We start from the raw sequence: 113,128 nt of genomic DNA, 5'->3' as shown, positions 1-113,128 counted from the left end.
ACCGACGTGTTCACCACCTTCGAGGGCGACAACACGGTGTTGCTGCAGCTGGTCGCGAAGGGCCTGCTGACCAGCTACAAGGACCAGTTCGCGGATCTGAGCACGTTCGGCACCGTGCGGTTCGTGGCCGAGCAGATCGTGGAGACGGTCATCGAGCGCACGTCGGCACGCAAGGTGGTGGAACGCCTGGCGAGCGCGAACGACGACGACGTGCTGTTCAACCGCGAGTGGCACCTGAAGTTGTTCGAAGACCGCGAAGAGCATGTGCTGGGCGGTGTCGCGCGGCGGCTGCGCAAGGCCGTCGACGGCGGTGATCCGTTCGAGGCGTTCAACAACGCGCAGGACCACGTGCTGCGCGCGGGCCGCGTGCACGTCGATCGGCTGGTGCTGGAGGCTTTCGTCGCCGCGATCGCGCGGTGCGCCGACCCCGCCGCGGCGGCGTTGCTGGAGCGGGTGTGCGATCTGTACGCCCTGGCCAACATCGAAGCCGACCGCGCCTGGTTCCTCGAACACGGGCGGCTGACGTCGGCGCGTTCGAAGGCCGTGGTGTCCGCGGTGAACTCGCTGTGCGCGGAACTGCGGCCACACGCCCGCGTCCTGGTGGACGGCTTCGCCGTTCCGTCCCAGTTCCTGCGGGCCCCACTGCTGGACTCGTGAACCGCGCCTCCCGGTGGTGGCACGGCGCACTGGTGCTGGTGCGGAACCCGGCCGCCGACGGGCGCCGCTGGCGGGTCGTCCGGCTGGACGCGCTGCTGGGCATCCTGATCACCGGGCTGGTTTTGCCATCGTGCTGGCGCCACAGGTGCACCTGACCGGCGCGGCGCTGGTGGCGACCATCGGTCTTCGGCCCACGGCCCCGGATGAGCTGGGGCACCGTCGCGGGCGCGTTCACGCACTGGCGGTCGGTTTTGCCGTGTTGTTCAAGTTCCTGGACCGACGCCTGCCAGTTCGAGGTAGTCGCTGAGCAGCCGGGCCGCGTTGAGCATGGCGAGTCCCTGCCGGTTGAGCTTCCGCTGCCAGTCGTCGAGGGCGCGGGCCAGCGAGTCGGTGCCGCCCGCGGTGCGGATCTGCTCGACGACGGTCGCGATGTGCCCGAGCGGATAACCGCCGCGCCGGAGCAGGTGCGCGAGTTCGGCGTCACGGACGTCGCTGGCGCGGTAGATGCGGTAGCCGGTGCCGCGTTCCCGTTGCGGGGCAAGGATTCCGGCGGCTTCCCAGTTGCGCAGCGTGGCCGGGGTGAGGTTGAGCTGGTGCGCGAGTTCGCCGATGGTGCGGGGTTTCGCGGCCGGCGCCGGTTCGGCTTCCGCGGTCAGGTGGCCGACCGCCTGCCGCACGGAATCGAGGGTGCCGCGGTCGCGGAGCAGCTGCGCGTGGCCGCGGTCGATGGCGGTCAGGACCTCGTCCAGCGCACCATTGTGGACCGCGTTCATCAGCTGCCCGCTGAGCGCGTGGCCGTAAGCGGGGACGAGCGCGAGAAAGGCGCGGAGGGCGGCGGCGTGCAGCTCGGTGTAGATCCGGTAGCCGCTGGCGGTGCGCTCGGCGGGCGGGAGGAAACCGTCCTGCTCGTAGTTGCGGACGGCCTGCGCCGAGATGCCGTGCTCGCGCGCGAGGTCCGCCGGTCGCTTCTTCACCGTTTGAAACTTACCGCATCACATCCAGGGCTGCGTTCGAGCAAGTTTCAACGGACCTTTCAACGATACGCTTTACCCACATGAGCCAGGACATCCGAGAGTTCGTCACCCCTTCCACCGACATCGTCGCCTTCGGCGAGCCCACGCACCAGGAACCGGGCTTCGCCCGCGTGCGCAACGAGCTGTTCGCGCAGCTGGTGTCGTCGCGCGGGTTCCGGTCGATCGCGCTGGAAACCGACCGGGTGAGCGCGCAGCTCGTGAACGACTTCGTGTGCGACGGCATCGGCACCCTCGAAACCGCGCTGCGCGACGGTTTCTCGCACGGCTTCGGCGAGCTGGAGTTCAACCGCGAGCTGGTCGCTTGGATGCGTTCGCACAACGACGGCCGCCCGTCCGCCGAGCAGCTGACGTTTCACGGCTTCGACACCCCGATGGAGACGATGAGCGCGCCCAGCCCGCGCCCCTACCTCGAACAGGCCCGCGACTACCTCGGTCTGGACCACGACATCGCCGGTCTCGCCGGGGACGACCACCGTTGGAGCCGCACGGAAGCGGTGATGAACTACGCCGATTCGCCAGGCGCCACGCCGGAAGCCGTGCGGTTGCGCGTGCTCGCCGACGACCTGCTGGTGCTGCTGTATTCAGGTGCGCCTTCGCTGATCGCGAAGACTTCGCGCGCGGCCTGGCGCCGGGCGGAGGTGCACCTGACCGCGGGGATCGCGCTGCTGCGGTACCACGAGCACTGCGCCAGGCCGGTGGAGCCGATGGACACGCGGGTGTCGGAGCTGGGCGGGGTCCGGGACGCGCTCATGGCGCGGAACCTGCTGAGCATCCGGAGCCATGAGCGCGCCCGCGGGGGCACGCTGGTGTTCTCGCACAACCGGCACCTGCAACGGGTCGACAGCGTGCTGGACATGTGGGACATGAAGCTGCGCTGGTCGTCGGCGGGTGCCATCGTCAACGCCGTTTCGGACGAGACGTACACCTTTGTCGCGGGCAGCCTGGGCAGCAGCGAGGTGATCGGGCTGGCGGAACCGCCGGCGGGCACCTACGAAGCCTGGCTGCAGCCGCGTTTTGCCGACTGGGGCCTGATCCGCGGTGTTCCCGAGGCCGCCGTCCGGACCGACACCACGCCGCCGCAGGGTTACTTCCCGCTGGACCCGCCGACCGTCGAGGACGCCGACGTGGTCATGCACCTCGTCAGTTCTCGTTGAACATGTCGACCACGCTTTGCGGCACGTTGTCGCCGAACAAGGTCTCCAGGAGGAATTCCTCGTCGACGCGCGTTTCGTTGCGCGTGAACATGGCCAGCTCGTACTCGGCGATGGCGGCCTCGGTGTCGCCGGGATGCGCGGCGAGTGCCTTGGCGAGTTCCGCGCCGTCCAGCATGGCGAGGTTGGCGCCTTCACCGTCGGGGACGGCGAGGTGCGCGGCGTCCCCGAGCAGGGTGACGCCGGGCACCCGCTCCCAGCGGAGGCCGTCCGGCAGGGCGTAGTGGGGCCGCCAGACCGGGGCGGTGTCGGTTTCGGTGATCAGCGCGGTGAGTTCGGGGGCCCAGCCGTCGAACTCCCGCGCGAGCCGCGCGGTGGCCGCGGCGGCGTCGGTGAAGTCGATGGCTTCGAACCAGTCGAGGGGCTGGTGGAGCTGGATATAGGCGTGCAGCGTGTCGCCGACCTCGCGGTGCGCGTGGATCCCCTTGCCCGGCGCGGGCACGATCAACATCCCGCCGCCGACGGCCTTCGCCGTGGCCGGGTGGCGCGTGTCGGCCTCGAAGAGATAGGTCTCGACGGCGGACATCCCGGCGTATTCGGGCGTGGCGCCGGTGAGCAGGCTGCGGACGCGGGACCACGCCCCGTCCGCGCCGACGAGCAGACTGGTGACGATGGTGCTGCCGTCCGCGAACGCCACCTCGTGACGCCCGTCGCCGAGGGAGCGGGTGGTGGTGACCTTGCGTCCCCAGTGGACAGTGCCGTCGGGGAGGGAGTCGAGCAGCATCTGCCGGAGTTCCCCACGCGGCACCTCGGGCCGGCCGCCGGTGCCGTCGTCGGCCTTGTCGACCAGGACCTTGCCGTCGGTGTCGAGCACGCGCATCGCCTCATGCCCCTCGAGAATGAGCGCACGAAACTCGTCTTGTAGGTCGGCGGCGGTGATGGCGAGCTGGCCGTTGTAGTCGTGGATGTCGAGCAACCCACCCTGAGCGCGGGCTGTGGGGGAGGTTTCGGCTTCGTAGATGGTCGCCGGGATGCCGTTGACGTGCAGCACGCGCGCGAGTGTCAACCCGCCAAGCCCAGCTCCGATGATCGTGACGTTTTTGCGCATTTTGTAGCTCCTAGGGGGAAATGGGGCAGCCCTCATGGCTGACCGCTTTCACCTTGGGAGCTTGGTTGGGCCACCTGGCACCACCCGCACACGGCACTGGCAACCCCCTGATACGCCTGACACCCCACTGACAGCAGTTGTCACGATCAAGCTTCGCGGCGGCTACAGCCGCACGCTTTGCTGTAACAGGCCCAAGAGGACGCGCGACCTCTGTCGACACGGTGCGCCCGTCGAACTGGCTCGGGCGCTGGCCCTTCGCTGCCACCCGTCGCCAGTGCCCGCGGTGGGGTGTCCCTGTGTGCGGTTGTCGCACGCAGATCTTCAACGCCGGGTCATCGATGCCGCGAGAGGCGGCTGGGGGCAGTGGGGCCGAGCGGACGCGATCATTATCGACTTGTGAGAACGGCCTCATCCGCTCAGCCGGGAACCGCTGCTAGGCGTACATGGCGAGCCAGATCGCGATGTAGTGCGAAGCGGCTGCCAGCACCGTGCAGGCGTGGAAGTACTCGTGGTAACCGAAGACGTGCGGCCAGTGGTTCGGCCACTTGACCGCGTAGAAGACCGCGCCCGCGGTGTAGAAGGCCCCGCCGACCAGCAGGAGCACGAGGGCGGCGACGCCGGCGCTGGCCAGCAGTTCCGGCAGCACGAACACCGCGACCCACCCCAGCGCGATGTAGATCGGCACGCCCAGCCATCGCGGCGCGGTCGGCCACAGCAGCTTCAGCGCGACACCGGCGATCGCGCCGCCCCAGACGATGGCGAGCACGACATAGCCCGTCGGCTTCGACATGGCGAGCAGGGTGAACGGTGTGTAGGTCCCCGCGATGAACAGGAAGATCATCGAGTGATCCGCCCGCTTCATCCACTGGTACGCCTTCCGGCTCCAGATGCGGCGGTGGTAGAGCGCGCTCACGCCGAACAGCCCGAGCACGGTCAGGCCGTACACCGACGTCGCCAGCGCGGCCACGCCGGACACCGTCGCCGCGGCCAGGCTGATCAGCGTCGCCGCGGCGGCCACGGAGACGAAGAACGACCAGAAGTGGATGTGTCCGCGCAAGCGCGGGCGGCTTTCGGGGCCTGGCTTGGGTTCGAGGTCAGTAGCAAGGCTCACCCCTACCAGGCTACGGGACCGTAGGTCGATTTCCACTCGACCGTGGCGCGGCACACCGCCACCCGCACGGGTTGCGTACGCTGTGCCGACGTGAGCGTTCGATCATTCGTCGCCGACATCGTGTACAGCGCGTACTCGCGGCGCCTCATCCAGCAGGCCGCGGGCAAGCACCCGCGGCACATCGCGATCATGCTGGACGGCAACCGCAGATGGGCGCGCGAGGCCGGCTTCACCGACGTCAGCGACGGCCACCGCGTCGGCGCCAAGAAGATCGCCGACTTCCTCAGCTGGTGCCGCGAGGCCGACGTCGAGGTGGTCACGCTCTGGCTGCTCTCCACCGACAACCTCAACCGGACCTCCGACGAGGTCGAGGCGCTGCTCGAGATCATTCCCGACGTGGTCGACGAGCTGTCCGGGCCGGACACGCCGTGGCGCCTGCGCATGGTCGGCGCGCTCGACCTGCTGCCCGAGCACACCGCCAAGCGGCTGACCGCCGCCGCCGAGCGCACCGACAAGCGCACCGGCATGGAGGTCAACATCGCGGTCGGCTACGGCGGCCGCCAGGAGATCGCCGACGCCGTGCGCAAGCTCCTGCTCCACCACGCCGACGAGGGCACCAGCATCCGCGAGCTGGCCAAGATCCTCGACGTCGACCACATCTCCGAGCACATGTACACCTCGGGCCAGCCCGACCCCGATCTCATCATCCGGACCTCGGGGGAGCAGCGGCTGTCCGGTTTCCTGCTCTGGCAGTCCGCGCACTCGGAGTTCTGGTTCACCGAAGCGTACTGGCCCGCCTTCCGCCGGGTCGACTTCCTGCGTGCGCTGCGTGACTTCGCGGTGCGGCACCGCCGTTTCGGCGCCTGACCGCAAGCCGCCATTTCAGTCGAACATGACAAAGGGCCCGGAGCGAACTCCGGGCCCTTTGCATGGTTACTCGTTCGATCAGTCTTCGTCGAACGAGTACAGGATCAGCGCCGGGGTGTTGGCGATACCGGCGTACGCGCCCGCGACCAGCGAAGCGGCACCGTAGCCGAGTGCGCCGCCGCCCTCGATGAAGGTGTAGTAGGCGTCCGAGAAGGTCACCTTGTCGGTGGCGTTGGAGTCGGTGTCCGGCGTCTGCGCGAACGCGGTGCCGCCGACCATCATCAGGCCCACGGCGGTAGCGGCCACAAAACCAGCCTTCTTCAGCACTGCGCACACTCCTAGGTAGAAATGGAACTCCGGGGGAGTCGAGGGGGTCCCTGCGTTTCCCTCGACGTGAAAATTACTACCGATTCCGGCTCGCTGTCTGTTTGGTGCCACCATTGTGTGAGCCTTTTCCTGGGCCGCTCACCCGTTCCGGGTGCCGTTCGCATTCTCGCCGGGCGGTCCACAATGTCCTGTGCTAAAGACAAAGTGGACAATCACGCGCGTTCGATTGTTCATTCGGCGTGGTGAACGCACATCGCGCGGGTGTACCCGGTCCGGGTGATCAACTACGCAGGGTGACAACGCACCTGGTCTCACTCCCTGTTCGTAACCTGCGACTGACGGTGAGATGACGGTTTGACGAATCACCTGGGTGGCTGCCTGCAGTAGTCGCGATCCGCAGGTAGCTTGCGAAGTGATGGACCGCGACCCCTGCGGGCCATCACGGGAGGCCCTGGTCGTGGCGGTCGTAGAAGGAGCGGTCCAACCGCTCGTGATACGCACGAGTGGGCCGGCACCCGGCCCTCGTGGCCGCGAAGGCTGAGGCGCACAGCGTCGAAGCCCGAGCGGACCAACCGGGGCAGTGCCCGGCCCAGCGAGTGCGGGCGTGGTGCCACGCCCACGAGGGAGATGCCGTCGTGACTGCGCAGCGTTTGCCCCGAAAGGCCTCCGGCCGCTCTTCGACCAGTGCTTCCGGCACTGAGAAAGTTCTCGAATCCCCAGAAAGCCCGCGGCACACCTATGTGCTCGACACCTCGGTCCTGCTGTCCGACCCCTGGGCCGTGACCAGGTTCGCCGAGCACGCGGTGGTCCTGCCGCTGGTGGTCATCAGCGAGCTGGAGGCCAAGCGCCACCACCCCGAGCTGGGCTGGTTCGCGCGCGAGTCGCTCCGCCTGCTCGACGACCTCCGGCGCACCCACGGTCGGCTGGACGCCCCGGTTCCCATTGGCGAAAGCGGAGGCACGCTGCACGTCGAGCTGAACCACTCGGACCAGTCGGTATTGCCGCCGGGTTTCCGCACCGACTCCAACGACCACCGCATCCTGGCCTGCGCGCTCAACCTCGCGGTCGAGCTGGACGCGGTGACGCTGGTGACCAAGGACATCCCGCTGCGGGTCAAGGCGGGCGCGGTGGGGCTGGTGGCCGACGAGTACCGGGCGCAGGAGGTCACGCCCTCGGGCTGGACCGGCATGCACGACGTCGACGTGCAGCAGCCGGTGCTGGACGCGCTCTTCCACGACGGGCCGGTCACCCCGGCCGAGTTCGGGCTCGACGAACTGGGTGAGCTGCCCTGTCACACCGGGCTGCGGCTGCTCGCGGGCAGCTCCAGCGCGCTGGCCAGGATCACCCCGGACAAGCGGATCCGGCTGGTCCGCGGTGACAAGGAGGCCTTCGGCCTGCACGGCCGGTCCGCGGAGCAGCGGATCGCGCTGGACCTGCTGCTCGACCCCGAGATCGGCATCGTCTCGCTCGGCGGCCGGGCGGGCACCGGCAAGTCGGCGCTCGCGCTGTGCGCCGGGCTGGAGTCGGTGATGGAACGCCGTGCGCACCGCAAGGTCGTGGTGTTCCGGCCGGTCTACGCGGTCGGCGGGCAGGACCTCGGGTACCTGCCCGGCTCCGAGAGCGAGAAGATGCAGCCGTGGGCGCAGGCGGTGTTCGACACCCTCGGCGCGCTGGTCAGCCAGGACGTGCTGGACGAGGTGTTCGACCGCGGCATGCTCGAGGTGCTGCCGCTGACGCACATCCGCGGCCGGTCGCTGCACGACGCCTTCGTGATCGTCGACGAGGCGCAGTCGCTGGAGCGGAACGTGCTGCTCACCGTGCTTTCACGGCTGGGCACGGCGTCGCGGGTGGTGCTCACGCACGACGTGGCGCAGCGCGACAACCTGCGCGTCGGGCGGCACGACGGGGTCTCGGCGGTGATCGAGAAGCTGAAGGGGCACCCGCTGTTCGCGCACGTCACGCTGACACGGTCGGAACGCTCGCCGATCGCGGCACTGGTGACCGAGATGCTGGAGGACCACGGCTGACCGGACGTCACGAATGTGGCTTTCGGGACGCAGAACGTCTCGAAAGCCACATTCGTGACACTCACCAGCCGGCGGGCAGGGGGCGGCCTTCGGCGAAGCCGGCGGCCGACTGGACGCCCAGCACGGCCCGCTCGTGCAGCTCCTCCAGCGTGCGCGCGCCCGCGTAGGTGCACGCCGAGCGCACGCCCGAGCCGATCGAGTCCAGCAGGTCCTCGACGCCGGGCCGCGCCGGGTCCAGCGCCATGCGCGAGGACGAGATGCCCTCCTCGAACAGGCCCTTCTTGGCGCGTTCGTACACGTTGTCCGTGCGCGTCCGTGCGCCGACGGCGCGCTTCGACGCCATGCCGAACGACTCCTTGTACGGCCGCCCCTGCTCGTCGTAGCGCAGGTCGCCGGGGGATTCGTGGGTGCCGGCGAACCACGAGCCGACCATCGCCGCCGAAGCGCCGGCCGCCAGCGCGAGCGCGATGTCGCGCGGGTGCCGCACGCCACCGTCGGCCCACACGTGCTTGCCCAGCTCACGGGCCGCTGCCGCGCATTCGGCGACCGCGGAGAACTGCGGGCGCCCGACGCCGGTGGCCATCCGCGTGGTGCACATCGCACCGGGGCCGACGCCGACCTTGACCACGTCGGCACCGGCGGCGATCAGGTCGCGCGTGCCCTCGGCGGTGACCACGTTGCCCGCCACCACCGGCACCGCCGGCGACACCGACCGGACCGCCTTCAACGCGGCGATCATCTTCTCCTGGTGCCCGTGCGCGGTGTCGACCACCAGCACGTCCACGCCCCCGCCGAGCACGGCCTCCGCCTTGGCGGCCACGTCGCCGTTGACGCCGATCGCGGCGGCCACGCGCAGCCTGCCCGCGGCGTCCAGCGCGGGCGTGTAGATCTCCGCCCGCAGCGCGGCGACCTGGGTGAGCACCCCGGCGAGCCGCCCGTTCTCGTCGACGCCCAGCGCGAGCGGGTCGCCGTGCTCGTGCAGCCGCTCGAAGACCTCACGCGGTGCGGTGTCCAGCGGCACGGTGACCGCGGCGGGCTCGACGATCTCGGCGAGCCGCGCGAACCGGTCGACGCCCTGGCAGGCGGCCTCGGTGACGATGCCGGCCGGGCGGCCGTCGTCGTCGACCACCACCACCGCGCCGTGGGCGCGCTTGCCGACCAGGTTCAGGGCGTCGGCCACGGCGTCGCCGCCGGTCAGCACGAGCGGGGTGTCCCAGACCACGTGCCTGCTCTTCACCCAGGCGGTGATGTCGGCCACGGCGGCCGGGTCCACGTCCTGCGGCAGCACCACCAGCCCACCGCGGCGGGCCACGGTCTCCGCCATGCGGCGGCCCGCGACGGCGGTCATGTTCGCCACCACCACCGGGAGGGTGGCGCCGGTGCCGTCCACGGTGGAGAGGTCGACGTCGAACCGGGATTCCACGTCGGAGCGGTTCGGGACGAGGAAGACGTCGTCGTAGGTCAGGTCGTGGGCAGGCCGGTGGCCATCGAGAAAACGCACGATGCCCCAGGTTACAGGGCGATCAAGGAACGCGGGCCGGACATCAGCTGGCGCAGCACGCGCGTGGTCCACCGGCCGGAGATCGACAATCCGTTCGGGGTGTCAGTCCCAGCCGGGTGAAGCGGCCTTCTCCGCGCCGATCGTGGTGCCCTCGCCGTGGCCGGTGTTCACGCGGGTGTCCGGCGGCAGCGCGAAAAGCTTGTCCTGGATGGACTTCTTGATGGTCGGGTAGTCCGAATAGGACCGTCCGGTGGCGCCAGGCCCGCCGTTGAAGAGGGTGTCGCCGGTGAACACCGTGCCCAGGTCGGCCGCGTACAGGCAGACCGCGCCGGGCGCGTGGCCCGGGGTGTGGATCACCTTGAGCGTGGTCCCGGCGACGGTCAGCTCCTGCCCGTCGGCCAGCTCGCTGTCCGGTTCGCGGCCGGGGTGGGTGAGGTCCCACAGCACGCGGTCCTCGGGGTGCAGCAGGATCGGCGCGCCGGTGCGGCTGGCCAGCTCGGGGGCCGCGTTGACGTGGTCGTTGTGCGCGTGCGTGCACACGATGGCGACCAGTTCGCGGTCGCCGATCGCCTCTTCGATCAGGGTCGCGTCGTGCGCGGCGTCGATGACCAGCACCTCCTGGTCGTCGCCGACCAGCCAGACGTTGTTGTCCACGTCCCAGCTGCCGCCGTCGAGCTGGAAGACGCCGGAGGTCACCACGTTCTGCACTATCGCCGTCATGCCGCCGGACCCTAACAGTGACCGGGATCACCTTCAGATACTGGCGGTATCTACTGTCCCGTTAAATGGCGCGCATGGGTGCGGTGCAACTGCTGGCGGAGCCGTTGGAACTGCGGTGCGGGGCGAAGCTGCCGCACCGGATCGCCAAGTCGGCGCTGAGCGAGCAGCTCGGCGACCGCCGCAACCGCCCGTCGCCGGAACTGGTCGAGCTGTACCGGACCTGGGCGCGTGGTGGCTCCGGCCTGCTCTGCACCGGCAACGTGATGGTCGATCCGGCCGCGCTCGGTGAACCGCGGAACGTGGCTTTGCCCGCGAAACCCGACGCCGCCGAGTACCGGGGCTGGGCCGACGCGGTGACCGGCACCGGCGCTCAGCTCTGGGTGCAGCTCAACCACCCCGGCAGGCAGAGCCCGCGGTTCCTCTCGCGCCAGCCGGTCGCGCCCTCGGCCGTGCCGTTCGAGACCCGCGGCATCCGCTCGGTGTTCGCGCCCCCGCGCGAGCTGTCCGGCGACGAGATCGAGGCGATCATCGACCGCTTCGCGCTCGCCGCGCTCACCTTCGTCGAGGCGGGTTTCAGCGGTGTCCAGCTGCACGGCGCGCACGGTTACCTGATCTCGCAGTTCCTCTCCCCGCTGACCAACCGGCGCACGGACGTCTGGGGTCGCGAGCGCAGCCGCTTCCTGCTGGAGGTGGTGCGGGCGGTGCGCGCCGCGATCGGGGACTCGGTGCCGCTGTCGGTGAAGCTGAACAGCGCGGACTTCCAGCGCGGCGGCTTCACCGAGGAGGAGTCGCTGACGGTGGTGCGTGAGCTGGGCGAGGCCGGGATCGACCTGCTGGAGGTCTCCGGCGGGACCTACGAGCGCGCCGCGATGATGGGCGTGACCAGGGAAAGCACCGGCCGCCGCGAGGCGTACTTCCTGGACTACGCGACCAAGGCCCGCAAGGTCACCGACGTGGCGCTGATGGTCACCGGCGGGTTCAGCACCGCCGACGGCATGGCGGACGCGCTGCGGTTCGGCGCGCTGGACGTGATCGGCCTCGGGCGCCCGCTGACCGTCGCCCCCGACCTGGTCGGGCGGCTGCTCGACGGCGAGGAGATCGGCGCCGAGCGGCGGTGCCCGAAAACCGGGGTCCGGCTGGCCGACAGCTGGCTGGAGATCCAGTGGCACACCCAGCAGATGCACCGGATCGCCGCCGGGAAGCCGGTGGACGTGCGGCGCGGGGCGCTCCGGTCGCTGGTGCACGCCGGGATCAGCGATCCGCTGAACGCCTTCCGCCGGGTGCGCGGCTGAAAGAATTTCACCTGTGCGCCGGTGCCCCGATCCGGATACCGTGAGCGGGCCTGAGCGAACAACAGGAGACGCACGCATGCTGCGGATTCATCTGTCGTCGGCCGATCTGGGCCGGGTGCGCGTTGCCCGCCAGCCCGACGAACTGTGGAACGTGGCGCTCGGCCTGCAACGGCTCCGCGCCGCGGAGGGCCCGTCCGCGCTCGGCGGCTGGCGGACCTGGGCCGGCGAGCGGGTGGCCCGCACGCCCGGCGGGCGCGAGGCGGTGCACCGGCTGGCCACCGTGTTGCCCACCCGCGGGTACTTCCCGGATTTCCTCACCCCGACCAGGGGCGAGGCCACGCTCGACGACGGGTTGCGCACCCTGCTGGAGACCCCGGCCGAGCGGGTGGAGGCGGAGCTGCGGTTGCTCGGTGACCAGCGCTGGGAGCACACCAGGTGGGTCACCGAGACCGGGCTGGGCGGGCTGGCCGGGGCGATGACGCGGTTCCACGAGGTGGCGATCGCGCCGGTTTCGCGGCAGCTGCGGGCGATGTTCGAGGCCGAGCGCATGGTCCGCGACCGGATCCTGCTCGACCAGGGCGTGGAGGCGCTGCTCGACTCCTTCACCCCGTTCGCGCGCTGGCGGGCGCCGGTGCTCGAGGTCGACTTCCCGGTGGAGCAGGAACTCGAGCTCGACGAACGCGGGCTGGTGCTGCTGCCGTCGGCCTTCTGCCGCGGCAGGCCGACCAGCCTGCGCGACCCCGACCTGCCGCCGGTGCTGGTGTATCCGGTGGCCGCGGACTGGTCGGAGCCGAAGGCCGAAGCGGGCGCGATCGCCGCGCTGATCGGGCCGACGCGTCAGCAGGTGCTCGCCTGCATCGCGCAATCCGCTGGCGGGCGCACGACCACGGAAATCGCGCGTGAGCTGGGCGTTTCGACTGCGTCGGCGAGCCAGCACGCGACCGTGCTGCGCAATGCCGGGCTCATCTACAGCAGGCGGCTCGGCAATTCCGTGCTGCACGGGCCGACCGAACTGGGCAAGGCCCTGTCCGGCTGATGCCGGAGGTAATGCCGTTGGAGCTCCTACCGCGGCCGGACGAATGGCCGGAGACAAGATCGGGCAAGGTCGTCACCAGCCTGCTTTTTGTCGTGTTCCTCGGGCTGGCCGGCATTCCGGTCGGCTTCGGGTTCGTGGCCGCCGGGATCCCTGGTGGGCTGCGGTATGCGCTCGTCTTCTCGGTGCTGATGTTCTTGACCGCCGCGTTCGGCTACTTCTCGCAACTGCGGCCGCGGCACCGGGAGTCCGACATCGCGATCGTGAACCGCGATGGAGTGGCGGCCACCGTGCTGCGGGATCGCTGTTGATCTTCTCGCTGCTCGTCGGGATGTTCGCGGGTCTGACCTTGTTCTTCGGGATGGCTGCCGTCGACTACTTCCGAGCCGGTCCCGACGTTCCCGCCAAGCAGATCCCCGGTGTTCTCTGCGCCTTGGCGGCCTTGTTCTTCGGCAGCTTCCTCGTGCTGGTCGCGGCTGGTCGCTTTCGTCGCGGTGAGGTCCGGCTTTCGCCGGAAGGCATCCGGCACCGGGGCTGGTCCTACACCTCGTTCCTGCCCTGGACTGCCTTCGCCGGCGGTAAAGCCACCTTTCGCGGGACGCCGTACGTGCTGGCCATCGCCTATGCGAACGCGCCGTGGGAGCGCAAGCAGTATGCGCCGCTCTGGCGGATCGACAGACTTCCGCCGAAACCGATGATCGCGGTCAACTGCGCCGCCTTCGCGATCGACCGGACGCTGCTTTACCACTTCATCATGTTCTACCTCGACAACCCGGCGGCCCGCGCGGAACTCGGCACCGAGCGCAGCCTCCAGCGTGCGCGTTCCGGGGAGCTGCGGTCCGGCTGATACCCGCAGTGACCACTGGTTACGCTGAGGCGATGACAGACGTGCGTCGCCGGGGGCGGGTGGCGAAGGGGCCGGATCCCGCGGCCGGGCCGGTGGCGGAGTTCGCGCACCGGCTCTGGGAGCTGAAGCGGGCCGCCGGGGACCCGTCGTACGACCGCATGCGGGACGAGCTGGGCGCGCTCGCGTCGAAGTCCGCGTTGTCCGCCGCCGCGCGGGGTACGCGGCTGCCGTCCTGGGACACCACCTGGGAATTCGTCCGCGTGCTGGCGGTCGGCGTGCTGGGGGAGGACGCCGAGCGGGTGCGGCACGAGTGGCGGGGCCGGTGGGAACGCGCCCAGTCGCCCGTCGAAGAAGCCGTGCCCCCGCCGCGGAGCCGGTGGCCGGTGGTGGCGGTCGCCGCCGTGGTCGCGGTGCTGCTGGCCGGCGGGCTGGTGCTGGTGTTCACCCAGGAAGACCCGCCGGAGCAGGCCACGCCCGCGGCGCCGATCGTGGACGGCGACGCGTCCGAGTACGTCAGCGACGTGACGCTGCCGGACGGCGCCCGCGTGCCCACCGACACGCAGGTGATCAAGACCTGGGAGATCCGCAACAGCGGCAGCGTGCCGTGGGTCGGGCGCGTGCTCCGGCGCGAGGGCGGCTTCGGCAACCCCGACGAGTGCGTCACCCCGCCGCGGGTGCCGGTGCCGGACACCGCGCCGGGGCAGACCGTGCGGATCTCGGTCGACGTGCGCACGCCGTCGCGGCCGGGGCACTGCCACGTCTACTGGAAGCTGGCCGACGCGCAGGGCCGCCTGCTGCTCCCCGGCAACCGCGGCCTGTACTTCCTGCTCACCGTGGTGGGTTGAGTTGGCTACCGCCGCCGGTGGCCAAATGCGCTGACCTGCGTGGACATTGGCCATCCGGCCCGCGGCCGGTCGAGTGCTTCCGCGGTGACCACACGGCTCCCTAGCGTCAGTTCCGTCCACAGACGACAGACGGGGAGCACAGACGATGACTACTTCCGGATGGCTCAGGCGCGGTGGCGCGGTGCTCGCGCTGGCGGTGGCGGTGCCGCTGGCGACCGCACCAGCGGGCTCGGCGGCCGAGCGGGTGTGCGCGGGCGGCCAGCTCAAGGGCGGGCAGACCACGCGGGCCGAGGTGCTGGCCGACCAGAAGATCACCATCAAGGTCCACAACCACGACTACCGCGGCATGCTCGTCACCATTCGCGACGTGAAGTTCGACAAGGGCCTGTGGAAGGGCGTGGTCGGGCCGGGCAAGGACAAGAAGGTGAGCACCGACATCTTCGGTGAGCCGCCGCTCGGTTACCAGATCGAGTTCGAGGTCACTTCGAACGCGACGAACAACTACACCTACGCCATCTCGTCGGCCCGTTGTTACTGAGGAGGACTTCCATGCGTGCATTCGCCACCGCCGCGGCCGTGTTCGGCATCGTGGTGACCGGGTTGTCGCTCCCGGCGCAGGCCGCCGAGCAGGGCGCCACCGCCGCGCAGGCACCCAGCGACGTGATCCGCACCTGCGGCGACGGGTACGCCGGCTACATCCGGCGGTTCGGCAAGGACGCGCTCTGCCTCAAGCCGGGCACCCGGACCTGGGGCGGGTTCGAGGCCTTCGAATGCGGCGGCAAGGTGACCGTCTACTTCAAGGACGGCTCGAAGATCGGCTGCCCGACGAACTTCCCGTCCCACGGCGGGGTCGTCAAGACGGTGGCGTACCGCTGACCAGCGTGGCCCGGACGGCGTCGATGGTGTCGGCGTCGCCCGGGTCCTTGTCCGGCCGGTACCGGACCACCCTGGCGAAGCGCAGCGCGACCCCGCCGGGATAGCGGGTGCTCACCTGCGCGCCGTCCAGCTCGATCTCCACCACCAGCTCCGGCCGGACGTGGACGGTCCAGTCGTCGCGTTCGCGCTCGATCTGCTGGAACTTCTCGGTCTGCCAGGCGAGCAGCTCGTCGGTCAGGCCCTTGAACGTCTTGCCGACCATGATCGGCGGGCCGCCGTCGGGATCACGCGCGCCGAGGTGCAGGTTCGACAGGTAGCCGGTGCGGCGGCCGTGCCCCCATTCGGCGGCCAGCACCACCAGGTCGAGCGTGTGCACCTGCTTGACCTTGAGCCAGGCGCTGCCGCGGCGCCCGGCGGCGTAGACCGAATCGAGGTCCTTCACCATCACGCCCTCGTGCCCGGCGGCCAGCGAATCGGCGAGCAGGCGCGCCGGATCGGCCGGCTCGACCTCACCGGGGATCAGGTGCTCGCCCGCCACCTTGCGCAGGGCCGCGTTGCGCTCACGCAGGGGCGCGTCGAGCAGGTCCTCACCGTCGAGATGGAGGCAGTCGAAGAAGTACGGCCGCAGCAGCAGCGCCCGGACCTGCTCGTCGCGGGTGCTGCCGAACCGGCTCATCGTCTCCTGGAACGGCCGCGGCCTGCCGTCGTCGGTGAGCGCCAGCGTCTCGCCGTCGAGCACCACCGAGGTGCACGGCAGCGCACGCACCAGCTCGACCAACTCCGCCACCGAGCCGGTGATCTCCCGCAGCGTGCGGGTGTACACGTGGACTTCGTCGCCGTCGCGGTGCACCTGGATGCGCGCACCGTCCATTTTGTACTCGACCAGCGCGCTCGGGTGCGCGGCGACGGCCTCGGCCAGCGATTCGGCCGGCGACGCGAGCATCGGGCGGATCGGCCTGCCCAGCTCCAGCCGGAACTCGCCGAGCGCGGCGGCCCCGCCGGTCATCGCGGCGACGGCGGTGGCCGGCAGGCGCCCGGACAGCATGAACGCGCGGCGCACCACGTCGAGCGGCACCTCGGCGGCGGCCGCGACCGCGTCCACCATCACCCCTTCGAGGGCGCCCTGACGCAGTTCACCGGTCATCAACCGGACGAGGAACCGCTGCTCGTCCTCGGTGGCCCGGCCGAACAGCTCGTGCAGCGCTTCGGTGCGCGGCTTGCCGGAGCCCGACCCGGTGATCCCGGCGATGTCGGTGAGCCTGCTGTCGACCTCGGCGATGGTCAGCGCCGGCTCGCTCGCCGGGGTGACGCCCAGCTCGGCGAGCGTGCGCCAGCCGACGCCGATCCGGCCCTGCACCAGCTGGCCGGTGAGGAAGCCGACCACCGGCGCCAGCTCCTCGGGCGCGGCGGCACGCAGCACCTCGGCCAGCGTGGCGATCTTCGTCTTGCGAGATCGCGTCGCGCTGAGCGCGGCGGAGGCCTGCACGGCGTCGGCGAGCAACATGGCCCCATTGTGCGGCCGACCCCCGACAGTTCGCGCGTCACTCGCCCCGGACGCACAGCGGGTGCGGGAAACCGTCCTTGCCGACGCACGGGGTGTACCCGGCGTCCTGCAGCTCCGCCCGTGCGGTGTCGCTGCCCAGGTAGTCGACGAACTTCTTCAGCAGCGTGTCGTTCTTCGGCACGCCCTTCGTGTACAGGTATTCGATCGTCCAGAACGGATAGCCCGGCTCGATCGCGGTGAAGTCCGGGTACCGGCCCTCCACCTTCGCGGTCACCACGGCCGGGTCCCGCGCGGTGGCCAGCTTCGCCGCGGGCGCGTCCGCGTACCCGATCGCACCTGGCGTCGCGGCGACCTCCTCCAGCACCTGCGCGGTGCTGCTGCGCTCACATCGGGTGGTCGGCGCGGCCACGGTCGGTTCCTCGCACGAGTCCGACGACAGCACGCCTTCGGAGATCCGGCCACCGGCTCCGCCGAGCACCTTCCGCTCGAAGACCTGCCTGCTGCCCGACTCCTGCCCGCGCCCGACGATCCGGATCGGCAGCGACTCGCCGCCGCGCACGTCCTTCCAGTCCCGCCAGCGCCCTTCGTAGATCCCGCGCAACTGGTCCATGGTCAGGCCGTCGACCCCGGCCGACGCGTTCACCACCACGCCGTAGACCACCACCGCGACCTTCTGCGACACCAGCTCGGGACCGGCCTCCCCGGCGAGCCCGTCGGACAGCACGGCCAGCTCGTGCTGGCGTTCCGGCGGCAGTGTGTTCAGCGCGCGGATGCCGTCGTTGCTGCCGGTCGCGCGGGTGGTCACCGCGGCGCCGGAGCAGCCGCTGGCGTACTCGGCCGCGATGTTCCGCATGATCGGCTCGAAGGCGCTCGAGCCCTCGACGCCGAGCGTGCCCTCGGCGCACTGCTCGGCCAGGTCCGGCCGGGAACCGGCGGTGAGCAGGGTGGCCAGCAGGGCGCCGGTCAGCAGCACGCCCACCGCCACGGTCAGCACCGGCCAGCTCAGCCGCCGCTGGGTTTTCTCGTCCTTGATCCGGCCGCCGGTGATGCGGCCTTCGCGGTGCCACTCCTTGGTGATCTCCGAGGTGGGATCGTCGTCCGGCTCGCGCAGCACCACCACGAGCTTGAACTTCTCCTTGGACTTCAAGGAAAGCTTGCTCAGCCGCACGCCGTGCCACTGCGGCGGCGCCACCGGCTGCGGCTTGCCGCCGAACATGCCGCGCAACCGCTCGGCCATCGACTTCCGCAGCTCGGACAGGCCCTCCTCGGGCACGCCGGTGGAGAAGAACTCCATGTTCTCGCGCACCAGCTTGCGCAGGTCCGGGTCGCTCGCCTCGGAAACCCTGGCGTCCCAGACGATCCGCTTGCCGAAGGTGAACGCGATCGGGGTGTCGAAGTCGTCCGGGCCGATGTCGAAACCGCCGGTGTTGCGGATCCGGATGACCACCACGCTGAGCCGGTCGAGCAGCTGCGCCAGCCGCCGCAGCTGCGGGTCGACGCCCGGTTCGCCGTTGAGGTCGACCGGGTTCAGCCCGATCTTCGAGTTGTACAGCACGCGGAACTGGATCCGCTTGCGCCGCACCAGGTAGCGGTCGGCCAGCGGCGCGCCGATGGCGGCCAGCGCGGCGATGCCGAGCAGCAGGCTGCCCTGGTCGGAGGTCAGCAGCTCGGCGAGCGACTGCAGCAGCTGGCCGATCCCCACACCGCCGGATCCTAGGTGGCGGATTCCCCGTGGCCACGGGAAAACCCCGGCTGTTCACCGGGGGTTCAGCGCCCGGTGACCTCCGCCATTTCGGCCACCGCCGCACGCAGCCGGTCCGGCGACGACGCGGCGTATCCGAGCACCAGCCCGGGAAACGGACGGCCCGCCGCGGAATGCGCGTACCCCGACAGCGCGGGCGCGTGAATGCCGCGCGCGGCCAGCGCCCGGTGCACCTCGGTGTCGTCCGTGCCGTCGGGCAGCCGCACCACCACGTGCAGCCCGGCCGCGATGCCCACCGGTCGCCAGCCGGGCAGCGCGGTGGCGAGCGCGTCGAGCAGGGCGTCGCGTCGTTGGCGGTACAGCCGCCGGGTGCGCCGCAGGTGGCGGTCGTACCCGCCGGACCGCAGCATCCTGGCGAGCGCGGCCTGCGGCAGCGGCGCGCAGCCGAGGTCGTGCCAGTGCTTGGTCCGGACCACCGCCTCGCGCAGGTCCGGCGGCAGCACCAGCCAGCCGATGCGCAACGCGGGGATGAGCACCTTGCTCACGCTGCCGAGGTAGGCCACGCGAGCCGGGTCGAGCGCGCGGATCGCGCCGAGCGCGGGCCGGTCGTAGCGGTGCTCGGCGTCGTAGTCGTCCTCGATGACCAGCCCGCCGGTGCGTTCGGCCCACGACAGCAGCGCGCGCCGCCGCGACGGGTGCAGCGCCATGCCGAGCGGGAACTGGTGCGCGGCCGTCACCAGCACCGAACCGCAGCCGGGATCGGTCAGCTGCCCGATGTCGATGCCGTCCTCGTCGACCGGGACGCCGACCGGTTCGAGGCCGTGGGACGCCAGCAGGTCCGCCTGCCCGAGGTGGCTGGGGTCCTCGACGGCGATCCGGCGGGCGCCGCGCTGGTGCAGCACGGTCGAGAGAAGCGACAGCGCCTCCGCCGCACCGCTGGTGATCACGACGTCGTCGGGGGTGGTCGGCAGCGCGCGCACGCGGCCGAGGTAGCTGGCCAGTTCGACGCGCAGCTCGTGCAGCCCGGCCGGGTCGGGATAGCCGAGTCCGTTGTCCGGCAAGGAGTTCAACGCATCACGCTCGGCGGCGAGCCATTCCGCGCGGGGAAAGGCGCCGAGCGCGGGCAGGCCGGGTTTGAGGTCGTAGCGCCAGGACGGCGCGCTCGGGGGTGGTGCCGCGGGGGTTTCGCTGGTGTCGGCGAGCGGCGCCACGCGCGTGCCGGAACCACGCTCGGCGAACAAATACCCCTCGGCGACGAGTTGCGCGTAGAAGGCCATCACCGTGCCGCGGGCCAAGCCGAGTTGCGCGGCGAGGTCACGACTCGACGGCAGGCGGGTGTGCGCGGGCAGCCTGCCGGAGCGGATCGCGTCGCGCAGCGCGGATTCGGCGGCTTTGCCAGGTCGCCCGGCCGCGTCGATCGCCGGGAGCAGCAACTCGCGCAACGCGTTATCGGGCACGGGCGGCCTCGGCCACTCGGGAGACGCGGAGGTTCCGCCTGCGTTCGGACAATCCGGCGGCTGCCTCGTTGAAGAACAGGCGCGGAAGGCTGTGTTCCTTCGGTGCCATGGCTTCGAAGCCGCCGGTGCGCTGGGCAGGCGAGCGGCGCCTGGGGGTGGCGATGTTGCGCAGGTTGACGCCGGGCGGCACGCCGAAGTCGGACGGGGCCAGTTCCGCGCGGTGCGCTTTCAGGAACCGGCCGAGTTCGGTGGCGTCGCTCATGCCTCCAGTATCCCCGGCCGGTTGGGCAGTGCCTTTCGGCTCGAACCAATAACGCGCACCAATAATCCGCCGGTTAACAGCCGCCTGTCCGGGGGCGGTCTCGGCAGCGTCGGTGAACCGAGCACCCTGGCCGCCTGCGTGCGCGAGCAAGCGTTGCCGGGGTGGCGCCTGAGGTCAACCGCGAGAGCGGTGCTCTCGTAAGTGAGCACCGCTCCAAGACTCGCTGAGAGCGGTGCTCATTTTGGAGAGCACTGCTCTCATGGCACGCGCAGCCTTCCCCAGTCGCCTGGCTAGCGTTGTCGGGCGGGGCGGCGAAGGTGGGCACGATGGTTGTCGGGTGGACCAGGTTGGCAGGGGTCAGGTGGTCCTTTTGAATGGGCCGATTCCTCGCCAAGCTCAGCGCCATGACTGCAACCCTCGCCCCGAACCGCGACCGGCTCGGGATTACCGCGGGTGTGGCCACCGCGGCCATCGTCGGCGGGTCGGTGCCGGTCACCGGGCTGCTCGACGCCTACCCCCTCCTGCTCGGCCAGGCCCTCCGCTACGGCCTCGCCGGTCTGCTCCTCCTCGCCTGGTTCGGCCTCCGCCGCCGTCCGCTGCCGATTCCGAAGTGGACGGACCTGCCCGCCCTGCTCGCACTGGCCGCCACCGGCATGGTCGGCTTCCAGGCCTGCCTGCTCTACGCCCAGCGCCACGCCGAACCCGGCCTCGTCGCCGCGGTGCTCGGCGGCAGCCCGCTGGTGCTCGCCGTCGCGGGGCCGCTGCTCGCCCGCAGGCAACCGTCGGCCGCGCCGGTTTTGGGTGCGGCGCTGGCCGTCGGCGGTGTTGTGGTGCTCACCGGTGGCGGCGCGGCCACCGGCACCGGGCTGGCGCTGGCCGTGCTCGCGATGCTTTGCGAGGCGTGTTTCACGCTCTTCGCAGTGGGCCTGGTCGAGCGGCTCGGGCCGCTCGCGACCTCTGCCTGGAGTTGCGTGGCGGCGGCCGCCGGCAGCGCCGTTCTATCGTCCTTTGTGGAGGATTGGGTGCGACCGGATGCCCGCCAGCTCACCGCTTTGCTGATACTCGCCGTGGTGGTCACCGCGGTGGCGTTCGGCTTCTGGTACTTCGCCGTATCGGTACTCGGCGCCGACCGTGCCGGGGTGCTGATCGGCGTGATGCCGGTGTCCGGCCTGCTCGTCGCGGTGCTGCTCGGCGCGCAGCGGCTCGAGCTGGTCGACCTGGCGGGCGTCGGCCTGGTCGCGCTCGGCGTGCTGGTCGGGTTACGCCGTCGCGGGTGAGGCGAGCCGTTCCAGCGCGGCGCACTTCTCCGGGAAGTGACGCACCACGTTCGCGCCGACCACCCACACCATCACCCTCGCCATCGGCCCGGACAGCGAAACGTGCTGCGTGTACTCGGTGCGCCCGCCCGGCGCGTCGGCCAGCCGGTACTCCAGCCGCATCATGCCCAGCGGGATCGGCTGGTGCAGCTCGATCCGCCGTCCTTCCTCGAAGGCGACCAGCTTGTACGGCCCCGCCGCCTTCCGGTGCACCGCGCCCCAGAACCGGCCCGGCGGCACCAGGTCGCCACCCTCGCCGTGCCTGGTCACCTCGACCAGGTCGGGATCCCAGCGCGACCAGCCCGGCAGATCGGCCAACGCCGGCCAGACCAGCTCGCGGCCGACTTCGAGCAGCTGGGTGGAACTACGTGTCCAGGTCATGCCCCGAAGATATATGGAACTGTCAGTTCCGTAAACTGTGGCCATGACCTCACCCCGCCGCGGCAGGCCGCGCACCACCGGGATCGACGACGCGCTGCGCGCCGCCGTGCACGAGCTGCTCGCCGAGTCCGGCTATCAGAAGTCCACAGTGGACATGATCGCGGCACGCGCCGGGGTGGGGAAGGCGGCGGTCTACCGGCGCTGGCGGTCGAAGGCGGAGCTGGTCTTCGCCGCGGTGGTGCACGACGAAAGCCTGCCGCCGCCACCGGAAACCGGTTCGCTGCGCGGGGACGTGGCCGGTGTGCTCGCCGTCATCCAGTCCTCATTGGACGGTCCGGCGGCGGCCAGCGCGCTGCCCGGCCTGCTCGCCGACGTGCGGGCCGACGCCGAACTCGCCGAGCGCTTCGGCGCCCAGTTCGTCGGGCGCCAGCGGGACTACCTGGTGCGGATGCTCGACCGCGCGGTGGCCCGCGGCGAGCTGGCGGCCAGGCCGGACCCGGCCGCCGTGCACGCCATCCTGCTCGGCACCGTGTTCGCGTGGCTGCACATGCTGCGCGAACCGGCGCCGGCGGGGTTCGCGGACCGGCTGGCCGGTCCGCTCACCGCCGCGTTGCGCGAACTCGCCTGACTACTTGCCGCCGCGCGCCATCCGGAGCACGTCGAGCGCTTCGTCCAGTTGGGCCTCGGTCAGCTTGCCGTCGGCCACGTGCCCGCGTTCGATGACCACCTCGCGGATCGTCTTCAGCTCCTTGAGCGCCTGCTTCGCCACGGCCGCCGCCTCTTCGTAGCCGATGTACTTGTTCAGCGGCGTCACGATCGACGGCGAGCCCTCGGCGTACTCGCGCGCGCGGTCGGTGTTCACCGTGATCCCGGCGAAAACCTTGTCCGCCAGCAGCCGCGAGACCGCGGCGAGCAGGCGCGCGGACTCCAGCACGTTGCGGGCGATCACCGGCAGGTTCACGTTGAGCTGGAAGTTGCCCTGCGCGCCGGCGAAGGCGACCGCCGCGTCGTTGCCGATCACCTGCGCGACCACCTGCAGCGTCGCCTCGGGAATGACCGGGTTGACCTTGCCGGGCATGATCGACGAGCCGGGCTGCAGGTCCGGCAGCGCCAGCTCGGCGAGGCCGGTGCGCGGGCCGGAACCCAGCCACCGCAGGTCGTTCGCGATCTTGTTCAGCGAGACGGCGACCGTGCGCAGGTGGCCGGAGGTCTCCACCACGCCGTCCTGGGTGGCCTGCGCCTCGAAGTGGTCGCGCGCCTCGGTCAGCGGCAGGCCGGTCACGGTGGCCAGTTCGGCGGCGACCGCGGCGCCGAAGCCGTCGGGCGCGTTGAGGCCGGAGCCGACCGCGGTGCCGCCGATCGGCAACTCGCCGAGGCGGTCGAGGCCGGAGCGCAGCCGCTCGATGCCGAACCGCACCTGCGCGGCCCAGGCCCCGGCCTCCTGGCCGAGCGTGATCGGCACGGCGTCCATCAGGTGCGTGCGGCCGGACTTGACCACGTCCGCCCACTCCGCGGCCTTGGTTTCGATGGTCGACGCGAGGTGTTCGAGAGCAGGGATCACATCCGAGAGCACTGCTTCCGTCGCGGCGACGTGAATGGTGGTGGGAAAGGTGTCGTTGGACGACTGCGAGGCGTTGACGTGGTCGTTCGGGTGCACGTCGCGGCCGAGGGCGCGGGTGGCCAGCGTCGCGATCACCTCGTTGGCGTTCATGTTCGAAGAGGTGCCGGAACCGGTCTGGAACACGTCGATCGGGAAGTGCGCGTCGTGCTTGCCTTCGGCGACCTCGTCGGCGGCCGCGGCGATCGCGTTCGCCAGGTCCTCGTCGAGCACACCGAGCTTGGCGTTCACCCGCGCGGTCGCGGCCTTGAGCAGGCCGAGCGCGCGGATCTGGGCGCGTTCCAGGCCGCGGCCGGAGATCGGGAAGTTCTCCACGGCGCGTTGCGTCTGGGCGCGGTACAGCGCGTCGACGGGCACCTTCACTTCGCCCATCGTGTCGTGTTCGATCCGGAATTCCTGTTCAGGCATGCCCCCAGTCTGGCCCAGGTAAGGCAAGCCTGCGCAGTGGTGTTTCGCACTAGGCTGGGCTGTGACTGCTGCCACACCACCACCGCACGGCGGAGGGATACTTCAGGATGAGCTTGCCCGATTCGAGGGTGGACCTGGCGATCGTCGGTGCCGGGCCGACCGGACTGTTCGCCGCCTACTACGCCGGTTTCCGCGGGTTGTCCACCGCCGTGATCGACTCGCTGCCCGAGGCGGGCGGCCAGGTCACCGCGATGTACCCGGAGAAGATGATCTACGACGTGGCCGGGTTCCCCGCGGTGCGCGGCCGGGACCTGGTCAACGCGCTGGTCGAGCAGGCAGCGCAGTGGAAGCCGACGTACCTGCTGGGGCGCAAGGCCGAAGGCCTGGACTACCTGGACGACGGGCTGGAGGTCACCCTCGACGGCGGTGACGTGCTGCGGGCGGGCGCGGTGCTGATCACCGCGGGCATCGGCGAGTTCACGCCGCGGCCGCTGCCCGCCGGGGACGGCTGGCTCGGGCGGGGCATGGTCCACTTCGTGCCTTCGCTGCGCGCGCACGAGGGGCAGGACGTGGTGGTGGTCGGCGGCGGTGACTCCGCGTTCGACTGGGTGCTCGCGCTGCACCCGATCGCGCGCAGCGTCACGCTGGTGCACCGGCGCGCGCGGTTCCGGGCGGTGGAGTCGATCGTGCGGCAGGCCAGGGAACTCGGCGTGCGGATCATCACCGACGCCGAGGTGACCGAGCTGCGGGACAACGGCGACGGCGCGCTCGGCGAGATCACCGTCGAGGTGAAGGGCGGGGAGAAGCTGGTGCTGCCCGCGCAGTCGGTGATCGCGGCGCTGGGCTTCACCGCGGACCTCGGGCCGATCGAGAACTGGGGGCTGGAGATCGACCACCGCGCCATCTCCGTCGACTCCACCATGGCCACCGCGAAGCCGCGCGTCTACGCGGCCGGTGACGTGGCGGCGTACCCGGGCAAGGTGAAGCTGATCGCCACCGGGTTCGGGGAGGCGGCCACGGCGGTCAACAACATCGCCGTCGCGCTCGATCCGGACGCGCACCTGTTCCCTGGCCACTCGAGCAACGCCGAGTAGGCGCCCGCCGGGCTACGGCGTCGGTGTGGGGGAGGGCGTCGGCTCCGGGGAGGGTTCCGGCGATGGCTCGGGCGACGGTTCCGGGGAAGGCTCTGGAGAAGGTTCCGGCGAAGGTTCGGGTGAAGGCTCCGGCGGAGGCGTGGGTTCCGGAGCCGGTGGCGCCAGCTGCTCCGCGATCCAGCCCGCGTACGCGATCGTCGAGGTGTAGATCGACGGCGCCGTGCCGCAGGTGTCGGAATCGTTGCCCGGCCTGCTGGTCACCCCGACCAGCACCCACTTCGAGTCCACTTTGGCCAGTTGCGGCCCGCCGGAATCCCCGTAGCACGAACCCGCGGCGTCCCCGGGATTGTCCGTGCACAGCTCCACCGCCCCGTCGAACGGCACGCCGGCGCATTCCTCCGGCGTCACGACCGACGTGTCCAGCTGCTGCAGCATCGTCGGCTTGTCGCCGCAGCCCTGCTTCGGGCAGGTCTGCCCCCACCCGAGCAGCCGCGTCGACGTGCCCGGCGCGGCGCTCGCGCCCAGCGGGATCGGCTCGGCGGCCGCCGCCTTTTCCAGGCGCACCATGGCGATGTCACCGCGCGCACCGTCCGGGTTGTACTCCGGGTGCACCACCAGCCCGGTGACCCGCAACTCCTCGCCGCCCTGCGTGTGGTCGTTGCTGCCGACGCGCACCTTGATCATGTCCGGGTTGCGGCCCTGCACGCAGTGCGCGGCGGTGACCACCTGGTCCGGCGCGACCAGCGAGGCACCGCAGTTGTGCTTCCCGGTGCTCGACTGCAGCGAGACGATGAACGGGTACTCCTGATCGGCCGCCACCCCGCCGACGATGAACGGCTCCACGGCGGAAACCGGGGTGGCGGCGAGCAGCAGTGCGGCCAGGCAGACGGCGAGACGCTTGATCACGGCAGCGGTGGCACCACGTCGAGCTCGTCGTCCACGTCGTCGAGGTGACCGTCGAAGTTCACCGAGGAATACGATCGCAGCTTGGTCAGCCGGTGGTAACCGTCGATCATCCGGACCGTGCCGGACTTCGACCGCATCACGATCGACTGCGTGGTCGCGCCACCGGCCCGGTAGTGCACCCCGCGCAGCAGGTCGCCGTCGGTGACGCCGGTGGCGCAGAAGAACACGTTGTCGCCGCGCACCAGGTCGTCGGTGGAGAGCACGCGGTCCAGGTCGTGCCCGGCGCCGATGGCCTTCTCGCGCTCCTCGTCGTCCTTCGGCCACAGCCTGCCCTGCAGCTCACCGCCGATGCACTTGAGCGCGCTCGCCGCGATGATGCCCTCCGGGGTGCCGCCGATGCCGAGCAGCATGTCCACGCCGGTGTTCGGCCGCGCGACGGCGATCGCGCCGGCCACGTCACCGTCCGAAATGAACCGGATCCGGGCACCCGCCTCGCGCACCTCCTTGACCAGCTGCTCGTGGCGCGGGCGGTCCAGGATGCACACCGTCACGTCGGACACGCCGCTGTTCTTCGCCTGCGCCACGCGACGGATGTTCTCCGCGACCGGCGCGGACAGGTCGACCAGCCCGGCGGCTTCCGGCCCGACCGCCAGCTTCTCCATGTAGAACACCGCGGACGGGTCGAACATGGCGCCGCGCTCGGCGACCGCGAGCACCGCGAGCGCGTTCGGCATGCCCTTGGCCATCAGCGTGGTGCCGTCGATCGGGTCCACCGCGACGTCGCAGTGCGGGCCGTCGCCGTTGCCCACCTCTTCGCCGTTGTAGAGCATCGGGGCTTCGTCCTTCTCGCCCTCGCCGATGACCACCACCCCGCGCATGGACACCGTGCCGACCAGCTGGCGCATGGCGTCCACCGCCGCGCCGTCGCCGCCGTTCTTGTCGCCCTTGCCGACCCACCGGCCTGCCGCCATCGCGGCGGCTTCGGTCACCCGGACCAGTTCCATGGCCAGGTTGCGATCGGGCGCCTCCCCGCGGCGGATGGCTTCGGGCTGGCTGGGGTTGGACATGTTGCCTCCAGGGTCGTCCAGGTCGCCCGGTCATCCTCTCAGATACCGGCAGCACTCCGGGTACCCGCGAGCATGGGGTTCCTCACCCAGCGTTGCCCTCTTCGGCGGTGTCCTCCACCGAGGCCAGCGCGGCCTCCACCCGTTCGCGTGCCCCGTCGAGGTGGCGTTCGCAGACCCTGGCGAGCTTCTCGCCCTTCTCCCACAGCGCCAGCGACTGCTCCAGGGACAGCCCGCCTGCCTCCAGGTCGCGCACCACTTCGACCAGCTGGTCGCGTGCTTGCTCGTAGCCGAGTTCTTCGGTCACTGTGCCTGCTTCTCCGCTCGATGACGTCCGCCGCACACTACCGCGCTGGCCATCGCGTTGTCGTAGTCGCTGAACGCCTTCGCGAACTCCTGGCCGTCACCCTCGGCGATCGCGTCCTCGATCTGGCACTGCGCACCCGCCACCCGGTTGCGGTGCGACACGCCCTCGACCGACCACCACCGGGTGCCGACGTACTCCGAAGTCGCCTCGGACAGCTGCCGCAGCCGCGGCGCCAGGCCCCAGCGGCCGGCGTCCGCGCAGCCCGCGATCAACGCCGTCCAGCACGCACCGGCGGCGATGTCGGCTTCCTGGGCGCGGAGCAGCACCACGCCCGCCCCTGCCCTCGCGGCGGCACCGCTGGTCAGGGGCAGGAACTGGTTCCCCCGTGGTTCGAGCACGGCTCACCCCTCCTCTGCGCGGTCGGAGCCGGCGGTCACGACCGCGCGCACCGCGCCGTCGCCGACCCGGATCCGGACCTCGGTTCCCTCCGACACTTCAGAGACCGATCGGAGTACTCCGAGGTTGCCCTCCGCATCCGAAAACTGCACCACCGCGTAACCACGTTCCAGGGTCGCCGCCGGACCGAGCGCGGTCAACCGGGCACGCGCCGCGGTCAGCGCGGTCTGCTCCCTGGTCAGCGTGGAGAGGATCTCGCGGCGGCCGCGCTGGCGCTGGACCTCGACCTCGTCGGCGCGCCGGTCGATCGGGCCGAGCGGGTCGGCCAGCGCGGGACGGCTGCGGAGCTGGTCGAGCAGGCGGCGCTGGGTGTCCACCCAGCCGTGCAGCGCGCGGCGGCCGCGGTCGCGCATCTGCCGCACGCGCTCGCTCTCCTCGCGCACGTCCGGCACCACGCGCTTGCCCGCGTCGGTGGGCGTGGAGCAGCGGACGTCGGCGACGTGGTCGAGCAGCGGGGTGTCCGGCTCGTGGCCGATCGCGCTGATCACCGGCTTGCGCGCGGCCGAGACCGCGCGGCACAGCGCCTCGTCCGAGAACGGCAGCAGGTCCTCCACGCTGCCGCCGCCACGCGCGATCACGATCACCTCGACGTTCTTGTCACGCTCCAAAATGGACAGTGCATCGAGGATTTCCGGCACCGCGAGCGCGCCCTGCACGGCCGTGTTGATCACGCGGAACCGCGCGGCGGGCCAGCGGGCGTGCGCGTTGACCAGCACGTCGCGTTCGGCCGCCGACGCGCGCCCGGTGATCAGGCCGATGCCCTTCGGCAGGAACGGCAGCCGCCGCTTGCGCTCGGTGGCGAACAGGCCTTCGGCCGCGAGCAGCCGGCGCAGGCGCTCGATCCTGGCCAGCAGCTCGCCGATGCCGACCATCCGGATCTCGCTGGCCCGGAGGCTCAGCGTGCCGCGGCCGAAGAAGTACGCGGGCCGCGCGTTGACCAGCACGCTGGCGCCTTCGCGTGGCGGCGGTTCGAGCGAGCGGAGCAGGCTCATCGGGCAGGTCACCGACATCGACACGTCGGCAGCCGGGTCACGCAGCGTGAGGAAGGCCGTGCCGGTGCCCGGCCGCGCGGAGATCTGGGTGACCTGGCCCTCCACCCAGACCGCGCCGAGGCGGTGGATCCAGTCGCCGATCTTGCGCGCCACCGTGCGCACCGGCCAGGGGTTCTCCGCGGTCGAGACCTCGCGAGCCGCGGTTTCGCTCATCGGCCGCCTTCGCCGGGCTGCTGGAGGTTGCCGAGGCGCCGGGCCAGCATGCCGGTGAACGAGGCCCGGTTCTGGTGGTCGCGCTCGTAGGCGAGCAGTTCCTCGACCTCCGCGGCGGAGAACTTCCGCAGCCGCGCGCGCAGCTGCGGCAGCGTCAGCTCGTCGTACCCGGCGACCCCGGCCGGGGCCGCCTCCTTCGCTTCGACGGCTTCCTCTTCTTCGGCGATGGCCTGCTCTTCGGCGGCCCACGGGTCCTCGGCCTGGTCTTCGGCCTGGTCACGACTGGTGTCACGGCCGGTGTCCTGGCGGTGCCCGTTGCGGGACGGCTCGTCCGGCAGGTCCTCGTCGAAGGTCGCCCAGCTGGGTGACTCCTCGACCGGGCGCAGGGTGGACAGCACGTCGTCCCCCTTGATCGCCAGCTCGGTGACGTGCTGCTGGACGCGCATGGAGAACTGGAGTACCTGGCTGGCGACGGTGACCGGGAGGCCGGTGAGCTGCCGGGGCAGTTCGCGAGCCCGCTCGACGGTCGTCACCGCGAGGCCCGCCGCGACGCGCAGCGGGAGCGGGAGTGGCTTCATGCCGTACAGCCTGCCGTACCTAGCCCGTCCTGCCCAACTCTGTGTGTTGTTCGGCCTACTCCAACGGCCCAGCGGAACGACCCACGCGTGAGCCCGGGCACAACGGTGCTACCCGTACCCTGGTGGCATGAGCTCACCGACTCCTGGTACCGAGCCCGCCGAAATCGCCCCGATCAAGCCGCGCGAGGGCAAGCGAGTGCTGCTCGCGAAGCCGCGCGGTTACTGCGCCGGGGTCGACCGCGCGGTGATCGCGGTGGAGAAGGCGCTGGAGCTGCACGGGCCGCCGGTGTACGTCCGCAAGGAGATCGTGCACAACCGGCACGTGGTCGAGACGCTGCGCGAGCGCGGCGCCATCTTCGTCGACGAGACGGACGAGGTGCCCGAAGGCGCGCTCGTGGTCTTCTCCGCACACGGCGTTTCGCCCGCGGTGCACGCCGAGGCCGCCGAGCGCAACCTGCGCACCATCGACGCCACCTGCCCGCTGGTGACCAAGGTGCACAAGGAGGTCAACCGGTTCGCCAAGAGCGACTACGACATCCTGCTCATCGGCCACGAGGGGCACGAAGAGGTCGAGGGCACCGCGGGTGAGGCGCCCGAGCACGTCCAGCTGGTGGACACCGCCGAGGACGTGGACAGGGTGACCGTGCGCGACCCGTCGAAGGTGATCTGGCTGTCCCAGACCACGCTGAGCGTGGACGAGACGATGGAGCGGGTGGACCAGCTGCGCGAGCGGTTCCCCGAGATCGCCGACCCGCCGAGCGACGACATCTGTTACGCCACCACGAACCGGCAGGTCGCGGTGAAGGCGCTGGCGCCGGAGTGCGACCTGGTGATCGTGGTCGGCTCGACCAACTCGTCGAACTCGAAGCGGCTGGTCGAGGTGGCGCTGAAGGCCGGGGCGAAGGACGCGCACCTGGTCGACTTCGCGCACGAAGTGGACGAGTCCTGGCTGGACGGCGTGACCACGGTCGGCGTGACCAGTGGCGCGTCCGTGCCCGACAGCCTGGTGATGAACCTGCTGGACTGGCTCGCCGAGCGCGGTTACGGCGACGTCGACGAGGTCACCACGGCCAACGAGAAGATCACCTTCTCGCTGCCGAAGGAGCTGCGCAGCACCGTGCGCTGAGGCCGCTTCCCGGTTAGGTTTGCCTTGAGGGGCAACGAAAATCGGGAGGACGCTCGATGGAATATCGTCAGCTCGGCCGGTCCGGCCTGCGGGTCTCGGCGCTGACCATGGGCACGATGACCTTCGGCGGCGGTGGCGTGTTCGCGAACGTCGGGAACACCGATGTGGACGGTGCGCGGCGGCAGGTGGACCGGTGCCTCGACGCCGGGGTGAACCTGGTGGACACGGCCAACGTGTACTCGACCGGGGTGTCGGAGGAGATCGTCGGCAAGGTGCTTGCCGGGCGCCGGGACAGGGTGCTGATCTCGACGAAGGTCCGGATGGGCATGGGCGACGGCCCCAACGACGCCGGGCTCTCGCGCCACCACATCCTGGCGCAGGCCGACGCCAGCCTGCGGCGGCTCGGGACCGACCACATCGACGTCTACCACGTGCACGAGTGGGACGGGCAGACGCCGCTGGAGGAGACGCTCGAGGCGCTGGACACCCTGGTGCGGTCGGGAAAGGTGCGGTACCTGGGGGTGTCGAACTATTCGGGGTGGCAGCTGATGAAGGCGCTGGCGGTCGCGGACGCGCGCGGGTACCAGCGGTTCGTGAGCAACCAGATCTACTACTCGCTGGAAAGCCGGGACGCGGAGTACGAGCTGGTGCCGTTGTCGGTGGACCAGGGGCTGGGGATCATGGTGTGGAGCCCGCTGGCCGGTGGGTTGCTGTCGGGGAAGTACCGGCGGGGTTCGTCGGCTTCGGAGGGTCGGCACCTGAGTTCTTGGGACGAGCCGCCGGTGCGGAACGAGTCACGCCTGTACGACACGGTGGACCGGCTGGTGGAAATCGCTTCCGGGCACGGGGTTTCGCCCGCGCAGGTGGCACTGGCGTACCTGCTGACGCGGCCCGCGGTGAGCACGCTGGTGATCGGGGCGCGGACGGAATCGCAACTGGCGGACAATCTTGGCGCGGTTTCGCTGCGGTTGTCGGCGGATGAAGTGTCTACTTTGGACGCGGTGAGCGCGCCGGAGCTGATCTATCCGCACTGGCACCAGGCGAAGACCGCCGCCGACCGGCTGGGGGTCGCGGACGCCGCCCTGCATGGTTCGCGATAGGCCGTTCTTTTGGTGGACACGAATGTGGCTTTGGGAGCGTTTTTCGCCCCGAAAGCCACATTCGTGTTCATGAGGTGCCCCGAAGGTCACGTTCGCAGGGTGCCCGCCAACGCCACGCTATGTTCGGTGGGGCACACGGCCACATCCGTGTCCGGAGGGTGCCCCCATGCCGCGTTCGTTGGCCTCGGGTGCTTGGAAAGCCGCCTTCGTGTCGGTGAGGTGCCCCGAAAGCCACATTCGTGTCGGCGGCGTGGCCTAAGGCCGCGTTCGTGTTTGCGTGGCGCTCCGAAAGCTGCCTTCGTGTCGGTGAGGTGTCCCGAAAGCCACATTCGTGTCGCCGAGGTGCCCCCAAGGCCACATTCGTGTTCGCGTGGCGCCGCGTAAGCCACCTTTGTGTTCGCGAGGTGCCCGAAGGCTGCCTTCGTGTCCGTGAGGTGCCCTAAGGCCACCTTCGTGTGCGGGGTGCCGCGAAAGCACCTCGTGTTCATGAGGTGTCCCCAAGCCACGTTCGTGTTCGCGAAGTGCCTCGAAGCCGCGCTCCCGAAGCCACATTCGTGTCGTGGGTCGCGGCGGCCAGCTGGGGCGGCCGGAACGTGGCGTGGCCAGCCAGGCTCAGTCGCGGTTGTTGTCGTCCCAGGGGCGGGAGCGGGGCGGCGGGGTGCGACGGCCGGGTGGGCGGCCGGAGCGGTCGCGTGGTGGCTCGCCGGTGCGCGGGGGCGGCGGCGTGCGGCGCACGGGCTTGTCACCTGGCGGCGGCGTGCGCTTTCGGGGTTCACGGTCGAGTGGTTCCCGGCGGCGCGGTGTGTCTTCGGGCGGGCGGCGCCGGACGGCACCTCCGGAGCCAGACGGGCGGCGCGGCGGCAGGTCCCGGTCGCGCTCACGGATCGGTTCCCGGCCACGCACGCGGCCCGGATCCCGATCACGGGCCCGATCCGGGTCCCGGTCGCGTCCGCGGTCCAGGTCCCGATCCCGGCCCAGGTCGCGCCCACGGCCGCGTTCCGGGTCACGGCCTCGTGCGCGGTCCGCGTCACGGGCGGCCGGTCGGCGCGGCGGGGCGTCCTCGTCGGTGCGCGGGCGCGCCTTCGCGGGCGGCCGCGCGGCTTCGGCGGGCCGCGGGTCCTTCTTCATCGGCTTCATCGGCGGGTCCGGGTCGCGCTCGCGGTAGATCCGGAAGAAGCCGAGCGCCAGCGCGGCGCCGGTGGTGATGGCCATCGTCGGGAAGCCGTTGATCAGCGGCGTCGCGATCGCCAGCGCGGTGGAAAAGGTGTCCCCGCCGGCGGGCGTGCCGGAGAACAGCAGCGCGGCGGGCACGGTGACGGCCAGGATCAGCGGCGGCTGCACCATCGGCCCGAACAGGCTGCGCCGCTGCACCGCGGCGACCGCGCCGACCGCGCCGACGAAGTAGGCGCCCTGGAAGATCAGTTCCAGGTTGTCGGTGATCTGCAGGCTGGCCACCGCGCCGACCGCGGCCAGGCCGAAGCCCAGCAGCACCGCGCCCCACCAGGGCAGGCCTCGCCGCGTACCCACGACGGGAAGCTCGTCCCAGGGTACGGAGAGGTCGTCGGCGTCGGGATCGCTCTGCCGATCGCGTATGGCGGTCACAGGCACACCGTATCCCGTGGTCACGGGGGGAATGCCACCACTGTCTCAGCCCACTCGTCCGATTGGCGTCCCAGCGTGATCGACACAGCCGCCATCAGGGCGAATGCGGCGCCCTCCGCGGTGTGACGCAGACCTCTCCCTCGATTCCGCTGCGTTCCCGGGCGGGGACTTGACCAGCGTTCCTGAGCTGGCCGGGGGCTTGGCCGTGCTGCACGCCGCGCGCTCGGACACGAATGTGGCTTTTGTGGCGAAAAGCGCCCCGAAAGCCACATTCGTGTCCAGTCCGGCGCACGCGAAGCTGGCTGATCAGTGGCCGACGTAACCCGGGCGCTGGGCGCGTGGCGGCCCTCACCACCGCGGGCGTTGCCGGGCCGGGGCGCGGCTTGGCGCACGCGCAGATGGCGGCTTGATCAGCGGCGGAGGCAACCGGGCGCGTGGGCGCATGGTCGACGGGGCCGGACGCCCGGGTGCGTGGCGGCCCTCACCACCGCGGGCGTTGCCGGACCGGGGGCGGCGGGTCGCCGCCCCCGGAGTTGCCAGGCGGGGGTGAGGCTTGGTGCGCGCGAAGGCGACCGGCGGCCGTCGGAACTGGCGACTGGGCCAGTGGCCGACGGAACCGGACCTTGGGTGCGCGGTGGGCCTCGCCGCCCCGGGGGTTGCCAGGCGGGGTGCGGCTTGGTGCACGCGAAGGTGGCCAGCGGCCGTCGGAACTGGCGACTGGGCCAGTGGCCGACGGAACCGGACCTTGGGTGCGCGGTGGGCCTCGCCGCCCCGGGAGTTGCCAGGCGAGGGTGCGGCCTGGTGCAAGCGAAGGCGGCCAGCGGCCGACGGAACTGGCGCCCCGGCTAGCGGCCGAACGGCACCGGGGCCCGCGTACCGCCGAACCGCGTCTGGGGGTGGCGCATGCGCAGGTGGTGACTGACCAGCGTCTAGGCGAGCTCCTCTCCGCGCCGGATGGCCGGTACCGGCGCCGGGCTTGCGGAGGCCTCTGTCAACGGCGTGACGGCCGCCCGGAAGCCCTCCAGTGCCTCCAATTCGCGTCGTCGGGCGGAGATGAAGCGTTGTAGGTGCGTGCTTGACAGGTTCAGCGCGTCGATCGCGCCGCCGGCGGCTCGGTGTGCGGAGGCGGCGGCCTCCCGTACCAGTTCCACGTCCTCGGCCAGGGCCGTCTCCGTGACCGCGAACAAAGCCGACGAAGCCAGCACCGCGAACCCCGTCGGCCCGCAGATGAACACTCGCCTGTCCAGCAGCCACCGCAGCAACTCCGGATCGGTGTCCAGCGCCGCCACCACCGCCGCGTCCGACGGGACGAACATGATCGTGCCGTAGATCGCGTCCGCCCAGCGGGCGTAACCCTTCCCCGACAGCTCCGCCGCGCGGGAGCGCAGGTTCCGCACGTGTACCCGCAGCGCGTCGAGCCGTTCGGCCGGATCGTCCGTTTCCACCGCTTCGGCCCAGCACGCCATGCTCGCCTTGGCGTCCACCGGCACCGTGCGGTCACCACCGACCCGCAGCACCATGTCTGGCTTCGCCGCGCCCCCACCCGCCAGGTCGGTCTGCAGCGTGAAGTGCAGCCCTTCCCGCAGGCCCAGCGCCTTCGCCGTCTCCGCGAGCACCTGCTCGCCCAGTTCCCCGCGCCCGCTGATCGAGGCGAACGCGACCTCGTACCGGCGCAGCGCGGCCTGCTGCGCGTCCACCCGCTTGCGCTCGGCGTCGATCTGCCGGACCGCCGCGTCCGCCCGCCGCACGCTGTCCGTGTAGAGCCGCCAGACCAGGGCGATCCCGATCGCGAGCACCAGCGCGACGGCCACCGCCGCCGTGGTGATCACCGTGGTCACCGCAAGCACACTCCTCTTCTCGATGGGGCCGGTGCCCATCATGGCCGACGGCACCGACAGAATCCGGGCGATGACACGCCCACGACAGGTCCCCGGTCTTCTCGGAGGCAGCACTTAACTTGAAGGACATGAAGGTCCTGCACACCTCGGACTGGCACGTCGGGCGCACCTTCCACGGCACCGACCTGCTGGCCGAGCAGGAGGCCGTGCTGACCCACCTCGCCGAGCTGGTCTCGGCCGAGGCGGTCGACGTCGTGCTCGTCGCCGGGGACGTCTACGACCGCGCGGTGCCCTCCGCCGAGGCCGTGCGGGCCGCCACCAAGGGCCTGGAGCTGATCCGCGAAGCCGGTGCGCGCGTGGTGATCACGCCGGGCAACCACGACTCCGCCGCCCGGCTGGGCGCGTTCGCCGGGTTCGCCGCGGCCGGTGGGCTGTACCTGCGCACCACCATCGAGGAACTGCACGAGCCGGTGCTCTTCGAGGACGCCCACGGCCTCATCGCCTGCTACGGAATCCCTTACCTGGAGCCGGAACCGGCCCGTCACGCGCTCGGTGTGCCGGAGGCGAAGGGGCACACCGGCGTGCTCACCGAGGCGATGCGGCGCATCCGCGAGGACCTCGCCACGCGCCCCGCCGGCACCCGGTCCATCGTGCTCGCGCACGCCTTCGTCAGCGGCGCCGCGCCCAGCGAATCCGAGCGCACCATCGCCGTCGGCGGGGTGGAGGACGTCGACGGCGCGGTGTTCGACGGCGTGGACTACGTCGCGCTCGGCCACCTGCACGGCCCGCAGGTGCTCGCCGACCACCTGCGGTACTCCGGCAGTCCGCTCGCGTACTCGTTTTCCGAAACACAGCAACGGAAATCGGTGTGGCTGGTGGAGTTCGACGCGGCCGGTCTCGCCGAGGTCCGGCGGCACGAGCTGCCCGTGCCGCGCAAGCTGGCGACCCTGCGCGGCAAGCTCGAAGAACTGCTCGAATCGCCTGAGCACACCGAAATCGAGGAGTGCTACCTGTCGGTGACCCTCACCGACGAAGTTCGCCCGATCGACGCGATGCGCAAGCTGCGCGCCAGGTTCGCTTACGCGGTGCACCTGGAATGGGAGCCGGAAGGCGGTCGCGCCACCGGTGAACTCAAGTACTCCGAAGCCATTCGCGGCCGCTCCGACCTGGAGATCGCGTCGACCTTCGTGGCGGACTGCCGCGGTGCCGCGCCCAACGAGTCCGAGCGCGCGCTGCTGACCCGCGCGCTGGAGGAAGCGGGCAAGCTCGAGGCGGTGGGCCCGGAACTATGAGGCTGCACCGGCTGGAAGTCGCCGCCTTCGGCCCGTTCGCGGGCCGTGAGGTGGTGGATTTCGACGCGCTCGGTGCCGACGGCCTCTTCCTGCTGCACGGCGACACCGGCGCCGGCAAGACCACCCTGCTGGACGCGGTCGCGTTCGCGCTGTTCGGCGTGGTTCCCGGCGCCCGCAACGAAGCGAAGAAGCTGCGCTGCGAACTTGCCGAGGCCGAGCAGGTGACCGAGGTCGTGCTCGAGGTGACCGTGCAGGGGCAGCGGCTCCGCCTGGTCCGCAGCCCCGAATACGACCGCCCCAAGCGCAGCGGTGAAGGCACCACGCGGCAACGCGCCAAGTGCTCGCTCTCGTGGGTCGGCGAGACGCCCGCCGGGCAGCCCGCCGAAGGCCTGACCAGGATCGACGAGGTCGCGCGCACGGTGCAGCGGCTGCTGGGAATGAGCGCGGACCAGTTCTTCCAGGTGGTGTTGCTGCCGCAGGGCGAGTTCGCCCGGTTCCTCCGCGCGGACACGGCCGAACGCGAGCAGCTGCTGGAACGCCTCTTCGGCACCAAGCGCTTCTCCGACGTCGAGGCATGGTTCCGGAACCTGCGTCAGGAACGCATGCGGGAGCTGGAAATCCGCCGTCAGACCGTGCGGGAATGGGTGGCGCGCCTGTCGCAGGCGGCCGGGGTCGAAGCGCGGGAGGAGGTCAGCTCCACCTGGGCGAGCGAACTGCGTGAGAACGCCGACGCCGAGGTGGCGCGGGCGCTCGCCGCCGAGACCGCGGCCCGCAAGGCGTGGGAGGTCGCGGACCAGCGCCTGCAGGAGGGCCGCACCTTTGTCGAGCAGGTTCGCCGCGTGCGGGTCGCGATGGCGAATCTCCAGTCGTGGAAGGAAGGCGAGGCGGAACGCCGGCGCTGGACCGCCGAGATCGCGGCCGCGCGCCGGGCGGTCCCGGTCGCCGAAGCGGTCGCCACCGAAGAGCGGCTGAAGGAACGCCTCGCCGAGGTCCAGCAGAACGCCAAACACCGCGCGCAAACGCTTGCGCGCACCAAGGCCACCGTGCCTGAGCTGCGTCAGGAGGCCGGTGCGCTGCGCGAAGAGGCGGGCGCGCTGTCCGGGCTCGTCGAGGAAGGCGAACAGCAGCGGCGCGACAAGGAGCGCCTTGGCAGGCTTGCCGTGCAGGCGGACCAGGCGAGTGCGCGGGCGAAAACGCTGGGCACCAAGCTGGCGGGCATGCCTGCCCGCGCGGAGGAACTGCGGTCGCGGGTGGAAGCGGCGACGCAGGCCGCCGCGAAGCTGGACGGCGCGCAGGCCCGTGCCGACGAACTGGCTCGCGCGGTCACCTCGGCGAACCGGATCCCGGCCGCCGAAGAAGCCGTGCGGGCCGCGGTCGAGGTGCAGGCGAAGGCTGTCGACCTGCATCAGGAAGCCCGCGCGCACCTGCTCGACCTGCGGGAACGGCGGCTCGGCGGAATGGCGGCCGAGCTGGCGGCGAAGCTCGCCGACGGTGATCCGTGCCCGGTGTGCGGGTCCGCCGAGCACCCCGCGCCCGCGCTCGCCGGGCACCAGCAGGTCGGTGAGGCCGAGGAACGGGCCGCCGCCGAAGCCGAGCGGGCGGCCGATGCCCGGCGCCAGCAGGCGCTGGAAGCCCGTCACCAGGCGGAAACCCGGCTCGGCGCGTTGCGGGAAGCCTTGCTCGGCCGGACCGCGGAGGACCTCACCACGGAGCTGGCCGAGGTCAGGGCGAACGTCGCGGAACTCGCCGAGCTGGCCGAACACCGCGAGCGGCTGGAGCAGGAGCAGCGTGGCCTGGCCGCCGAGACCGAGCGGCTCACCGAGCAGCGGGCGGCGGCGGAACGCGAGTCCGCGAAGGCGGAAGCCGAGCAGCAAGCGCTTGCGGTCACCGTCGCCGAGCGCGCGCAGCGGCTCGACGAAGCCCGCAAGGAGTACGAGGACGTCGCCGCGCGTCGGGCCGCGTTGCTGGCGCGGGTCAAGGCGATCGAGGAACTGGCCGAGGTGCGCGCGGCGGTGGTGGTCGCCGAGGAACGCCTGGCCGAGCAACGCGAGACGGTCGCCGAAGTGCTGCGGCGCGCGGAGTTCAAGACGGTGAAGAAGGCGCTCGGCGCGGTCCGCGACGAGGCCGACATCGCACGCCTGGAAGAGGCGCTGGTCGAGGCGGACCGGGCGGCGGCGGTCGCGCGGTCCACGCTCACCGAACCGGAACTCGCCGGGATCACCGGTGACGAGGTCGTTGATGTCGAAGGCGCGCGGGAGGCGTTGGAACAGGCATCCGCGCAGGTCGAGTCGGCCGTCGCCGCGCATCGAGCGGCCGCGCGCGTCGCCGAGGAACTCGCCTCGCTGGGTGCCCGCTTCGACACCGCGTTGCGCAAGCTCGCGCCAGCCGAAGCGGAGGCCGCCGAGCTGGACGCGCTGACCGACGTGGTGAACGGGCGCGGGCAGAACGCGCGGAAGATCTCGCTGCGGTCGTACGTGCTGGCCGCGCGGCTGGAGGAGGTCGCGCTGGCCGCGACGGCCCGCCTGCGCACGATGAGCCAGGGGCGTTATTCCTTTGTGCACTCCGACGCGGCGGGCGCGCGCGGCACCCGCGGTGGCCTCGGGCTAGACGTGCTCGACGACTTCTCCGGCACGGTCCGCCCGGCGAAAACCCTGTCCGGCGGCGAATCCTTCCTCGCCTCGCTCGCGCTGGCGCTCGGCCTGGCCGACGTGGTGGCCGCGCAGACCGGCAGCGCGCTGCTGGACACGTTGTTCATCGACGAGGGCTTCGGCACGCTCGACGCCGAAACGCTGGACGTGGTGATGAACGTGCTCGACGAACTGCGTGCCGGCGGGCGCGTGGTCGGGCTGGTGTCGCATGTGGAGGAACTGCGCCAGCGCATCCCGACCCGGCTCAAGGTGCGGAAGGCGCGGTCGGGTTCCACGCTGGCGCTACACGCCGGCTGACGCCCGCCACAGGTGCATGCCCGCGTAGGAACGCCAAGGGCGCCAAGCCAAAGCGCGTTCGCTCAACGCGGCGGGGTCGTCCGGCAGGCCGAGCGCGGCGGCGCCCTTGCGCAACGCGACGTCCCCGGTGAGCAGCACGTCCGGCGCGCCGAGCACACGCATCAGCACGTAGTCGGCGGTCCACGGGCCGATGCCCGATAGGGCGAGCAGGTCCGCACGCAGCTCGGCACAGATCCGTCCAACGTGGACTGTCACCGCCCCGGCGGCGAGCGCGGCGGCGACGTCGCAGATGGCCTCGTTCCGCTTGCGCGGCCCGCGCAGCACCTCCCGGCCGTGCTCGGCGATGGCTGCCGCGGTGGGGAACAGCCTGGTCAGGCCGTCGGCGGCCAGCGCGTCGGGCAGCGGGTCGCCGAGTTCGGCGGTGAGCCTGCCCGCCGCCGTCCGCGCCGCGGCGACGGAGATCTGCTGGCCGAGCATGGCGCGGAAGACCAGCTCGTGCCCGTCGGCGGCACCGGGCACGCGGATGCCGGGGTCAAAAACGGGCGCGAGCGCCGGGTCCGCGGCGAGCACGTCGCCGATCGCCTGCGGGTCGGCGTCGAGATCGAACAGACGGCGCACCCGGGTGACGGCGCTGCTGAGGTCGCGGACGTCGGCGAGGTTCAGCTCGGCGCGGACGTGGTCGGGCTCGGGAGTGAGCCGGACGACACCGGGACCGTGGGGGAGGCGGAGGGTGCGGGCGTAGGTGCCGGGGCCGGTGGTCTCGACCAGCGGAACGGCGCGCTGGGCGAAGAAGGCGAGCAGGCCAGCGGCGTCGAACGGCGGCCGGAACGGCAGCCGCAGGGACAGGCGCAGGCCCGCCGCGTCGTTGTCCTGGCGCGGACGAGAGGCCCTGAGCTGCGACGGCGTGGCGGCGAAGACCTCACGAATGGTGTCGTTGAACTGCCGGACGCTGGCGAACCCGGCGGCGAAGGCGACGTCGGTCAGCGGCAGCGAGGACATTTCGATCAGCATGCGGGCGGCGTGTGCGCGGTGGGCGCGGGCGAGCGCCAGCGGACCGGCGCCGAGTTCGGCGGTGAGCACCCGCCCGAGCTGGCGTTCTGAGTAGCCGAGGCGGCTGGCCAGGCCGGGCACGCCCTCGCGCTCGACGATGCCGTCGGCGATCAGCCGCATCGCGCGGGCGGCCAGGTCGGCGCGCACGTTCCACTCGGGGGAGCCGGGCACGGCGTCGGGCAGGCAGCGGCGGCACGCGCGGTAACCGCCGGACTGCGCGGCGGCCGAGGTCGGGTAGAAGCGCACGTTCTGCGGTTTCGGCGTGTTCGCCGGGCAGGACGGGCGGCAGTAGATGCCGGTGGTGCGGACGGCCATGATGAACTGCCCGTCGAACCGCGAGTCGCGGGAGGCCACCGCGCGGTAGCAGCGCTCGGTGTCCCGCCAGAGGCTCACGGTGGCCGGTGCTCCGGGCGCGATCGTCATGGCTCGATGGTGCCACCGGGTGGCGGTCCCGACTGGCGGAAATCCGACGTCACGTCCGCCGTCCGCCCGTCCGGGGGCGGCACGTAGACTGCCAGCCCGTGAGTCTGACCCTCGGCATCGTCGGCCTGCCCAACGTCGGCAAGTCCACCCTGTTCAACGCGCTGACCCGCAACGACGTGCTCGCCGCGAACTACCCGTTCGCCACCATCGAGCCCAACGTCGGCGTGGTCCCGCTGCCCGACCCGCGGCTGGACAAGCTCGCCGAGGTGTTCGGCTCGGCGAAGACGGTGCCCGCCGTGGTCTCGTTCGTCGACATCGCCGGCATCGTGAAGGGCGCGTCGGAGGGGGCCGGGCTGGGGAACAAGTTCCTGGCCAACATCCGCGAGGCGAACGCGATCTGCCAGGTCATCCGGGTCTTCGACGATCCGGACGTGGTGCACGTGGACGGCAAGATCGACCCGCTGTCCGACATCGAGACGATCAACACCGAGCTGATCCTCGCCGACCTGCAGACGCTGGAGAAGGCGCTGCCGCGGCTGGAGAAGGAAGCGCGGACGAAGAAGGAGAACCGCCCGCAGCTGGAGGCGGCGCAGCAGGCGAAGGACATCCTCGACGCCGGGCGGACGCTGTTCTCGGCTTCGGCGGAGATCGACGGGGCGCTGCTGCGGGAGCTGAGCCTGCTGACGACCAAGCCGTTCCTGTACGTGTTCAACGCCGACGAGGGCGTGCTCACGGATCAGGCGCGGCGGGAGGAGCTGACCAAGCTGGTCGCGCCGGCGGACGCGGTGTTCCTGGACGCCAAGGTCGAGGCGGAGCTGCTGGAGCTGGACGACGAGGAGTCGGTGCGGGAGCTGCTGGAGTCGGTCGGGCAGGAGGAGCCGGGGCTGCACGCACTGGCGCGGGCCGGGTTCCACACGCTGGGGTTGCAGACGTACCTGACCGCGGGGCCGAAGGAGTCGCGGGCGTGGACCGTGCCGAAGGGCGCCACCGCCCCGCAGGCCGCCGGCGTCATCCACACCGACTTCGAACGGGGCTTCATCAAGGCGGAGATCGTGTCGTACGACGACCTGATCGAGGCGGGCTCCATGGCCGCGGCCCGAGCGGCGGGCAAGGTCCGCATGGAAGGCAAGGACTACATCATGGCCGACGGCGACGTGGTCGAGTTCCGCTTCAACGTCTGAGCCGCGGGCTGGGGCTGGGTTCCGCTGCTGCTTGCTCGTGACCAGGCGGCCGTTGCCATAGGATCAGGCCCGTGAGCGCGGCGACCGGGACCGGGGTCCGGTCGCCGGAGTTCTGGCACGATCCGCGTTTCCCGCAGCTCGAATCGAGGCGTTCCTGCAGGCAGAACTCCTGTTATCGGCCGCACACGCATGATCGCTTCGCCGTCGGCCTGATCGACGAGGGGACCAGCGAGTTCGCCGGGCGGTCCGCGTCGCCGGTGCGTCTCGAACCGCGCGACGTCATCCTCATCCCCGCTGGGCACGTCCATTCGTGCAACCCGGTCAGCGGCGACTGGGTGTACCAGATGATGCTCTTCGATCCGGAGTGGCTTCGCGTGCGCGCGTGGGCGCACGACGCGGCGTTCGACGGGGCGATCCAGGTGCATCGCGACTCCGACGCCTACCGCCTCTTCGCCGAGGTGAACGCGGCGTTGTTCGAGGGACCGCGGGATCTCGACGGTCTCGAACGGTCGCTTCGCCGCGCGTTCGCGGGACTCGGAACCGCGAGCGTCCGGCACGAGGACCCGGTCGGAGAATCGGCCCTCGCGGAGACGTTGCGCCCGGTTCTCGACGTGCTCGCGGAGCAGTCCGAGGATCCGCGCCTCGGTGATCTCGCGACGGCCGTCGGCATGAGTCGCTATCAGCTGATCCGCGCCGTCAAGCGCGCCACCGGTCTCACGCCGATCGCCTGGCGCAACAACGCGCGCGTGATGCGGGCGCGGGCGATGCTGCGAGGCGGGGAGCCGATCACCTCCGTCGCGCACGCACTGGGGTTCGCCGATCAGAGCCACTTCCACCGCGTGTTCCGCGCCCACGTGGCGACGACGCCGGGCGCCTACATCCGCTGACGCAATTTCGTTCAAGACGGTGAGCGCGCGGCGACCCCAAGCTGGGGAGCGTCTTTGCCGCTCGTCCGGACGAAAGTTTGATGGAACAGTTTCTCGCCGTCGCCGCCGCCCATTTCCTCGCGCTGCTCATTCCCGGCGTCGACTTCTTCCTGATCGTCCGCACGGCCGCCGCCCACGGGTGGCGCGGCGCAAGCGGCGTCTGCGCGGGCATCGCGTCGGCGAACGGGGCGTTCATCGCGGCCGCGTTCACCGGCCTCACCGTGGTGGGTGACGAGCGGATCATCGCGTGGTTCGAGCTCGCCGGCGGTGCGTTCCTCATCTCGATGGGTATCGCGTTCTGGCGTGCGCGGATCTTGCTCGCTGTCGGCGCGGAAGGTGCCGTGGGGCGCACAGCGTGGGCCAGGAACTTCGGCCTCGGGCTCGCCTCCGGGCTCCTGAACCCGAAGAACCTCCTGTTCTACGTCAGCCTCGCCGCCACGCTGTCGTCGGCGACGACCGGGCAGCTCACGTTGTACGGAGCGTGGATGTTCGCCATCGTGCTGGCGTGGGACCTGTTCGTCGCCGCGGTGATGGGGGCCGAGCGAAGCCGCGCGGTGCTCGCGCGGGCGCTCCCGTGGATCACCAAGGCCGCGGCGATCGTCGTGACGCTGTTCGGAATCGGAGCGGTGCTCTCCGCCGCGAGAACGCTTGTCGGGTGAGGGCGAGGGCGATGCGCCGTTACACTCCGTCAGGGACGGACTGCTGGGGGTGGAATCAGCGTGCCGAAGACCTTGAAGTGGGCCACGACGCTCCTGTCCGTGGTGGCGGTGGCCTGCATCGCGGTGGTGTTGCTCAGCGTCTTCGCCGCGCCAGCCGACCCGGCGGAGATCCAGCTTGAGCGCGACGACGATTCCGGGACGGCGGTGGTCGCCGGGTTGATCACGGCGATCGTGCAGCTGGTGCTCTGCACGCTGGCCCGCGCGGGCCGTGGCTCGGCGCGGGTGCTGCTCACGTTGACGGCCGCGTGCCTCGGGGTGACCTTGCTGCTCGCCGGGGTTTCGGCCCTGGTCGAGTACGCCGACCAGTCGGTCTGGGCCGCGCGCGTCGGCGGCGTGGTGGAGTGGACGGGCGCGGGCATCGCCAGCCTGGTGCTCAGCGGACTGGCCGCGGCCCTCACCGTGGCGGGCCTGGTGCTGCTGTTCCTGCCCGCGACGAACGCCTACTTCGCCGAGGTCCGCCGCCTGCGGCTGGGCCCGCTGCCCGGCGATCCCGGCCCGGCCGGTGAGGCGTAGCCGGTCATCGACGCGTTCGGTTAACGGGCGGCACTGACTGTTACTTTCATTGGACGCAGGATATACTGCGTCCAATGAAAACTTCGCCGAGCTTGCTGCCGCTGCTGCGGTCGCGCATGCAAGGTGAGTTGTTGGCGCTCGTGCTGCTGCATCCGGAACGCGAGTACACCATCACCGAACTCGCCGACGCTTGTGGCGTCACGGCCACCGCCGCGCTGCGCGAGGTGAGAAGGCTTTCCGAGGGCGGCATTCTGGATGAGCGGCGGGTGGGGAGAAGCCGTCTGGTCAAAGCCCGTCGGGATACTCCGCTCTACCAGCCGCTGAGCGACCTCATCGCGGTCACCTTCGGGCCCATGCCGCTACTGGCTGAAGCCCTGTCCGGGCTGGAGGGTGTCCAGGACGCCTACATCTACGGCTCGTGGGCCGCGCGCTACCACGGCGAACCGGGACCGCCGCCTGGTGATGTCGATGTGCTCGTTGTCGGTACGCCGGACCAGGACGCGCTTTTCGACCTGGCTGAGCGCGTCTCACGGCAGCTCGGCCGCGAAGTCAACGTTCATCGGGTCGCTCCCGAAGCCTGGGCCGGCACTACCGCCGATCCGTTCCTCACCAGCGTTCGCGAGCGTCCGCTGCTCCGCTTGGACCTCGAACAGGAGACGCGATGACCCGATGGAACCAGGGGCGCGAGGCGATCGACGCCCTCATCGCACGCACATCGCCTCGGCGCGGCTGCTGATCGACTCGGACCCGGAAGGCGCCTACACGCTGGCGTATGACGGCGCACGCCGTGCACTCGCGGCGGTGCTGCAGAACCAGGGACTGCGTGCGACGAGCCGGGGCGGGCACATCGCTGTCTACGAGGCCGTGCGTGCGCAGCTCGACCCGCCGCTGGGCTCCACCCTGCGCCCCTTCAACCGGATGCGGATTCGCCGGAACGAGGTGGCGGAGAAGGCCATCCCGAACATGCCGCGGTACTGAAGGATCGTCCGCCTGAGGGGGCGGATGATCCTTCAGGCGTCGTCAGCCGGCGAGGCCGAGGCCGATGACGGCGAGCAGGGTGACCGCCGTCGCGAGGACGGTGATCCAGGCCCGCTGGGCGGCGGTGAGGACGGGGGCGGCGTTGTTCATGGGCGAGTCCTAAGCGTCCAGAAAAAACTGCGTGCGGCTTCGCCCGGAACAGCGCCTTGATCAGGCGATTCGTTACGACGGTGTGGCCGAGCTCACGTCCAGCACCTCGTCGATCTGCGCGGCCAGTGCGGTGTCCTTCTCGGTCAAGCCGCCCGCCGAGTGAGTGGAGAGCCGGAAGGTCAGTTTCCGCCACCGGATGTCGATGTCCGGGTGGTGGCCGACGCTCTCCGCGATCTCGGCCACCCGGTTGACCACCGCGATGGCCGCCGGGAAGCTCGGCAGCTCCGCGGTCGCCTCGATGGCCTCCCCGGACCGCTGCCACCGGGGCAGGTGGGACAGTGCTTCGGACAGTTGCTGATCACTCAATAGTTCCGCCATGACCCCATGGTGGTACCCCGGCAGGTACGCTGCACCTTCGCCACGGGAGTCCGGTGCGCCGGGCTGAGAGGCGGGCGCTCGCCCGCGACCGTTCGCACCTGACCCGGATCACGCCGGCGTAGGGAGGTCCGCCCCCGCCTGCCGCCGATGATCCCGAGCAAGGAGGGGTTCATGACACGCACCGTCCGAGCGGTGGCCGCGCTGTGCGCGGCCGGGGTGCTGCTCGCCGGTTGCACGCTGTCCGGATCCGAGGAACCGGCCGACGACGTGACCACCATCAAGCTGGTCACCCACGACTCGTTCGCCGCGCCGCAGGAGATCCTCGACGCCTTCCAGCAGCAGTCCGGCATCCGCATCGAGGTGCTCAAGGAAGGCGACGCCGGCGCGCTGACCAACAAGCTGGTGCTCACCAAGGCCAGCCCGATCGCCGACGTGGCCTTCGGCGTCGACACCACCTTCGCCACCCGCGCGCTCAGCGAGGGCGTCTTCGAGCCGTACACCAGCCCGGAGGCCGACCGCGGCCCGCAGCGCTACGCCATCGACCCCGAGCACCGGCTCTCCGCGGTCGACGTCGGCGACGTGTGCGTCAACATCGACACCGCCTGGTTCGCCGAGAAGGGCCTGCCCGAGCCGGAGACCTTCGACGACCTCGCCGACCCGCGCTACAAGGACCTGCTGGTGGTGGCGAATCCGGCGACCAGCTCGCCCGGCCTGGCCTTCCTGCTCGGCACGGTCGCCAAGTACGGGCCGCAGGGCTGGCAGGAGTACTGGGGCAAGCTGAAGACCAATGGCGTCAAGGCGGTCAGCAGCTGGGAGGTCGCCTACAACCAGGAGTTCTCCGGTTCCGCCGGCAAGGGCCCCCGCCCGGTGGTGGTCTCCTACGCCTCGTCCCCGGCCGCCGAGATCGGCGAGGACGGCAAGCCCCGCACCAAGGCGCTGCTGGACACCTGCTTCCGCCAGGTCGAGTACGCGGGCCTGCTCGCGGGCGGCAAACAGGCCGACAAGGCGGGCCGCGTGGTCGACTTCCTGCTCTCCCAGCAGTTCCAGAGCACGGTCGCGGAGAACATGTACGTCTACCCCTCGCGCGAGGGCGTCGAACTGCCGCCGGCCTGGAAGGAAGCGGCGCCGCAGCCGACGAAGCCCGCTTCGCTGCCAGGTGAGGAGATCCAGGCGAACCGGGAGCAGTGGATCGAGCAGTGGCGCGGACTCATCGAGGGCTAGCGCTTCTCGCCCTCCTGCCCGTCGGGTTCCTGGTCGTCTTCTTCGCGTGGCCGGTGGCCGCGATCGTCGGGCTCGGATTCGGTGACGGTGGCGTGGCCGAGGTCCTGACCAGGGCATCGACCTGGCAGCTCGCCGGGTTCACCGTCGGGCAGGCGGCCGCGTCGACCGTGTTGTCCGTGCTCGCCGGGCTGCCGATCGCCTTTGTGCTGGCCAGGGTGAAGCTGCCGGGCATCGCGCTGGTCCGGACCATCGTGCTGGTGCCGTTCGTGCTGCCCACCGTGGTGGTCGGCCTGGCCTTCCGCGCGTTGTGGCCGGACGGTGGGGTGCTCGCCATTGTGCTGGCCAACGCGTTCTTCAACGTGGCCGTGGTGGCGCGCACGGTCGGCGGGCTCTGGTCCCATTTGGACCGTCGGGCCGAGGAAGCCGCGCGGGCGCTCGGCGCGTCTTCGTGGCAGGCGTTCCGCTCGGTGACGCTGCCGCGGCTGACGCCGGCTGTCTTCTCCGCGTCGGCCGTGGTGTTCCTGTTCTGCTCCACCAGTTTCGGCGTGGTGCTCATTCTCGGCGGTGGCCGGTTCCGCACCCTCGAAACCGAGATCTACCTGCGCACGGTCAACCTGCTCGACCTGTCCGGCGCGGCGGCGCTGTCGCTCGTGCAACTGCTCGCGGTGGTGGCCGCGCTGGTGATCGGCGCGGTCGCGCGCCGTCGCCGCGAGAGTGCGCTGCGCCTGCGTTCGGCCGCGGAGGCGGTGCGCCGGCCTGAAGGTCGTGAGTGGTGGGTGGTGGCCGCCGCGGTGGTGGTGCTGGGGCTGCTGCTCACGCCGATCGTGGCGCTGCTGATGAAGTCCAGCATCGCCGGGTTCGAAGGGCTCGCCACCACCGGAGGCGCGTTGCCGGTGTCCGGTTGGGACGCTGCCCTGCGCTCGCTGCGGACCGCGACCGACGCGACCGTGCTGGCGATGTGCGTCGGTGTGCTGGCTTCCGTGGTGCTCGTGTCGCTGCGGCGCTCGCCCGGCAGGCTGGCCAGGGGAGCGGGCGAGACGATGGACGCCGCGCTCATGCTGCCGCTCGGTGTCTCGGCGGTCACCGTGGGCTTCGGGTACCTGGTCACGCTCGACGACCTGCCGGGCGACCTGCGCACCTCACCGCTGCTGGTGCCGTTCGCGCAGGCGCTGGTGATCATCCCGATGGTCGTGCGCATGATCCTGCCGGTGCTGCGGTCGGTGGACGAGCGGCTGCGCCAGGCCGCCGCCACGCTCGGCGCCGGACCGGCCCGGGTCTGGCGCGAGATCGATTTCCCGTTGGCCGCAAGGTCTTTGGTCGCCGCCGCCGGATTCGGGTACGTGATCGCGCTCGGCGAGTTCGGCGCGACCAGCTTTCTCGCGCGGCCCGGCGAGCCGACGCTGCCGGTGGCGATCGCGGCGCTGATCTCGCGGCCGGGCGAGCTGAACAGCCAGATGGCGTATGCGGCCTGTGTGCTGCTGATGCTGGTCACCGCGGCGGTGGTGACGGTGATCGACCGCCTCAAGCCGTCCACCGGGGAGTTCTGATGCCACTCACCGCCGAGCAACTGACCGTGCGCTACGGCTCGCTGACCGCCGTCGAAGACGCGTCGCTGGAGATCGGTGACGGGGAAGTGCTGGCCCTGCTGGGACCTTCCGGTTCCGGTAAGTCCACTTTGCTCCGTGCGATCACCGGACTGGAACCGCTCACCCAGGGACGGGTGAGCTGGAACGGCACCGATCTCGCGGGCCTGCCGGTGCACCGCCGCGAGTTCGGGCTGGTTTTCCAGGACGGCCAGCTGTTCCCGCATCGGGACGTCGCCGGGAACATCGCGTTCGGCCTGCGCATGCACCGCGTGCCGAAGGACGAGCAGGCCGCGCGGGTGACCGAACTCCTGGAACTGGTGGGGCTCAAGGGATACGAGCGCCGACGGGTGACCGAGCTGTCCGGTGGTGAGGCGCAGCGCGTGGCACTGGCCCGTGCGCTGGCGCCGCGGCCGCGCCTGCTGCTGCTGGACGAACCACTGTCCGGTTTGGACGCTGAACTCCGCGAGCAGCTGGCCATCGACCTCGCCGCGTTGCTCCGCCGTGCCGGGGTCAGCACGCTGCTGGTGACCCACGACCAGGAGGAGGCGTTCACCTTGGCCGACCGGGTCGCCGTGCTGGAAGGCGGCCGGATTCGCCAGGTCGGCCCGGTGCGGGAGGTGTGGCGACGGCCGGTGGACGAGCGGGTGGCGCGCTTCCTCGGGGTGACGCGGTTCGTGGACGCGACCGGGGAGAACGGTGTGCTCCGGTCGCCGCTCGGTGAGGTGGCGGCCGAAGTGGACGGTCCAGTCCTCTTGGGACTGCGGCCGAGTGCGCTCAGGGTCGCGGAAACCGGCGTCCGCGGTGAGGTGGTTTCCCAGGTGTACCGCCGTGACCACGTCCGGCTGAAGGTCCGCGTCGAAGACGGGTCCACAGTGGACGCTGCGGCGCCGGTGCTGGCCGAGCTGGCCGAGGGCGATTCCGTCCGGCTCAGGCTGGACCCGGACGGAATCGCCGTGGTCAGCCGTCCTTGGTGATCATGCGCGCGTACGCCAGCGACAGTCCGATCGCGACGTAGCAACCCGCCCGGAACGCGCCTTCGAGCAGGCCGGACGCGGGCACCGGATCCCGCAGCACGTCGGCCAGCGCCTCCCAGGACGAGTTGAGCAGGAACGGGTGCAGCCACGAGAGCGAGTCGAGCACCTGCAGCACCGAGGAGATGATCACCCCGCCCAGCACCGAAGCCACCACCAGCATCGGGTGCTCGGTGCAGGCCGAGATGGCCAGCGCGACCGCGGCGATCGCCCACACCTGCAACGTCACCCACAGCACCGCGATGGCGATCTTTCCCAGCACCGCACCGAAACCGGGCGTGGTGCCGGACAGCGTGAACACCGCGTCCGTGCCGTTGAGGAGCAGCCCGGTGACCACGCCGACCACCGCCATCGACGTGGTCGCGACCAGCACCACCACCCCGACGCCGAGCGCCTTGACCACGAGCAGCCTGCCCCGGCTCACCGGCGCGAGCAGCCAGCTGCGCAGCGTGCCGTGCGAGGACTCGCCCGCCAGCGCGTCGGCGCTCGACATCGCCGCGGCCAGCGGCAGCAGCAGGCCCAGCCCCATGGTCAGCGCGGCGATCGGCAGCACCAGCGCGTTGCCAGCGGCCGCGATGAGCAGTGAGTCACCGCCGTTGTTGGGCCCATCGCCGGCGCCGCTCGGCGGACCGTCCACAAAGGTCAGCCCGATGCCGATGACCGCGGGCAGCGCGGCCAGCAGGCCGAGCACGGCCAGGGTGCGCGGGCGGCGGAAGATCCAGCGCAGTTCCGCGCGCAGCAGGCGCGGCACGCCGATCGCCGACGCGGGCGTGGTGTGCGGCAAAGCCGCAGCGCCGAATTCAGCCGGGGGGCGACCCCCGGACCCCCGGAAAGACGTTGGGGAGGTCATGCGCGTTCCTCGTGCTCGATCGGGTCGTCCTGCGTCAGCCGGGCGAACAGGTCCTCCAGCCCGGTGCGGGCGCGACGGGCCTCGTACACGCCCACCCCGGCCTTGACCAGGGTTTCCAGCACCTGCGGCGGGGTGGTGGTGCTCAGCTCGACCCGGACCCCCTCCGGGGTGAGCTTGCTCGGCATCCGGTTCTCCCGCAGCACCTCCATCGCCAGCTCGGTGTCCGGTGTGGACACCAGCAGGTTCGGCGACCCGGACTCCAGCAGCTCGGCCAGCTCGCCCTGGGCGACCACGGTGCCCGCGTGCAGCACGGCCACGTGCGTGCAGGTCGCCTCGACCTCGGCGAGCAGGTGCGAGGAGACCACCACGGTGGTGCCCGCGGCGTGCAGCTCGGCGATGATCTTGCGGATGTCACGGGTACCGGCCGGGTCCAGGCCGTTCGTCGGCTCGTCCAGCACCACCATGCGCCGCGGCACCAGCAGCGCCGCGGCCAGGCCGAGCCGCTGCTTCATGCCCAGCGAGTACCCCCGGTACCGCCGGTGCGCGGCGCCGGTCAGGTCGACCCGCTCCAGCGCCGCGGCCACCGCCCCCGGAATGTCCGCAGTGGACAGTCGAGGCTCGGCGGCGGCCATCCGGAACAGGTTCTCCCGCCCGGACAGGAACGGGTGGAAGCCCGGCCCCTCGACCAGCGCGCCGACGTCCGGCAGCGCCCGGCCCGCGCCGTCGGGCATGCGCTCGCCGAGCAGCTCCACCTCACCCTCGGTCGGCCGGACCAGGCCGAGCAGCATCCGGATGGTGGTGGTCTTGCCGGAGCCGTTCGGGCCGAGCATGCCGAGCACGGCACCGGCGGGCACGTCGAGATCGACCTGGTCCACCGCGACCGTGCCGCGGTAGAGCTTGCGCAGGCCCCGGGTCTTCGCGGCCAGCGGGACGGCCGCAGTGGCCGCTCCTTCCGGAACGGCCACTGCGGTCTCCCCCTGGTAGGTGGTTGTCACTTGGTGCCCAGTGCTTCGATCAGCACCTGCTCGGGCACGGCGCCGGCGGCGAACCGGCCGTCGTCGGTCAGCAGCGCGGTGCCCACCTTGGTGGTGATCACGTGGCCGGTGCCGAACGGGCCGCTGACCGGCTTGGCGACCTGCCCGAGCAGCGCCTGCACGTTCAGGCCCTCCTGGCCTTCCTCGCCCTCCAGCTCGCTGGGCAGCTGGCCGCCCGCGAGCAGGTCGGCAGGCACGCGCCCGGTGATCACCGAGTCCCAGCCGGTGCCGACGACCTGCGGGTCCACCGCGTCCTTGACCTTGCCTGCCTCGGCGTCGTCGTGCTTGGCCTCCGGGGTGACCTCCTCGACCTTGGCCCCGGCGGGCGGGGTGAAGGTGAACAGGTCGGCGGGCTGCTGCTCGACGGCGAACTCGCTGAAGCCGATCTCCAGCGCCGGCTCGGTGGTGCCGTTGGTCAGCACCTCCAGCCGCAGCGGCATCCGGGTCTCCGAGTCGACCGCCACGCGGATCTCGCGCAGCAGCGTCCGCTCGTCCGGCTTCGGCGTGAGCACCAGCTCGTAGGCCGGGCGGTCGGCGACCCTGGCGGTGCCGTCCACGGTGACCGTGCTGAACTCGCGCACCGCCTGGAGCAGCTGCCCGGCGGCCGCGGTCGGGTCGGTGAGCTGCCCGTCCTCGGTGACGCCCTCGTGCTTCGCCGCGCCTTCGGTGCCCTGGGGCAAGGTCACCTTGGTGGCGGTGTTGTCCGCCGAGTTGTAGGACCAGACGGTGGCGCCGTCGTGCACCACGGTGTTCTCGGTGCCGCCCTGCTTGATCGCCAGCCTGGTCTTGCCGTTGCCGTCGTTGAACACCCGCGCCTCGTCGAGGTCGAGCGAGCCGACACCGGGCAGACCGGCGGGCAGGCCGAGCTGCTCGGAGACGGTCACCGTGCCGCGCAGCGCCGGCGCGTCCGCGGTGAGCACGGACTGGACCAGGTCCTCGGCGCTGACCGCGGGCAGCTCGGGCGGGGCCTCACCGGCGCCGGCCGGCATGGCGATGAAGGCCAGCCCGGCCAGGCCGATCGCGGTTCCCGAGGCCGCGGCGACGAGTGCTTTCTTCCTGGGTTGCATCGCGTGAACTCCCTGTGGTCTCTACTGCCAGTGTGGAGGATTCCCGCCACCGAGGCTTCCCTCCCGAGGCTGAGATGGGGCTGAGATGCGCCGCGTAGCTGAGAGTTGACTGAGAGGTTCGCCGCGCAAGCCGGCGATCAGGGCATTCTGAGAATCGTGAAACCACGGGTACTGGTTGTCGACGACGAGCCGGGTGTGCGGAAGGCGCTGCAGCGCGGGCTGCGGGCCGAGGGCATGGAAGTGATCGCCGCCGCCGACGGCCCGAGCGCGCTCAAGCTCGCCGAGACCGGTGCCTTCGACGTGGTGCTGCTCGACATCATGCTGCCCGGATTGTCCGGTTACCGCGTGTTGCAGGCGCTGCGGGCGCAGGGCGTGCAGACGCCGGTGCTGCTGGTTTCGGCGAAGGACGGCGAGGTGGACCAGGCGGACGGGCTCGATCTGGGCGCCGACGGCTACCTGGTGAAGCCGTTCTCGTTCGTGGTGCTGGTGGCGCAGGTGCGCGCGGTGCTGCGGCGGTCCGCTCCGGACGGCTCGCGCGGACCGCTGCGCATCGGTTCGCTGCAGGTGGACCGCGCCGCGCGCGAGGTCAAATGGGGCGAGGAGCCGGTGGCGCTCAGCCCGCGTGAGTTCGCGCTGCTGGAGGTGCTGGTCGGCCGGGCGGGCACGGTGGTGACCAAGGACGAGCTGCTGCGCGCGGTGTGGGGTGACGAGCAGGCGGCGACCCGTAATGTCGTCGAGGTGTACGTCGGATACGTGCGGCGGAAGCTGGACGCGGTCGGGGCCGGCGCGGTGGTGCGCACCGTGCGCGGGCACGGCTACCTGGCTTCGGACCCGCAGCTGGATGAAGTACTGACCCCGGGGTGAACTGGTGGAGTCGCCGCGGCCTGCGGTTCCGGATCACGCTCGTCTCGGCCGCGGTCACCTTCGCCTGCCTGGCCGGGCTGGCGCTGATCGCCGGTCGTGGACTGGGCCCGCTGCTCACCCGATCGGTGGATTTCGAGCTGAACCAGGCGCTGGCCCCGGCCACCGCCGAGGTCGCCGCCGGGCGCCCGGCCACGCCGTTGTCCGGGGTGACCGTGCGCGTGCTCGACATCGCGGGCGCGCCGCGTGACGGCCTGCCGCCCGCGCCGGGACTGGGGCCCAAGGAGATCCGCGACCTGAAGTCCGGCCTGCCCGTGCGCACCGACGACGGCGGGGGCGGGCCGCGCTGGCGGTGGCTGGGGTCGGTGGTGACCGCGCCGGACGGTTCGCAGCGGCTGGTGGTGGTCGGCGCCGGGCTCGTCGGCTTCCACGAGGCGGTGTCCGACGGCGCGTTCTGGCTGGTCTGGGTGGCGCTGCTGAGCGCGCTGGTGGCGGCGATGGCGACCTGGCTCGGGGTGCGGTCCGCGCTCGGGCCGGTGAGCCGGATGCGCCGGTCGGTGCGGGCGCTGCCGGCCGGGGCGCGGCTGCCGCTGCCCGCCGCGCACGACGATCTGCGTGCCCTCGCCGCCGACTTCAACGAACTGCTCGCGCGGCAGGAGGAGGCGGCGCAGCGGCTGCGGCGGTTCACCGGGGACGCCGCGCACGAGCTGCGTTCGCCGGTGGCCTCGATCCGGGTGCAGGCCGAGGTGGCGGTCGCCAATCCGGACCCCGAACTCGCGCAGGAAACGCTGGCCGACGTGCTCGCCGAGGCCGAACGGCTGTCGTCGCTGCTGGACGGGTTGCTGGCGCTGGCGCGGTCGGACGCGGGGGAGTTGCCGCCCGCGGAACCCGTCGAACTGGTCACCGAGGCGCGGGCCGCGGTCGCGCGCATGCCCGCCGACGCACCCGAGACCCGGATCACCGGCGCGGTCGGCGAAGCGTGGGCGCACGCTTCGCACGCCGAGGTCGAACTGGTGCTGAACAACCTGCTGCGCAACGCCGCCCGGTACGCGCGCGGGCAGATCGTGGTGTCGGTGCTGGCGGCGCGGTCGACGGTGCGGGTGGTGGTCGACGACGACGGGCCGGGCATCGCGCCCGAGCACCGGGACCGGGTGTTCGACCGGTTCTACCGGGTGTCGGACGACCGGGCGCGCTCGTCCGGCGGCACCGGGCTCGGGCTGGCGATGGTCGCCGAAGCGGTGCGGCGCCGGGGTGGCGCGGTGCAGGTCGGGGAGTCGCCGGAGGGCGGGGCGCGGTTCGAAGTGCGGTGGCGGTCGGCTAGCGTGCCGCGGTTGTGACGACCGTTGTGGGTGCCGCCATCGTGCGGGACGGGAAGCTGCTCGCGCAGCAGCGGGCCTGGCCGTCGGACGCGGCGGGGAAGTGGGAACTGCCCGGCGGGCGGGTCGAGCCGGACGAGTCCGAAGTGGACGCTCTGCGGCGGGAGTGCGCCGAGGAACTGGACGCGGCGATCAGCGTGGGGGAGCGGGTCGGCCCGGACGTGCCGTTGCCGGGCGGGAAGGTGCTGCGGATCTACGCGGCCGTGCTGGACGCGGCGGCGGAGCCGCGGGCGGTGGAACACCGGGACCTGCGCTGGCTGGGACCGGCGGACCTGGAACCACTGGACTGGCTACCGGCGGACCGGGTGCTCATCCCGGACCTGGCCGCGCTGCTGCAGTAGAGCTGCCGCGCCGATGTCACGAATGTGGCTTTCGAGACGTTTGGCGTCCCGAAAGCCACATTCGTGACATCCCTTCAACCGGCGCCGATGAGGCGGAGTGCCGACTGCAGCCGGTGCTCACCCCGTTCCGCGGCGCGCGTGGCTCCCGCCTTCCGGATGCGGTCCAGCTCGGCCGGGTCGTCGAGCAGCGCGGTCGCCGCGGTCCGGATGGGGGCGAGCGTCTCCACCACCGCCTCGGTGACCGCCGCCTTCAGCGCCCCGTACGAGGTGTACTCGGCGGCCAGCTCGACCGGGTCGCCGTCCACGCAGCCCGCCAGGATGTCCAGCAGGTTCGCCAGGCCGGGCCGCCCCTCCGGGTCGTAGGCGACGGTGCTGCCGCCGTCGGTCACCGCGCGCTTGATCTTGCGCCGCAGCGCGTCCGGCTCGTCGAGCACGAAGAGCACCCCGGCGGCGTCCCGCGTGGACTTCGACATCTTCCTGGCCGGCTCGCTCAGGTCCCGCACCCGCGCGGCGGCGGGCGGCAGCACCGCCTCCGGCACGGTGAACACCTCGCCGTAGGTCGCGTTGAACCGCCGCGCCAGCACCCGCGCCAGCTCCACGTGCTGCCGCTGGTCCTCGCCGACCGGCACCTGCGCGGCGCCCTGCAGCAGGATGTCCGCGGCCATCAGCACCGGATAGGTGAGCAGGCTCAACCGCACCCCGGCCTGGCCCTTGCTCTTCTCCTTGAACTGGATCATCCGCGCGGCCTCGCCGTAGCTGCAGGTGCACTCCAGCACCCAGGTCAGCGCGCCCAGCTCGCGAGCGAGGTCGGACTGCACGAACACGGTCCGCTCCCCGACCCCGGCCGCGATCAGCACGGCGAGCTGCTCTCTGGCCAGCGCACGCAGCACGGCCGGATTGTGCGAGCTGGTCATGCCGTGCAGGTCGGAGATGAAGTACAGGTCGTCCGGCTTGCCCTCGGCCGCCCACCGGCGGATGGCGCCGAGGTGGTTGCCGAGATGGACGTGGCCGGACGGGGTGATGGCGGACAGCCGGATCACGGAGGTGGTCCCTTCGGTCAGGGGCCACCCGACCGGTCACCGACAGCACAGCGGCCACCCGATCGGGCGGCCGGTTTTGTCACGCGCAGGTCTCAGGCCGCCGTCGGCGGCCACCACAGCTGAGACGAAATGCGCATAGCGGCCATCCTAAGGGATCAGACCGGCATCGACCAGGTGGTGAACCTGGTTCACCGCGCCGGAGCGGAGTTACCTTGAACGGATGTATGTCGTACTGGTGAACTACACGGCACCGCTGGAAGAAATCGACTACGCGCTGGCCGACCACGCCGAATGGCTGACGCGGCAGTACGAACAACACCATTTCCTCGCCTCGGGCAGGCGGAACCCGCGCGTGGGCGGCGTGATCATCGCGCGCCCGATGCCACGCGGGAAGCTCGACGCCATCCTGGCCACCGATCCCTTCGCGCTGCGGCACCTGGCGACCTACGAAGTGATCGAGTTCTCCGCCACCAGGACCGCGCCCGAAGTGCACCGGGTGAACGAGGCACTCACGCACTGACGCGCACTGAGCGCACGCGGCGGAATCAGGCGGCGGCTTTTGCCTTCGCCTTCTTCAACGCGAGCACCGGGCATTTCTTGCACCGGGATTTCGAGCGGCAGCACTTCTTCTTGACCTTGCCCGCCTTCATCCACTTGCGCACCAGCGCTCGCGGATCGTCGTGCTTCTTGCCCACTGCACACTCTCCCGCCGCGCCGGTTTCCGGCTCCCCAGGTTAGGTGAGGCTAACCGATCTTGGGGCGTGGCCCTGGTCACAGGCGCCTGCCAGGTACCCTGTACGTGATCGCGCATGACCAGCGCCGCTCTCGCGTGCCTTGGATTCGATTCCAACACGGGTATCCGCGGTCGGCCACCCCAAATCCGAAGTATCAGGAGCTCGAGCGTGCCCGCAGCCAGTGCCATCGCCGCCGGAGCCGACCGCGAGACGTCCGGCCGCACGCGGCCCGACCTGCGCAACGTCGCCATCGTCGCACACGTGGACCACGGCAAGACCACCCTGGTCGACGCCATGCTCCGCCAGTCCGGCGCGTTCGCCGAACGCGCCGAGATGGTCGACCGCGTGATGGACTCCGGCGAGCTGGAACGCGAGAAGGGCATCACCATTCTCGCCAAGAACACCTCGATCCGGCGCCAGACCGCCGACGGGCCGGTGACCATCAACGTCATCGACACCCCCGGCCACGCCGACTTCGGCGGTGAGGTCGAACGCGGCCTGGCCATGGTGGACGGCGTGGTGCTGCTGGTCGACGCCAGCGAGGGCCCGCTGCCGCAGACGCGGTTCGTGCTGCGCAAGACGCTCGAAGCCGGGCTGCCGGTGATCCTGGTGGTCAACAAGGTGGACCGGCCGGACGCGCGCATCGCCGAGGTGGTCGAGGAGACCCACGACCTGCTGCTCGACCTGGCCGGGGACATCGAGGACGCCGATCTCGACGCGGTGCTCGACCTGCCGGTCGTCTACGCCTCGGCCCGCGCCGGCAAGGCCAGCCTGGAGCAGCCCGCCGACGGCGGCCTGCCCGAAAGCGACAACCTCGACCCGCTGTTCGAGACCCTGCTGCGGCACGTGCCCGCGCCGGTCGCCGACCCGGACGGCCCGCTGCGCGCACTGGTCACCAACCTCGACGCGTCGAACTTCCTCGGCCGCATCGCGCTGATCCGCATCCACGCGGGCAAGCTGCGCAAGGGCCAGACCGTGGCGTGGCTGCGCGAGGACGGCTCGGTGCAGTCCGTGCGCATCTCCGAGCTGCTGGTCACCGAGGCCCTCACCCGCGTCCCGGCCACCGAGGCCAGCGCCGGTGAGCTGGTCGCGATCGCGGGCATCCCGGACATCACCATCGGCGACACGCTCGCCGACGTGGAGAACCCCGAGGCGCTGCCCCGGATCACCGTGGACGAGCCGGCCATCTCGATGACCATCGGCGTGAACACCTCGCCGCTGGCCGGGCGCAACGGCGGCGACAAGGTCACCGCGCGGCTGGTCAAGGCCCGCCTCGACCAGGAGCTGATCGGTAACGTCAGCATCCGCGTGCTGCCCACCGAGCGCCCCGACACCTGGGAGGTGCAGGGCCGCGGTGAGCTGGCGCTGGCCATCCTGGTCGAGCAGATGCGCCGCGAGGGCTTCGAGCTGACCGTCGGCAAGCCGCAGGTGGTCACCCGCACCATCGACGGCAAGCTGCACGAGCCGTTCGAGCGGCTGTCGATCGACGCGCCGGAGGAGCACCTCGGCTCGATCACCCAGCTGCTGGCCGCGCGCAAGGGCAAGATGGAGCACATGGGCGGGCACGGCACCGGCCGGATCAAGCTCGAGTACGTGCTGCCCGCGCGTGGCCTGATCGGCTTCCGCACCGACTTCCTCACCGAGACCCGCGGCACCGGCATCGCGAACCACGTGTTCGAGGGCTACCAGCCGTGGGCGGGCGAGATCCGCACCCGGCACAGCGGCTCGCTGGTCGCCGACCGGTCCGGCCCGATCACCGCGTACGCGATGATCCAGCTGGCCGACCGCGGCACCTTCTTCGTGGAGCCGGGTGCCGAGGTCTACGAGGGCATGGTGGTCGGGGAGAACCCGCGTGCCGAGGACCTCGACATCAACATCACCAAGGAGAAGAAGCTGACCAACATGCGCTCCTCCACCGGTGACGAGCTGGAGCGCCTCGCCCGCCCGCGCAAGCTGGGCCTGGAGGAGGCGCTGGAGTTCTGCGCCGCGGACGAGTGCGTGGAGGTCGCGCCCGAGGTGGTCCGGATCCGCAAGGTCATCCTGGACGTAAACACCAGGGCCAAGGAGCGCAACCGGGTCAAGAACCGCGGCTGAGGAACCGGCACGCATGGTGGAGCGTCCCCTAACTGGGGGACAGAAACCCGGTGTCGGGTGGATCGCTCCCCATGGCAGCATGGCGGTCCGGCTAGCGGGAGGCGAGCAGGTGCGGTTGAGGGGTGTGACCAGCGGGCGGCGACCGAGGCTGGGCGCCGTCGGGCTGCTCGCCGCGGCGTTGCTCGCCGGGTGCACCAACACCCCGCCACCGCCGGTGGTGAGCACGCCGGTGGCCCAGGAGTCCACCCCGGCGGGGAAAGCGCCGTCGCAGATCGTCATCGGCGTGGACGACGTGGTGGGCGGGTACAACCCGCACAACCTGGCCGACTCGTCGACGGTCACCGACGCGCTGTCCGCGCTGCTGCTGCCGTCGGTGTTCCGGCCCGACGAGAACGGCACCCCGGAGCTGGACGAGAACCTGATGGAGTCGGCGGAGGTCATCTCCGGCTCGGCGCAGGTCAGCTCGGACATGCCGTTCGTGGTCGCCTACGACATCCGCCCGGACGCGTCCTGGTCGGACGGTGCGCCGATCGCCGCCGAAGACTTCGCGTACCTGGCCAACGCGATGAAGGAAGAGCCGGGCGTGGTGGACCCGGCTGGCTACCGGCTGATCTCCGACATCCAGTCCCGCGAAGGCGGCAAGCGCGTCGAGGTCACCTTCGCCAAGCCGTACCCTGGCTGGAAGAGCTTGTTCAGCGGACTGCTGCCGCAGCACCTGTTCAAGGACGCCCCCGGCGGCTGGCGCGGGGCGCTCGACGGCGGTTTCCCCGCGTACGGCGGGCCGTTCTCCATCAAGACGCTCGACCGCGATCGCGGCGAGATCATCCTGGAGCGCAACGAACGCTGGTGGGAGAAGCCCGCCGCGGTCGACCGGCTGGTGCTGCGCCGCGCCGACCAGGCGGGCGCGGCCGCCGCGCTGCGCAGCGGCACCGTGCAGTTCTCCTTGTCCCGCACCGATTCCACCGGGCTCAAGCTGCTCGGTGAACTCGGTGAATCCGTGCAGTTGCACACCGTGGCCAAGCCGAGGCTGGCCAGCGTGCTGCTGCGGCCGAGCGGACCCGAGCTCAAGGACGACCGGGTGCGCGCGGCGATCGCCGCGCTGCTCGACCGGAACAAGCTGATCGACGAGGGCACCAAGGGCGGTCCGTCCGCGCAACTGCGCGCCGATTCACTGCTGAAACCGCCGTCGACGGCCGGCTACCGGCCCACCATTCCGGCGGGTGGCCCACCGGCCACACCGGACCCCGCGGAGGCCGGTGAACTGCTCGCCAACGCCGGCTACACCCGGGATTCGGGGATCTGGCGGGATTCCAGCGGTCGCCAACTGTCCCTTGTGGTCGCTTCGCCGGGCCTGCGGGAGCCGTACGCCACGATCGCCAAGGAGCTGACCGCGCAGCTCGTCGCGGCCGGAGTGGACGTGCGCACGGTCAGCCCGCAGCCACGTGAGCTGTTCTCGAACCTGCTCGCGCAACCGGCCGCCGACGGTGACGGCACGCCGATCCCGCCCGCCGACGGCGCGGTCGGCGTGGACATCGCCGTGGTGCCGCAGGCGGTGAGCACCGATCCCGTGCGCACGCTGGCTTCTGAGTTCGGCTGCGCGCCCACCGAGCCCGGCACCACCACGACCGTGCCCGCCGTGCCGTCGAATCCGGCGGCCTTCTGCGACGAATCCCTGCGGAGCGAAATCGAGTCGGCACTCACCGGAATCGGCGACCAGAGCGCGGTGGTCGAGACCATTGAGCCCCAGCTGTGGCAGCGGAACGTGGTGATCCCGCTGTTCCAGCTGGCCGACACGCTCGCGGTGAGCAAGGGCGTTTCCGGGGTCACCCCGGGGCCACCGCTGACCGGGCCGTTCGGCAACGCGGTGAACTGGACGCGCGGTACCAGCTGAAGGCGCGCGTGTTGCGCGTGAATTGCGAGGTTGTTCCGCTCGTCACCCTTTGGTCACGATCGCCTGCCAACTGATGACCAGGGGGACGGAGCCTTTCTAGCGTGCACCAACGGCCGGCGGTCACAGCCACGGCCAGGTGCTAGGAGGGCACAACCGACATGAGGAGAACCAGAGCGGTCCAGGTGGTCTCGTTGTTCGCCGGCACGGCGCTGTTGCTGAGCGCGTGCGGGGGAGGCGGCGACGAGGGCGGTGACCCGAACACCGGCGCGGCCGAGGACATCAAGGGCATGGCCGTCGGCAAGGCGCAGACCGGCGACAACTTCAAGCTGGGGGACGCGCCGGCCAGCGACACCGTCACCGTCGCCATCGACCAGGGGTATTCGGCGTACAACAACGACACCCCGGACGCCAACAGCTCGTACAACACCTTCGTGCTCACTTCGGTGCTGGCCGGGGCGAACGTGCTGGACGGCAACAACAAGGTGCTGCTCAACAACGACGTGCTGGAGTCGTGGACGGTCAAGTCCAAGGACCCGCAGATCGTCGAGTGGAAGATCAAGCCGGGGGTGAAGTGGTCCGACGGCGAGGCGTGGGACTGCGACGACTTCTGGCTGGCGTGGCTCTCGCACAGCAACCAGATCAAGGACGGTGACGCGCCGGTCTTCCAGTCGGCGTCGATCGCCGGTTACGACAAGGTCAGCGCCCCGGTCTGCAAGGACGACCTGACCTTCGAAGCCCAGTTCTCCAGCCCGTACCTGGACTACAAGGGCATGTTCAACTCCACTGCGGTGCTGCCGGCGCACGTGGTCGAGAAGGGCACCGGCATCGCCGACATCAAGACGCTCAACCTGCAGAGCAACCTCGAGGACCTGAAGCGGGTCGCCGAGTTCTGGAACACCAAGTTCAAGAACTTCGACAAGGCGCTGATGCCGGGCTCCGGGCCGTACATGATCACCGCCTTCGACCAGAACGGCCAGTCGGTCACGCTGGAGAAGAACCCGCACTGGATCGGCGCCAAGGGCGGTCCGGCGAAGGTGGTCGTCCGCGGCATCCCGGACACCAAGGCGATGGCCACCGCGCTGCAGAACGGCGAGATCGACGTCGCGTCCTCGGTGCAGCCGGACGTCACCGCGGCCAACACGCTGAAGAGCCTGGCCGCGCAGGGCGTCAAGTACGGTTCGGCGCCGCGCCTGTCGTTCGAGCACCTCGACCTGAACTTCGCCAAGCCGATCTTCCAGGAGGAGGCCACGCGCAAGGCGTTCTTCGAGGTGGTCAACCGCCAGGAGATCGTGGACAAGCTGCTCAAGGAGGTCCAGGCGGACATCCAGCCGCTGAACAGCCTGGTCTTCTACCCCGGCGAGCAGGGCTACACCGACGTCTACAGCGACAAGGCGGGCAAGGGTGCCGAAGCCGCCGCCAAGACGCTGACCGACGCGGGCTGGGTCAAGGGTGCCGACGGCATCTTCGCGAAGAACGGCCAGCGGTTCTCGGTGACGATCACCCACAACACCAACGACCGCCGCAAGCAGACGGTCGAGATCATCATCGCCCAGGCCAAGGCCGCCGGTATCGAGATCACCGACCAGACCGACCCGAACTTCCTCAAGGGGAACCTGGACAAGGGCGAGTACGACATCGCCCTGTTCGGCTGGTCGGCGGCCCCGTTCAAGGCCGAGCAGCCGCCCATCTACGTGCCCAAGGACCAGGGCGGCAGCCAGAACTACCAGAGCCTGAACGACCCGCGGATCAAGACCGCGTACGACAAGGCGGTCGCGGCCACCGACGAGAACGTCGCGCGGGAGGGCTTCGCCGAGGCAGACCGGTACATCGCGGAAAACTATGCGTCGCTGCCGCTGTTCCAGACCCCGTCGATGTGGGGCTTCCGCGGTATCGACAGGGTGTTCAACCAGTCCTACAACGGCGCTCTGTGGAACGTCGGGGAGTGGGCCGTCACCAAGTAGGTATACGCACGACTGAGTGATCATTGATCACAGCGCGGGGCCGGGCGAACACCCGGCCCCGCGTGGTATCCGGGTGAAGTCCGTTGCGCGGTCGGTACCGGGCGGTAACCAAGATATTTCCGGACGTTGGTGGGAAGTCACCCTTTGGTCACGATCGCGCGGTAACTGATGACCGCGTGTGCCCGCGCTTTCTAGCGTGCACCCGCAGTGCGCCAATTGAGGGTTGCTTGGCGTGTCATAAGCTCCGGCTCAACTATCCGGGGCGGGTGGGTCCCCAGGTCCGATGCCCCGGGATCCAGTGCTAGGAGGGCACACGTAAATGAGGAGAAGCAAAGCAGTCTCCGCCATGTCGCTGCTCGCCGGTTCCGCGCTCCTGCTGAGCGCGTGCAGCGGCGGCGGTAACGAGGGCGGCGACCCGAACACCGGCTCGAGCGCCGATATCAAAAGTATGGCGACGGGCAAGGCCCAGAGCGGCGAGAACTTCAAGCTGGGCGCGGCGCCGAACAGCGACCAGGTGATCGTCGGCATCGACCAGGGCTTCTCGGCGTACAACAACGACACGCCGGACTCGAACAGCTCGTACAACACCTACGTGCTGACCACGGTGCTCTCCGGCGCCGACGTGCTCGACGGCAACAACAAGGTGCTGCTCAACAACGACGTGCTCGAGTCGTGGACCGTCACGTCCAAGGAGCCGCAGGTCGTCGAGTGGAAGATCAAGCCCGGGGTGAAGTGGTCCGACGGCGACGCCTGGGACTGCGACGACTTCTACTTTGCCTGGCTCTCGCACAACGGCAAGATCAAGGACGGCGACACGCCGGTCTTCAACTCGGCGGCCACCGCCGGGTACAACCTCGTCAACGAGGCCACCTGCAAGGACGACCTGACCTTCGAGGCCAAGTTCGAGAAGCCCTACCTCGACTACAAGGGCATGTTCAACTCCACCGCGATGATGCCCGCGCACATCGTGGAGAAGCAGACCGGCATCGCCGACATCACCAAGCTCAACCTGAACAGCCCCCTCGAGGAGCTGAAGAAGGCCGGCGACTACTGGACCAACAAGTTCAAGGACTTCGACCCGGCCACCATGCCGGGCTCGGGCCCGTACAAGATCACCGCCTTCGACCCCAACCAGGAGTCGGTGACGCTGGAGAAGAACCCGCTCTGGATCGGTGAGAAGGGCGGCCCGGCCAAGATCATCGTCCGGGCGATGAAGGACACCAAGGCGATGGCCACCGCGCTGCAGAACGGTGAGATCGACGTCGCGGCGTCGACCCAGCCGGACGCCACCGCCGCGGCCACCATGAAGGGCCTCGCCGCGCAGGGCGTGACCTACGGTTCGGCCTCGCAGCTGACCTTCGAGCACCTCGACCTGAACTTCGCCAAGCCGATCTTCCAGAAGCAGGAGACCCGCAAGGCGTTCTTCGAGGTGGTCAACCGCCAGGAGATCGTGGACAAGCTCCTCAAGGAGGTCCAGGCCGACGCGCAGCCGCTGAACAGCATCGTCTTCTACCCGGGCGAGCAGGGCTACACCGACCTGTACAGCGACAAGGCGGGCAAGGGTGCCGAAGCCGCCGCCAAGACGCTGACCGACGCCGGCTGGGTCAAGGGTGCCGACGGCATCTTCGCCAAGGACGGCCAGCGGTTCTCGGTCACCATCACGCACAACCAGAACGACCGCCGCAAGCAGACCGTGGAGATCATCATCGCCCAGGCCAAGGCCGCGGGCATCGAGATCACCGACCAGACCGACCCGAACTTCCTCAAGGGGAACCTGGACAAGGGCGAGTACGACATCGCCCTGTTCGGCTGGTCCGCGGCGCCGTTCAAGGCCGAGCAGCCCTCGATCTACATCCCGAAGGACCAGGGCGGTAGCCAGAACTACCAGAGCCTGAACGACCCGCGGATCAAGGAAGCCTTCGACAAGGCCGTTTCGGCGACCGACGAGGCGCAGGGCACGGCGGCCTACCAGGAAGCCGACAAGTACATCGCGGAGAACTACGCGACGCTGCCGCTGTTCCAGACCCCGTCCATGTGGGGCTTCCGGGGCATCGACAAGGTGTACATGCAGTCGTACAACGGTGCGCTGTGGAACGCCGGTGAGTGGGAGAAGACCAGCTAGTTCTGGTCTCTTCCGCTTCCCACCGATCGACCCGGCGGGGATCGGGGACCGGCCACAAGCCGGCCCCGATCCCCTTCGGAAGTAGCTGTTGACGCCCGGGACCGGGGCACTACGGTGTACCTGGAATTCCGGGCTCGGTTGCGTTCCAGGCCGGGCCCCGACGAGGAGCAATTAGTTGAACCTGGTTGTCTACGTACTACGTCGCATAGCGATCTCCATTCCCATTCTGCTGATCGCCACTTTCCTGTGTTTCCTGATGGTCGCCGGGGCAGGCGACCCGCTCGGCGAACTGCGCGGGAACCCGAACGTCAGCCGCGAGGCGGTCGACGAGCTGGCTCGCCAGCTCGGCCTTGACCAGGGCCTGGTGCCCCGGTACTTCGACTGGCTCGGCAGCTTCCTGACCGGTGACTGGGGCGTTTCCATCGCCCAGGGTCAGGGCCTGCAGCCGGTTTTCCCGAAGGTGATGAGCGCCTTCGAGGTGACCGCCCGGCTGGTCATCGGTACCGAGCTCCTCGCGGTGGTCCTCGGCGTGACCGTCGGCGTGATCGCCGCCGTCAAGCAGTACTCCATCGTCGACTACATCGCGACCACGGTCGCGTTCCTGCTGTTCTCGATGCCGATCTTCTGCGTCGCCATCGTGCTCAAGCAGTACGCGATCGAGATCAACGTGCTGGTCCGCGACCTCGGGTGGGACGAATGGCTGGGCAATCCCTGGCTGCGCACCACGAGCCCGGAGAACCTGCAGGCGGACGGTCTGTTCGACTTCGCCACCAAGTACGTCGGCGCGTTCCTGCTGCCGACCCTGTCGATCATGGCGATCAGCTTCGCGGCCTACAGCCGCTTCCAGCGCGCTTCGATGCTGGAGACGCTGAACGCGGACTACGTGCGGACCGCGCGGGCGAAGGGGCTGTCCTCCTCCCGCGTGATCTTCCGGCACGCCTTCCGCAACGCCCTGATCCCGGTCACCACGCTGTTCTCGGTCAACTTCGCCGCGGTGCTCACCGGGGCGATCATCACCGAGCGGGTGTTCAACTGGAACGGCATGGGGTCGGTGCTGGTCGAGGCCGTCGACCGGAACGACCCGAACGTGCTGATGGGCTGGCTCGTACTGGTCGCCACGATGGTGGTGGTCGCCAATCTGATCGCCGACCTGATGTACGGCATCCTGGACCCGAGGATTCGCGTTGGCTGACATGAACTCACTCCTGACCGGTGCGCAAACCGCATCGGAGGGCACGTCGGCGACCCCCAACGCGCCCGCGCCCGAGCCGTCCAGCCAGGGCAAGCTGGTCCTGCGGAAGTTCCTGCGCCACAAGGCCGCGATGATCTCCAGCGCGGTGCTGTTGCTGCTGGTGCTGGTCACCGTGCTGATGCCGATCTTCTGGCCGTACGACTACGAGCAGACCGTCGGCGGCTTCCTGCCGCCGAGCGGCGAGCACCCGCTCGGCACCACGCAGGTCGGCAAGGACATGGTCTCGCAGGTGCTGCGGGGTACCCAGTACTCGCTGCTGATCGCGCTCACCGTGTCGATCCTGTCCACCACGCTGGGCGTGCTGATCGGGGCCAGCGCCGGTTACCTGCGCGGGTTCACCGACTCGGCGGCCTCGCGGCTGACCGACCTGTTCCTGATCGTGCCGCAGGTCGCCGCGGCGGCCATCCTGGTCAAGGTGGCCGGCGGCGGTTCGTGGTACGTGGTGGCGCTGGTGCTGGCGGCCTTCGGCTGGATGCCGATCGCCAGGATCGTCCGCGCCGAGGCGATGTCGCTGTCGCAGCGGGAGTTCGTCGAGGCCTCGCGGGCGGCCGGTGCCGGTACCGGACGGATCATCTTCAAGCACCTGGTGCCGAACATGGTCGGCAGCATCACGGTGAACGCGACGCTGGCCGTCGCGCAGGCCGTGCTGGCCGAGGCCGCGCTGTCGTTCATCGGCCTCGGTGTGCAGCTGCCGGACACCTCGCTCGGCCGGGTCATCCTGGAGAACTACGCGCAGCTGCAGGGCAGGCCGTGGCTGTTCTTCGGCCCGTTCGTGGTGCTGGTGCTGATCTCGCTCACCATCAACTTCATCGGCGACGGCCTGCGGGACGCTTTCGACCCGCGGCAGCGCAGGATGAAGGCGTAGTACGTACCTCGATTCACCAAAAAGGGGAGCCTCCGTTCGCGGTGGCTCCCCTTTTCGCGCCCCGCCCTTTGGACACGAATGTGGCTTTCGGGGCGAAAAGTGCCCCGAAAGCCACATTCGTGTCCAGGAAAAGGGAGAGGCCCCCGCATCCCAGCGGACCTGGGATGCGGGGGCCTCGTCAGGCCTGGCCGGGTATCAGTCGGCGACCGGGGCGAGCTTGCCCGCTTCCCAGGCCTTCCGGCGCTCCGCCTGCAGGACGGGGTCGGCCACCGGAGCCGCCGACAGCAGCCGCCGGGTGTAGTCCTCCTGGGGCGAGTGCAGCACCTGGTCCCGCGTGCCGACCTCGATCAGCTTCCCGTGCTGCATCACCGCCACCCGGTCCGCCAGCAGGTCCACCACGGCCAGGTCGTGGCTGATGAACAGGCAGGCGAACTGCAGGCTCTGCTGCAGGTCGAGGAACAGGTCGAGCACCCGCGCCTGCACCGACACGTCCAGCGCCGAGGTCGGCTCGTCGGCGATCAGCAGCTGCGGGTCCAGCGCGAGCGCCCGCGCGATCGAAACGCGCTGCCGCTGCCCGCCGGACAGCTCGTGCGGGTACCGGTTGCGGTAGTGCCCGCCCAGCTCCACGTTGTCCAGCAGGGTCTCCACCCGGTCGTTGAGCGCCTTGCCCTCGACCACCTTGTGCAGCACCAGCGGCTCGGCGATGGACTCGCCGATGGTCATCTTCGGGTCCAAAGTGGACGCCGGGTCCTGGAACACGATGGAGAAGTAGCGGCGCAGCGGGCGCAGTTCCTTGGCGGTGAGCTTGGTGATGTCACGCCCGGCGATGAACACCTGACCCTCGGTCGGGTCGAGCAGGCGGATCGCGCAGCGGCCCACCGTCGACTTGCCCGAACCGGACTCGCCGACCAGGCCGAGGATCTCGCCCTTGCTGATGTGCAGCGAGACGTCGTCGACCGCGCGGTTCTTCTGCTGACCGCGGCGGCCCGGGTACTCCAGCACCAGGTTCTTGATCTCGAGGGCGTACGCCGTCTCCTCGATCTGCGCTTCCAGCTCCTCGTCTTCGAGCCGGATGTCCTCGGTGGCGACCTCGAGCGACTCGGTCTCCAGCAGCCGCCTGCCCTCGGGGCGCTGCCCCAGCACCGGCACCGCGGCCAGCAGCTTGCGGGTGTACTCCTCCTTCGGCGAGGCGAACAGCTCGCGCACCGGCGCGGTCTCCACGATCTCGCCCTGGTACATCACCACCACGCGGTCGGCCAGGTCGGCCACCACGCCCATGTCGTGCGTGATCAGCACGATCGCGGTGTTCAGCGTGTCCCGCAGCTTGCGCAGCAGGCCGAGGATCTCCGCCTGCACGGTCACGTCCAGCGCCGTGGTCGGCTCGTCGGCGATGATCACCTTCGGGTCGCAGGCGATCGCCATCGCGATCACCACGCGCTGGCGGAGGCCGCCGGAGAGCTGGTGCGGGTACTGCTTGAACCGGACCGGCGGGTTCGGGATGCCGACCATGTCCAGCAGTTCGATGGCGCGCGCGTCGGCGGCGGCCTTCGACAGGTCCTGGTGGGTGCGCAGCGCCTCGCGGATCTGCCAGCCGATCGTGTAGACCGGGTTCAGCGCGCTCATCGGCTCCTGGAAGATCATCGCGATCTCGTTGCCGCGGACCTTGCGCAGCTCGGCGTCCTTCATGCCGCCGAGATCGGTCTGCTCGAGGCGGCGCTCGCCGGCGATCTTGGTGGTCTTCGGCAGCAGGCCGAGCACCGACATCGAGGTCACGGACTTGCCGGAGCCGGACTCGCCGACCACCGCGACGATCTCGCCGGGCGCCACGTCGAACCCGATCCCCTTGACGGCCTGCACGATGCCGTCGTCGGTGGAGAACGTGATGTGCAGGTCCGAGATGGACAGCACGGAACCCGAGGTCGTTGTTGCTTCAGTGCTCACCAAGATGCCCTTCGTGGGGGTACACGTAGCGAGCCCTTCCACAGCGGTTTTTCGCCGTAACCGAGGTACCGCTCGCACGTCACGTACAACTCTGCCGGGCAGGATATCCGAGGCACGCCCGCGTGGAATACCAACGCACGAATTAATCTGAAGCCGTGATCTCGCCAGAACCCCGCAGGTTGCTGCTGGTCCACGCCCATCCCGACGACGAAACGCTGACCACCGGCGGCACCATCGCCCGGTACGCCGCCGAGGGCGTCGAGGTGACGGTCGTCACGTGCACGCTCGGCGAGGAGGGCGAGATCATCCCGCCCGAGCTGGCCCAGCTCGGCTCGTGGGCGGGTGACCAGCTCGGCGGGTACCGCAGCGGCGAGCTGGCGGCGGCCTGCCAGGCGCTGGGCGTCACCCGGCACCACTACCTCGGCGGCATCGGCCGCTGGCGCGACTCCGGCATGGCGGGCACGCCGTCGGCCGAGCACCCGCGTGCCTTCGTGCGCGGGCTGATCGAGGAGCAGGCCGGTCAGCTGCGCACGCTGCTCGACGAACTGCGGCCGCAGGTGGTGGTCACCTACGACGACTTCGGCGGGTACGGCCACCCCGACCACATCCGCGCGCACGAGGTCACCATGGCCGCGGTGGCCGGTGCCGAGTCGGTGGCGCGCGTGTTCCACACGGTGTCGTCGGCCGGTGACACCTCGCGCGGGCTCGCCCTGCTCCGGGAGCGGGCGGACGTCGGGTTCCGCGTGCCAGCCGACAGCGAGCTGCCCGCCACCCCCGATGAGGTGATCACCACCAGGGTGGACGTGTCCGGGCACCTGGCCGCGAAGGTGGCCGCTCTGCGGGCGCACGCCACGCAGGTGCACGTCGGCGACGGGGTGTTCGCGTTGTCCAACAACCTCGCGCAGCCGATGGCCACCACCGAATGCTTCGTGCTGGTCTCCGGGGACGGCACCGGCGCCGCCACCGACCTGTTCGGGGGCTGGGACTGATGCGCTCGCTGCTGGCGGCCGTGCTGGTCGTGGACGCGATCCTGCTGGCCGTGCTGGAGCTGTTCTTCCTGCCGCTGCGGGCCGACGGCACGCTGCTGCCCGCGCTGGGCGCGTTCCCGGTGCCGGTCTCGCTGGTGGTGGCCGCGATCACCACGCCGGTGCTGGTGCTGGCCGGTCGCGCGCTGGTCGGCCCGCCGTTCGCCGGGGTGGTGCTGGCGGTGTGGGCGGGCGCGGCGATCGCGTTCGCCATGTTCGGACCCGGCGGGGACCGGGTATTCGTCGGAGACTGGCGTGGATTGCTGTTGCTGGCCGTCGGTGCGCTGCCGGGCGCGTTCGCCGTCGGTGGTTCGCTGCGAACGGGACGGGAGGCGAAGGTCGGTGGGTGAGGCGATTTCGGACGCCCAGGTGGTGAAGGTGCTGCGGCCGTTCGTCCGCGGCTGCGGGCCGATGCTGGACGCGCTGCGCGAATCGGACCCGCTCGGGCTGCTGGCCCGCGCGCGGAAACGCGACGACGGCTCGGAACTCGACGGCGTTGATCCGGGCCTGCGCGACAAACTGCTCAACGGGCTCACTTCGGTGAAGGTTCCCGGTACCGAAGCCTGGGCCGCGATGGACGCCGACGAGCGGACCAGCTGGTGGGTCAACCGCGTCGGCCGGTTCACCGCGCTGCTCACCTCGATCCCCGGCCTCGGCGGCGCGCTGGCCGACCGGCTGCCGGTGCAGGACGCGCTCGGCGCCGCCGCGCAGGGCCTGCTGCTGTGCGCGATCAGCGGCGAGCACGGCATCACCGAGGTCGGCGACCGCGTGCGCCTGATCGCCTGGGTGCTGTTCGAACGGGACATCGATCCCGTGCTGGCCGCGGGCAAGGACGCCGCGCACGACGCTTCGGCGGAGGACTCGCGGACCGATGAGCTGACCGAAGAACTCACCGGCGCCAAGCGCGAGCACGGCCGCCTGACGGTGAAGGCGGCCGGGCGCACGCTGTGGCGGCTCGGGCGCTCGCTTCTGTCCATCGTGGACGAACTGGAGAAGCGCCCGCGCGGGCGGCTGATCCACCGCGCGCTCGGCAAGCTGCCGGTGGTCGGCATGGCGGGCGACTACCTCGGCGAGCGGTCCGGGCTGAAGCGGGTGGCCAGGCGCGCCCACGCCTGGATCGACCGGGTGGCCGTCTAGGTCTACGCGTCCTAGGTGGTCCAGAAGCGGAAGGCGTACTGCCCGACCGCCGAAGCCATCGAGTTGCCGCCGACGGCGTCGAAGACCGCGGCGGTGAGGTCCCACAGCGTGTTGCCCACCGCGGGCACCGCGAGGATGAGCGCGAACAGCACCAGCGGCGCCCACGGCCGCGCCTTCGCCCCGAATTCACGTGCCTGGGGCGAGAGGTACGGCTCGATCGCGCCGTAGCCGTCGAGGCCGGGCACCGGCAGGATGTTGATCACAAAGGCGAGGATCTGCAGCGAGGCCAGGTAGGACAGCCCGATGGTGAGACCGGTCGGCATCGGGATCAGCGCCACCGAGACGGTCAGCACGATGCCGAGCGCGAGGTTGCTCAGCGGCCCGGCGAGCGAGACCCACGAGGACACCGAGCGCGACCGCAGCGCCCAGCGGTTGATCCACACCGCGCCGCCGGGCAGCGGGATGCCGCCGATGGCCAGGATCAGCAGCGGGATCAGGATGGAGAAGACCGGATCGGTGTACCGGCGGATGTCCATCGTCAGATAGCCCTTGGCGGCCACCTCGTTGTCACCGCCGCGGTAGGCCACCAGCGCGTGGCCGAACTCGTGGAGCACCAGCGAAACCGCCCAGCCGCCGAGGATCAGCAGCACGGCGCCGGCGGTGCCGACCCAGTCGCGCTCGCCGATGAACACGCGGCCGGTCAGCTCGTCGAACGGGAACGGGCTCTGCAGGGCCATCAGCACCCCGCCGGCGACGGTGACCGCCAGCAGGGCGTAGAACAAGGGACTTGGGCGGGTGGCAGAACGGTGCACGGGTCCAGTCTCCCCATCGACGTTGGGTGGCGCACGGCGTGTCCGCTTGCGCGAACGGTCTTCGGTATCCCCCGAACACGCTACTCAGCTTGACCTGACCCGATTACACGGGTGTAATCACAACGATGTCATTCGTTGGAGCAAGGGGATCAACGGGTGATTTCGGTACCGCCAGCCTGGGAGTGCGTGGAAGCGAGGAGGCGGACATGCGGTCAGCGATCGACGGAAGGGAAGGGGGCTCGGTCATGGATTGGGGCGAACGCCCGGAGCAGGAACTGGGGGTTCTCACTGATCTTTTCGACCCGGCCGAGGAGCAGCAGTGGCAGGAACGCGCGCTGTGCGCGCAGACCGACCCGGAGGCCTTCTTCCCGGAAAAGGGGGGCTCCACCAGGGAAGCCAAGCGGATCTGCCAGGGCTGCGAGGTGAAGGACGAATGCCTCGAGTACGCGCTGGCGCACGACGAACGCTTCGGCATCTGGGGCGGGCTGTCCGAGCGCGAGCGGCGCAAGCTCAAGAAACGCGTGGTTTAGGCAAAAGCTCCGCGAGACGGCGTGTTCGCCGGGTGTGCCGCGCACCCCGGGGAGCACGCCGTCTCGCCGTTTGACCGGCCGGGTTTCCAGTCAGTGAGACCGACGAGACCCTCCTAACGCGACAGTCGCCCCGCCGGGGTGCCCGGGCGCGCTGGCCGTAGGGTGGGCGGGTGCCGAGCTTCGCCACCGTGCCCGTTCTCGCGGTTTTGGTCTGCCACAACGGGGAAGCGTGGCTGCCGCTGGCGTTGTCCGCGTTGCGCCGCAGCGGCCCGCGACCCCGGCACGTGCTCGCCGTGGACACCGGTTCCACGGACCGGACTCCCTTGCTGCTCGCCGAAGCCGCCGATCCGGAAGCCGCGGTCGGTGGTGAGGGCCCGGTTCTTGACGGGATTCTCACACTCTCGGGTGAAACCGGTTTCGCCGAAGCGGTTTCCGCCGCCGTCGCGCACGCCACCGAGCGCTGGGGTGATCCCGGTTCGTGGCTCTGGCTGCTGCACGACGATTGCGCGCCCGAGCCGGACTGCCTCGACCGGTTGCTGCGCGCGGCCGAAACCTCACCCTCGGCGGGGGTTCTCGGGCCGATTTCGGTCGACTGGACCGATCCACGGCTGCTCACCGAAGCCGGCCTGTCCACCGACGCCTCCGGGCACCGGCAGTCGGTCGCCGGTGAGCTGGAGCACCGGCCGGAGCAGAGCACCGAGGTGCTCGCCGTGCCCAGCGCGGGCGTGCTCGTCCGCCGTGAACTGTGGACCGAGCTGGGCGGCTTCGACACCGAGATCCCGTTGCTGCGCGAGGACATCGACTTCGGCTGGCGCGCGAACGCGGCGGGCAGCGTGGTGCTGTCGGTGCCGACCGCGCGCATGCGGCACGTGCGCGCGCTGGCCACCGGGCAGCGCACCGCGCACGCGGTGCCCGGCTCGCTGGCCGCCGCCGATCGCGCGCTCGGCCTGCGCACCTTCCTGGTCAACTGCTCGGCGTTGTCGTTCTGGTGGGGCCTGCCGCGCCTGCTGCTGCTCTGCCTGCTGCGCGGACTCGGCTTTGCCTTGCTGCGCCGGGGAAATCGGGCGGCCGCGGAGTTCAAGGCAATCGGTTACCTGGCCGGTGGGCGGGCAGGGCTCAGGGCGGCGCGCCGGGAGCGGGCCGGCCACCGCAATTCCGTGCGCGGCTTGCTGGTCGGCCGGTTCGTCCGGCTGCGCAACGCCACCCGTGCGCTGGTGCTGCTGCTGATCCGGCGGCGGGTGGCGAGCGAGGCCGCGCTCGGCAGGTTGCCCGAAACCACCGCCGCCGAAACCGCGTGGATCCCACCGGAGGCGATGGGCGGCGCCGCCGGTGGCCGCCGCCCGGTCGGACCGGACGCGCTGCCCGCCGGGGCACGCAGCTCGGGACGGTCGCTGGTGTCGGGACTGCGGCGGCCGTCCGGCGTGGTCGCGGTCGAACTGCCCGAGGAGCCCGCCGCCGAACCGGAGCGGCCACGGCCGACGCCAGGCCCGCGTGAGGCCGCGCGCGAACTCGTTTTTGTCGAAGTGAACCGGCGGCGCATTCTCGCCGCGACGGTGTTCTCACCGCCGGTTGTGCTTTTTGTGGTGCTGACCGCGATCGCGCTGGTGACCAACTCCGGGCGGCTCGGCTTCGACCTGGCGGGCGGGCACCTGCTGCCGGTCGGCGGGCTGGGGCAGCTGTGGTCGGACTACCTGGCGTCCTGGCACGCGGTCACCGGCGGCACGGCGGCCGCGGCCCCACCGACGCTGGCCGTGCTCGGCCTGCTCGGCGCGGTGTTCCAGCCGGTCGGCGGCCCGGCCACGCTGGTCGCGCTGGTGCTGCTGCTCGAAGCGCCGATCGCCGCGCTCCTCGCGTACGCCGTCACGCGGCGGCTGCGGGTGCACCGGTGGGTGCGGGCCGTGGTGGCGGCTGGTTACGGACTGCTGCCCTCGGCCACCGCGAGCGTCGCGCAAGGTCGCCTGGACGTGGTCGGTGCGCACCTGCTGCTACCCGTGGTGCTCGGCGGGATCGTCGCCGTGCTGACCGCCGAGCGGCGCCAGTGGCTGCACACGGCGGTGCTGTGCGCGCTGGGGCTGGCGGTGTTCGGCGCCTTCTCGCCGCTCGGCCACGCACTCGCCCTGGTGGGCCTGGTGATCGCCTTTGTCGTGCTCCCGGCGCCCGGCCTGCTGGTGCGGCGGGCCGCGTCGGTGGTGATCGTGGTGGTCCTGCCGTTGCTGCTGCTCCTGCCGTGGCCCGCGGTGCTGGTGCGGTACCCCAAGTTCCTGCTGCACGGGCTGGGCGCGCCCGCCGGCCCGCAGCCCGGTGCCGGTGAGCTGTTCGGGCTGGCGCCCGGTGGACCCGGTGCCTGGCCGGTCGGCGTGGTGGTGCCGGTCGCCGCGCTGATGGCGTTGATCCTGCGGCCGACCGCCCGGGCGGTGCCCGGCCTGCTGCTGGCGCTGCTGGGCGTGGCGGGGGTGGTGCTGGTGCGCTCGGTCGAGGTCGCGGACAGCCCGGGCGGCGTGCTCACGCCGGGTTTTGCCGGGGTGCCGCTGCTGGTGACCGGGGCCGGTCTGCTGTGGGCGGTGCTCGCCGCCTGCGAGCGGACCACCGCACCGAGCGCGGCCTGGCTGCCGAAGGCGGCGGCCATCGGCGGGGTCGTGCTGCTCGCCGTGCTGGCCACCGGTGCGTTGATCACCGGACGTGACGGCCCGCTCACCGCGGGCGGTGGGCTGCGCCTGGCCGACCCGCTGACCAGCGAACTCGCGCAGACCCAGCGATCCGTCGTGGTGCTGGCCGGTGGGGGAGAACCGGCGCGGCAGGCGGCCGGGCGGCTGCCGTCCTACGGCGACGACGAGCTGGTGCCGACCACCGGCGCGCGCGAACGGCTCGCCGACTGGCAGGTCAACCTGCTCAGCGGTGTGCGCGAGCCGGTGCAGGAGGCGGTGGCGGGCATGGCCGCCAACGGGGTGCTCTTCGTGGTGCTGCCGCCGGGTGTGGACAGCGCGCCGATCCAGGCGATCGCCGACGAGCAGGTGGCCGCGGCGCCACCGGCGTCGGACGGGCGGCAGGTGCTGCGGCTGACCACGGTCGGCGGTCCGGTGGTGCTGATCTCACCCGAGCTGGCGCAGCGGGCGGTCAACGGGCGGCCGCCGGAGATCCAGTCGGCCGACGCCTCGGTGGCCGGGACCGCGGTGGTCGACGCGGTGCCGCCGGAGGTCAGGGTGCGGGTGTCCGACGGACCGGCCGGGCGGCTGCTGGTGCTGGCCGCGGACGAGGAACCGGGCTGGAAGGCGACGGTCAACGGCGAGCAGGCGGCCATCGTGCGTGCCTGGGGTCACCAGGTGGCGGTCGCGGTGCCGACGCGGCAGGCCGAGGTGGTGGTCGAATACAGCGGGGGCGGGCGGAACATCCTGCTGCTGGTGCAGGTCGCGGCCCTGCTGTTCGCGGCGCTGACCGCGGTGCCGAGCCGCCGTCAGTCGCCTTCGATCACGTCCGGCTCGACGCCGAGGTAACCGGCGACCTGCTCGACCAGCACGTCGTGCACCAGTTCGGCGAGTTCGGCCGGGTCCTTCGCCCGGGCTTCCAGCGGACGCCGGTACAGCACGATCCGCGCGCGCGTGGGCAGGCCCGCCCGGTCGACCCCGGCCGGGACCAGCCTGGACAGCGGGACCGAGCCGTCGTGCAGCACGCCCTCGGTGTTCACCGGGCGGCCGTTGCGGCGGACCTCCGGCACGTCGTCGACGGCCACGTCCAGCTTGGTCAGCTCGTGCCGCCAGCGTGCCTCGATCGGCTCCAGCGCGTCCAGGACCAGCGCGTCGAACTTCTCCGCCCGGCTCGAGGCGGCAGGCAGGGAGGACGGGTACAGCGGCCCGCGCAGGCCACGCCCGTGCCGGTCCCGGCGCAGGCGCTGCTGCTGTCGGAATCCACGAGCCATCGCCACGGAACGAAAGGGTACGCGCCCCGGTGGACGAGGCGAGAATCCGCCTCACCGGTGCGCCTGCGCGAAGTGGCGCGTGTTAAGCGCTATCGTCTGACCTTGTGCCGAGCGTACGAAAGTGTTCGCGGACAGGGTGCCTGGAGCCCGCTGTCGCCACGCTGACCTACGCCTACAGCGACTCGACCGCTGTCGTGGGACCGTTGGCGACGGCCTCCGAGCCGCACTCCTATGACCTGTGCGAGGAGCACGCCCTGCGGCTGACCGCGCCGAGGGGCTGGGAGGTCGTGCGCCACGAGGGCGGCTTCGCCGCACCACAGCCCTCTGGTGACGAGCTCACCGCACTCGCCGAAGCCGTCCGGGAGGCGGGCCGCTCCGACGGGCCGCCCGCCCCGCCGGAGCCCGACGCGCCCTCCGGCCGCCGCGGCCACCTCCGGGTCCTGCCGGACCCGATCAAGCATTAGTCGTTTTCCTCCGTTCATCAGTACCTGCATCCGCCGTCGTACCCCGCCGGTAGGCTTTCCGACGCGCATCGAGCGCACGAGCCGTCGTCGAAACCACCGGGAGAGGGCGTGTCAGACCTGTCGGGCATCGTGAAGGCCTACGACATCCGAGGCGTTGTCGGGGAAGAGCTGAACGCCGACCTCGTCCGGGACTTCGGGGCCGCGTTCGCGCTGCTCGTGAAGCTGGACGTGCCCACCGCGGTGGTGATCGGCCACGACATGCGGGAGTCCTCGCCCGGCCTGGCCGCCGCCTTCGCCGAAGGCGTCACCTCGCAGGGGCTCGACGTGATCAACATCGGCCTGGCCAGCACCGACCAGCTGTACTTCGCGTCGGGCTCGCTGAACCTGCCCGGCGCGATGTTCACCGCCAGCCACAACCCGGCCAAGTACAACGGCATCAAACTGTGCCGCGCCGGGGCCGCCCCGGTCGGCCAGGACTCCGGCCTCGGTGAGATCCGCGACATGGTGACCCAGGGCGTGCCCGAGTTCGCCGGGCAGCGCGGCACGGTGACCGAGCGCGACGTGCTCGCCGACTACGCCGCCCACCTGCGCGGCCTGGTCGACCTGTCCGCCAACCGGCGGCTCAAGGTCGTGGTGGACGCGGGCAACGGCATGGGCGGGCACACCGTGCCGACCGTGTTCGACGGGCTGCCGATCGAGGTCGTCCCGATGTACTTCGAGCTGGACGGCAGCTTCCCGAACCACGAGGCCAACCCGCTCGACCCGAAGAACCTGGTCGACCTGCAGGCCAAGGTGCGCGAGGTGGGCGCCGACGCGGGCCTGGCCTTCGACGGCGACGCCGACCGCTGCTTCGTGGTCGACGAGCGTGGTGAGCCGGTGTCGCCGAGCGCGGTGACCGCGCTGGTGGCCGTGCGCGAGCTGGCCAAGGAGCCGGGCGCCACCATCATCCACAACCTGATCACCTCCCAGGCGGTGCCGGAGATCGTCGCCGAGCACGGCGGCAAGCCGGTGCGGACCAGGGTCGGGCACTCGTTCATCAAGCAGGAGATGGCCGCCACCGGCGCGATCTTCGGCGGTGAGCACTCCGCGCACTACTACTTCCGCGACTTCTGGAAGGCCGACACCGGCATGCTGGCCGCGCTGCACGTGCTGGCCGCGCTCGGCGAGCAGGACGGCACGCTGTCCGAGCTGACCGCCCAGTACTCGCGCTACGCCGCCTCCGGCGAGATCAACTCGACGGTGGACGACCAGGTCGCCCGCCAGGTCGCGGTCAAGGACGCCTTCGCCGGCCGGGACGGCGCGCTGGTCGACGAGCTGGACGGGCTGACCGTGCGGCTGGCCGACGGCAGCTGGTTCAACCTGCGTGCCTCGAACACCGAGCCGCTGCTGCGCCTCAACGTGGAGGCGCCGGACGAGCAGGCGGTCCGTGCCCTGACCGATGAGGTTCTGGCGATAGTTCGTGACTGAGGCGAGGGTATTCACGGACCTCGCGGTGGTAAGGAGGAACCATGGCCGTAACGCTTGACGAGCAGCTGCTCGAGATCCTGGCATGCCCGTCCGAGGATCACGCGCCGCTGCGGCCGGGTTCTCCGGACGACCCGGAGGCGGACGCGCTCACCTGCACCTCGTGTGGCCGCGTGTACCCGGTCCGCGACGGCATCCCGGTGCTGCTGCTCGACGAGGCCACCGAGGCCACCGAGGTCACCGAACGGGCCGAGAAGGATCCCGCGACCGATGGTGATTGACGACACGCTGCTCGACGACCCGTCGCGGCTGGCCGACGTCGACTCCGCGGGGTTGCTGCGCGCCACCGCGATGGCCGGCGCGCAGGTCAGGGCCACCACCGAGGCGGCGGCCGAGATCGGCCTCGCCGACCGGCTGGACGTCGGGCGCCCGCGGGCGCTGGTGCTGCTGGCCAGGCCGGGCGTCGGCCGCACGGTGACCAGCGTGCTCGCCGCGCTGCTCACCCCGACCTGCCCGGTGCCGATCGTGGTCAGCGAGGCGGTGCCGTCCTGGATCGGCGCGCTCGACGTGGTGGTCGCGCACACCGAGCAGGGCGACGACCGCGAGCTGGCGGTGTCGCTGGAGCGCGCCGCCCGCTACGGCGCGACCGTGGTGGTCTCGGCCCCGCCGGACGGCCCGGTGGCCGCCGCGGTGTCCGGGCGCGGGCTGCTGCTCGCGCCGCGCGTGCCGGTGCCGCCGGAGCTGTCGTTCCCGCGTGCGCTCGCCGCCGGGCTGCTCACCGCGAACGCGCTGGGTGTGCTGGTCGCCGACGTGGAGGCGCTGGCTGACCAGCTGGACGCCGAGGCCGAACGCGACCAGCCCGGCCACGAGTCCTTCGTGAACCCGGCGAAGGCGCTGGCGCTGCGGCTGGCCGAGCGCACCCCGCTGCTGTGGGGGCTGGACCCGGTGGCGGTGGCCGTGGCCGGGCACGCCGCGCACTCGTTCGCCGCGCATTCGGCGATGGTCTGCGACGTGGCCGACTACCATCAGGCGCTCGCCCGGCCGGCGCTGCACCGCGCCGCGGTCGGCAGCACCACCGAACGCGACATCTTCGCCGACCCGGACGAGGGCGGGCTGCCGCAGCCGAGGGTGCTGCTGCTGTCGCTGCGGTCCGGTCCGGGCGCGGAGGCCGCCCGGCGCCAGGCCGAGGACATGCTCGCCGGGGTCGACGTGCTCGCCCCCGCCGAGGAGATCGACGCCGACGAGCCCACCAGGGCGGCGGTGCTCGCACTACGGTTCGAGCTCGCCGCGATCTACCTGGGGCTGGCCGCGGGAAGCATCGGAGGGGCAGGCCGCTACACGTCCGCGACCGCGTGAGTGGCAGGTCGAAGTCCGCGCCGGGGGCCGCCCCGGCCGAAGTGGTGACCAGGTCGCCGAGGAGTTGAGAGCACAGTGGAGCTGCTGCGCAATGCCGTGCGGCCCTACGCATGGGGATCGAGGACCACCATCCCCGAGCTGCTGGGCCGGCCGGTGCCGGCACCGCACCCGGAGGCCGAGCTCTGGATGGGGGCGCACCCCGGCGACCCGTCGAAGGTGGTCGGCGCGGACGGGGTCGAGCGCAGCCTGCTGGAGCTGGTCGAGGCCGACCCGGTGGCCCAGCTCGGCGAGACCTGCGCCGGCACCTGGGGCAACCGGCTGCCGTTCCTGCTGAAGATCCTGGCCGCCGAGGAGCCGCTGTCGATGCAGGCGCACCCGTCGGCCGACCAGGCCGCCGAGGGCTACGCGCGCGAGGAGGCGGCGGGCATCCCGCGTGACGCGGCGAACCGGAACTACCCGGACCCGACCGCGAAGCCCGAGCTGGTGTGCGCGCTCACCGAGTTCCACGCGCTGGCCGGGTTCCGCGACCCGACGCGCACGGTGAAGCTGCTCAACGCGATCGAGACGCCGGGGCTGGCGAAGTACACCAGCCTGCTCGCCGCGCAGCCGGATTCGGACGGGCTGCGCGCGTTGTTCACCACGTGGATCACGCTGCCGCAGGCCACGCTGGACGAGTTGTTGCCGGAGGTGCTGGACGCGTGCGTCGCGCACGTGAAGGAGCACGGCGAGTTCAACACCGAATGCCGCACCATTCTCGGGCTGGGTGAGGCGCACCCGCGTGACGCCGGGGTGCTGGCCGCGCTGCTGCTGAACCGCCTGGTGCTGCGGGCGGGCGAGGCGATCTACCTGCCGGCCGGGAACCTGCACCTGTACCTGCACGGCACGGCGGTGGAGATCCTGGCGAACTCGGACAACATCCTGCGCTGCGGGCTGACGCCGAAGCACGTGGACGTGCCGGAGCTGTTGCGCGTGGTGGACTTCAACGCCGCCGAGATGCCGGTGCTCAAGGGCGAAGAGGGCGACTGCGGTGCGGTGTACCGGACCGGGGCGCCGGAGTTCGAGCTGTCCAGGGTCGAATGGACGGCGAGCGACCGGGAGCCGGTGGTCGCCGGGAGCAGCGGGCCGCAGATCCTGCTGTGCACCGAAGGCGCGCTCCGCGTGCGGGCGGAGGACGGGCGCGAGCTGGCCCTGAACCGGGGGCAGTCGATCTGGCTGGCCGCGGCCGACCCGGACGTCCAGATCACCCCGACGGGGACGCAGCCCGCGCAGCTGTTCCGCGCCACCGCGGGCACCTGCTGACCTGCCGCAGGGCACCAGGGTGGGTGTGCCACGGCCTCCCCAGGTCCGTTCCCCCGACCTAGTCTCGAAGGCATGAGCAATCCACTCGGGCAGTTCCTCCGCGCACGCCGCGCCCAGGCGCGGCCCGAGCACGCCGGGCTCGCGCCTGGTCCGCGCCGCCGGGTGAGCGGGCTTCGCCGCGAGGAGGTGGCGCTGCTGGCCGGGGTCAGCACGGACTACTACATCCGCCTCGAGCAGGGCCGAGAGCGCAACCCGTCACCGCAGGTGCTCGACGCGCTGGCCCAGGCGCTCGGCCTGGACGAGGAACTGGCGGCGCACCTGCACCGCGTCGCCCGGCCGCTGCCCACCCGCCGCCCGGCTGGCGACCGCGTCAGCGACAACCTGCTCCGCAGCATGGCCGCCTGGCCCGACACCCCGGCCGTGGTGCTCGGGCCGTACCTGAACGTGCTCGCGCACAACGCGCTCGGCGGCGCGCTCTTCGCCGGGCACCGGTACAGCGGTGACCTGCCGCGCCTGGTCTTCCTCGACCCGGACGCCCGCACCTTCTACCCGGACTGGGACCAGGTCGCGGCGAACACCGTCGCCGCGCTGCGCGCGGCGGTGATCGACCAGGACGACCCGCGGCTGATCGAGGTGGTCGGTGAACTGTCGGTGAAGAGTGCGGAGTTCCGCAGGCTGTGGGCCCGGCACGACATCCGGCAGAAAACCACCGAAGCCAAGCGCTTCCACCACCCGCAGGTCGGCCCGCTGACGCTGCACTACGAGAGCCTGACCGTGAACAGCGCGCCCGGCCAGCAGCTGGTGATCTACCGGGCGGATCCGGACAGCCCGGCCGCCGAAGCCCTCCAGCTGCTCGGCAGCCTGGTGGCCACCGACGACGAGTGACGTTTCAGTCCACTTTGGACCCGTAACGGCATTCCATGCGCCCTCGGCAAAATCCCGCCGCCATAGCGTCTATTGTGGACTAAAATCCGCGCCCGCGCGCCGCCTGTGCGAAGTCACCGACGGTCCGGTGCGCCCCCGCGTGACAGGGGGTGGAATGATCGCCCGGCGTGTGGTAGGTGAGATGATGTTCGCGAATTCTCGCACCTACCGGGCGCGGAACAGTGAACTGGCTCTAGGCTGCAACCCGACAAAACGGGTCGACGCTCCAGGGGGCAGTGGTGGCAGCAAACGGCGGGACCAAGGCGATCTTGGCGGCATTGTTCGCCAACGCCGGGATCGCTACGGCGAAGTTCGTCGGGTTCCTGATCACCGGTTCGTCGTCGATGCTGGCCGAGTCGGTGCACTCGGTCGCCGACACCTCGAACCAGGGCCTGCTGCTGCTGGGGCAGAAGACCTCCCAGCGCAAGGCCACCAAGGAGCACCCGTTCGGCTTCGGCCGCGACCGGTACTTCTACTCCTTCATCGTGGCGCTGATGCTGTTCACCCTCGGTGCCGCGTTCGCGCTGTACGAGGGCATCCACAAGCTGCAGGAACCCGAGGCGCTCACCTCGCCGATGGTCGCGGTGGTGATCCTGGTGGTGGCCATCGGGCTGGAGACCTACAGCTTCTACACCGCGATCGTCGAGTCGAAGAAGATCAAGGGCGACGCCAGCTGGTGGGGCTTCATCCGCCAGTCACGCACCCCGGAGCTGCCGGTGGTGCTGCTCGAGGACGCGGGCGCGTTGTTCGGCCTGGTGCTCGCGCTGTTCGGCGTCGGCCTGTCCACGATCACCGGTGACCCGGTCTTCGACGCGCTCGGCACCATCTGCATCGGCGTGCTGCTCGGCGTCATCGCGATCATCCTGATCATCGAGATGAAGAGCCTGCTGATCGGCGAGGGCGCCACCGACACCGAGCTGCGCACCATCGAGGACGAGCTGGCCGCGGGCAAGGTCGAGCGGGTCATCCACATCCGGACCCAGTACATCGGCCCGGACGAGCTGCTGGTCGCCGCGAAGCTGGCGATGCGCCCCGGCCTGGAGCTGGCCGAGGTCGCCCAGGCCATCGACGACGCCGAGCAGCGCGTGCGCGGCAAGGTGCCCGCGGCACGGCTGATCTACCTGGAGCCGGACCTCGACCGAAACCTCGCAAACCGGCACTGAACGGGCGCTGACCTGGGCGTTGGTGCCCGAGCGGCGGTCTCGGGTGGTGACCATTAGGGTGAATCCCCGAACTGGCACCCCCGAGGAGGTCGACGTTGCCCGGCACGGGTTTGTGGCGCACGAAGTCGGTGGAGCAGTCCATCGCGGACACCGACGATCCGGACACGAAGCTGCGGAGGAACCTCAGCGCCTGGGACCTGACGGTCTTCGGCGTGGCGGTGGTCATCGGCGCGGGCATCTTCACCCTCACCGCGCGCACGGCGGGTGACCTCGCCGGTCCTTCGGTGTCGGTGGCCTTCGTGCTGGCCGCGATCGCCTGTGCGCTGGCGGCGCTCTGCTACGCGGAGTTCGCGTCGACGGTTCCGGTGGCGGGTAGCGCGTACACCTTCTCCTACGCCACCTTCGGCGAGTTCATGGCCTGGATCATCGGCTGGGACCTGGTGCTGGAGCTGGCGGTCGGCGCGGCCGCGGTGTCCAAGGGCTGGTCGGTGTACCTCGAGACGGTGCTCGGCTACCTCTTCGGCGAAGGCGCCCGGACCACCTTCGAGATCGGCGGCGCGACCGTCGACTGGGGCGCGCTGATCCTGGTGATCGCGCTGGCCACGGTGCTGACGCTGGGCACGAAGCTGTCCTCGCGGGTGTCGATGGTGATCACCGGCATCAAGGTCGCCGTGGTGCTCTTTGTGGTGGTGCTCGGCTTCTTCTACATCAAGGGCGCGAACTACACGCCGTTCGTGCCGCCGTCGCAGCCGGGTGACGAGTCCAGCGGCGGGGTCGAGCAGTCGCTGTTCTCCGCGCTGCTCGGTGGTGAGGGCAGCAGCTTCGGTGCGTTCGGCCTGCTGGCCGGTGCCTCGCTGGTGTTCTTCGCGTTCATCGGCTTCGACATCGTGGCGACCACCGCGGAGGAGACCAAGAACCCGCAGAAGTCCGTGCCGCGGGGCATCTTCGGCTCGCTGGCCATCGTGACCGTGCTGTACGTGGCGGTTTCGCTGGTGGTGGTCGGCATGGTCAGCTACACCGAGCTGTCCACCGGGACCAAGCCCGACGGCAGCCCGGACCGCAAGACGCTCGCCTCGGCGTTCGCCGCGAACGGGGTCGACTGGGCGGCGAACATCATCTCGATCGGCGCGCTCGCCGGGCTGACCACCGTGGTGATGGTGCTGATGCTGGGCCAGATCCGGGTCATCTACGCGATGTCGCGCGACGGCCTGCTGCCGCGTCCGCTGGCCAAGACCGGCAGCCGCGGCACGCCGAAGAACGCCACCATCGGCGTCGGCCTGCTGGTCGCCGTGGCGGCCACCTTCTTCCCGGCGGACAAGCTGGAGGAGATGGTGAACGTGGGCACGCTGTTCGCGTTCATCCTGGTCTCCGCGGGCGTGATCGTGCTGCGCAAGACCCGGCCGGACCTGCCGCGCGCGTTCCGCGTGCCGTGGGTGCCGGTGATCCCGATCGCGGCGATCATCGCCTGCCTGTGGCTGATGCTGAACCTGACCGTGCTGACCTGGCTGCGGTTCCTGGCCTGGATGGCGCTCGGCGTGGTGGTCTACTTCGTCTACAGCCGCCGGCATTCGCTGCTGGGCAAGCGGCTGAAGGAAGAGGGCACTGAGGGCGCGACCGCCTCACCGCTGCCGGTCGAAGGCGCCGACCCGAAGCAGCAGCCGTAACCCGCGTTCGGGCCCCTCAGTTGGGGGAGTGACGCAGGTCGAGCTTGAACCGCGGCCGTTCGACCGGTGGCAGGTCCCCGAACAGCGGGAACTGCTCCGCCGCCGGTCGCATCGGCTTGCCGGGGAGTTCCAGGCCCGCCGCGCACGCCACCGCCCGGTCCCATTCGGGGTCCGCCAGGTAGTCGGCGTGCCGGCAGACGCCGGGCGCCCACCGGTGCCCCGGCGACGGCTCCCGCAGCGGGTCCGGCAGCCAGTGGTCGCCGCCGAGCACCACGGCCCCGGTGCTGCCGCATTCGGCGGGCTGCAGCGGCCCGACCGTGCCGTCCGGCAGGTAGCCGACGCCGTGCAGCTTGCCGTCGGTCACCTCGTGCCGCCAGGTGGTCACACCACCGCCGAAGGTGTCCGTGCCGCGGCTCAGCCCGCGCCACCGCCCGTCCAGCCTGCCGTACAGCCGCGCGAGCGTCCGGTGCGGCAGCACCGCCGGGAACGCGCGCTGGTACCCCCACTGCAACGGCGAACCCGCGGTGAGCACGCCGACGCGTGACCGGTCGGCTTCCGGCAGCTCCCGCATCAGCCGCGCCGCGGTGACCACGGCGAGCAAGCCGCCGAGGTTGTAGCCCGCCAGCACCACGCGTGTGTTCGGCTCCTGCAGGTGGACGCGGGTGCGCGCGGCCAGTTCCGGCACCACCTTCAGCGCGTAGCAGGGTGGCACCGTCGGGTGCGCTGCCCGCGGCCAGAAGCAGACCAGGTCGGCCAGCGCGCCCAGGTGCCTGCTGCGCTCCGGGCTGGTCGCCGCGGTGTAGACCACCCGCAGCAGCCCCGCCGCGAGCGCACCCAGCGCGAACACACCCAGCGCCGACAGCGGGTCGAGCCACGACGGCAGCGGCAGGTCGCCGATCCGGACCGCCAGCAGCGCCAGCGTCGCCGCCGACATCACCAGCACCACGGCCAGCACCAGCTGGTGCAGCCGGCGCCGTTCCCAGGCCGAACGCGCCCACGCCGCCGCCGCGTCCTCGCGGTCCTGCGGCTTGTCCTGGAGCATCTCGACGACCTTCGGAATGCCGCGCTTGCGCAGCCGCCGCGGGACCGCACCGGCGAAGCCGTACACCGCGAGCACGGCGGCCACCACGATGCCGAGGCCCCAGACCATGGTCAGCAGCGTGTACCCACGCGGCAGCACCAGTTCGCCGGTGCCGAGCAGCTTGCGCCCGGCGATCGCCACGCCCGCGCCGAACCCGCCGCCGAGCAGCCCGGCGAGCGCGAGCGCCGGTGCCGACGCCCAGCCGCCCATCCACGGCCGGAGGCGGCGGGGGAGCGCCCGCCAGCCGCGCCTGGCCAGCAGCGCGGACGGGATCAGCAGCAACGCGAACAGCACCACCACCACGAGCAGCCCGCCGCCGATCACCTCGACCAGCCCCTGCGTGCCGGGCAGCACCTGCGGCACCTCGCGCACCTGCACCACCACCGCGATCACCAGCGCCAGCCCGAGCCCCAGCACTAGCCGCTGGGTCCAGCGGCCCATGGCGCGGGTCAGCACGCGCACGTCCAGCACCGCCACCAGGATCAGCCCCAGCGCGATCAGCCCGGCCGCCACGCCCCACAGCACCGCGCCGAAGGCGTCGGACGGCGGCCGCAGCGGACCGCCGAGCGGCAGCAGCGCCACGCACGCCAGCGCGGACAGCGTGTGCAGGCAGCGCAGCAGCGGCGTGTCCGGTGAGGTGCGCAGGTCGTCGCCGGGCAGCGGGTCGCCGACCGGTTCGACCGGTTTCGACGTCACCACCCAGTTCGTCGATGAGATCAGGTGCAGCAGGAAGATCATCAGCAGCAGCGGGACCAGCCCGATGGACAGCCGGGCGACCGCGCTGTCCCTGGACCACGAGGGGGCCCAGTCCAGGCAGCCGGTGTTCGGCGCGAGGCACTGCGCGGCGACGAGGTCGAGCGTGATCACCGCGACCTGGCTGACCAGCAACATGGTCAGCGCGAGCGAGGCCACCCGCAGCAGGCTGCGGCACACCGCGGCGAGCACCCGCGCGACACGGCTGTGCTCCGGCACCGGCGGCAGCATCCAGTGCGCCACGTTCGCCAGCGAGAACGGGAACAGCAGCGCCCAAGTGGCTTTCGCCACTCCGCCGGAGGTCATCCGGCTCCAGAGGTAACCCTCGAGGATGCGGGGCACGGTGCGGCCGAGCGCCTGGAGCACCGGGCCGGGGGCCGGACGGCGGAGCCGATCGGCCGGGCGGGTGAACTGCCCGATCCCGTCCCCGGCGACGTCCACCGCCGCGGTCGCGTCAAGCAGGGCCTCGCCGGTGGTGCCGACCAGGCCCGCCACGCGAATCTCCACCACGCGGGCGTCCGGACCTGGTAATGGCACTGCGGGTCTCCTTAGCTGAGCTCAATTGTTCGTTGAGGAAGACACGGTACTGTTCTGGCGTCAGCGAGCCTTGGAGGAACCACCACTATGTCGTCCGAAAGCGTTGCCGCGCGGCTGCAGACCCGCAACGGGATCGACTTCGCCGTGGCCGATCTCGCACTGGCCGAATTCGGCCGCAAGGAGATCCGCCTCGCGGAACACGAAATGCCCGGCCTGATGGCGCTCCGGCGTGAATACGCGGAGGTGTACCCGCTGCGTGGCGCCAGGATTTCGGGCTCGCTGCACATGACCGTGCAGACCGCGGTGCTGATCGAGACGCTGGTCGCGCTCGGTGCCGAGGTGCGGTGGGCTTCGTGCAACATCTTCTCCACCCAGGACCACGCGGCCGCGGCGGTGGTGGTCGGCCCGCACGGCACCCCGGAGGAGCCGAAGGGCGTGCCCTGCTTCGCGTGGAAGGGCGAAACGCTCGAGGAGTACTGGTGGTGCACCGAGAAGATGCTCACCTGGGGCGGCGAGGGCCCGAACATGATCCTCGACGACGGTGGCGACGCGACCATGTTGGTGCACAAGGGAACCGAGTTCGAGAAGGCCGGCGTGGTGCCGTCGCCGGACGACAACGATCCCGACGAGTGGAAGGTTTTCCTCGGCCTGCTCAAGGAATCCCTCGCCGCCGACACCGGCAAGTGGACCAAGATCGGTGAGGGTGTGCTCGGGGTCACCGAGGAGACCACCACCGGCGTGCTGCGCCTGTACCAGCTCGCCGCCGCCGGTGAGCTGCTGTTCCCGGCGATCAACGTCAACGACGCGGTGACCAAGTCGAAGTTCGACAACCGCTACGGCATCCGCCACTCGCTGATCGACGGCATCAACCGCGGCACCGACGTGCTGATCGGTGGCAAGGTCGCGGTCGTCTGCGGTTACGGCGACGTGGGCAAGGGCGCCGCGGAATCGCTGCGCGGCCAGGGCGCGCGCGTGGTGGTCACCGAAATCGACCCGATCTGCGCGCTGCAGGCGGCGATGGACGGCTACCAGGTCAAGAAGCTGGAGTCGGTGCTGCCCGAGGCGGACATCGTGATCACCACCACCGGCAACAAGGACGTGGTGATGGTCGAGCACATGGAGAAGATGAAGCACCAGGCCATCGTCGGCAACATCGGCCACTTCGACAACGAGCTCGACATGGCCGGGCTGGCGCGGTACCCGGGCATCGTGCGCAACAACATCAAGCCGCAGGTAGACGAGTGGGTGTTCCCGTCGGGCCGGTCGATCATCGTGCTGTCCGAGGGCCGTCTGCTCAACCTCGGCAACGCCACCGGGCACCCGTCCTTCGTGATGTCGAACAGCTTCTCGAACCAGGTGATCGCGCAGATCGAGCTGTTCACCAAGCACGAGGAATACGACAACGAGGTCTTCCGGCTGCCGAAGAAGCTGGACGAGAAGGTGGCGAAGATCCACCTCGAAGCCCTCGGCGGCGAGCTGACCAAGCTCACCAAGGAACAGGCCGAGTACATCGACGTCGACGTCGAAGGCCCCTACAAGTCCGACCACTACAGGTACTGAGTTGTTGGCCGCGCCTCCGGCGCGGCGGGCGAGGTCGCCGGGAAGCCGAGCCCTCACCCTGTCCATCGCACCCCTGCCCACCGCCGCCGGTACGCTGCGGCGGTGGGCAGGCTTGTGGTGATCGAGGGGCTCGACGGGGCCGGTAAGCGGACCCTGACGGAGAACCTGACGAAGGCGTTGCACAACGCGGGCGCGACCGTCGGCACGCTGGCGTTCCCGCGTTACGGCGTGAGCGTGCACGCCGACCTGGTGCGCGAAGCGCTCCACCGGGGCCACGGCGATCTCGCCGATTCCGTGTACGGCATGGGCCTGCTCTACGCCCTCGACCGGGCGGGCGCCGCGGACGAGATCCGGCGGCTGCTCGCCGGGCACGACGTGGTCCTGCTCGACCGCTACGTCTCTTCCAACGCGGCGTACGCGGCGGCGCGACTGCACCAGGACAGCGGCGGCGAAGTCGTGAAATGGGTGCGGGAACTGGAAATCGGCCGGTTCGGCCTGCCGGTGCCGGACGCGCAGATCCTGCTCCGCGTGCCGCGTGAGGTGGCCGCGGAACGTGCCGAGCGGCGTGCGCGTGAAGAAGCGGACCGCGCCAGGGACGCCTTCGAATCCGACCAGGGCCTGCAGGCCCGCTGCGGCGAGGTCTACGACCAGCTCGCCGCGGAGAACTGGCTGTCCCCGTGGTTCGTGCTCGACGGTGCGAACGCGGTGGACACCGCGGCACTCGCCGGCGACCTGCTGAAGTAGTCCTCTTTGGACGGTCAGTGCTGGAAGTAGCCCAGCTGCTCGGACAGTTCCGCGGCGGCTTCGGTCATCGGGCGCACCAGCTGCCGCACGCGCTGGCGGGACAGCCGGTAGGACGGCCCGGAGGCGCTCATCGCGGCGACCACCTCGCCGTGCGCGCCGTGAATGGGCACGGCCACCGCGTGCATGCCCAGCTCCAGTTCCTCGAAGCAGGCCGCGTACCCGTCCTCGGCGACCCGCTCCAGTTCCGCGCCCAACGCGGCCGCGTCGGTGGTGGTGCGCGGGGTGAACTGCTCCAGCCGCCGTCGCAGGATGCGGCGCCGCTCGGCGTCGGGCATGTAGGCGAGCAGCACCTTCCCGCTGGAGGTGGCGTGCAGCGGGGTGCGCTGGCCGGTCCAGTTCTGCGTGGTGATCGCGGCCGAGCCGCGGGCCTGGCTGATGTTGATCGCGCCGCCCTCGTCGGCCACCGCGATGTTGACCGTCTCGCCGAGCGACTCGGCCAGTGACTGGCAGGTCTGCCTGCCCAGCCTGGCCAGGTCCATCCGCCCGGTGGCCGCCCCGGCCAGCCGGACGATGCCGAAGCCGATGACGTACTTGCCGCGTTCGCCGAGCTGCTCCACCAGCCCGCGTGCCTCCAGCACGCTGACCAGGCGGGACGCGGTGGACTTGTGCACGCCCAGTTCGTGCGCGATCTCGGTGATCCCGGTTTCGCCGTTGCGCGCCAGCAGCTCCAGCACGCTGATCGCGCGGTCGACGGACTGGACCTGGCTCGGGGCTCCCTTGCTCTGCTCGGAGTTCCGCATGGCGCAACGGTAACCGTTCTGCGCGGTCCGGCTCGGCCGACCGGGTGAGCCGGGCCCGCCCCGGCGACCGGGTGACTTGATCGTCCATCCGGGCTAAGTGCGGCGATGATCACCCGCAGTTCGCCGGGTCGTGCGTGCGCGCACGCAGGTGGGTGCGAGTATGTGAACATGAAGGCACGTGTCTTGGTGGTCGACGACGACCCTGCGCTCGCGGAGATGCTCACCATCGTGCTGCGTGGGGAGGGGTTCGACACCGCTGTGGTCGCGGACGGTTCGCGTGCGCTGCCGGCGCTGCGCGAGCTGAAGCCCGACCTCGTCCTGCTCGACCTGATGCTGCCGGGAATGAACGGCATCGACGTCTGCAAGGCCATCCGCGCCGAGTCCGGCGTGCCGATCGTGATGCTGACCGCGAAGAGCGACACGGTGGACATCGTGCTCGGCCTCGAGTCCGGCGCGGACGACTACGTGGTCAAGCCGTTCAAGCCGAAGGAGCTGGTGGCGCGGGTGCGGGCCCGCATGCGCCGCACCGAGTCCGAGCCCGCCGAGTCGCTGGCCATCGGCGACCTGACCATCGACGTGCCTGGGCACGAGGTGACCAGGGAGGGCAAGGCCATTCCGCTCACCCCGCTGGAGTTCGACCTGCTGGTCGCGCTGGCGCGCAAGCCGCGTCAGGTGTTCACCCGCGAGGTGCTGCTCGAGCAGGTGTGGGGCTACCGCCACGCCGCCGACACCCGGCTGGTCAACGTGCACGTCCAGCGGCTGCGCTCGAAGGTGGAGAAGGACCCGGAGCACCCCGAGGTGGTGTTGACGGTGCGCGGCGTCGGGTACAAGGCGGGCCCGCCGTGAGCAGACCGGTGCGGGCCGGATGAGCAGGCTCGTCGCCGTCGGCCGGGCGACCGCGGCCACCGGCAGGCGGGTCGCCGCGTTCCTGCGCCGCCGGTCCATCGACTTCGGCGAGCTGTGGCGGCAGTCCCTGCAGTTCCGGGTCACCATCTCCACCCTGGCGCTGTCGTCGGCGGTGGTCTTCGTGCTGGGCATGGTGCTGCAGAACCAGATCACCGACCGGCTGATCGAGACCAAGAAGACCGCCGCGATCGCGCAGACCAGGGCCATCCTGGACAGCGCCGAGAGCGAGCTGTCCGGCATCGACGCGGCCACCGACGACCTCAAGCCGCGGCTGGAGAACGCGCTCCGCAAGATCACCAGCGTGCCCACCGGGCAGGACCCGACCAGCGCCAGCGCGGGTGCCTTCGAACCGGTGCTGGCCAGCGCGGATCCCGGGAAGTCCGTCGAGACCAACGTGGTGGCCGGCCCGTTCGACAAGGTCACCCCGCGGTTGCGGCAGTTCGTCGAGGGCGAGCAGTTCTCCGAGCAGATCCACACCGCGGGTCCGGAAGGCGCCCGCACCACGTACCTGATGATCGGCGCCCCGATCACCGGCGCGCCGCGGCCGCTGCAGCTGTACCTGCTCTTCCCGCTGACCGCCGAGCAGAACACCGTCTCGACCGTGCAGAACACGCTGCTGGTCGGCGGCCTGGTGCTGCTGTTCCTGCTGGTGCTGATCACCAACCTGGTCACCCGCCAGGTGGTGCACCCGGTGCGCCGGGCCGCGGCCGCCGCCGAACGGTTCGCCGACGGTGACCTCGACCAGCGGCTCGGCGTGCTCGGCGAGGACGACCTGGCCAAGCTCGCCCAGTCGTACAACGAGATGGCGGCGAGCATCCAGCGGCAGATCCGGCAGCTGGAGGAGTTCGGCCAGCTGCAGCGCCGGTTCACCTCGGACGTCTCGCACGAGCTGCGCACCCCGCTGACCACCGTGCGCATGGCCGCCGACGTGCTCCACGCCTCGCGTGAGCAGTTCCCGCCGGGGCTGGCGCGGTCCACCGAGCTGCTGGTCGACGAGCTGGACCGGTTCGAAGCGCTGCTCGGCGACCTGCTGGAGATCAGCAGGCTGGACGCCGGGGTCGAGGAGCTGTCCGCGGAGCTGATCGACGCGCGGCCGATCGTGCGGCGCGTGGTCGAGCAGGTCAAGGTGATCGCCGGCGAGGCGGGCAGCGCGCTGGAGATCGAGCTGCCGGACACGCCGGTCGAAGCCGAGCTGGACGCCAGGCGCGTCGAGCGGATCCTGCGGAACCTGCTGGCCAACGCGGTCGACCACAGCGAGGGCGAGCCGGTCCGGGTGCGGATGGCCACCAACGAGCACGCGCTGGCGATCACCGTGCAGGACTTCGGCGTCGGCCTGCGGACCGGCGAGGCCGGGCTGGTGTTCAACCGGTTCTGGCGCGCCGACCCGTCACGCAACCGCCGCACCGGCGGCACCGGCCTCGGCCTGGCGATCAGCCTGGAGGACGCGAAGCTGCACGGCGGTGAGCTGGAGGCGTGGGGCGAGCCGGACCGCGGTGCCTGCTTCCGGTTGACGCTGCCGCTGCGCCAGGGTGAGGAGTGGGAGCAGAGCCCGCTGGACCTGCCGCCGGACGTGCCGCCGGGCGGGTTCATCGGCATCGAGCCCGACGAACCTGCCGGTGAGGTGTCCGTGACGCCGGACCTGGTGGCCGCCGAACGCGAGGAGGTCAGGTGAGGAAACGACTGCGGGCGATCGGCGCGCTGCTGGCCTGCCTGACCGTGCTGGGCGCGAGCGCGTGCGCCACCGTGCCGGAGGAGTCGCAGGCGCGGGTCATTTCCTCGGGCGGCATGGCACCGCCCGCACCGCCGGTGCCCGAACCGGAGAAGGACCTCGACGCGCTGGGCGTGGTCCGCGAGTTCGTCGAAGCGAGCGCGCAGCCGAACAACGACAACGCCAGGGCGCGGGTGTTCCTCGACCCGCCGTCCAAGGCGACCTGGCGGCCCGATCGCGGGCTGACCGTGATGGAGGAGAAGTTCGACACGGTCTACGCGCCGCAGCAGCCGGCCGACGAGAACCGGCGGATCGTGCTGCTGCGCGGCACGAACGTCGGCAAGCTGGGCCCGGACAGCGCGTTCATCCCGCTGAGCGGCGGGTTCGAGCAGCCGGTCCAGCTGGCGCGGCAGCCCGACGGCCAGTGGCGCATCGTCTCGCCCGCCAACAACGTGGTGATCACCGAGCCGGACTTCACTCGCAACTACTTCCGCGTGCCGGTGTACTTCTTCGCCAGCGACCGCAACGCGCTGGTGCCGGACCTGCGGTACGTGGTGCAGAAACCGCAGTCCGGGCTGCCCGGCCGGGTGATCGACCTGCTGCTCGCCGGGCCGTCGGACTTCCTCGACGGCGCGGTGAACAACCCGCTGGGTGAGCAGGCGGCGATCGAGCAGAACGTGGCGGGCGGTCCCGACGGCGTGGTGACCGTGCCACTGACCGGCGTCGGTGAGCAGAGCGAGGAGCAGAAGCTGCTGATCGCCGCGCAGGTGGTGAGATCGCTGCAGAGCGTGACGAGCAGCCGGATCAGACTGCTTTCGGACGGCGTTTCGCTGGTGCCCGGTCGCGAAGAGTGGCGAGCCAGTGACATCCCGTCGTACGAAACGGCGGCGTCGCCGGGCTCGGACCTGCACGGGTTGATGGTCTCCGGCGGCCGGGTGCGCTCGCTCAGCGACGGCGCGCCGATCCCGGGTCCCGCCGGTGCGCGCGCTTATGACGTGGTCACCGCGGCGCAGTCGCTGGACGGCAGGCAGCTGGCGGTGGTCGAGCGCGAGAACGGGCGGCTGTGGCTGCGGGTCGGCGAGTTCGGGCACGAACTGGCCAGGACCGAACTGAGCGGGGACAGGCTGAGCAGACCGACCTGGCGGCCCGCGCTGCCGGGGCCCGGTGGCGGCGGCGAACTGTGGACGGTGGTCGACGGCTCGCAGGTGGTGCGGGTGCTGCGGACCGCGCAGGGCACCTGGGCCAGCCAGGTGGTCAACGCCGACACCGTGCGCTCGCTGGGGGCGGACATCTCCGCCATCCGCCTGTCGCGCGACGGCACGCGGGTCGCGATGGTGATGGCGGGGAACCTGGTGGTCGCGTCGGTGGTGCGGACCGCGGACTCGGTGATCCTGCGGTCGCCGCGCATGCTCCAGGCGGAGCGGCTGCGGAACGTGAAGGACGTGGACTGGGCGAGCCAGGACAGCCTGGTGGCGATCACCGACTCGGCTTCGCTGCCGGTGGTCCGCGTGCCGGTGGACGGGTTGCGGCTGGACCAGTTCAACCTGTCGAACCTGACGCCGCCGCTGCACGCGATCACCGCCGCGCCGAGCCGCCCGGTCGTGGTCGCCGACGTCGAAGGCCTGTGGACCGCCTCGGAGGTGGGGGAGGTCTGGAGCCCCCACGACCACTCCATCCCCGGGGACGCCATCCCGTTCTACCCGGGCTGAGTCGTTGGCCTCGGCTTCGCCGAGGCGCGGAGGTCGCTGTTGAGCCGACGCCTCAGGTGAGCACTCGTCACGGCCTTGGGGGCCGCGCCGAGCGCTCACCTCAGGCGTCGGCGCGACCTCCGGGATCGTGTCCGTCGAACTGCAAGATCTTGCCGTTCGGTTCGGGGTTGTCGGTGGTGGTCGGCAGGGTTTGGGGCATGAGCAGAGTCTTTGACCTTGTGCTTCCGCCCGTCTGCGCCGGTTGCGGTGAGCCCGGTGCTGCCTGCTGCGCCACCTGCGTACCCGTGCCCGTTCCGCTGGTGGCGTGCCCTCGGTCGCGACCTGCGTCGAACTGCAAGATCTTGCCGTTCGATTCGGGGTTGTCGGTGGTGGTCGGCAGGGTTCGGGGCATGAACAGAGTCCTTGACCTCGTGCTTCCGCCCGTCTGCGCTGGTTGCGGCGAGCCCGGTGCCGCCTGCTGCGCGACCTGCGTCCGTGCCTGGGGCACGCCTACGCCCGTCCCGCTGGCCACGGTCGCCGCGTTCGCGCTCGCGCGTTACACCGGCGTCGCCCGTCGCCTCGTGCTCGCCTACAAGGAACGCGGCCGCCGAGACCTTGCGCCCGTACTCGGCGGGCTGCTCGCGAAGGCCGTACCGTACTTACCAGGAGCGAGCCCCGCCCCCGGCGGACGCTGGTGGCTGGTCCCGGTGCCGTCGCGCCGGGCCGCCTCCCGGGTCCGCGGCGGGCCGCACATGCTCCGGCTGGCGCGCGCCTGCGCCCGCCTGCTGGCCGAGCGCGGCCATCCGGCGGCCGTCGCGCCCGGTCTCGTGCTGGACTCCCGGGCCAGGGACGCCGTCGGCCTCGCCAGGCACCAGCGCGCCGCGAACCTCGAAGGCCGGATCAAGCCCGAACCAGCTGGCCTGCCGCCGCCCGGCACCCCGGTCCTGCTGCTCGACGACGTGCTGACCACCGGTTCCACGGTTTCGGCGTGCGCGCGAGTGCTGCGTGCGGCGGGCTACCCGGTTACCGCCGGGTTAACGCTGACCAACGCTCACTCGTCCGAGTGAAGCTGCGCCGGGAACATTTCGACCCGTCCCGCCCGTTGTCGGGATATGACGCGGTCAGTGGCCACAGCGCCCCGGGGAGTAGGTACTGCCGGAGTGGGCGCCGGGTTCACCACCGCCGTCACCGTCACGATTTCCGGGCCCCTTTCACTGAGCCTTTGGCGTGAAAGGAGTGCCCGCGCAATGCTCCGAACGGGTCGGAAACCCACGAGTAACCGGCGTAGTCCATTGCTCGCAGTGACGGCTTCTCACGGCTTGACATCCCCCGGCTCGGGGGCTGTTGTTACGGGCCAGAGCGGGCTAACGTGCTCCGCTATCAGCACACCCGGTAGACGGGGAGGTGAGAAGCCCATGTCCCTGGCGCCGGAGGCGCGCTGAGCCCGCGTCCGGTCGGCCGCCACGAGACGTCGTGACCGTGTCGCCGGATTCTCTCAGCGAGGCGTACTTCCGTTCTGCCGCTCCGGCGGATTCCGAAATATGCAGTCCCGATTTCACCGGCGCCGTAATGCTCACAAGCTCGCAGTCAATTCAGCGAGGGAGGTCGTGTATGGACATCGTCGTGAAGGGCCGTAACGTGGAGGTGCCCGAGCACTACCGGGCACACGTCAGCGAAAAGCTGTCGCGGCTGGAACGCTATGACAAGAAGGTCATCCGTTACGACGTGGAACTTTTCCACGAGCCCAACCGCCGCCAGGCGAAGAACTGCCAGCGCGTGGAGATCACCGTGGCTGGCAAGGGACCCGCCGTCCGAGCGGAAGCCTGTGCCGGCGACTTCTACGCCGCGCTCGACGCCGCGGTGAGCAAGCTGGAGAACCGCCTCCGCCGGTCCCACGACCGGCGTCGTGTCCACTATGGACGCCGCCGTTCCGAATCGGTCGCCGAAGCGACCTCGGTGGCAGGCGGAATGGCCGATTCCGGCAGGCGGCCCGCCGCGAGCACCGCCGTATTGGACGCGCCCGTCCACGACGACCTGCCGCTCGAAGCCGGTCGCGCGGCCGAGATCGACGTGCCCCAGCAGCGCTGGGACGATGGTGTGGCCGAACACCTCCCCGGCCGCATCGTCCGCGAAAAGCAGCACGACGCGGAACCCATGAGCGTCGACCAGGCCCTCTACGAGATGGAGCTGGTCGGGCACGACTTCTACCTCTTCAACGACTCCGACACCGGCAGGCCGAGTGTCGTCTACCGCAGGAAGGGCTTCGACTACGGCGTGATCCGGCTCGCGAAGTGAGCTGAAACCCGTTCCGTCCACCCGTCCGACGGCCCGCACGCTCCGCGCGTGCGGGCCGTCGGCCTGTCCGAGCAGCATCTTTCGTACGGCGGTGCGTGCACGAACACCGGCACGTTCCCTACGATGGTGGACGGGCAACCCCCCGACCCCCCGAAGTACGCATAGTCATAGTGAGGTCTCCTGAGATGGTTCTGAACCGCCTGCTCCGCGCGGGCGAGGGCAAGATGGTCAAGCGCTTGCGCCACATCGCCGACCACATCAACACCCTCGAAGACGACGTCAAGAACCTCTCGGACGCCGAACTGCAGGCGAAGACCGGCGAGTTCCGCGAGCGGTTCGCCAACGGGGAATCGCTCGACGACCTGCTGCCGGAGGCCTTCGCGGTGGCGCGCGAAGCGGCCTGGCGGGTGATCGGCCAGCGGCCGTTCGACGTCCAGCTGATGGGCGGTGCCGCGCTGCACCTCGGCCAGGTCGCCGAGATGAAGACCGGTGAAGGCAAGACCCTGACCCAGGTGCTGCCCGCCTACCTCAACGCCATCGCGGGCAAGGGCGTGCACGTCATCACGGTCAACGACTACCTGGCGAAACGTGACGCCGAGTGGATGGGCCGCATCCACCGCTTCCTCGGCCTCGACGTCGGCGTGATCCTCTCCGACATGACCCCGGAGCAGCGCCGCGCGGCCTACAACTGCGACATCACGCACGGTACGAACAACGAGTTCGGCTTCGACTACCTGCGCGACAACATGGCGTGGGACATCAACGACTGCGTGCAGCGCGGCCACAACTTCGCCATCGTCGACGAGGTCGACTCCATCCTGATCGACGAGGCGCGGACCCCGCTGATCATCTCGGGCCCGGCGGACCAGTCCTCGCGCTGGTACGTCGAGTTCGCCAGGATGTCGCCGCTGATGAAGGCGGACGTGCACTACGAGGTGGACATCCGCAAGCGCACGGTCGGCGTCACCGAGAAGGGCGTCGCGTTCATCGAGGACCAGCTCGGCATCGACAACCTCTACGAGGCGGCCAACACCCCGCTGGTCGGGTACCTGAACAACGCGCTGAAGGCCAAGGAGCTGTACAAGCGCGACAAGGACTACATCGTCCGCAACGGCGAGGTCCTGATCGTCGACGAGTTCACCGGCCGTATCCTGGCCGGCCGTCGTTACAACGAGGGCATGCACCAGGCGATCGAGGCCAAGGAAGGCGTCGAGATCAAGGCCGAGAACCAGACGCTGGCCACGATCACGCTGCAGAACTTCTTCCGCCTCTACGACAAGCTCGCGGGCATGACCGGTACCGCGGAGACCGAGGCCGCCGAGTTCCACCAGACCTACAAGCTGGGTGTGGTGCCGATCCCGACGAACCGGCCGATGATCCGCGTGGACCAGCCGGACCTGATCTACAAGACCGAGGAGGCGAAGTTCGAGGCGGTCGCCGAGGACATCGCCGAGCGGCACGCCAAGGGGCAGCCGGTGCTGGTCGGCACCACCAGTGTGGAGAAGTCGGAGCACCTGTCGAAGCTGCTGCTCAAGCTGCAGGTCCCGCACGAGGTGCTGAACGCGAAGTACCACGACCGGGAGGCGCTGATCGTGGCGCGCGCCGGGCGCAAGGGCGCGGTCACGGTGGCCACGAACATGGCCGGTCGTGGTACCGACGTCGTGCTCGGCGGCAACCCGGACATCATCGCCGACGAAGTGCTGCGCGAGCGCGGGCTCGACCCGGTGGAGCACTCGGAGGAGTACGAGGCCGCCTGGCCGAAGGTGCTCGAAGAGGTCAACGCCGAGGTCAAGGCCGAGGCCGAGGAGGTCCGCGAAGCGGGCGGGCTCTACGTGCTGGGCACCGAGCGGCACGAGTCGCGCCGCATCGACAACCAGCTCCGCGGCCGGTCCGGCCGTCAGGGCGACCCCGGTGAGTCGCGGTTCTACCTCTCGCTCGGCGACGAGCTGATGCGGCGCTTCAACGCGACCATGGTCGAGCGCGTGATGACCACCATGCGCCTGCCGGACGACGTGCCGATCGAGCACAAGATGGTCTCCAAGGCGATCAAGAGCGCGCAGACGCAGGTCGAGCAGCAGAACATGGAGATCCGCAAGAACGTCCTCAAGTACGACGAGGTGATGAACCAGCAGCGCAAGGTCATCTACAGCCGTCGTCGCAAGGTGCTGGAGGGCGAGGACCTGCGTGACCAGGTGACGAACATGCTCACCGAGGTGGTCAGCGCCTACGTGACCGAGGCCACCGCCGAGGGCTACGCCGAGGACTGGGACCACGAGAAGCTGTGGACCGCGCTGAAGATGCTGTACCCGGTCAGCGTGCAGTGGGAGGACCTGGCCGACGAGAGCGACGACCTGGACGCCGAGTCGCTGCGTGACGCGCTGGTCGAGGACATCCACGCGGCCTACGAGCGGCGTGAGGCGGAGATCGACGCCACCGTCGGCGAAGGTGCGATGCGCGAGCTGGAGCGCCGGGTGATGCTGTCGGTGCTGGACCGCAAGTGGCGTGAGCACCTCTACGAGATGGACTACCTGAAGGAGGGCATCGGCCTCCGCGCGGTCGCGCAGCGTGACCCGCTGATCGAGTACCAGCGCGAGGGCTTCGACATGTTCGACCGGATGGTCGAGGCGCTCAAGGAGGACGCGGTCGGGCTGCTGTTCAACCTGCAGGTCGAGCGGCAGGACCCGCCGCCGGCGGCCGAGCCGGCGACCGACCTGCCGGTGCCGCTGCCCACCGGTGGCGCCAACGGTGCGGCGCCGGAGGAGAACGGGCGGCACGCGCAGCCGGTGCCGCCGCAGCCGAAGACCGACCCGGTGCCCGCCGCCCTGCGGGGCAAGGGTCTCGGCGGTGGCACGCAGCGCGGCCTGACCTACTCGGGCCCGGCCGAAGACGGCGGCGTCGAGTCCCACGGCGACGCGGCCGGCGCCGATGACGCGGCCAGCGGCGGCGGCACCCGCCGCGAACGCCGCGCGGCCGCCCGCGCCCAGGCGAAGAAGGGCAAGAAGGGCCCGCGCCGCTAACCCCGGCGACTGCTGTACCGGCGAAGGCCACGCACCCTCGTGTTGGGTGCGTGGCCTTCCTCGTTCCCCAGGCACCGCGCTCACCGGCATCCGGCAAGGCGGCCGACCTTCACGTACGACCGGTCGTACGTGAAGGTCGGCCGGGCCATTCCGGCTCCCGCCGGTCAGCAGCGAGCCCGGGCGGGCCGCCCGGGCACGCGGCTGCTGGGCGACAGTTCGAGCGCGCGGGCGGCTCGGGCATACGGCCGCTGGGCGGCGGTTCGGGCGCGCGGGCGGCTCACACGGGTCGCTGGGCGGACGGCTCGGGCGCACGGTCGCGCGGGCGGCCGCGGCATCCGCATCGGCCACCCGTCACGTCGTACGTAGGCGTGCCCGGGCAGCCCAGAGAGCCAAGTGCCCCAGCAAGGCGCACCTGGGGCTCCCAGCCCTCCTCACCTATCCCACGTGGCTTGGCCGCGTCCGCGTGTGCGGCATCCCCACGAAGTCGAAGGCCACGCACAGCCATCCGTTCGAAGTGGCTTCGAAGCGCGCGGCCACCGCGACCGGCCGCGCGCCTCCGCGCAGGGTGGCGCAGGTTTCGATCACACCCGCGCTGGGGAAGCAGGCCTGCACCGAGTTCACCAGCGCATATCGCGGCGTGATCCCCGCGGTCAGCTTCGTGAACACGTCGGGGCGCAGCAGTGGCCGCAGCTGTGCCCGCGCCCGTCGGCCGCAGCACAGTTCCAGGATCGCGGTGACCATCCGCTCCAGCGTCCGCCTGCCGGGCACCGGCGGGCCCGGCCGGTCCGGCCCGGCACCGGCGTCACCGGTGAAGATCGGTAGTTCCAGCTGCTCACCGGCCGGTACCGAGCGCAGGCGGCGCACGGTCTCCGGCGCGTTCAGCGGTCTGAGATCCACAGGGTCTCTCCCCAGGTCCGTGGCGGCCACACCGGCCGCGTCGACCCCTAGAGCGGCGACCACCGCGAATCCGGTCCAAGATCGCCCGACCCGGTGACGGGCTAGGGTGGCCGACCATGCTGCGCGGACTCGTCCTCGACCACGCCGGGGTGCTCACCGATCCCGACGCCGCCGCCCTCTTCGACGCGGTGGACCTGCTCCGCGACCGCGGCGTCAAAACCGCCCTGCTGTCGAACGCGCCCGGCGCCACCGGGGCCGCGAAACGCCGCCTCGAGCCGTTCTTCGACGCGCTCGTGTTCTCCGGCGAGGTGGGCGTCGCGAAACCGGACGAACGGGTCTTCGTCCTCACCGCCGACCGCCTCGGCCTGGTGCCTGAGCAGTGCGTTTTCGTCGACGACTCGGCGGGCAACGTGCGCGGCGCGGTCGCCGCGGGCATGGTCGGCGTGCACCACACCTCGGTCAACGCCACCCTGCTGGAACTCGACGCCCTATTCAGCTCGTGACCGGCGCACCAGCTCGAAGCACAGCACCGCCGCCGCGGCCGAGACGTTGAGCGATTCGACCTCACCCGGCATCGGAATCGACAGCCAGCCGGTCGCCAGCTCCCCGACGGCCTCGCTCACCCCGCCCGTCTCGCCCCCGAGCACAAAAGCCGCGCGTTCCGGCAGCGAAGCCTCGAAAATCGACTTGGCACGCCGACCGGCACCCAGCGCGTAGATCGCGTACCCGGCCTCGGTGAGCAGCGTTGCGGCTTCCTCGGCACTCCCGCACCGCAGCACCGGCGCCCGGAACGCCACCCCAGCGGAGGCCTTCACCACCAGCGGGTCCAGCGCGGCCACCCCACGCCGAGGCACCACGATGCCGCCGACCCCCGCCGCCGTCGCGGTGCGCAGGATCATGCCGACGTTCGCCGGCGTGGTGATGCCGTCGAGCAGCAGGAGCCGTCCCGGCGGCACCCGCTCGTCCAGCGCGGCGTGCAGCGGGCGCATCCGCGGCGCCACCACGTCGGCGAGCACGCCTTGGTCCTGCTTACCGTTGCCGGCCAGCACCTTCACCCGGTGCGCGCTGGCGCGCTGGACCGGCACACCGGCCGCCTTCGCCGCGCGCTGGATCTCGGCGGCTCCCGGGCCGCGGGCGGTGTCGGCCAAAATCACTTTGTCGACTTCCAAGGCGGCGTCGGCCAGCGCCTCCAGCACGGGCTTGCGCCCGTAGACGGTCAGGAAGCGGTCCTTCGGCGACACCGCGGAATTCGACTCACGCACGAGAGCATTAGAACAGGGTGTGTCAGGATCACCGCATGCAAGACCGCCTGTCCGCGCTGGACGCCTCCTTCCTCTACATGGAGGACCCGGTGACGCCGATGCACGTCGGCGGTGTCGCGGTCTTCGAGCGGCCGAGCGCGGGGTTCACCTACGCCGACGTGCTCGCCCTGATCGGCCAGCGCCTCGGCTACCTGCCGCGGTACCGCCAGCGCGTGCTCGGCGTGCCGGGCCACCTGGCCAGGCCGCTCTGGGTGGACGACGTCGACTTCGACCTGAACTACCACGTGCGGCGGTCCGCGCTGCCCGCTCCCGGTACCGACGACCAGCTGTTCGACCTGGTCGCGCGGCTGGTTTCGCGCCCGCTGGCGCTGGAGCGGCCGCTCTGGGAGGTCTACTTCGTCGAGGGCCTGTCCGACGACCGCGTCGCGCTGGTCACCAAGACCCATCAGGCGGTGGTCGACGGCACCGGCACCATCGAACTCGGGCAGCTCATCCTCGACGACACCCCGGCCGAAGCGGCGGAGCTCGCGGAGTTCGAGGACACCTGGACCCCGCGCCGCCAGCCCAGCCGCACCCAGTTGCTGCTCGACGCGGTCAGCGAGACCGTGCAGCGCCCGGGGGAGCTGGTCAACACCGCGGTGGGCGCCGCCAAGGACGCGGTGGCCACCGTCGGCAAGGTCACCGAGGCGATCAGCGGGGTGGCCGCGACGCTGCGCAGCGTGGCCCGGCCCGCGCCGGAGGGCCCGCTGAACGCGCCCGTGTCCGGCGGGCGCATGTTCTCCGTGGTGCGCACGCGGCTGGAGGACTTCCGCAAGGTGCGTGCCGAGCACAGCGGCACGGTCAACGACGTGGTGCTCGCAGTGGTGGCCGGTGCCCTGCGCGAGTGGCTGCTCTCGCGCGGAGCGGCGCTCACCTCCGACTCCACCGTGCGCGCGCTGGTGCCGCTGGCGGTGAGCGACGCCGAAACCGAGTTCTCCTCGGCCGGACTGGTCGGCAACGAGGTAGCCGCGTACCTGGTCGACCTGCCGGTCGGCGAGCCGAACGCGGTGCTGCGGCTGCAGCACATCGGCCACGCGATGTCCGCGCACCTGGACTCCGGCCGGTCGGTGGCCGCGCGCACGCTGCTGCGGGTGGGCGGCTTCGCCCCGGCCACCCTGCACTCGCTCGGCGCCAGGGCGGCGAACTCGTTCTCCGGGCGGTTCTTCAACCTGGTCATCACGAACTCACCCGGTCCGCAGGTGCCGCTCTACGCCGGCCCGGCGAGAATGACCGAGATGTTCCCGGTGCTGCCGCTGGCGAAGAACCAGGCGCTGGCGATCGGGGTCACCTCCTACCACGGTGGTGTCTACTTCGGACTGAACGGGGATCGCAAGGCGATGTACGACGTGGACCTGCTCGGCGGGATGATCGAAGAGGCGTTGGACGAACTCAAGGGAGCGGACTGGTGAGGGTCTACCTGCCGGCGACGATCGGCACGCTGCGCCGCCTGGTCGAGGACGGGCGGTTCGCACCGCTCGGCGGCACGGGTTTCGCGCTGACCCCGGCCTTGCGCGAGTCCTACACCAGCGGGGACACCGAGGAACTGGAGTACGCCGCGCTGCTGGACGCGGCCAGGGCCTCGCTGCGGCTGATCGCCGCCGAGCAGGACGACGGCGGTGACGAGAAGAACCCGCCGCGGCGCGTGGTGATCTCCGCCGACGTGGAACAGGCCACGCCGCGGCCGGACCTCGACGCGGCGGTGGTGCGGATCTCCGGTCCGGTGGAACTCGCGCAGATCGCCGCCGTGCACGTGGACACCGCCGAGGCTGAGGCCGCCGTGGTGGCCGCCGCCGCGGTGATCGACGCCGCCGACCTCGGGGACGACGACGCCGAATTCGCCCTCGGCGAGGCCGAAGACCACGAGCTGGCCTGGTATGCCCCACAGGAGTTGCCCTTCCTGCTCGAACTGCTTTGACCCCGGTTTCCGTGCCAGGATGGGCACCGCGCCCACAAGGCGCCCGTCTGGCCCGAGAAACCACAGGAGGCGAAGCAAGTCATGGACGCGGTGACATCCGTTCCGCACCCGGTCAACGAACCGGTGCACACCTACGCGCCCGGCAGCGGCGAGCGGGAGTCCTTGCAGCGCAGGATCGCCGAGCTGGAGGGCGAGAAGCACGAGCTGCCGCAGACCATCGGCGGGCGGCGCCGCTTCGCCGGTGGTGAGGCCTTCGACGTGGTCCAGCCGCACGACCACGCCCACGTGCTCGGGGTGTCCGCGAACGCCACACCGGAGGACGTCGCCGACGCGGTGACCGCGGCCAAGGAGGCCGCGCCCGGCTGGCGCGAGCTGCCCTTCGACGAGCGGGCCGCGGTGTTCCTGCGCGCGGCCGACCTGATCGCCGGGCCCTACCGCGACACGCTCAACGCGGCCACCATTCTCGGGCAGTCGAAATCGGTGCAGCAGGCGGAGATCGACGCGGCCTGCGAGCTGATCGACTTCCTGCGCTACAACGTGCACTTCGCCCGCCGCATCCTGGCCGAGCAGCCGCTGTCGGTGCCCGGCGCGTGGAACCGGATGGAGTACCGGCCGCTGGACGGGTTCGTCACCGCGATCACCCCGTTCAACTTCACCGCCATCGCGGGCAACCTGCCCAGCAGCCCGGCGCTGATGGGCAACACCGTGGTGTGGAAGCCGACGCCGACGCAGCAGCTGGCCGCGCACTACACCATGGAGGTGTTCGAGAAGGCCGGGCTGCCGCCGGGCGTGATCAACCTGGTCACCGGCGACGGGCGCGCGGTGAGCGAGGTGGCGCTGGCCGATCCGGACTTCGCCGGGCTGCACTTCACCGGGTCCACCGCGACCTTCAAGCTGTTGTGGCGCAGGATCGCGGAGAACCTGGACGGCTACCGCGCCTATCCGCGCATCGTCGGGGAGACCGGCGGCAAGGACTTCGTGGTGGCGCACTCGTCGGCGAACCCGGACAAGCTGGTCACCGCGCTGGTGCGGGCCGCTTTCGAGTACCAGGGCCAGAAGTGTTCCGCCGCTTCACGTGCGTACGTGCCACGGTCCCTTTGGGACGGTGGGCTGCGCGACCAGCTGGCCGACGTGACGCGCACGGTGAAGTACGGCGACGTCACCGACCTGTCGATGTTCGGCGGTGCGGTGATCGACGCGCGCGCCTTCGCCAAGCACCGCGATCTGCTGTCCAGTGTGGACGGTGACCCGGAGCTGGAGCTGCTGGTCGGCGGGAACTGCGACGACCAGATCGGCTACTTCGTTGAGCCGACCGTGCTGGTCTCGGACAACCCGTCGCACGAGGTTTTCGCCACCGAGTACTTCGGCCCGATCCTGGCCGTGCACGTCTACCCGGACGCCGACTACGCGCGCATCCTCGAACTGGTCGACCAGACCGCGCCGTACGCGCTGACCGGCGCGGTGTTCGCCGACGACCGCGCGGCCGTGCACCAGGCGCACCAGGCGCTGCGGTTCACCGCGGGCAACTTCTACGTCAACGACCGGCCCACCGGCTCGATCGTCGGCCAGCAGCCGTTCGGCGGTTCGCGGGCGTCGGGCACCAACGACAAGGCGGGCTCGATGTTCAACCTCCAGCGGTGGACCAGCCCGCGCGCGATCAAGGAAACCTTCGACGCGCCGACGGACATCCGCTACCCGCACATGGGCTGAGCAACGAAAAAACGCCCCCGGCGCCAGGCGGCTCCGGGGGCGTTTTCGCGGCTCGTGCCGTTACTTCGGCATCGTCCCGACCTGGTCGGCCGGAGGCGCCTCGACCTCGACCGGGGCACCCCAGTCGCTGTACTTCATGGTCATCTTGGCGTCACCGGGCGGCAGCTGCTGACCGCTCTGCTCGGCCATCTTCTTCATCATCGCGCCCATGTCCATGGTGATCTGCACCGGGAGCTGCTCGGCGTTCAGCCACAGCTCGAGCGGCACGATGACCCCGTCGGGCAGCTGGGAGAGCTGGGCCTCGCTGGCGCCCGCCATGCCGCCGGCCTTCTTCAGGTCCAGGTCGATGACGTAGTGGCTGACCTCCTGGCCGTCCAGCGTGGCCGGCTCGGCCTTGTTGATCTTGCCTGCCTTCTGGATCATCTCCAGGAACTTGCGCGGGTCGCTCTGCTCGGCCTGGTCCATCGACTGGCCCAGTTCGGCGAGGGCGGCCTTGTCGGCCTTGATCCACGGCTTGCCGCCGGCGCGCTGGCCCTCCGGCATCTTGATGTAAACCTGGCCGTCGATCATGCGCATCTCGAGGGACATGCCCATCATCTGCATGGTCATCGACATCTTGCTGTTGGTGCCCTCAAAAGATCCCTGGCCGGAGCCGCTGATCTTCTGGCCCATCATGTTCATGTCGATGGTGAACTTGGCGGTCTTGCTCTGATCCGCCTTGCTCGACGCGGTGCGGACCAGCTCCTGGGCGTCGTTGAACAGCGAGGACGCCGGCTTGTCGGCGGCCTGCGGGGCCGCGGTGTTGGTGGTGGTCGGCGTGCTCTCGCTGCCACAGGCAGTGAGCGCGAGCAGCAGCGCGAAGCCGCTGGCAGCGAGCGCTGTCTTGCGCATCCGGGTACCTCTCACATCTTGTGATCGTCTGGGCGAGTTGTTCCCCCAGTAGGGCTACAGCGTCCCAGACACGCGCCGCCCGGTGGTGTGGGTTGCCGGATTAATGGTCACGATTCGAGACCGGCGCGGGAAACAAGCAGTCTTCTGAGTGAAGCCAGCCGTTCCGGTTTGGCGTCACCCTCGGTGACCACGTCGTCCAGTACGCAGTCCGGATCCTCGGGCGGGCCCAGGTGACCGCAGCCGGACGGGCACTCCTCGGCGGCTTCGGTGAACTCCTCGAACGAGTCCACGATGTCGTCCGGCGTGACGTGGGCCAGGCCGAACGAGCGCACGCCCGGGGTGTCGATCACCCAGCCGTCGCCGGGCAGCGGCAGCGCGACCGCGGCCACCGAGGTGTGCCGCCCCTTGCCGACCGCGCTGACCACGCCGGTGGCCAGCGCGGCGTCCGGGACCAGCCGGTTGACCAGCGTGGACTTGCCCACCCCGGAGTGCCCGACCAGCGCCGAGACGCGGCCTTCGACGCGTTCGCGCAACTCGTCCGGCTCCTCGTCGTGCCGGGTGACCACCGCGGGCACGGCCAGGTCGGCGTACCCGGCGAGCAGCTCGGCCGGATCGGCCAGGTCGGCCTTGGTCAGGCAGAGCAGCGGCTCGAGCCCGCCCGCGTAGCAGGCGACCAGGCAGCGGTCGATGAACCCGGGCCGCGGCGGCGGGTCGGCCAGCGCGGTGACGATGACCAACTGCTCGGCGTTGGCCACGACCACGCGCTCGTACGGGTCGGTGTCGTCGGCGGTGCGGCGCAGCACACTGGTGCGCTCGTCGACGCGGACGATCCTGGCGAGCGTGTCGGGGCGGCCGCTGACGTCGCCGACCAGGCCCACCGAATCGCCGACCACCACCGGGGTGCGGCCGAGTTCGCGGGCGCGCATGGCGGTCACCGAGCGGGCGGGATCCCCGTTGACCGCGCAGGTCCAGCGGCCGCGGTCGACCCCGGTGACCATGGCGGTGGTGGCGTCGGCGTGCTCGGGGCGGCGCTTGCTCCGCGGGCGGGTGCCCTTGCCAGGGCGGACGCGGACGTCCGATTCATCCAGCTTGCGCCAATCCCGTCGGCTCAACCGCCCAGCTCCTTCCGGTACCCGTTACGCCGAAGATGATCCCCCATCGGGCCCACCCGGTCACGCGGCGCACTCGCCAAGGCCGCCACGGGCGTGGAACCATGGTTTCGCCACGTGTACGCAGATCGGAGGTGGGGCCGCGATGTGTGGTCGTTACGCCGCCACGAAGAACCCGGCCAAGCTGGTGCAGGAGTTCGAGGCGGCCGATGAAACCGGTGGTCACGCTCCGTCGCCGGATCACAATGTGGCGCCGACGAAGAAGGTGCTCGCCGTGGTGCAGCGCCACCCCCGCGACGCCGACGGCAAGGTGCTCGAGGACGAACCGTCGGTGCGCACGCTGCGGGTGATGCGCTGGGGGCTGGTGCCGTTCTGGGCGAAGGACCCGTCGGTGGGCAGCAAGATGATCAACACCCGGTCCGAGACCGCGCACGAGAAGCCCGCGTTCCGCAAGGCGCTGGCGCGCAAGCGCTGCCTGCTCCCGGCCGACGGCTGGTTCGAATGGCGGCGCAACGGCAAGGAGAAGGAGCCGTTCTTCATGACCCCGCGGGACGAGTCCACGCTGGTCATGGCCGGGATCTGGGAGAGCTGGCGCGACCGGGAGGACCCGGAGGCGCCGCCGCTGATCACCTGCTCGGTGCTGACCACCGACGCGGTCGGCCCGCTCACCGACATCCACCACCGCATGCCGTTGCTGCTGGCGAAGAACAACTGGGGCAGCTGGCTGGATCCGGATCGTGAGGACGTCTCGGAGCTGCTGGCGCCGCCGAGCCTGGACCTGGTCGACGCGCTGGAGCTGCGGCCGGTGTCGAGCCGGGTGAACAACGTCCGCAACAACGGGCCCGAGCTGGTCGAGCGCGCCGAGCAGGCGACCGATCTGGACAAGGGCGCGTTGTTCGACGTGCCGTCGCAATGACCACCGTGCAGGTGGACACCGACTACGGCCCGGCGCGGGTCGAGCTGCACTGCGCCGAGGAGGGCCGGGCGGTGCTGCTGCTCGGGCACGGTGCCGGTGGCGGGTTCGGTGCGAAGGACCTGATCGTGGTGACCCGGGCGGCGCAGGCGGTCGGGGTGCACGTGGTGCTGGTCGAGCAGCCGTACCGGGTGGCGGGGCGACGGGCCCCGGCGCCGGCGAAGCAGCTGGACAACGCTTGGCTGACCGTCGCGGAAGCGGTCGACGACCAGTTCGACGGGCTGCCCGCGGTTTTCGGGGGCCGTTCGTCGGGGGCGCGGGTGGCGTGCCGCACGTCCGCGGCGGGGCAGGCGGTGGCCGTGCTGTGCCTGGCGTTCCCGACGCACCCGCCGGGGAAGCCGGAAAAGACGCGGCAGCCGGAGCTGGACGGTGTCGAGGTGCCGACGCTCGTGGTGCAGGGGGAGCGGGACCCGTTCGGCATCCCGGCGGCGGGGCCGCACCACGAACTGGTGCTACTGGCCGGAGACCACAGCCTGAGCGCCGACCTGGACGGCGTCGGACGAGCCACCTCGGAATGGCTGGAACGAGTCCTGCGTCCCCTCGACTGAGTGGGCGTTGACGGGCTCCCCGGGCCCGAGCGGCACCGGTGAGGGGGCTCGCCGCGACCCGCGTTGCCGGATGTCACGAAAGCCACTTTCGAGACGCCCAACGTCTCGAAAGCCACATTCGTGACACCTGCGGCCCCGCGCGCTAGGCGCCCGCGATGGGGGCGACGGTTGCCTTGGTCAGGCGGATCAGGTCCCCCGGGGCCAGTTCCATTTCCAGGCCCCGCCGTCCCGCCGAGCAGTGGATCGTGTCGTACTGCTCAGCCGAAGCATCGATCACCACCGGCAGCTTGCTCCGCTGCCCCAACGGGGAAATGCCGCCCAGCACATAGCCCGTCGCGCGTTGGGCGGCCGTGGCGTCCGCCATGCGCGCCTTTTTCCCGCCGACCGCCGCCGCCAGAGCCTTCAAGTCCAGTGAGCCGGTGACCGGGACCACGCCGACCGTCAGCTTCCCGTCCACATCGGCCACCAGCGTCTTGAACACGCGCGCCGGGTCCAGGCCCAGGATCGCCGCGGCCTCGCCGCCGTACGATTCGTGGCGAGGATCATGTTCGTACGCGTGCAGCTTGTGGGTGATCTTCTGCTTCACCAGCAGCGCCGTCGCCGGTGTGCCCTTGCCCGCCATGAAGCGCACCATACGACGGGAATGCGCAGGCCGGTCAACGTGTTAAACCCAGCGTGTTGACCAAGGTATCCCCCCGCGAAGAGCGGCTCACCGCGCCCAGCCGGGCCGGAGCGGCCCGCGTATCCTCAGGGCAGAAGTACGCACGTCTGCCCGACGTGGATTGGGAAGGGAACGGTTTGCCGAGCACCTCAGAGTCTGCCGCCACCGAGCAGGAGGACGTGCGGGCGCGCACCGAGCGCTTCGAGCGCGACGCGATGCCCCTGCTGGACCAGCTGTACTCGGCCGCGATGCGGATGACCCGGAACCCGGCCGACGCCGAGGACCTGGTGCAGGAGACCTATCTCAAGGCCTACTCCGCGTTCGCCTCGTTCAAGCAGGGCACCAACCTCAAGGCCTGGATGTACCGCATCCTGACCAACACCTACATCAACGGCTACCGCAAGCGGCAGCGCCAGCCGCTGCAGCAGCCCACCGAGGAGATCACCGACTGGCAGCTGGCCAAGGCGGAGAACCACTCGTCGGTCGGCCTGCGCTCGGCCGAGGTCGAGGCCATGGACAAGCTGCCGGACGCCGACGTCAAGGCCGCCCTGCAGCGCCTGCCGGAGGACTTCCGGCTCGCCGTCTACCTCGCCGACGTCGAGGGCTTCGCCTACAAGGAAATCGCTGAGATCATGGACACCCCCATCGGTACTGTGATGTCCCGCCTCCACCGCGGCCGCGCCCAGCTGCGCGACCTGCTCGCCGACGTGGCTCGTGAACGCGGGTTCATCCGCGGGCCCAAGCAGGAGGTGGCAGGGCGATGAACCACTGCTCCGGTGACGAGGGCAAGGCCAAGGTCAACTGCGACGAGGCGCTCGCCGAGATCTACCTGCTCCTGGACAAGGAGTGCAGCAAGGAGCACGAGGTCGAGCTGCGCAGGCACCTCGACGAGTGCCCGCCCTGCCTCGAGGAGTACGGGATCGACGAGCAGATCAAGCAGATCCTGGCCCGCAAGTGCGGCGGCGACCTCGCCCCGGCCGAGCTGAAGAGCAAGCTCCGCGCGTCGATCCGGCGGACCGTGGAGGAGCGCTCCGGCAAGGTGATCGAGCACACCGAGGTCGAGGTCGAGCGCGTCACCGAATAACCCCCGCGCACGAAGAAGCCCCGGTCACCACCAGGTGGCCGGGGCTTTTCCTACGCCGAGCTCAGGCGTTGGGCTTCTTGCCGTGGTTGGCGCCGTTCTTCTTACGGTCGCGGCGCTTGCGAGCTCGCTTCGACATGGATCACTCCTCGGTGGATCTCTACCCGGGCAACCCCCCTAGTGTGGCATGTGCCCTAGAACAGGGGTGTTCGGCCTGGGCCGCGGCCCCGATCCTCTGGTTGGATTGGGTTCCGCTCGAGCGCAGGAGGGCATCGCCGATGGCCGAGGAGATCCGGGCCGAGATCGTCGCCAACGTTCTGAAGGTGGTCGCCGAGGTCGGGGACGACCTCGGCACGGGGGACACCGTGGTGCTACTGGAGTCGATGAAGATGGAGATCCCGGTGCTCACGGAGGGCGCGGGCCGCCTTTCGCGGCTCGCCGTCGGCGAAGGGGACGTGGTGCAGGAGGGCGACCTGCTCGCCGTGCTGGAATAGCGGGGTGAGCACTCTCTCCGATCTGCTGGCCGAGAACACCGGGCTGTCCGGCGAAGCGGCCGACCACCTGCAGTCGGTGGTGGCCGAATGGCAGCTGCTGGCCGACCTGTCGTTCAGCGACTTCCTGCTCTGGGTGCCGGTGTCCGAAAGCGTCCAGCCCGACGGCGGCGACTTCGTCTGCGTCGCGCAGGCACGCCCGACCACCGCGCCGACCGCGCATCCCGAGGACGTGGTCGGCAGCCGGTTCACCGTCGACGAGCACCCGCAGCTCGACCGCGCGATGCGCGAGGTCAAGATCAGCCGCGAGGAGGACCCGCACTGGTACCGCGACCTGCCGATGCGGCGGGAGGCGATCCCGGTCACCTTCGGCAAGCAGGTGATCGCGGTGCTCAGCCGCGAGACGAACCTGGCCTCGCCGCGGGTGCCGAGCCCGCTGGAGATCGCCTACCTGGGCAGCGCGGCCGACCTGTGCCAGATGATCGCCGACGGCACCTTCCCGGCCGACGGCACGCTCACCGACGTGCACACCAGCCCGCGTGTCGGGGACGGGCTGATCCGGCTCGACCAGTCGGGCACGGTGGTTTTCGCCAGCCCCAACGGGCTTTCCGCCTACCACCGGATGGGCTACGAGTCGGATCTGGTCGGGGTGCGGCTCGCGCCGCTGACCCGCTCGCTGATCCGCGACCCGTTCGACGCGACCGAGGTGTCCCACCGCATCATCGACGCGCTCGACGGCAAGCCGGGCTCACGCACCGAAGCGGATTCGCGCCGCGGTGCGGTCGTGCTGTTCCGTGCGCTGCCGTTGCGGCCCGCGGGGCAGCCCGCCGGGGCGCTGGTGCTCGTCCGTGATGTGACCGAGGTGAAGCGGCGGGATCGCGCGTTGCTGTCGAAGGACGCCACGATCCGCGAGATCCACCACCGCGTGAAGAACAACCTGCAGACCGTGGCCGCGCTGCTGCGGTTGCAGTCGCGGCGCACGGCCAGCGACGAGGCCAGGCTGGCACTCGGCGAGTCCGTGCGGCGCGTGTCGTCGATCGCGATGGTGCACGAGGCGCTGTCGATGTCCGTCGACGAGCGGGTCGACCTGGACCAGCTGCTGGACAACGTGCTGCCGATGGTCGGTGAGGTGGCCACCGCCGAGGCGCAGGTGACGCTGTCGCGGACCGGCACGTTCGGGGTGGTGGTCGCCGAGATCGCCACGCCACTGGTGATGGTGGTCGCCGAGCTGGTGCAGAACGCGGTCGGGCACGCCTTCCCCGGTGGACGGCCGGGCAAGGTGCAGATCTCCGCCGAGCGGTCGGCGCGCTGGCTGGACATCGTGATCAGCGACGACGGCCAGGGCCTGCCGCAGGGCTTCTCACTGGAGCGCGCGGACGGCCTCGGTTTGCAGATCGTGAGAACGCTCATCGAATCGGAACTGCGGGGCTCGCTTTCCCTGCGCCCGGGCCGCGCCGCGGAAGGCGGCGGCCGTCGCGGCACGGAAGCCGCGCTGCGCATACCGCTGTCGCGGCGCCTCTGAGTCGCATTGGAGATCTCGACCGGGCCTGGCGAGACGGCGCGGTCGGG

The 113,128-nt window shown here is 70.8% G+C and carries 108 protein-coding genes (1 of these 108 running past the window's edge); 69 read left to right on the top strand and 39 right to left on the bottom strand.

The window, feature by feature from the left end; translation table 11 throughout:
- Both A4R43_RS23880 and A4R43_RS42865 read left to right on the top strand, forming a co-directional pair.
- Positions 1-657, top strand: the final stretch of a protein-coding gene (locus A4R43_RS23880; protein ID WP_113694378.1) for an acyl-CoA dehydrogenase family protein. The gene continues 1,224 nt to the left of window position 1, outside the view; the window shows 657 of its 1,881 coding nt (coding positions 1,225-1,881); its start codon lies off the left edge, out of view; its stop codon occupies positions 655-657.
- Entirely contained in the window at positions 654-812 is a 159-nt protein-coding gene (locus A4R43_RS42865) for a hypothetical protein (RefSeq protein ID WP_162788573.1), read from the top strand. The genes A4R43_RS23880 and A4R43_RS42865 overlap by 4 nt, the downstream gene beginning before the upstream one ends.
- Before the next feature lie 108 nt (positions 813-920).
- On the opposite strand, the gene A4R43_RS23875 is transcribed toward A4R43_RS42865, so the two are convergent.
- Positions 921-1,631 (bottom strand): TioE family transcriptional regulator, encoded by a 711-nt coding sequence (locus A4R43_RS23875; protein WP_113694377.1) that lies wholly within the window; start codon positions 1,629-1,631, stop codon positions 921-923.
- Between the two features lie 80 nt (positions 1,632-1,711).
- Between A4R43_RS23875 and A4R43_RS23870 the strand changes: the two genes are divergently transcribed.
- Positions 1,712-2,845: an erythromycin esterase family protein gene (locus A4R43_RS23870; protein ID WP_113694376.1), complete on the top strand. Its 1,134-nt coding sequence runs from the start codon at positions 1,712-1,714 to the stop codon at positions 2,843-2,845.
- On the opposite strand, the gene A4R43_RS23865 is transcribed toward A4R43_RS23870, so the two are convergent.
- Both A4R43_RS23865 and trhA read right to left on the bottom strand, forming a co-directional pair.
- The gene (locus A4R43_RS23865) at positions 2,832-3,950 is read right to left on the bottom strand and encodes an FAD-dependent oxidoreductase (protein ID WP_113694375.1); all 1,119 of its coding nucleotides are present in this window, start codon (positions 3,948-3,950) and stop codon (positions 2,832-2,834) included. The two genes, A4R43_RS23870 and A4R43_RS23865, sit on opposite strands and share 14 nt — an antisense overlap.
- A gap of 433 nt (positions 3,951-4,383) precedes the next feature.
- Positions 4,384-5,061 carry a PAQR family membrane homeostasis protein TrhA gene (gene trhA / locus A4R43_RS23860; RefSeq protein ID WP_113694374.1) on the bottom strand — a complete coding sequence of 226 codons (678 nt, stop codon included), beginning with the start codon at positions 5,059-5,061 and terminating at the stop codon, positions 4,384-4,386.
- Between the two features lie 90 nt (positions 5,062-5,151).
- Between trhA and A4R43_RS23855 the strand changes: the two genes are divergently transcribed.
- The gene (locus A4R43_RS23855) at positions 5,152-5,928 is read left to right on the top strand and encodes an isoprenyl transferase (protein ID WP_113694373.1); all 777 of its coding nucleotides are present in this window, start codon (positions 5,152-5,154) and stop codon (positions 5,926-5,928) included.
- A gap of 78 nt (positions 5,929-6,006) precedes the next feature.
- Here the strand turns inward: A4R43_RS23855 and A4R43_RS23850 are convergent, their stop codons facing one another.
- The gene (locus A4R43_RS23850) at positions 6,007-6,255 is read right to left on the bottom strand and encodes a hypothetical protein (RefSeq protein ID WP_113694372.1); all 249 of its coding nucleotides are present in this window, start codon (positions 6,253-6,255) and stop codon (positions 6,007-6,009) included.
- A gap of 740 nt (positions 6,256-6,995) precedes the next feature.
- Between A4R43_RS23850 and A4R43_RS23845 the strand changes: the two genes are divergently transcribed.
- Positions 6,996-8,282 (top strand): PhoH family protein, encoded by a 1,287-nt coding sequence (locus tag A4R43_RS23845; protein WP_113694371.1) that lies wholly within the window; start codon positions 6,996-6,998, stop codon positions 8,280-8,282.
- 61 nt (positions 8,283-8,343) lie between these two features.
- Here the strand turns inward: A4R43_RS23845 and guaB1 are convergent, their stop codons facing one another.
- Both guaB1 and A4R43_RS23835 read right to left on the bottom strand, forming a co-directional pair.
- Complete coding sequence (guaB1, locus tag A4R43_RS23840) at positions 8,344-9,783, bottom strand: GMP reductase (protein ID WP_113694370.1); 1,440 nt, start codon at positions 9,781-9,783, stop codon at positions 8,344-8,346.
- A gap of 102 nt (positions 9,784-9,885) precedes the next feature.
- Entirely contained in the window at positions 9,886-10,503 is a 618-nt protein-coding gene (locus tag A4R43_RS23835; protein WP_113694369.1) for an MBL fold metallo-hydrolase, read from the bottom strand.
- Between the two features lie 74 nt (positions 10,504-10,577).
- Here A4R43_RS23835 and A4R43_RS23830 point away from each other — a divergent pair, with 74 nt between their 5' ends.
- The 7 genes from A4R43_RS23830 to A4R43_RS23800 all read left to right on the top strand — a co-directional run bounded on the left by A4R43_RS23830 (position 10,578) and on the right by A4R43_RS23800 (position 15,396).
- Complete coding sequence (locus A4R43_RS23830; protein WP_113697839.1) at positions 10,578-11,795, top strand: NADH:flavin oxidoreductase/NADH oxidase family protein; 1,218 nt, start codon at positions 10,578-10,580, stop codon at positions 11,793-11,795.
- Between the two features lie 76 nt (positions 11,796-11,871).
- Positions 11,872-12,831: an ArsR/SmtB family transcription factor gene (locus A4R43_RS23825; protein WP_113694368.1), complete on the top strand. Its 960-nt coding sequence runs from the start codon at positions 11,872-11,874 to the stop codon at positions 12,829-12,831.
- 17 nt (positions 12,832-12,848) lie between these two features.
- The gene (locus tag A4R43_RS23820) at positions 12,849-13,139 is read left to right on the top strand and encodes a hypothetical protein (protein ID WP_162788571.1); all 291 of its coding nucleotides are present in this window, start codon (positions 12,849-12,851) and stop codon (positions 13,137-13,139) included.
- The gene (locus tag A4R43_RS23815) at positions 13,136-13,675 is read left to right on the top strand and encodes a hypothetical protein (protein WP_113694366.1); all 540 of its coding nucleotides are present in this window, start codon (positions 13,136-13,138) and stop codon (positions 13,673-13,675) included. Before A4R43_RS23820 ends, A4R43_RS23815 begins: the two co-directional genes overlap by 4 nt.
- Positions 13,676-13,707: 32 nt before the next feature.
- Complete coding sequence (locus tag A4R43_RS23810; protein WP_113694365.1) at positions 13,708-14,520, top strand: NBR1-Ig-like domain-containing protein; 813 nt, start codon at positions 13,708-13,710, stop codon at positions 14,518-14,520.
- A gap of 145 nt (positions 14,521-14,665) precedes the next feature.
- Positions 14,666-15,058 (top strand): cupredoxin domain-containing protein, encoded by a 393-nt coding sequence (locus A4R43_RS23805; RefSeq protein WP_113694364.1) that lies wholly within the window; start codon positions 14,666-14,668, stop codon positions 15,056-15,058.
- A gap of 11 nt (positions 15,059-15,069) precedes the next feature.
- Complete coding sequence (locus tag A4R43_RS23800; protein WP_113694363.1) at positions 15,070-15,396, top strand: hypothetical protein; 327 nt, start codon at positions 15,070-15,072, stop codon at positions 15,394-15,396.
- Here A4R43_RS23800 and A4R43_RS23795 read toward each other — a convergent pair.
- The 4 genes from A4R43_RS23795 to A4R43_RS44120 all read right to left on the bottom strand — a co-directional run bounded on the left by A4R43_RS23795 (position 15,374) and on the right by A4R43_RS44120 (position 20,321).
- Positions 15,374-16,900, bottom strand: coding sequence for an ATP-dependent DNA ligase (locus tag A4R43_RS23795; protein WP_113694362.1), 1,527 nt, complete (start codon positions 16,898-16,900; stop codon positions 15,374-15,376). The two genes, A4R43_RS23800 and A4R43_RS23795, sit on opposite strands and share 23 nt — an antisense overlap.
- Before the next feature lie 37 nt (positions 16,901-16,937).
- On the bottom strand, positions 16,938-18,602 hold the full coding sequence (locus tag A4R43_RS23790) for a PstS family phosphate ABC transporter substrate-binding protein (RefSeq protein WP_113694361.1): 1,665 nt from the start codon (positions 18,600-18,602) through the stop codon (positions 16,938-16,940).
- Positions 18,603-18,667: 65 nt separating this feature from the next.
- Positions 18,668-20,059, bottom strand: coding sequence for a MocR-like pyridoxine biosynthesis transcription factor PdxR (gene pdxR, locus A4R43_RS23785; protein WP_113694360.1), 1,392 nt, complete (start codon positions 20,057-20,059; stop codon positions 18,668-18,670).
- Positions 20,049-20,321, bottom strand: coding sequence for a hypothetical protein (locus A4R43_RS44120; RefSeq protein WP_236808215.1), 273 nt, complete (start codon positions 20,319-20,321; stop codon positions 20,049-20,051). Before A4R43_RS44120 ends, pdxR begins: the two co-directional genes overlap by 11 nt.
- 404 nt (positions 20,322-20,725) lie before the next feature.
- Between A4R43_RS44120 and A4R43_RS23775 the strand changes: the two genes are divergently transcribed.
- Positions 20,726-21,598 carry a DMT family transporter gene (locus A4R43_RS23775; protein ID WP_113697838.1) on the top strand — a complete coding sequence of 291 codons (873 nt, stop codon included), beginning with the start codon at positions 20,726-20,728 and terminating at the stop codon, positions 21,596-21,598.
- On the opposite strand, the gene A4R43_RS23770 is transcribed toward A4R43_RS23775, so the two are convergent.
- Positions 21,581-22,018, bottom strand: coding sequence for an SRPBCC family protein (locus tag A4R43_RS23770; protein ID WP_162788570.1), 438 nt, complete (start codon positions 22,016-22,018; stop codon positions 21,581-21,583). The genes A4R43_RS23775 and A4R43_RS23770 overlap by 18 nt on opposite strands.
- A 43-nt stretch (positions 22,019-22,061) precedes the next feature.
- On the opposite strand from A4R43_RS23770, the gene A4R43_RS23765 reads away from it, so the two are divergent.
- Complete coding sequence (locus tag A4R43_RS23765) at positions 22,062-22,646, top strand: TetR/AcrR family transcriptional regulator (RefSeq protein ID WP_113694358.1); 585 nt, start codon at positions 22,062-22,064, stop codon at positions 22,644-22,646.
- Here A4R43_RS23765 and A4R43_RS23760 read toward each other — a convergent pair whose 3' ends face one another.
- Complete coding sequence (locus A4R43_RS23760) at positions 22,647-24,044, bottom strand: class II fumarate hydratase (RefSeq protein ID WP_113694357.1); 1,398 nt, start codon at positions 24,042-24,044, stop codon at positions 22,647-22,649.
- Positions 24,045-24,151: 107 nt separating this feature from the next.
- Here A4R43_RS23760 and A4R43_RS23755 point away from each other — a divergent pair, with 107 nt between their 5' ends.
- On the top strand, positions 24,152-25,138 hold the full coding sequence (locus A4R43_RS23755) for an NAD(P)/FAD-dependent oxidoreductase (RefSeq protein WP_113694356.1): 987 nt from the start codon (positions 24,152-24,154) through the stop codon (positions 25,136-25,138).
- 12 nt (positions 25,139-25,150) lie between these two features.
- Here the strand turns inward: A4R43_RS23755 and A4R43_RS23750 are convergent, their stop codons facing one another.
- The 6 genes from A4R43_RS23750 to A4R43_RS23725 all read right to left on the bottom strand — a co-directional run bounded on the left by A4R43_RS23750 (position 25,151) and on the right by A4R43_RS23725 (position 29,654).
- The gene (locus A4R43_RS23750) at positions 25,151-26,044 is read right to left on the bottom strand and encodes a S1 family peptidase (protein WP_113694355.1); all 894 of its coding nucleotides are present in this window, start codon (positions 26,042-26,044) and stop codon (positions 25,151-25,153) included.
- Entirely contained in the window at positions 26,041-27,111 is a 1,071-nt protein-coding gene (gene glpX, locus A4R43_RS23745; protein WP_205215071.1) for a class II fructose-bisphosphatase, read from the bottom strand. Before glpX ends, A4R43_RS23750 begins: the two co-directional genes overlap by 4 nt.
- Before the next feature lie 82 nt (positions 27,112-27,193).
- Positions 27,194-27,415, bottom strand: a complete 222-nt coding sequence (locus A4R43_RS23740) for an exodeoxyribonuclease VII small subunit (protein ID WP_113694354.1) — start codon at positions 27,413-27,415, stop codon at positions 27,194-27,196.
- Entirely contained in the window at positions 27,412-27,813 is a 402-nt protein-coding gene (locus A4R43_RS23735) for a hypothetical protein (RefSeq protein ID WP_113694353.1), read from the bottom strand. The genes A4R43_RS23740 and A4R43_RS23735 overlap by 4 nt, the downstream gene beginning before the upstream one ends.
- 3 nt (positions 27,814-27,816) lie before the next feature.
- Positions 27,817-29,076 carry an exodeoxyribonuclease VII large subunit gene (xseA, locus tag A4R43_RS23730; protein ID WP_113694352.1) on the bottom strand — a complete coding sequence of 420 codons (1,260 nt, stop codon included), beginning with the start codon at positions 29,074-29,076 and terminating at the stop codon, positions 27,817-27,819.
- Positions 29,073-29,654 carry a lipid droplet-associated protein gene (locus A4R43_RS23725; RefSeq protein WP_113694351.1) on the bottom strand — a complete coding sequence of 194 codons (582 nt, stop codon included), beginning with the start codon at positions 29,652-29,654 and terminating at the stop codon, positions 29,073-29,075. Before A4R43_RS23725 ends, xseA begins: the two co-directional genes overlap by 4 nt.
- 127 nt (positions 29,655-29,781) lie before the next feature.
- On the opposite strand from A4R43_RS23725, the gene A4R43_RS23720 reads away from it, so the two are divergent.
- Together A4R43_RS23720 and A4R43_RS23715 are read left to right on the top strand one after the other, a co-directional pair.
- Complete coding sequence (locus A4R43_RS23720; RefSeq protein ID WP_113694350.1) at positions 29,782-30,780, top strand: 4-hydroxy-3-methylbut-2-enyl diphosphate reductase; 999 nt, start codon at positions 29,782-29,784, stop codon at positions 30,778-30,780.
- Positions 30,781-30,836: 56 nt separating this feature from the next.
- Entirely contained in the window at positions 30,837-31,880 is a 1,044-nt protein-coding gene (locus A4R43_RS23715) for an aldo/keto reductase (protein WP_113694349.1), read from the top strand.
- A gap of 612 nt (positions 31,881-32,492) precedes the next feature.
- On the opposite strand, the gene A4R43_RS23710 is transcribed toward A4R43_RS23715, so the two are convergent.
- Both A4R43_RS23710 and A4R43_RS23705 read right to left on the bottom strand, forming a co-directional pair.
- The gene (locus A4R43_RS23710; RefSeq protein ID WP_113694348.1) at positions 32,493-33,482 is read right to left on the bottom strand and encodes a DUF6542 domain-containing protein; all 990 of its coding nucleotides are present in this window, start codon (positions 33,480-33,482) and stop codon (positions 32,493-32,495) included.
- A gap of 929 nt (positions 33,483-34,411) precedes the next feature.
- On the bottom strand, positions 34,412-35,320 hold the full coding sequence (locus tag A4R43_RS23705) for a DNA recombination protein RmuC (RefSeq protein ID WP_236808214.1): 909 nt from the start codon (positions 35,318-35,320) through the stop codon (positions 34,412-34,414).
- Between the two features lie 128 nt (positions 35,321-35,448).
- Between A4R43_RS23705 and A4R43_RS23700 the strand changes: the two genes are divergently transcribed.
- Positions 35,449-36,612 carry an exonuclease SbcCD subunit D gene (locus A4R43_RS23700; RefSeq protein ID WP_113694347.1) on the top strand — a complete coding sequence of 388 codons (1,164 nt, stop codon included), beginning with the start codon at positions 35,449-35,451 and terminating at the stop codon, positions 36,610-36,612.
- Positions 36,609-39,557: an AAA family ATPase gene (locus A4R43_RS23695; RefSeq protein WP_113694346.1), complete on the top strand. Its 2,949-nt coding sequence runs from the start codon at positions 36,609-36,611 to the stop codon at positions 39,555-39,557. The genes A4R43_RS23700 and A4R43_RS23695 overlap by 4 nt, the downstream gene beginning before the upstream one ends.
- On the opposite strand, the gene A4R43_RS23690 is transcribed toward A4R43_RS23695, so the two are convergent.
- Positions 39,543-41,030, bottom strand: coding sequence for a DNA-3-methyladenine glycosylase 2 (locus A4R43_RS23690; protein WP_113694345.1), 1,488 nt, complete (start codon positions 41,028-41,030; stop codon positions 39,543-39,545). The genes A4R43_RS23695 and A4R43_RS23690 overlap by 15 nt on opposite strands.
- Before the next feature lie 98 nt (positions 41,031-41,128).
- On the opposite strand from A4R43_RS23690, the gene ychF reads away from it, so the two are divergent.
- From ychF to A4R43_RS23660, 6 genes are all read left to right on the top strand, one after another.
- Positions 41,129-42,211: a redox-regulated ATPase YchF gene (gene ychF, locus A4R43_RS23685; RefSeq protein ID WP_113694344.1), complete on the top strand. Its 1,083-nt coding sequence runs from the start codon at positions 41,129-41,131 to the stop codon at positions 42,209-42,211.
- Positions 42,212-42,282: 71 nt separating this feature from the next.
- The gene (locus A4R43_RS23680) at positions 42,283-43,098 is read left to right on the top strand and encodes a helix-turn-helix domain-containing protein (protein WP_113694343.1); all 816 of its coding nucleotides are present in this window, start codon (positions 42,283-42,285) and stop codon (positions 43,096-43,098) included.
- A gap of 80 nt (positions 43,099-43,178) precedes the next feature.
- Positions 43,179-43,796: a LysE family translocator gene (locus A4R43_RS23675; RefSeq protein WP_113694342.1), complete on the top strand. Its 618-nt coding sequence runs from the start codon at positions 43,179-43,181 to the stop codon at positions 43,794-43,796.
- A 60-nt stretch (positions 43,797-43,856) separates the two neighbouring features.
- The gene (locus tag A4R43_RS23670) at positions 43,857-44,369 is read left to right on the top strand and encodes a hypothetical protein (RefSeq protein WP_113694341.1); all 513 of its coding nucleotides are present in this window, start codon (positions 43,857-43,859) and stop codon (positions 44,367-44,369) included.
- 74 nt (positions 44,370-44,443) lie between these two features.
- Positions 44,444-45,034, top strand: coding sequence for an ArsR family transcriptional regulator (locus tag A4R43_RS23665; RefSeq protein WP_113694340.1), 591 nt, complete (start codon positions 44,444-44,446; stop codon positions 45,032-45,034).
- A gap of 4 nt (positions 45,035-45,038) precedes the next feature.
- Entirely contained in the window at positions 45,039-45,347 is a 309-nt protein-coding gene (locus tag A4R43_RS23660) for a hypothetical protein (RefSeq protein WP_236808213.1), read from the top strand.
- A gap of 222 nt (positions 45,348-45,569) precedes the next feature.
- On the opposite strand, the gene A4R43_RS23655 is transcribed toward A4R43_RS23660, so the two are convergent.
- Positions 45,570-45,875, bottom strand: coding sequence for a 4a-hydroxytetrahydrobiopterin dehydratase (locus tag A4R43_RS23655; protein ID WP_113694339.1), 306 nt, complete (start codon positions 45,873-45,875; stop codon positions 45,570-45,572).
- A gap of 171 nt (positions 45,876-46,046) precedes the next feature.
- Between A4R43_RS23655 and A4R43_RS23650 the strand changes: the two genes are divergently transcribed.
- From A4R43_RS23650 to A4R43_RS23640, 3 genes are read left to right on the top strand one after another with little or no spacing between them, the layout of a single operon-like run.
- On the top strand, positions 46,047-47,096 hold the full coding sequence (locus tag A4R43_RS23650) for a thiamine ABC transporter substrate-binding protein (RefSeq protein WP_113697835.1): 1,050 nt from the start codon (positions 46,047-46,049) through the stop codon (positions 47,094-47,096).
- Positions 47,072-48,643 (top strand): ABC transporter permease, encoded by a 1,572-nt coding sequence (locus A4R43_RS23645; protein WP_113694338.1) that lies wholly within the window; start codon positions 47,072-47,074, stop codon positions 48,641-48,643. Before A4R43_RS23650 ends, A4R43_RS23645 begins: the two co-directional genes overlap by 25 nt.
- Entirely contained in the window at positions 48,643-49,656 is a 1,014-nt protein-coding gene (locus A4R43_RS23640) for an ABC transporter ATP-binding protein (protein ID WP_113694337.1), read from the top strand. Before A4R43_RS23645 ends, A4R43_RS23640 begins: the two co-directional genes overlap by 1 nt.
- Here A4R43_RS23640 and A4R43_RS23635 read toward each other — a convergent pair.
- Genes A4R43_RS23635 through A4R43_RS23625 form a run of 3 tightly spaced genes read right to left on the bottom strand, consistent with a single transcriptional unit; the run spans position 49,640 to position 52,664 of the window.
- Complete coding sequence (locus A4R43_RS23635) at positions 49,640-50,563, bottom strand: ABC transporter permease subunit (protein WP_113694336.1); 924 nt, start codon at positions 50,561-50,563, stop codon at positions 49,640-49,642. The genes A4R43_RS23640 and A4R43_RS23635 overlap by 17 nt on opposite strands.
- Complete coding sequence (locus A4R43_RS23630; protein WP_418190747.1) at positions 50,560-51,528, bottom strand: ABC transporter ATP-binding protein; 969 nt, start codon at positions 51,526-51,528, stop codon at positions 50,560-50,562. Before A4R43_RS23630 ends, A4R43_RS23635 begins: the two co-directional genes overlap by 4 nt.
- 26 nt (positions 51,529-51,554) lie before the next feature.
- Entirely contained in the window at positions 51,555-52,664 is a 1,110-nt protein-coding gene (locus tag A4R43_RS23625) for a LolA family protein (protein ID WP_113694334.1), read from the bottom strand.
- A 156-nt stretch (positions 52,665-52,820) separates the two neighbouring features.
- Here A4R43_RS23625 and A4R43_RS23620 point away from each other — a divergent pair, with 156 nt between their 5' ends.
- Genes A4R43_RS23620 through A4R43_RS23610 form a run of 3 tightly spaced genes read left to right on the top strand, consistent with a single transcriptional unit; the run spans position 52,821 to position 55,242 of the window.
- The gene (locus A4R43_RS23620) at positions 52,821-53,528 is read left to right on the top strand and encodes a response regulator transcription factor (protein WP_113694333.1); all 708 of its coding nucleotides are present in this window, start codon (positions 52,821-52,823) and stop codon (positions 53,526-53,528) included.
- On the top strand, positions 53,525-54,862 hold the full coding sequence (locus A4R43_RS23615; protein ID WP_113694332.1) for a sensor histidine kinase: 1,338 nt from the start codon (positions 53,525-53,527) through the stop codon (positions 54,860-54,862). The genes A4R43_RS23620 and A4R43_RS23615 overlap by 4 nt, the downstream gene beginning before the upstream one ends.
- Positions 54,859-55,242 (top strand): (deoxy)nucleoside triphosphate pyrophosphohydrolase, encoded by a 384-nt coding sequence (locus A4R43_RS23610; RefSeq protein ID WP_113694331.1) that lies wholly within the window; start codon positions 54,859-54,861, stop codon positions 55,240-55,242. Before A4R43_RS23615 ends, A4R43_RS23610 begins: the two co-directional genes overlap by 4 nt.
- A 74-nt stretch (positions 55,243-55,316) precedes the next feature.
- On the opposite strand, the gene trpS is transcribed toward A4R43_RS23610, so the two are convergent.
- Positions 55,317-56,282, bottom strand: coding sequence for a tryptophan--tRNA ligase (gene trpS, locus A4R43_RS23605; protein WP_113694330.1), 966 nt, complete (start codon positions 56,280-56,282; stop codon positions 55,317-55,319).
- Between the two features lie 220 nt (positions 56,283-56,502).
- On the opposite strand from trpS, the gene A4R43_RS23600 reads away from it, so the two are divergent.
- Positions 56,503-56,802, top strand: a complete 300-nt coding sequence (locus tag A4R43_RS23600) for a YciI family protein (protein WP_113694329.1) — start codon at positions 56,503-56,505, stop codon at positions 56,800-56,802.
- Between the two features lie 25 nt (positions 56,803-56,827).
- On the opposite strand, the gene A4R43_RS43415 is transcribed toward A4R43_RS23600, so the two are convergent.
- Positions 56,828-56,977, bottom strand: coding sequence for a hypothetical protein (locus tag A4R43_RS43415; protein ID WP_205215070.1), 150 nt, complete (start codon positions 56,975-56,977; stop codon positions 56,828-56,830).
- Between the two features lie 207 nt (positions 56,978-57,184).
- Here A4R43_RS43415 and typA point away from each other — a divergent pair, with 207 nt between their 5' ends.
- From typA to A4R43_RS23570, 6 genes are all read left to right on the top strand, one after another.
- Positions 57,185-59,110: a translational GTPase TypA gene (gene typA, locus A4R43_RS23595; RefSeq protein WP_418190746.1), complete on the top strand. Its 1,926-nt coding sequence runs from the start codon at positions 57,185-57,187 to the stop codon at positions 59,108-59,110.
- A gap of 109 nt (positions 59,111-59,219) precedes the next feature.
- On the top strand, positions 59,220-61,001 hold the full coding sequence (locus A4R43_RS23590; protein WP_236808211.1) for an ABC transporter family substrate-binding protein: 1,782 nt from the start codon (positions 59,220-59,222) through the stop codon (positions 60,999-61,001).
- A 158-nt stretch (positions 61,002-61,159) separates the two neighbouring features.
- Entirely contained in the window at positions 61,160-62,962 is a 1,803-nt protein-coding gene (locus A4R43_RS23585) for an ABC transporter family substrate-binding protein (protein WP_113694327.1), read from the top strand.
- Positions 62,963-63,281: 319 nt separating this feature from the next.
- On the top strand, positions 63,282-65,084 hold the full coding sequence (locus tag A4R43_RS23580; RefSeq protein ID WP_113694326.1) for an ABC transporter family substrate-binding protein: 1,803 nt from the start codon (positions 63,282-63,284) through the stop codon (positions 65,082-65,084).
- Between the two features lie 175 nt (positions 65,085-65,259).
- Positions 65,260-66,276 carry an ABC transporter permease gene (locus tag A4R43_RS23575; RefSeq protein WP_113694325.1) on the top strand — a complete coding sequence of 339 codons (1,017 nt, stop codon included), beginning with the start codon at positions 65,260-65,262 and terminating at the stop codon, positions 66,274-66,276.
- 1 nt (position 66,277) lies between these two features.
- Positions 66,278-67,201 carry an ABC transporter permease gene (locus tag A4R43_RS23570; protein WP_113694324.1) on the top strand — a complete coding sequence of 308 codons (924 nt, stop codon included), beginning with the start codon at positions 66,278-66,280 and terminating at the stop codon, positions 67,199-67,201.
- A 195-nt stretch (positions 67,202-67,396) separates the two neighbouring features.
- On the opposite strand, the gene A4R43_RS23565 is transcribed toward A4R43_RS23570, so the two are convergent.
- Complete coding sequence (locus A4R43_RS23565) at positions 67,397-69,142, bottom strand: ABC transporter ATP-binding protein (RefSeq protein WP_113694323.1); 1,746 nt, start codon at positions 69,140-69,142, stop codon at positions 67,397-67,399.
- A 155-nt stretch (positions 69,143-69,297) separates the two neighbouring features.
- On the opposite strand from A4R43_RS23565, the gene mshB reads away from it, so the two are divergent.
- From mshB to A4R43_RS23550, 3 genes are read left to right on the top strand one after another with little or no spacing between them, the layout of a single operon-like run.
- Positions 69,298-70,131 carry an N-acetyl-1-D-myo-inositol-2-amino-2-deoxy-alpha-D-glucopyranoside deacetylase gene (gene mshB / locus A4R43_RS23560; protein ID WP_236808209.1) on the top strand — a complete coding sequence of 278 codons (834 nt, stop codon included), beginning with the start codon at positions 69,298-69,300 and terminating at the stop codon, positions 70,129-70,131.
- A complete protein-coding gene (locus tag A4R43_RS23555) occupies positions 70,131-70,517 on the top strand; it encodes a hypothetical protein (RefSeq protein ID WP_113694322.1) in 387 nt (128 codons plus the stop codon). The genes mshB and A4R43_RS23555 overlap by 1 nt, the downstream gene beginning before the upstream one ends.
- Entirely contained in the window at positions 70,510-71,304 is a 795-nt protein-coding gene (locus A4R43_RS23550) for a hypothetical protein (protein ID WP_113694321.1), read from the top strand. Before A4R43_RS23555 ends, A4R43_RS23550 begins: the two co-directional genes overlap by 8 nt.
- 11 nt (positions 71,305-71,315) lie before the next feature.
- Here the strand turns inward: A4R43_RS23550 and A4R43_RS23545 are convergent, their stop codons facing one another.
- Positions 71,316-72,116: a site-2 protease family protein gene (locus A4R43_RS23545; RefSeq protein ID WP_113694320.1), complete on the bottom strand. Its 801-nt coding sequence runs from the start codon at positions 72,114-72,116 to the stop codon at positions 71,316-71,318.
- A 206-nt stretch (positions 72,117-72,322) separates the two neighbouring features.
- Here A4R43_RS23545 and A4R43_RS23540 point away from each other — a divergent pair, with 206 nt between their 5' ends.
- Both A4R43_RS23540 and A4R43_RS23535 read left to right on the top strand, forming a co-directional pair.
- On the top strand, positions 72,323-72,646 hold the full coding sequence (locus tag A4R43_RS23540) for a WhiB family transcriptional regulator (protein ID WP_113694319.1): 324 nt from the start codon (positions 72,323-72,325) through the stop codon (positions 72,644-72,646).
- A 170-nt stretch (positions 72,647-72,816) separates the two neighbouring features.
- The gene (locus A4R43_RS23535) at positions 72,817-76,137 is read left to right on the top strand and encodes a glycosyltransferase family 2 protein (RefSeq protein ID WP_236808207.1); all 3,321 of its coding nucleotides are present in this window, start codon (positions 72,817-72,819) and stop codon (positions 76,135-76,137) included.
- Here A4R43_RS23535 and A4R43_RS23530 read toward each other — a convergent pair.
- Complete coding sequence (locus A4R43_RS23530; protein ID WP_113694318.1) at positions 76,098-76,559, bottom strand: metallopeptidase family protein; 462 nt, start codon at positions 76,557-76,559, stop codon at positions 76,098-76,100. The genes A4R43_RS23535 and A4R43_RS23530 overlap by 40 nt on opposite strands.
- Positions 76,560-76,663: 104 nt before the next feature.
- Here A4R43_RS23530 and A4R43_RS23525 point away from each other — a divergent pair, with 104 nt between their 5' ends.
- From A4R43_RS23525 to A4R43_RS23490, 8 genes are all read left to right on the top strand, one after another.
- Complete coding sequence (locus A4R43_RS23525; RefSeq protein ID WP_113694317.1) at positions 76,664-77,023, top strand: DUF3499 domain-containing protein; 360 nt, start codon at positions 76,664-76,666, stop codon at positions 77,021-77,023.
- Positions 77,024-77,131: 108 nt separating this feature from the next.
- Positions 77,132-78,490, top strand: coding sequence for a phosphomannomutase/phosphoglucomutase (locus tag A4R43_RS23520; RefSeq protein WP_113694316.1), 1,359 nt, complete (start codon positions 77,132-77,134; stop codon positions 78,488-78,490).
- A 41-nt stretch (positions 78,491-78,531) separates the two neighbouring features.
- The gene (locus A4R43_RS23515; protein WP_113694315.1) at positions 78,532-78,768 is read left to right on the top strand and encodes a Trm112 family protein; all 237 of its coding nucleotides are present in this window, start codon (positions 78,532-78,534) and stop codon (positions 78,766-78,768) included.
- Complete coding sequence (locus A4R43_RS23510) at positions 78,758-79,843, top strand: SIS domain-containing protein (protein WP_162788569.1); 1,086 nt, start codon at positions 78,758-78,760, stop codon at positions 79,841-79,843. The genes A4R43_RS23515 and A4R43_RS23510 overlap by 11 nt, the downstream gene beginning before the upstream one ends.
- Positions 79,844-79,918: 75 nt before the next feature.
- The gene (manA, locus tag A4R43_RS23505; RefSeq protein WP_113694314.1) at positions 79,919-81,142 is read left to right on the top strand and encodes a mannose-6-phosphate isomerase, class I; all 1,224 of its coding nucleotides are present in this window, start codon (positions 79,919-79,921) and stop codon (positions 81,140-81,142) included.
- 72 nt (positions 81,143-81,214) lie between these two features.
- Positions 81,215-82,027, top strand: a complete 813-nt coding sequence (locus A4R43_RS23500) for a helix-turn-helix transcriptional regulator (protein ID WP_113694313.1) — start codon at positions 81,215-81,217, stop codon at positions 82,025-82,027.
- A gap of 278 nt (positions 82,028-82,305) precedes the next feature.
- Complete coding sequence (locus A4R43_RS23495; protein ID WP_113697830.1) at positions 82,306-83,229, top strand: cation diffusion facilitator family transporter; 924 nt, start codon at positions 82,306-82,308, stop codon at positions 83,227-83,229.
- 95 nt (positions 83,230-83,324) lie between these two features.
- Positions 83,325-84,893 carry an APC family permease gene (locus tag A4R43_RS23490; RefSeq protein WP_113694312.1) on the top strand — a complete coding sequence of 523 codons (1,569 nt, stop codon included), beginning with the start codon at positions 83,325-83,327 and terminating at the stop codon, positions 84,891-84,893.
- A gap of 16 nt (positions 84,894-84,909) precedes the next feature.
- On the opposite strand, the gene A4R43_RS23485 is transcribed toward A4R43_RS23490, so the two are convergent.
- On the bottom strand, positions 84,910-87,264 hold the full coding sequence (locus A4R43_RS23485) for a hypothetical protein (RefSeq protein WP_113694311.1): 2,355 nt from the start codon (positions 87,262-87,264) through the stop codon (positions 84,910-84,912).
- 87 nt (positions 87,265-87,351) lie between these two features.
- Here A4R43_RS23485 and ahcY point away from each other — a divergent pair, with 87 nt between their 5' ends.
- On the top strand, positions 87,352-88,824 hold the full coding sequence (gene ahcY, locus A4R43_RS23480) for an adenosylhomocysteinase (protein ID WP_113694310.1): 1,473 nt from the start codon (positions 87,352-87,354) through the stop codon (positions 88,822-88,824).
- Between the two features lie 102 nt (positions 88,825-88,926).
- Entirely contained in the window at positions 88,927-89,568 is a 642-nt protein-coding gene (locus A4R43_RS23475) for a dTMP kinase (RefSeq protein WP_236808205.1), read from the top strand.
- Between the two features lie 14 nt (positions 89,569-89,582).
- Here A4R43_RS23475 and A4R43_RS23470 read toward each other — a convergent pair whose 3' ends face one another.
- On the bottom strand, positions 89,583-90,368 hold the full coding sequence (locus A4R43_RS23470; RefSeq protein WP_113694308.1) for an IclR family transcriptional regulator: 786 nt from the start codon (positions 90,366-90,368) through the stop codon (positions 89,583-89,585).
- A 168-nt stretch (positions 90,369-90,536) separates the two neighbouring features.
- On the opposite strand from A4R43_RS23470, the gene mtrA reads away from it, so the two are divergent.
- From mtrA to A4R43_RS23455, 3 genes are read left to right on the top strand one after another with little or no spacing between them, the layout of a single operon-like run.
- Positions 90,537-91,214, top strand: coding sequence for an MtrAB system response regulator MtrA (mtrA, locus tag A4R43_RS23465; protein WP_113697829.1), 678 nt, complete (start codon positions 90,537-90,539; stop codon positions 91,212-91,214).
- 19 nt (positions 91,215-91,233) lie between these two features.
- A complete protein-coding gene (mtrB, locus tag A4R43_RS23460; RefSeq protein ID WP_113694307.1) occupies positions 91,234-92,946 on the top strand; it encodes an MtrAB system histidine kinase MtrB in 1,713 nt (570 codons plus the stop codon).
- A complete protein-coding gene (locus tag A4R43_RS23455; RefSeq protein ID WP_236808204.1) occupies positions 92,943-94,691 on the top strand; it encodes an LpqB family beta-propeller domain-containing protein in 1,749 nt (582 codons plus the stop codon). The genes mtrB and A4R43_RS23455 overlap by 4 nt, the downstream gene beginning before the upstream one ends.
- 100 nt (positions 94,692-94,791) lie before the next feature.
- Here A4R43_RS23455 and A4R43_RS42860 read toward each other — a convergent pair whose 3' ends face one another.
- Complete coding sequence (locus tag A4R43_RS42860) at positions 94,792-95,082, bottom strand: hypothetical protein (protein WP_162788568.1); 291 nt, start codon at positions 95,080-95,082, stop codon at positions 94,792-94,794.
- Between A4R43_RS42860 and A4R43_RS23450 the strand changes: the two genes are divergently transcribed.
- From A4R43_RS23450 to secA, 3 genes are all read left to right on the top strand, one after another.
- Positions 95,081-95,737 (top strand): ComF family protein, encoded by a 657-nt coding sequence (locus tag A4R43_RS23450; RefSeq protein WP_113697827.1) that lies wholly within the window; start codon positions 95,081-95,083, stop codon positions 95,735-95,737. The two genes, A4R43_RS42860 and A4R43_RS23450, sit on opposite strands and share 2 nt — an antisense overlap.
- A 544-nt stretch (positions 95,738-96,281) precedes the next feature.
- Positions 96,282-96,965: a ribosome hibernation-promoting factor, HPF/YfiA family gene (gene hpf, locus A4R43_RS23445; protein WP_113694306.1), complete on the top strand. Its 684-nt coding sequence runs from the start codon at positions 96,282-96,284 to the stop codon at positions 96,963-96,965.
- A 185-nt stretch (positions 96,966-97,150) separates the two neighbouring features.
- Entirely contained in the window at positions 97,151-99,982 is a 2,832-nt protein-coding gene (gene secA, locus A4R43_RS23440) for a preprotein translocase subunit SecA (protein ID WP_113694305.1), read from the top strand.
- A gap of 435 nt (positions 99,983-100,417) precedes the next feature.
- Here the strand turns inward: secA and A4R43_RS23435 are convergent, their stop codons facing one another.
- Entirely contained in the window at positions 100,418-100,879 is a 462-nt protein-coding gene (locus tag A4R43_RS23435; protein ID WP_113694304.1) for an Rv3235 family protein, read from the bottom strand.
- A gap of 116 nt (positions 100,880-100,995) precedes the next feature.
- Here A4R43_RS23435 and A4R43_RS23430 point away from each other — a divergent pair, with 116 nt between their 5' ends.
- Positions 100,996-101,382 carry an HAD-IA family hydrolase gene (locus A4R43_RS23430; protein WP_113694303.1) on the top strand — a complete coding sequence of 129 codons (387 nt, stop codon included), beginning with the start codon at positions 100,996-100,998 and terminating at the stop codon, positions 101,380-101,382.
- On the opposite strand, the gene A4R43_RS23425 is transcribed toward A4R43_RS23430, so the two are convergent.
- Positions 101,368-102,141 (bottom strand): TrmH family RNA methyltransferase, encoded by a 774-nt coding sequence (locus A4R43_RS23425; RefSeq protein ID WP_162788567.1) that lies wholly within the window; start codon positions 102,139-102,141, stop codon positions 101,368-101,370. The genes A4R43_RS23430 and A4R43_RS23425 overlap by 15 nt on opposite strands.
- A 35-nt stretch (positions 102,142-102,176) precedes the next feature.
- Between A4R43_RS23425 and A4R43_RS23420 the strand changes: the two genes are divergently transcribed.
- From A4R43_RS23420 to pruA, 3 genes are all read left to right on the top strand, one after another.
- A complete protein-coding gene (locus A4R43_RS23420) occupies positions 102,177-103,589 on the top strand; it encodes a WS/DGAT/MGAT family O-acyltransferase (RefSeq protein ID WP_113694302.1) in 1,413 nt (470 codons plus the stop codon).
- Positions 103,586-104,095 (top strand): DUF6912 family protein, encoded by a 510-nt coding sequence (locus A4R43_RS23415; protein WP_113694301.1) that lies wholly within the window; start codon positions 103,586-103,588, stop codon positions 104,093-104,095. Before A4R43_RS23420 ends, A4R43_RS23415 begins: the two co-directional genes overlap by 4 nt.
- Positions 104,096-104,176: 81 nt before the next feature.
- On the top strand, positions 104,177-105,805 hold the full coding sequence (gene pruA / locus A4R43_RS23410; protein ID WP_113694300.1) for an L-glutamate gamma-semialdehyde dehydrogenase: 1,629 nt from the start codon (positions 104,177-104,179) through the stop codon (positions 105,803-105,805).
- Between the two features lie 60 nt (positions 105,806-105,865).
- Here pruA and A4R43_RS23405 read toward each other — a convergent pair whose 3' ends face one another.
- Together A4R43_RS23405 and rsgA are read right to left on the bottom strand one after the other, a co-directional pair.
- Positions 105,866-106,696, bottom strand: a complete 831-nt coding sequence (locus A4R43_RS23405; protein ID WP_113694299.1) for an SCO4651 family lipoprotein — start codon at positions 106,694-106,696, stop codon at positions 105,866-105,868.
- A 107-nt stretch (positions 106,697-106,803) separates the two neighbouring features.
- On the bottom strand, positions 106,804-107,808 hold the full coding sequence (rsgA, locus tag A4R43_RS23400) for a ribosome small subunit-dependent GTPase A (RefSeq protein ID WP_113694298.1): 1,005 nt from the start codon (positions 107,806-107,808) through the stop codon (positions 106,804-106,806).
- Between the two features lie 142 nt (positions 107,809-107,950).
- Here rsgA and A4R43_RS23395 point away from each other — a divergent pair, with 142 nt between their 5' ends.
- Positions 107,951-108,721 (top strand): SOS response-associated peptidase, encoded by a 771-nt coding sequence (locus A4R43_RS23395; RefSeq protein ID WP_113694297.1) that lies wholly within the window; start codon positions 107,951-107,953, stop codon positions 108,719-108,721.
- On the top strand, positions 108,718-109,326 hold the full coding sequence (locus A4R43_RS23390; RefSeq protein WP_113694296.1) for an alpha/beta hydrolase family protein: 609 nt from the start codon (positions 108,718-108,720) through the stop codon (positions 109,324-109,326). The genes A4R43_RS23395 and A4R43_RS23390 overlap by 4 nt, the downstream gene beginning before the upstream one ends.
- Before the next feature lie 142 nt (positions 109,327-109,468).
- Here A4R43_RS23390 and ybaK read toward each other — a convergent pair whose 3' ends face one another.
- Entirely contained in the window at positions 109,469-109,948 is a 480-nt protein-coding gene (gene ybaK / locus A4R43_RS23385) for a Cys-tRNA(Pro) deacylase (protein WP_113697825.1), read from the bottom strand.
- A 176-nt stretch (positions 109,949-110,124) separates the two neighbouring features.
- On the opposite strand from ybaK, the gene A4R43_RS23380 reads away from it, so the two are divergent.
- Both A4R43_RS23380 and rsrA read left to right on the top strand, forming a co-directional pair.
- Positions 110,125-110,751 carry a sigma-70 family RNA polymerase sigma factor gene (locus A4R43_RS23380; RefSeq protein WP_113694295.1) on the top strand — a complete coding sequence of 209 codons (627 nt, stop codon included), beginning with the start codon at positions 110,125-110,127 and terminating at the stop codon, positions 110,749-110,751.
- The gene (gene rsrA / locus A4R43_RS23375; RefSeq protein ID WP_113694294.1) at positions 110,748-111,071 is read left to right on the top strand and encodes a mycothiol system anti-sigma-R factor; all 324 of its coding nucleotides are present in this window, start codon (positions 110,748-110,750) and stop codon (positions 111,069-111,071) included. The genes A4R43_RS23380 and rsrA overlap by 4 nt, the downstream gene beginning before the upstream one ends.
- A 61-nt stretch (positions 111,072-111,132) precedes the next feature.
- On the opposite strand, the gene A4R43_RS44800 is transcribed toward rsrA, so the two are convergent.
- Complete coding sequence (locus A4R43_RS44800; RefSeq protein WP_098515123.1) at positions 111,133-111,207, bottom strand: 50S ribosomal protein bL37; 75 nt, start codon at positions 111,205-111,207, stop codon at positions 111,133-111,135.
- A gap of 139 nt (positions 111,208-111,346) precedes the next feature.
- Here A4R43_RS44800 and A4R43_RS23370 point away from each other — a divergent pair, with 139 nt between their 5' ends.
- Positions 111,347-111,562 carry a biotin/lipoyl-binding carrier protein gene (locus tag A4R43_RS23370; RefSeq protein ID WP_113694293.1) on the top strand — a complete coding sequence of 72 codons (216 nt, stop codon included), beginning with the start codon at positions 111,347-111,349 and terminating at the stop codon, positions 111,560-111,562.
- A 4-nt stretch (positions 111,563-111,566) separates the two neighbouring features.
- A complete protein-coding gene (locus tag A4R43_RS23365) occupies positions 111,567-113,081 on the top strand; it encodes a sensor histidine kinase (RefSeq protein ID WP_113694292.1) in 1,515 nt (504 codons plus the stop codon).
- Positions 113,082-113,128: the final 47 nt, after the last annotated feature.

This window comes from Amycolatopsis albispora, assembly GCF_003312875.1.
GTDB lineage: Bacteria > Actinomycetota > Actinomycetes > Mycobacteriales > Pseudonocardiaceae > Amycolatopsis > Amycolatopsis albispora.
The sequence above is the reverse complement of the archived record's forward strand: the minus strand, read 5'-3'. Positions and strand labels throughout refer to the sequence as shown.

Bases quoted from the DNA above. Each gene is read 5' to 3' on its own strand.
- A4R43_RS23870 (WP_113694376.1), top strand. From the start codon at position 1,712: ATGAGCCAGGACATCCGAGAGTTCGTCACCCCTTCCACCGACATCGTC.
- A4R43_RS23865 (WP_113694375.1), bottom strand. From the start codon at position 3,950: ATGCGCAAAAACGTCACGATCATCGGAGCTGGGCTTGGCGGGTTGACA.
- A4R43_RS23835 (WP_113694369.1), bottom strand. From the start codon at position 10,503: ATGACGGCGATAGTGCAGAACGTGGTGACCTCCGGCGTCTTCCAGCTC.
- A4R43_RS23830 (WP_113697839.1), top strand. From the start codon at position 10,578: ATGGGTGCGGTGCAACTGCTGGCGGAGCCGTTGGAACTGCGGTGCGGG.
- A4R43_RS23825 (WP_113694368.1), top strand. From the start codon at position 11,872: ATGCTGCGGATTCATCTGTCGTCGGCCGATCTGGGCCGGGTGCGCGTT.
- A4R43_RS23810 (WP_113694365.1), top strand. From the start codon at position 13,708: ATGACAGACGTGCGTCGCCGGGGGCGGGTGGCGAAGGGGCCGGATCCC.
- A4R43_RS23805 (WP_113694364.1), top strand. From the start codon at position 14,666: ATGACTACTTCCGGATGGCTCAGGCGCGGTGGCGCGGTGCTCGCGCTG.
- A4R43_RS23800 (WP_113694363.1), top strand. From the start codon at position 15,070: ATGCGTGCATTCGCCACCGCCGCGGCCGTGTTCGGCATCGTGGTGACC.
- A4R43_RS23795 (WP_113694362.1), bottom strand. From the start codon at position 16,900: ATGTTGCTCGCCGACGCCGTGCAGGCCTCCGCCGCGCTCAGCGCGACG.
- A4R43_RS44120 (WP_236808215.1), bottom strand. From the start codon at position 20,321: ATGAGCGACGCCACCGAACTCGGCCGGTTCCTGAAAGCGCACCGCGCG.
- A4R43_RS23775 (WP_113697838.1), top strand. From the start codon at position 20,726: ATGACTGCAACCCTCGCCCCGAACCGCGACCGGCTCGGGATTACCGCG.
- A4R43_RS23770 (WP_162788570.1), bottom strand. From the start codon at position 22,018: ATGACCTGGACACGTAGTTCCACCCAGCTGCTCGAAGTCGGCCGCGAG.
- A4R43_RS23765 (WP_113694358.1), top strand. From the start codon at position 22,062: ATGACCTCACCCCGCCGCGGCAGGCCGCGCACCACCGGGATCGACGAC.
- A4R43_RS23760 (WP_113694357.1), bottom strand. From the start codon at position 24,044: ATGCCTGAACAGGAATTCCGGATCGAACACGACACGATGGGCGAAGTG.
- A4R43_RS23755 (WP_113694356.1), top strand. From the start codon at position 24,152: ATGAGCTTGCCCGATTCGAGGGTGGACCTGGCGATCGTCGGTGCCGGG.
- glpX (WP_205215071.1), bottom strand. From the start codon at position 27,111: ATGTCCAACCCCAGCCAGCCCGAAGCCATCCGCCGCGGGGAGGCGCCC.
- xseA (WP_113694352.1), bottom strand. From the start codon at position 29,076: ATGAGCGAAACCGCGGCTCGCGAGGTCTCGACCGCGGAGAACCCCTGG.
- A4R43_RS23725 (WP_113694351.1), bottom strand. From the start codon at position 29,654: ATGAAGCCACTCCCGCTCCCGCTGCGCGTCGCGGCGGGCCTCGCGGTG.
- A4R43_RS23720 (WP_113694350.1), top strand. From the start codon at position 29,782: ATGAGCTCACCGACTCCTGGTACCGAGCCCGCCGAAATCGCCCCGATC.
- A4R43_RS23715 (WP_113694349.1), top strand. From the start codon at position 30,837: ATGGAATATCGTCAGCTCGGCCGGTCCGGCCTGCGGGTCTCGGCGCTG.
- A4R43_RS23700 (WP_113694347.1), top strand. From the start codon at position 35,449: ATGAAGGTCCTGCACACCTCGGACTGGCACGTCGGGCGCACCTTCCAC.
- A4R43_RS23695 (WP_113694346.1), top strand. From the start codon at position 36,609: ATGAGGCTGCACCGGCTGGAAGTCGCCGCCTTCGGCCCGTTCGCGGGC.
- A4R43_RS23690 (WP_113694345.1), bottom strand. From the start codon at position 41,030: ATGACGATCGCGCCCGGAGCACCGGCCACCGTGAGCCTCTGGCGGGAC.
- A4R43_RS23675 (WP_113694342.1), top strand. From the start codon at position 43,179: ATGGAACAGTTTCTCGCCGTCGCCGCCGCCCATTTCCTCGCGCTGCTC.
- A4R43_RS23665 (WP_113694340.1), top strand. From the start codon at position 44,444: ATGAAAACTTCGCCGAGCTTGCTGCCGCTGCTGCGGTCGCGCATGCAA.
- A4R43_RS23660 (WP_236808213.1), top strand. From the start codon at position 45,039: ATGGAACCAGGGGCGCGAGGCGATCGACGCCCTCATCGCACGCACATC.
- A4R43_RS23655 (WP_113694339.1), bottom strand. From the start codon at position 45,875: ATGGCGGAACTATTGAGTGATCAGCAACTGTCCGAAGCACTGTCCCAC.
- A4R43_RS23650 (WP_113697835.1), top strand. From the start codon at position 46,047: ATGACACGCACCGTCCGAGCGGTGGCCGCGCTGTGCGCGGCCGGGGTG.
- A4R43_RS23640 (WP_113694337.1), top strand. From the start codon at position 48,643: ATGCCACTCACCGCCGAGCAACTGACCGTGCGCTACGGCTCGCTGACC.
- A4R43_RS23635 (WP_113694336.1), bottom strand. From the start codon at position 50,563: ATGACCTCCCCAACGTCTTTCCGGGGGTCCGGGGGTCGCCCCCCGGCT.
- A4R43_RS23625 (WP_113694334.1), bottom strand. From the start codon at position 52,664: ATGCAACCCAGGAAGAAAGCACTCGTCGCCGCGGCCTCGGGAACCGCG.
- A4R43_RS23600 (WP_113694329.1), top strand. From the start codon at position 56,503: ATGTATGTCGTACTGGTGAACTACACGGCACCGCTGGAAGAAATCGAC.
- A4R43_RS23585 (WP_113694327.1), top strand. From the start codon at position 61,160: ATGAGGAGAACCAGAGCGGTCCAGGTGGTCTCGTTGTTCGCCGGCACG.
- A4R43_RS23580 (WP_113694326.1), top strand. From the start codon at position 63,282: ATGAGGAGAAGCAAAGCAGTCTCCGCCATGTCGCTGCTCGCCGGTTCC.
- A4R43_RS23570 (WP_113694324.1), top strand. From the start codon at position 66,278: ATGAACTCACTCCTGACCGGTGCGCAAACCGCATCGGAGGGCACGTCG.
- A4R43_RS23555 (WP_113694322.1), top strand. From the start codon at position 70,131: ATGCGCTCGCTGCTGGCGGCCGTGCTGGTCGTGGACGCGATCCTGCTG.
- A4R43_RS23540 (WP_113694319.1), top strand. From the start codon at position 72,323: ATGCGGTCAGCGATCGACGGAAGGGAAGGGGGCTCGGTCATGGATTGG.
- A4R43_RS23530 (WP_113694318.1), bottom strand. From the start codon at position 76,559: ATGGCTCGTGGATTCCGACAGCAGCAGCGCCTGCGCCGGGACCGGCAC.
- A4R43_RS23515 (WP_113694315.1), top strand. From the start codon at position 78,532: ATGGCCGTAACGCTTGACGAGCAGCTGCTCGAGATCCTGGCATGCCCG.
- A4R43_RS23510 (WP_162788569.1), top strand. From the start codon at position 78,758: ATGGTGATTGACGACACGCTGCTCGACGACCCGTCGCGGCTGGCCGAC.
- A4R43_RS23500 (WP_113694313.1), top strand. From the start codon at position 81,215: ATGAGCAATCCACTCGGGCAGTTCCTCCGCGCACGCCGCGCCCAGGCG.
- ahcY (WP_113694310.1), top strand. From the start codon at position 87,352: ATGTCGTCCGAAAGCGTTGCCGCGCGGCTGCAGACCCGCAACGGGATC.
- A4R43_RS23470 (WP_113694308.1), bottom strand. From the start codon at position 90,368: ATGCGGAACTCCGAGCAGAGCAAGGGAGCCCCGAGCCAGGTCCAGTCC.
- mtrA (WP_113697829.1), top strand. From the start codon at position 90,537: ATGAAGGCACGTGTCTTGGTGGTCGACGACGACCCTGCGCTCGCGGAG.
- mtrB (WP_113694307.1), top strand. From the start codon at position 91,234: ATGAGCAGGCTCGTCGCCGTCGGCCGGGCGACCGCGGCCACCGGCAGG.
- A4R43_RS23450 (WP_113697827.1), top strand. From the start codon at position 95,081: ATGAACAGAGTCCTTGACCTCGTGCTTCCGCCCGTCTGCGCTGGTTGC.
- A4R43_RS42860 (WP_162788568.1), bottom strand. From the start codon at position 95,082: ATGCCCCGAACCCTGCCGACCACCACCGACAACCCCGAATCGAACGGC.
- hpf (WP_113694306.1), top strand. From the start codon at position 96,282: ATGGACATCGTCGTGAAGGGCCGTAACGTGGAGGTGCCCGAGCACTAC.
- secA (WP_113694305.1), top strand. From the start codon at position 97,151: ATGGTTCTGAACCGCCTGCTCCGCGCGGGCGAGGGCAAGATGGTCAAG.
- A4R43_RS23430 (WP_113694303.1), top strand. From the start codon at position 100,996: ATGCTGCGCGGACTCGTCCTCGACCACGCCGGGGTGCTCACCGATCCC.
- A4R43_RS23420 (WP_113694302.1), top strand. From the start codon at position 102,177: ATGCAAGACCGCCTGTCCGCGCTGGACGCCTCCTTCCTCTACATGGAG.
- pruA (WP_113694300.1), top strand. From the start codon at position 104,177: ATGGACGCGGTGACATCCGTTCCGCACCCGGTCAACGAACCGGTGCAC.
- A4R43_RS23405 (WP_113694299.1), bottom strand. From the start codon at position 106,696: ATGCGCAAGACAGCGCTCGCTGCCAGCGGCTTCGCGCTGCTGCTCGCG.
- A4R43_RS23395 (WP_113694297.1), top strand. From the start codon at position 107,951: ATGTGTGGTCGTTACGCCGCCACGAAGAACCCGGCCAAGCTGGTGCAG.
- A4R43_RS23390 (WP_113694296.1), top strand. From the start codon at position 108,718: ATGACCACCGTGCAGGTGGACACCGACTACGGCCCGGCGCGGGTCGAG.
- ybaK (WP_113697825.1), bottom strand. From the start codon at position 109,948: ATGGCGGGCAAGGGCACACCGGCGACGGCGCTGCTGGTGAAGCAGAAG.
- rsrA (WP_113694294.1), top strand. From the start codon at position 110,748: ATGAACCACTGCTCCGGTGACGAGGGCAAGGCCAAGGTCAACTGCGAC.
- A4R43_RS23370 (WP_113694293.1), top strand. From the start codon at position 111,347: ATGGCCGAGGAGATCCGGGCCGAGATCGTCGCCAACGTTCTGAAGGTG.